This window comes from Micromonospora sp. LZ34, assembly GCF_052981855.1.
Window position 1 is genome coordinate 113,863 of sequence record NZ_JBRIQN010000003.1, and the last position, 111,968, is coordinate 225,830.

Consider the following 111,968-nt stretch of genomic DNA (forward strand, 5'->3'; position numbering starts at 1 on the left):
CCGGCGGGCGACGTGACGCGCCACCGCTACCTCGGCTTGCCCGGGGACTTGCTCGGCTTCCCCGTGCTGTCGCGTCGCTCGTCACCCTGGCCGGGGTGGTCGGTGGCGCCGGACGGGGCCGTGGTGGGCCGGGCACCGGGCGTCCGCGAGAGCGTGGGCACCGGCGCGGAGCTGGTCACCGAGGAGGGGGCCGGTGCGGGCGGGGCGTCGCCCCCGAGTCCGTCGCGGCCGTTCACCCCGGCCTCCAGCGGTGGCGGCGTCCGGTTGTCGGACCAGCCGGGCAGCGACACCGACGTGTCCAGGAAGAGGCCGGCGACGATCAGTCCCAGGCTGGTGAGCAGGCCGAGCCCCATGACGCTGCCGACGATGACGGTGAGCCGGCGCCGTCGTCCGGTGCCGTCGACGAACACCGGTGGCGGTCCGCCCGGCTGGTTCTGCATCTGGTGCACTCTCCCGCTGCCACGCGCCCGGTCCGGTCCGGGCACCGGCCCGGTGACCGGGCCTTCCGGTGCAGAGAGCGCCCCGACCGCCCCGGGCGTTACACCGCGTCAGGTCGTCCGCAGTTCCTCCACCGCGGTGCTGGCACGCAGGAAGAGCAGGCCGACACCGACGGTGACCAGCACCGCAACCAGCGCTCCGGCGCCGAGCAGCGCCAACTGCTCGAGCGGTACGTCGGGAGTGAGCTGGCGGCGGACCGGCTCGACGGAGCGCAGGTACCGGACCCGGGTGGCCGGATCGGCGCACAGCTCCGGCCCCGCGTCGCAGACCGTGCCGCTGACGGTGCCGGTGGAGACCGAGCCGGACCAGGTCCGACCGAGCAGCAGCCCGACGGTCAGCGCGACCAGGATCGCCGGGACGGCCGGCACCAGCGCCTGCCAGGCGATGGACCGGCCGACGACGCTGCGCGGCACCCCGCCCGCCACCAGCGCCGCGTACACCCGACGGCGGGCGACGATGCCCTCGACCAGCGCAACCAGCAGGCCGCCGGCGGCGATCGCCACGGCCACCGCCACGGCCAGGTCGACCAGGTCCATCGTGCGTAGGTAGAACGGGTTCGCGCCCCGGTCGAGGCCGAGCAGCCGGAGCTCCTCGCGCTGCACCTGGTCGCTGAGGGTGAAGTAGGCGCGCTGCGCCGCGGCGCCAGCGCCGAAGACCACCGCGGCCAGCAGGGCGGCGAAGGTCCGGCTGCCGGCCCACGGGTCGGCCATCAGCCGGCGGGCCGCCAGCAGCGCCGCCGGGCGCCGGGCGAGCCCGTGCAGCAGCCGCCCCGAGGCGTACGAGATCCAGCCGGTCCCGAGCACCACGCCGAGAACGGCGGCGAACCCGCCGCCGACCACGACCGTGGGCACCAGCCAGCGGGCCGCTCCGGGCCCCAGACCGTCATGCGTGCGCAGCACCGGCAGGGTGATCAGGCCGGCGGCCAGCCCCAGCCCGATCAGGAGACCGGGCCAGGGCCGGGGCCCGTGCTCCCGGCCGGTGCGGCGGACCACGCCGAACGGGGTGGTGGTGACCCGGCGCAGCAGCAGCGCGGTGGCCGCCGCCGCGACCAGCGGCAGCCCGAGCACCACGGCGAGCAGCGCGCCGACCGGCGGCAGCACGTCGGTGGGGAGCGCGAGCAGGCCCCGCTCGTCCGGGCGGTGCAGCAGCTCGCGACCCGCGAGGTGGACGGCGAGCCCGGCGAGCGTGCCGAGCAGGGCGGCCAGCCCGGTCTCGGACACCGCCACCCGGGTCACCTGCCCCGGAGTGGCGCCGGCCAGCCGGAGGGCGGCCAGCCGGCGGTCCCGCGCCGGCGCGCCGAGCCGGGCACACTGGCCGGCCAGCGCCAGCACCGGTACGGCGAGTAGCAGCAGCGCGAACGCGGTGCCGCCGCGCAGCCCGGGCTCGCGCAGCAGGTTGTTCCGGTACTGCTCGGCCTCCGCCCCGCCGTCGACGAGCGGACCGGGGATGGCCAGCACGGTCAGCGCGGCCAGCCCGGCCAGGGTCGCCAGGGCCGCGCTGAGCGCGGTGAGCAGCACCCGGGCCGTGTCGGTGCGGGTGCCGGCCAGCGCCAGCCGGACCAGCGTCGCCGGCCTCACCGGTGGCCGCCGGCCAGCGGCGCGTCGAGCCCCAGCCCGGTGTGGTCCACCATGCCGTCGCGCAGGACCACCTCCCGGTCGGCGTACGCGGCGATCCGCGGCTCGTGGGTGACCAGCACGACCGCGGTGCCCTGCTCGCGGGCCAACCGGACCAGTTGGGTGAGCACCTGCTCGCCGGTGAGCGTGTCCAGCGCACCGGTCGGCTCGTCGGCGAAGAGCACCCGGGGCTCGGTGACCAGCGCCCGGGCGGTGGCGCAGCGCTGCTGCTGGCCGCCGGACATCTGCCCCGGCCGGACGTCGGCCACGTCGGCCACCCCGAACCGGTCCAGCCAGGTGAGCGCCGCGGTCCGCGCCTCTCGCCGCCCCGTGCCGGCGAGAAGCAGCGGAAGCGCGACGTTCTCCGCCGCGGTCAGCTCGGCGACGAGCTGGCCGAACTGGAACAGCACCCCGAACTCGGTGCGGCGCAGCCGGGACCGGGCCGCCTCGGACCAGGTGTCGATCCGTTCGCCGCGCCAGCTCACCTCGCCCGCGTCGGGGCGCAAGATCCCGGCGAGGCAGTGCAGCAGGGTGGACTTGCCGCAGCCGCTGGGGCCGGTGACGGCGATGATCTCCCCCTCGGCGACGTCGAGCGTCACGCCGCGCAGGGCGGGTGTGGGCCCGTAGGACCTGACCACTCCGCGAGCCTGAAGTGTCACGAGTGCACCTCCCGGTGCCAGTCGGCGACCCGGTCCAGGGTGGTCCGCAACCACCGCAGGTCGGCGTCGAGATGGGCGATGGCGAAGTCGGCGGCGACGACGTCGTCGAGGCTGGCCGAGGGTGCCGTCTTCACCGCGGTCAGTTCCCGCAGCCGCTCGGTGTGTGCCCGGCGCTGGTCGACCAGGTACGTCCGGGCGCGGTCGACGTCCGCCACCAGCAGCGCCACCACCACCTTGGCGAAGAGCGTGCTGGCGACGTACGGCATCGGCGGCTCGACCGTGCCGAGCCACCGGTCGAGCGCGGCGCGCCCCGCCCCGGTCAGCTCGTACGCCGTGCGGTCCGGGCCGCCCTGGCGTTCCTGCCCGGTCGCCGTCACCAGGCCATCCCGCTCCAACCGGCCGAGGGTGGCGTAGACCTGGCCGAAGGCCAGCGGACGGGCCCGGGGCAGCCGCTCGTCGTGCGCACGCTTGAGCTCGTAGCCGTGCCTGATGCCGGCGGCGAGCAGCCCGAGCAGCACGTGCGGAGTGGACACGCCGGCCACTATTCACTGAGCGAATAGCGGTTGTCAACGAAGCCCGCGCGGCGGACGCCACGCGGGCTTCGTCGGACGGGCGGGTCGGCGGGCTCGGTCGGCGGGTTTCGGTGCCGGTCAGGCCACCCCGGTCCAGGCGGGGTCCCGGCCGGTCAGGCCGAGCAGCCGGTCGAGGTCGGGCAGGCCGGCGGAGGTCGGCACCGGGTCGGCGAAGACGCCCATCTTGCGGGCCTGCGGTCCCAACTGCTCGACCAGGTCGTGCAGCGCCGCCGTCACCTCGGGCGCCGGCCGGTACGGCTGGCCGGTGGCGACCGCGAGATCCCAGCCGTGCACGGTGAGGTCCAGCAGCACCATGCCGCCGACCATGGCCTGCGGCATGCCCATTCCCGGCGAGACACCCTCCAGGCTGGCCGGCTCGGACCAGGCGTCGATGAGCCGCCGCGTCTCCACCTCGAACCGGCCCCGCCAGTCGTCGGTGAGGTGGTCGGGCTTCTCCGCCCACTGCACGCTGCGCTTCGCGGCGAGTTCCTGGAAGTTCACCACCACCTGGTAGAGATGGTTGAGCAGGTCGCGCACGGTGTAGTCGCGGCAGGGCGTCGGCAGGTGCAGTTGGTCGTCGGCGATCGTACGGACCACCGCGACGGTTCGCGGCGCGGCCGCCGCCAGCAAATCACTAGTCTGTGTGGCCATAGGACCAGCGTATGAGGGCGGTCTTGAAGAAATGCGACAGCAGCCGCGAGGGGACAGCCGGGGCATCCTGGACCCGGCCCGGCTGCTGCGGCAGGTCCAGTTCCGCCGGCACCTGCCCGCCGTCGCGTTGCGCCCCTGGGTCGAGCACTACTGGCTGGTCGACTGGGAGCTGACCGAGCCGTTGGTGCAGCACGTCGTGCCGCACCCGGCGGTCAACGTGGTCTTCCAGCGGGACGGGACCGGGCCGGAGCGGGCCGAGGTCGCCGGCGTCGGGCGGGAACTCTTCTCGATCACCCTCGCCGGCACCGGACGGGTCAGCGGCGTGCAGTTCCGCCCGGGCGGCTTCCACCCGTTCTGGCGGCGATCGGTCGCCGAGCTGACCGGCCGGCGCTGGTCGTTCGCCGAACTCGCCGACCGCTGGACACCCGCCGCGGCCGGCGCCGCGCCGGCCGGGCCCGGCCGGCAGGGCTGCTGCGACGGTACGGACGCCGAGCGCTGCCGGTCCCTGGACGACCTGCTCACCGGCTGGGCGCCCGAGCCCGACCCGGTCACCGCGGAGACCATCCGGCTGGTCGAGGCGATCCGCACCGACCGTTCCGTACTGCGGGTGGACGACTTCGCCCGCCGGCACGGCGTCTCCACCCGGCGGCTGCAACGACTCTTCCTGGAGCACGTCGGGGTCAGCCCGAAGTGGGTGATCCGGCGCTACCGGCTCCAGGAGGCCATCGAGCAGGCGGCCGGCGGACCGCTCGACTGGGCGGCGCTCGCCGTCGACCTCGGCTACAGCGACCAGGCTCACCTGGTCCGCGAGTTCACCGCGGTCACCGGCGTCTCCCCGGCGGCCTACGCCCGCTCGGTCAGCTGACCAGGGTGGCGCCGCCACGCAGACGGCCGCCGGCGCGAGCCGGCCACGGCGGGACAGCCGGCCCGCTCGCCCCCCGGGGGGGTGAGCGCGGCCTCTTCTCGCCGTCAGCGACGGCGCAGGGCCACCACGGCGACGTCGTCGTGGATCTCCGGCGGGGCCAGCTGGACCAGCAGTCGCTGGCAGAAGCGGTCCAGGTCGTCCTCCACCTCGGCGGCGGAGGCGGCCAGCGCGGCCAGGCCCTCGTCGATGGTGGCGTCCCGGCGCTCGATCAGCCCGTCGGTGTAGAAGACCAGGGTCGCCCCGGCCGGCAGCACGAACTCCAGGTCGGCCGGGCGCGGCGCGCGGACCCCGAGCAGCGGGGCGTTGTGCTGCACGAAATCGACCTTGCCGTCGACGCTGAGTAGCGGCGGCAGGTGGCCGGCGCTGGCCAGCCGGACGTGGCCGGTGGGCGGGTGCAGCAGCAGCACGCAGATGGTGGCCAGCTCGTTGGGCAGCAGCGTGCGCATCAGCTCGTTGACCCGGTGCAGGATCTCGCCCGGCTGGTGCCCCTCCACCGCGTACGCCCGCACCGCGTGCCGCAGCTCGGCCATCACGGTCGCCGCGTGCAGCGAGTGGCCGGCCACGTCGCCGATCGCCAGCAGCAGGTGCCCGTCGAGCATCACCAGCTCGTAGAAGTCCCCGCCCACCTCGGTCTGCGCGCTCGCCGGCTCGTAGCGGACCGCCAGATCGAGCCCGTTGATCTCCGGGATCCGGCGGGGCAGCAGGCTGCGCTGGAGGGTGACCGCGATCCGGTGTTCCTCGTCGAAGGAGCGCTGCGCCTCCACCGCGGCGGCCACCGACTGGGCGAGCTGCACCAGCACCGGGGTGCGGTGGGTCTGGGTGCTGGTGGGGACCACGACGTAGAGCGGCGCCCGGTCGTCGCGCAACCGGGCGGCGGCCACCGTCACCGTGTCGCCGGCCGGCCACGTGACCAGGTCCCAACCCGCCGGGTCCTCCACCCGGACCGTCGACCCGGTCGGCACCCGGGAGTCGTCCACGATCCACGGGACGACCACCGGCTCGGCGTCCGGCCCGGCCGCGAGCCCGGCCAGGCAGTCGCCGTCGAAGGTCTCCGCCACCACCGCGGCCGGGCTCTTGAAGATCCGCGCGGCGCCGGCCGCCGCCTGTTCGAGCAGCCGGGTGAAGTTCTGCGCCGAGTGCACCGCCACGGTGGTGTCGGCCAGCCCGAGCAGCCGCTCGGCCAGGAACTCGGCCCGTTGCCGGGCCCGGTAGTAGCGCAGCACCGCGTGCGCGGTGGCGATCAGTTCCTCCGGCTCGATCGGCTCCGCCAGGTACGCGTCCGCGCCCCGGGTCAGCCCCTGCGCCCGGTCCAGCACGTCCACCGCGTGCGCGGAGACGTGGATCACCGCCATCGCCGGGTGCGCGGTCTTGATCCGCTCACAGACCTCGTAGCCGCTCAGGTCGGGCAGCCGGACGTCGAGCACCACCAGGTCGATCGGCTCCGCCTCGACCCGGGCCAGCGCCTCGCCGCCGGTCTCCGCCTCGACCACCGTGAATCCGGCCCGGGAAAGCCAGCTGACCAGCAGGTACCGCTTGGTGCGACTGTCGTCGACCACCAGTACGGTCGCCGGGCCGCCCTCCACCGTCACGCTCCGCCCACGGGCAGGGAGACGGTGAACGTGCTGCCCCGGCCCGGCTCGCTGGCCAGGTCCAGGGTGCCGCCGAGCAGCGTCACCAGCCGCCGGGCGTACGGCAGGCCGAGGCCGGTTCCGCCGACCCGGGTCGCGCCCGGCACCTGGTAGAACTCCTCGAAGATCCGCTCGTGCAGCTCCTCGGCGATGCCGGGCCCGGTGTCGGCGACGGTCAGCAGCCAGCGGTCGTCGTGCCGTCGCGCCCGCAGCCGCACCTCCCCGTGCACGGTGAACTTCAGCCCGTTGTGCAGCAGGTTGCGCAGCACCTGGCCGAGCAGCACCTCGTCGGTACGCAGGGTGGACGGCGTCGGCGGCTCCTCCACCACCAGCTCCACCTCCGGCCGGGTCAGCGCCCGCAGCGTGCCGCGCAGCTGACCGAAGACCGGCCGCAGGTCCACCTCCACCCAGTCCGGCTCGATCCGCCCGGACTCCGCCTTGGCGAGGTCGAGCAGCTCGTTGACCAGGGCGAGCAGGTCGGCCGCCGAGGAGCGGATCAGACCGACCTGGCGGGCCTGCTCGCCGGTGAGCGGGTCGGAGGCGGAGTCGGCCAGCAGCCGGCCCAGCCCCATGATCGCGGTGACCGGGGCGCGCAGCTCGTGGCTGACGTTGGCCAGGAACCGGCTCTTCGACTCACTCGCCGCCCGCAGCTGGGCCGACTTCTCGTCCAGCTCCGCGTAGAGCGCCACCACGCCGCGGTTGGTCTCCTCCAGCTCCTCGGTGAGCTGGTTGTAGAGCGCCATCACGCCGCGGTTGGTCTCCTGCAGCTCCTCGTTCAGCACGGCCAACTCGTCGCGCTGGCTGCGTACCTCGTCCAGCGCGGCGATCAGCTGCTGGTTCTGCGCGGCGAGTTCGTCCACGGCGCTGCCCGGAGCGTTGCGACCGAGTTCGGCGCGGATCTCGGTGAGACGCTCCGGTGTCAGCGCCGGGGCGGTGGCCGGGACACGTCGGGACATCCTCACGACCGTATCCCCCTCCCCGGTGACCACGCCCAGCTTGTCCACCAGCCGCGCCACCGCACCCGACTCCGGCTCGTACCGGTCGCCCGGCAGCGGGGCCAGCGGTGCGAGGTCCACCCGCAGCTGGCGCCTACCGTCATCGGCGCCGTCCGCCAGGCGGAACGTCACGTCCGCCCCGCCGGCGGCGCGTAGCAGGTCGCGCGCCACCTCGCTGAGCGCGGTCGCCACCCGGACCTGGTCCTGGTGCTCCAGCCCCACCGCGGCGGCCACCTCCCGACCGCGCTGGCGCACCAGGAAGATGTCGTGCTCCACCCGCAGCGCCATCTGCAGCAGCGGCTCCGGGACGGTCACGACCACGCCCGGGCGACCAGGACGCAGGCGTCGTCGCGGCGGACGCCCGCGTCGCGCAGCACCGTCGCGGCCACCACCAGCGGCGACCGCTCGGTCAGGCCGGGATAGTCGGTGAGCTGCCAGCGGTCGACCACCCCGTCACTGTGCATCAGCAGCAGCGCGGCCGGGTCGAAGGGGTAGTCGTACTCCCGCACCACGGGGCGCTGGTGGCCGGCGATGCCGGGCAGCGAGACCAGCCCCCGGCGCCGGCCGTCCGCACCGACCACGGCGGCGGCGATGTTGCCCAGCCCGGAGTAGCGCAGCACGCCGGCCGTCGGGTCCGGCTCGGCGACGGCGAGCGCGGCGCCCCGGGTGTGCGACATCGACCGGTGCAGGTGCTGGACCACCGCGGCCGGCGGCCCGGCCGGCGCGGCCCGGAACGCGGCGAGGGCGGCGTCCGTGGCGGCGGAGGCCAGCGGGCCGTGCCCCAGACCGTCGCAGACCAGCACCTGGTGCCGACCCTCGACGACCCGCGCGGCGAACCCGTCGCCGCTGACCGACTCGCCGGTCAGCGGGCGGGTCAGACCGCCGACCCAGGGCGGCTCGTCCGGCTCGCCGGGCCAGATCTGCACGGCGAGCACCGTACCCCGGCCGGGCCGGGAGTAGCCGTCGAACCAGCTGGCCTGCCGGACGATCGCGCCGAGGCCGATGCCGAGGGTGCCGGCGGTGGAGTGCCCGTCCCGGGAGGAGAGGGTGAGGTCGGCCATCCCCGGCCCCGAGTCGACGGCGACCAGTTCCACCCCGGCCTCGTGTTCCCGACGCACCGGGCGGAGCAGCAGGTTCCCCTCTTCGGCGTGCTTGACCAGGTTGCTGGTCAGTTCGGCGGCGACGATGGCCAGATCGGCGGTACGGGCCTCGCCGAGGCCCAGCTGCCCGCCGAGGCGTTCGGCGGCCCGGCGTATCGCGCTGGCCGCGCTGCTGGTCTCCACCCGGAACCAGATGCCCGCGTCCGGCACCGTCTCCGCGGTCATCGGGACCACTTGGTGACCGTGACCCGGGTGCCTTCACCCGCCCCGGTCTCGATGTCGAACTCGTCGACCAGCCGGCGCGCGCCGCTGAGGCCGAGCCCGAGCCCGCCGCCGGTGGTGTAGCCGTCGGTGAGCGCCAGGTCGAGGTCGGCGATGCCCGGTCCGGAGTCGGCGAAGACGATCCGTACGCCGCGCCGGCGGCCGTTGTCCACCACGGCCACCTCGACGTCGCCGCCGCCGCCGTAGACCAGGGTGTTGCGGGCCAGCTCGCTGGCCGCGGTGACCAGCTTGGTCTGATCGACCAGGGAGAGCTTGGCGGCCACCGCCACCGTCCGGACCAACTGCCGGACGCGTACCACGTCCTCGTCGCTCTGGATCGCCTGCGCCTGCGGATGGCCCAGGTCGACTCCGGTGGTCATGACGAGGCCGTCGTCTCGACGTCCGGTTCGTCGTCGAAGTCGAGGTCGGACTCGTCGGCGCGGGCGGCCGCGATCAGTTCCATCCCCCGTTCGACGTTCAGCGCGGTACGGATGCCGTTCAGCGACAGGCCGAGCTCCACCAGCGTGATGGCCACCGCGGGGCGCATCCCGACGACCACCGTCTCGGCGTCGAGCACCTTGGAGATCGAGGCGATGGTGGAGAGCATCCGGCCGACGAACGAGTCGACGATGTCCAGGGCGGTGATGTCGATGATCACCCCGTGGCTGCCGGTGGCGACGATCCGCTCGGCCAGGTCCTCCTGGAGCTGGACCGCGGTCTGGTCGGACATGTCGACCTGGATGGAGACCAGCAGGATGTCGCCGATCTTGAGGATCGGCACCCGCTCCATCACGCCTCCCGGCGGATCTGCCGGCGACCCGTCTCCACCCCGGTCAGCCGCAGCACGTGCCGCAGCGCGTCGGCCAGGCTGGCCTTGGTGGCGATGTCGCCGAACTCGATGCCGAGCGCCACGATGGTCTGCGCGATCTGCGGCCGGATGCCGGAGATGATGCAGTCGGCGCCCATCAGCCGGGCGGCCACCACAGTCTTCAGGATGTGCTGGGCGACCTGGGTGTCCACCGCCGGGACGCCGGTGATGTCGATGATCGCGTACGGCGAGCCGGTGTCGACCAGGGTCTGCAGCAGCCGCTCCATCACCACCTGGGCGCGGGCCGAGTCGAGGGTGCCGACCAGCGGCACGGCGACCACGCCCTCCCAGAGCTTCACCACCGGGGTGGAGAGCTCCAGCAGCTGCTCCGCCTGATCGGCGATCAGGCTCTCCCGGGTGCGGACGAAGCTCTCGAAGGTGAACAGGCCCATCTGGTCGACCAGGCCGGAGAAGGCGACGTAGTCGCGGAGCGTGTTCGCGTCCGCGTTCGCCTCCATCAGCTCCAGCAGCACGTCCTTGAGCGCGAACACGCTGATCGCGGTCTCGGTGGCCGAGAAGCCCTGCCGGGCCCGGCCGCGGGACAGCTCGGAGAGCACGGCGCGCAGCTCGGTGGCGTGCTCGGCCTCGAGGTCGAGGACGCCGTGCCCGCTCGCGGCGACCATGCCCTGGTGCAGCTCCTGCACCTGCCGGCGCAGCTCGGCCTGGCTCAGCCGGCCGCGCAACGAGCCGGCGACGATCTCCGTCCACCGCTGCGTGACCCGCTCGGCGTGCTCGGTCAACAGACCGGCCAGTCGACCGCTCTCCTCGGCGCTCAGCGCCATGGCAACCCCCCTCCACCTGGACCCGGCGGACTCTATCACCGGCTCCCGGCAACTACTTGTCGCGATGCAAGGGAATGACGGAGGACACCGGATACCGGCTCCCGTTCTGCGTACTCGCCGCGAGGTGGGATACCGTTCCAACCGATAACAGGAGGTCTGGCGTATGTCCTTGACGGTGCACACGGAACAGCGCGGCGACGTGGTCGTCGTTTCGGTCGCGGGCGAGCTGGACATGGCGACCGCACCGCAGCTGCAGGACCAGATCACCGATCTGCTCGACAAGGGCCGCAGTCGCCTGGTGTTCGACCTGGCGGAGGTCTCGTTCTGCGACTCCACCGGGCTGTCGGTGTTCGTCCGCGCGAAGAACAGCTGCGACGAGGCCGGCGGGGTGGTACGGCTGGCGGCTCCGCAACGGGGCGTGCTGCGCATCCTCGAGGTCAGCGGACTGGTCGAGGTGCTGCACACCTACCCCACGGTCGAGCAGGCCGTCGCGGGCGACCCCACCCCGGCCTCCTCCTGAGCGTTCCGCCTCACGCCTCGTCCTCGATGTGCCGGGGACGGGCGATCAGCATGCCCGCGCCCGTCTGCACCGCGAGCGCGACCAGCAGGAACCCGATCGGCGCGGTCCAGCCGCCGGTCGCCTCGTAGAGCACGCCGACCAGCAGCGGCCCCAGGGCGGCGATGACGTAGCCGGTGCTCTGCGCGAACGCCGACAGGGCCACCGTGCCGTCGGCGGTCCGGGCGCGCAGCCCGATGGTGGTCAGGATCAGCGGGAACGCGCCCTGCCCGAGCGCCAGCAGGGTGACCCAGAGCAGCGCGCCACCGTGCGGCGCCACCGCCAGCCCGAGGTAGGCCAGGGTCGACGCGACGGTCAGCGACAGCACCAGCGGGCGCAGCGTCCGCAACCGGCCGGCGAGGGTCGGCATCAGCAGCGCGATCGGCACGCCGAGCGCGGTCACCCCGGCGAGCAGCAGCCCGGCGTCCTGCGGGCGGTAGCCGGCGTCCCGGAACAACTGGGCCAGCCAGCCCATGATCGCGTACCCGCTGAGCGACTGCGCGCCGAAGTAGACCGCCATCGCCCAGCCGAGCCGGGTCCGCCCCGGCCGGATCCGGATCCGGGCCGGCGCGGCCGCCGCCGGGGTCGCCCGCCGCGCGGCGGCCCGGGCCCGCAGCGCCAGCGGCACCCACGGCAGTACGGCCAGCGCGGCCAGCCCGGCCCAGACACCCAGCCCGGCCCGCCACGAGCCGAACGCGTGCGCGATCGGCACCGCCGACGCCGCGGCCACCGTCGTGCCCACGGTCAGCGCCATCGTGTACGCCCCGGTGACCAGCCCGGTGCGGTGCGGGAAGTGCTGCTTGACCAGCATCGGCAGCAGGATGTTCGCCACCGCGATGCCGGCCAGCGCGAGCGCGCTGGTGAGCAGGAAGACCAGCGCCGAGTCGGTCAGCACCCGGAGCAGTTGACCGGTGGCGAGCGCGGCCATCGCGACCAGCAGCACGCGGGCCGGCGCGAACCGGCGGACCAGCCACGGGGTGAGCGCCCCGAGCCCGGCGAACGCGATGGTGGGCAGGGTGGTGACGACGCCGGCCATCGTGCCGGAGAGCGCCAGTCCGCCGCGTACCTCGTCGAGCAGGGCGCCGAGGCTGGTCACCGCGGCGCGCAGGTTGACCGCGACGAGGAGCATCCCCACCAGCACGAGCAGGCCGCCGGTCACCGGGTGCGGGCCGCGGGCCGGCGGGGTCGGCACCGGGACCGGGTCGGTGGTGGACACGGTCGGGCCGGCGGTCGGTGGCGGGGTCATGCGTCCGAACCTACAATCATGGGATGAATTCTGGGCAGGAGTTGTAACCAGTGCCACCGTCGGTTGATTCCGTCGCCGTCCCGCCCCGCGGCCACCGGGTCCGGCAGACCATCGAGCAGCTCCGGGAGCGGATCCTCGGCGGCGAGTGGCCGGTGGGCGGCCGGATCCCCACCGAGCCGCAGCTGGTGGCGGCGCTCGGGGTGGGGCGCAACACGGTCCGCGAGGCGGTCCGGGCGCTGGTGCACGCCGGGGTGCTGGAGTGCCGGCAGGGCTCCGGGACGTACGTGGTGTCCACCGACGAGCTGGCCCCGGTGGTGGCCCGCCGGCTCACCGACGATCGGATGGCCGAGGTGGTCGAGGTACGCCGGGCCTTCGAGGTGGAGGCCGCCCGGCTCGCCGCGCTGCGGCGTACGCCCGAGGACCTGGCCGCGCTCGACGACGCGCTCGCCGCCCGGGAGGCGGCCTGGCGCGGCGGCCGGGTCGACGAGTTCGTGGAGGCCGACGCCGCGCTGCACAGCACGGTGGTCGCCGCCGCGCACAACGGCATGCTCGCCGAGCTGTACGCCTCGGTCGGCGCCGCGCTGCGCAGCACGGTCGCCCAGTCGATGGGCGATGCGCTGGAGCCGGAGCGCTACGTCGACCACTCCCGGTTGGTCGAGGCGATCCGGGCCGGTGACCCGGCCCGGGCGGCCATCGAGGCCGGCGCTTTCCTGGAGCCCCCACCCGGGGCATAGGTTGTCCCGGACGGAAGACCGGACACCTCGGGAGTACGGATGCTCAAGGGCTTCAAAGACTTCATCATGCGCGGAAACGTCATCGACCTGGCGGTCGGTGTCGTCATCGGCGCCGCCTTCACCGGCGTGGTCACCCAGCTCACCAAGTCGTTCCTGGAGCCACTGATCCGGGTCTTCGTGCTGCTGATCACCGGCAGCGACAAGGGCCTGGCCGGGACGGCGCCGAAGTTCCGCGGCGAGATCCCCTTCGACTGGATCGCCTTCGTCAACGCGGTGATCACCTTCCTGCTCACCGCGGCGGCGCTGTACTTCCTCGTGGTGTTCCCGATGAACAGGCTCGCCGAGCGGCGCAAGCGGGGCGAGGAGCCGCCGCCCTCGGCGCCGAGTGAGGAGATCAAGCTGCTCACCGAGATCCGCGACGCGCTGGTCGCCGCCGGCCACCAGACCCCCGGTCAGCAGCGCGGCGCGCTCGACGACGTGCTCGGCCGGCGGCCGGAACCGCCCACTGCGCGCTGAATCCGGCACCCGCACATCGGCCCCCACGGGAATCCCGTGGGGGTCGCGCATTCTCGTACGTGTGTTCGATAGAGTCCCGCCATGGAGCAGCGAAAGCACTGGTGGAACGGGAAATGGGGGCGGCTGGCCCGGCGGGACGTCTTCCTCCGGGTGGACGCCGACCGCTGGTACGTGGAGCAGCGGTCGGGCGGCGCCGAGGGGATCTCCCAGTTCTACGAGTACGCCAGTGCCGACGAGGCGGAGGAGACGGTCCGCGCGCTGCTCGACGGGCCGGACGCCTGGCGGGAACTCTCCCCCCGACCGCCGGGCGGCTGGGCGACGGGCGTTTAGTCGGAGCGGGGGCCGGGAACCGCGCCAGCATGAGTGAGCACGGCACCGAGCAGCAGCGGACCATCTCGAAGGTCACCACCGGGATGCGGGTGATCGACGCCGCCGGCACCGAGGTCGGCACCGTGGACCTGGTCCAGCGGGGTGACCCGAACGCGGTGACCGTGCAGGCGCCGACCGCCGACCCGGGCAGCAGCCTGGACGAGCTGATCGAGTCGACCGCGGTCGAGGAGCCGGACGTGCCGGCCGACCTGGCGGCCCGGCTGCTGCACAGCGGCTACCTGAAGGTCTCCACCGACCTGGTCCGCACCGGCGCGGTCTACGTGCTGGCCGACCAGATCGCCGCGATCGCCGACGACCGGGTCCGGCTCACCGTCCCGGCAGGCGACCTCTCCCCCGAGGAGTGACGCCGCCGACCGGGCCGGCGCCGGCACGGGGATCACCCGTCCGCACGCTGTCGAGCTGATGTCGTAGACGATTCAAAGCCAGCCGTTTCGCCGACGTGGCGGTGTCCGCACGGTGCGGTCACCGCCGCGTCGGCGATCTGGAGTCGATGCGGGCCGACGCAGGGGCCGGCGGGGCCGATGCGGGGGCCGGCGGGGCCTGCGCGGGTGCGTCGGGAGCCGCCGGACTCGGCGTGGCGTGGCGGCGGCGGCGGCGGAAGAGCAGCAGCATCAGCCCGCCGGCGACCAGCCCCCAGAACGCGCCGCCGACGCCGAGCAGGGTCACCCCGGAGGCGGTGACCACGAAGGTGACCACCGCGGCCTCGCGGGCCGCCGGATCGGCCAGCGCCGAGGTGAGCGCGGTGGCCAGCGCGCCGAGCAGCGCCAGGCCGGCGACCGCCTCGATCAGCACCGGCGGGGAGAGCGCGACCAGCGCGGTGGCCGCCCCCGCGCCCAGGCCGAGCAGGGCCAGCCCGAGCCCGGCGGTCACCGAGGCGATCCAGCGGCGGTCCGGGTCCGGGTGGGCGTCCGGGCCGGCGGCGAGCGCGGCGGTGATCGCGGCGAGGTTGACCGCGTGCCCCCCGGCGGGCGCGGCGGCGGCACTGGCCAGCCCGGTGACGCGCAACGCCGAGCCGAGCGGCGGCCGGTAGCCGTAGCCGACCAGCACCGCCGCTCCCGGCACGTTCTGCGCGGCCATCGTGACCAGGAAGAGCGGCAGGGCCAGCCCGACCAGCGCGGCGGCGTTCCAGGCCGGCGCGGTCAGCTCGACCACCGGGCGCAGCCCGATGTCGCCCAGGCCGGCGGCCGGCGTGGTCAGCGCGATCGCCGCCACCGCCACCACCAGGGCGCCGGGCACCGCCCAGCGGCGGGCGAAGCGGTGCAGCAGTAGCCAGGCCAGCACCACCGGCCCGGCCAGCCGGGGCACCTCGACCAGCGCGCGGACCGGCGCGGTGCAGAGCGGGAGCAGCACGCCGGCCAGCATCGCGCCGGCCACCGGCTGCGGGATCGCCGCGACGGCCCGGCCGAGCACCGGGAACAGCCCGGCGGCCAGGATCAGCCCGCCGCAGACCAGGAACGCCCCGACCGCGACCGGCCAGCCGCCGGGCATCGGGCCGGTGGCCACGAGCAGCGCGGCGCCCGGGGTGGACCAGGCGATGCTCATCGGCAGCCGGTGCCGCAGGCCGAGCCAGCCGGCGCAGAGGCCGGACGCGAGGCAGAGCGCGAGCAGCCCGGAGGCGGCCTGCGCGTCGGTGGCGCCGACGGCCCGCAGGCCGGCCAGCACCACGGTGAACGAACTGGCGAAGCCGACCTGCGCGGTCACCACCCCGGCCAGCACCGGTTGCGCGCGTCCGGCCATTCCCGCCTCCCACCCCGGCGCCCTGAGCGCCCCGACGCCATCGTTCCGTAAACGGAACAGTGGTCGTGTAGCACCATAGCGGGGTGCCGCAGCCCTCACCAACCCGCCGACCGGCCCCCGACCCGGGCGCCGCCGAGGTCGGCCGCCGGGTCCGCGCCCTACGCGAGGAGCGCGGCATCTCGCTCTCCACGCTGGCCCGGCTGGCCGGGGTGGGCAAGGCGACCCTCTCCGGGCTGGAGAACGGCACCCGCAACCCCACCCTGGAGACGCTCTACGCGGTGACCGCGCAGCTCGGCGTACCGCTGACCGCGGTGCTCGCCGGGCCGGCCGGGACGCCGACCGTGCGCGGCGCGGCGGTCAGCGCCACCCTGCTCGAGGTCTTCGACGACGCCGACGCCACCTACGAGCTGTACCGGATGCGGGTCGCGCCGGGGCCGGGCCAGCTCTCCCCCGCGCACCAGCCCGGCGTCACCGAGCACGTCACCGTCTTCGCCGGCGTGCTGCGCGCCGGCCCGGTGGACGCCCCACTCACCGCGGCGGCCGGCGGGCACCTGCGCTGGACGTCGGACGTGCCGCACATCTACGCGGCGGTCGGCGACGAGGAGGTGGCCGCCAGCCTCCTGCTGCGCTACCCGCGCCGCCGACCCGAGGCGTGAGCGGCCAGCCGGGCACCGGCGGTCAGCCGTCGACCGGCGCGGGCAGCCGGCGCCGCACCGCCCAGATCGCCGCCTCGGTACGCGACGCCGCCCCGGTCTTGCGCAGCAGGTTGGACACGTGCACGGTGACCGTCCGCACCGAGATGCCGAGCGCCCGGGCCACCTGCTTGTTGGACATCCCGGCGACCAGGCAGCCGAGCACCTCCAGCTCGCGTCCGGTCAGCTCGACCTCGCCGGCCCGGAACTGCGCCGGCACCCGGGGCGGTGGCGCCACCGGTGGCAGGAGCAGCGCCTCCGGCTCCTGACCGGCGTGCGCGGCGAGCAGTTCGGTCAGCGCGTACGGGTTGCCGCCGGTCCGCGCGCAGACCGCGCGCACCAGTCCGGCGGGCGGGCGGGTCACGGCGTACACCTGGGCCAGCACCTCGGCGACCTCGGCCGGGCGCAGCGGGCCGAGGTGCTGGCGCACCGCGCCCGGCACACCGCAGAGCCGGGCCAGCGCGCGGGCCGCGAGGTCCGGCGCGACCGCGTGCTCGGCGGGCCGGGTGGCCACCAGCAGCAGCGCCGGCAGGTCGGCGGCCGTGGCCAGCTCGCCGAGCAGGTTCAGGCTGGCCGGGTCGAGCGCGTGCAGGTCCTCCACCACCAGCACGGCGGGACCGGCGCCGACCAGCAGCCGGACGGTCCGCACGGCGAGGCGGAGCAGGGCGCCCGGGGCGTAGCGCTCGCGCGGCGCGGTGGGCTGCTGGGCGAGCCAGGCGAGCGCGTCCGGGGGCAGGTCGAGCCCGCCGGTGTCCCGCCCGCTGAGCACGGCGGCCAGCCAGTCGTACGGCGCCGGGTCGTGCACCCGGGCCGCGCCGGAGAGCACCACGGCCGGCCGCGGCGCGAAGGTGTCCAGCGCGGCGGCGACCAGCAGGCTCTTGCCCACCCCGGCGCCGCCGCTGATCACCGCGACGGTCGGCGCCGCCCGCCGCCCGGTGGCCACGGTGGACCAGGCCCGGTCGAGCTCGGCCAGCTCACCGGCGCGCCCGACCATGGACACCGGCATCATTCCCCAACCCTACGCAGTAGTGCGTAGAGACGGCGGCAGGGTGTTCTTGGCAAGCTTGTCGCATGACGCTGATCCTCCGCTCGGCCATCCGCAACGACATCGGCCTGGTCCGCACCAACAACGAGGACTCCGCCCTCGCCGGTGACCGCCTGATCGCGGTGGCGGACGGTATGGGCGGCCTGCCCGCGGGCGAGGTGGCGAGCGAGATCGTCATCCGGATCCTCGACGAGCTGACCCCACCGTCGACCCCCGACGATGCCGCGGACGCGCTGCGCGCCGTGGTGAGCACCGCCAACCAGCGCATCAACGCGGCCATCACCGTCGACCCGGCGCGCGAGGGGATGGGTACGACGCTGACCGCCGCGCTGCTCGCCGGGGACACGCTGGTGCTGGCCCAGGTCGGCGACTCCCGCTGCTACCTGCTGCGGGACGGGACGCTGGCCCAGCTCACCCGGGACGACACCTTCGTGCAGGCGCTGGTCGACCAGGGCGCGCTCTCGCCGGAGCAGGCCCGGCACCACCCGCAGCGGTCGCTGGTGACCCGGGCGGTGCAGGGCGGCGACACTCCGCCGGTGATCGGGACGCTCACCATGACCGCCGGCGACCGCCTGCTGCTGTGCAGCGACGGGCTCTCCGACTACGTGGCCGACGCGGAGATCGCCGCCGCGCTGGCCATGTACGGCGACCGCCAGCAGTGCGGCGAGCAACTCGTCAAGCTCGCCCACCAGGCCGGCGCCCCGGACAACGTCACCGTCGTGGTCTCCGACGTCACCGCGGCCTGACTCCGGCGCGACCGGTGGGCACGCGCGCCGGTCCCCCGTCGGCCAGTAGGTAGTTGTGCCATCTAGCTGGCGTCGCTAGGGTGCTGCGGGTGGATTCCGACCGGCGTGGGCAGTGGCTGCGCGGGGTGCTCGACCTCTGCGTCCTGGCCCTGCTCTGCGAGGGCGAGTCCTACGGCTACCAGATCGCCCAGGCGCTCGACGCGGCGGGCGTCGGGCCGATCCAGGGCGGCACCCTCTACCCGGTGCTCCTCCGGCTGCAACGCACCGGCCTGGTCACCGCCCAGTGGCGGGAGGGGGCGGCGGGGCCGGCCCGCAAGTACTACCGGCTCACCGACAGCGGGCGGGCGGCGCTGCGCCAGGACGGCCGCGCCTGGCTCGCCTTCGTCGCCCCGGTAAGCGGCATCGTCACGAAGGGGGTCGACGGGTGAACGTCGACGACTGGCTGCGGGCGTTCGCGGCCGAGTTGTACCAGCGCCGGGTCGCGGTGGACGCCGCCCGGCACGTGGTCGCCGAGGCCGCCACGCACCTGCGCGACGGCGGTGGCGACCCGTGGCTGGTCTTCGGGCCGCCGCGGGAGTACGCCGCCGCGGTCGTGGAGAGCATCGGCACCATGCCGGGCCCGCGGCCCGGGCCGGTCCGGCTGCACGCGCAGGGCATCACCAAGCGGTACGGGCGGCGCACGGTGCTGCGGGACGCGACGCTGACCGTCCGGGCCGGGCAGATCGCGGCCGTGGTCGGCGCGAACGGCTGCGGCAAGAGCACCTTCCTGCGGATCTGCGCCGGGCTGGTCTCGCCGGACGCGGGCGAGGTGACCGTCTCCGGCCGGCTGGGCTACTGCCCGCAGCAGGGCGGCACGGCGGACTTCCTCCTGCCCGACGAGCACTTCGTGCTGGTGGGCGCCGGCCAGGGGGTGGACCGCGGCCAGGCCCGGCGGGCCGGTCGGGCGGCCGCCCGCCAGCTCGGCTGGGAGGCCGGCGGCGACGTGCTGGCCCGGCACCTCTCCGGCGGCACCCGGCAAAAGCTGAACCTCACCATGTCCACCCTCAGCCAACCGGACGTGCTGCTGCTCGACGAGCCCTACCAGGGTTTCGACCAGGGCACCTACGTCAACTTCTGGGACCAGCTCGTCCGGCTGCGCGACGAGGGCCGGGCCATCGTCGTGGTGACCCACCTGCTCAACCAGCTCGATCGGGTCGACCTCGTGCTCGACCTGACCCCGGCCACCCAGGGAGGGCGCCCGTGAACCGGCTCGTCACCGTCGCCGAGATGACCCTGCGGGAGCTGGTGCGCCGCCGGGGCGTACTGCTGCTCCTGCTGTTGATGCCGTTGACCTTCTGGCTGATCCGGCGGGACGCCTACATCGGGCAGTCGGTCCGGTCGCTGCTGCTCGGCATCAGCTGGGCGGTGAGCACCGCCGCGCTCTTCGCCACCGGGGCGGCCCGCGAGCTGGAGCCGCGGCTGCGGCTGGCCGGCTACCGGCCGCACCACCTCTACCTGGGCCGGATGCTCGGGCTCTGGGCGCTCGGGCTGGCCATCTCCGTGCCGTTCTTCCTGCTCACCGTCGTCGACGCGGCCAACCTGCGGTACGGCGGGGTGGCCGTGGCGATGCTCTGCTGCGTGGCCGTGGCGGCCCCGTTCGGGATGCTGATCGGCGCGATCCTCCCCCGCGAGCTGGAGGGGACGCTGCTGCTGCTCACCGTGGTGGCGGTGCAGATGCTCATCGACCCGGCCGGGTCGGGGGCGAAACTGACCCCGTTCTGGTCCAGCCGGGAGATCGCCACCTGGGCGGTGGACCACACCGACGACGGCTACCTGACCCGGGGCTCGCTGCACGGGCTCGTCGTCACCGCGCTGCTGGTGGTCACCGTGGCGGCGGTGTTCACCGTACGGCTGCGCCCGCGCCGGCACCTGCGGCAGCTGCCCATCGGCTGAGCCGATTCCGGTTGCGCCGGCCGGCGGGCCGGGTTGGGATGGTCGGATGACGGTCCGCCGGGTGAGTTCCGAGGAACGACTGACCACCAGCTTCGTGCTCGGCGCGTACGCCTTCGAGGCGTCGCCGCGCAGCGCGGCCCGGGCCGAGGAGTTCCGCCGCTACCTGCCCTACAACGAGGGCAACCGGACGCTGGTCGTGGCGGAGGACGGCACCACGCTGGCCGCCGCCTCGGCCATCCCGATGCGGCAGAACCTGCGCGGCGCGGTGCTGCCGATGGCCGGCGTCGCCGGGGTGGCCAGCCACCCGCTGGCCCGCCGCAAGGGGCACGTGCGGAACCTGCTGCACCAGCTCCTCGACGAGATGCGCGACGAGGGGCACCAGCTCACCGCGCTCTACCCGTTCCGGCCGTCGTTCTACGGCAAGTTCGGCTACGTCGGGCTGCCGAAGCCGCGTACCGCCACGTTCTCCCCGGCCGACCTCGGCGAGCTGCTCCGCGCCGACCTGCCCGGCGAGGTGGGCTGGGAGCGGATCGGCGCCGGCTACCCGGCCTGGCGCGAGTTCACCGAGCGCTGCCTGCGCGAGCGGCACGGGTTCGCGCTCTTCCCGGACTACCGCGACATCGGGTTGCGCGACCGCGACGAGCACTGGCTGCTCACCGCCCGCACCGGCGGGACGGTCACCGGCGCGGTGACCTACCGGATCGACGACCACGGCGGCACCCTGGTCGCCGACGACCTGCTCGCCGCCGACCCGTACGCCCGGGCGCTGCTGCTGCAGTTCTTCGCCCGGCACGTCGACCAGGTGGAGAAGGTGACCGTCCAGCTCCCCGCCGACGAGCTGCCCGAGCTGTGGCTGACCGACCTGGCTGTGCACGTCGAGGCGCGGGTGGCCCGGCCCGGCTCGTCCGCCCCGATGGCCCGGCTGCTGTCGGTGGACGCACTGACCGGGCTGCCCGCCGGGCCGGGCCGGGTCCGGGTCGAGCTGACCGGCGACCGCTGGCTGGCCGGGGCGTACCTGCTGGACGGCACGACCGGCTCGCTGGAGCTGGTCACCGGCCCGGCCACCGGCACCCCGCCGAAGGCCACGCTGACCGCCGCCGGGCTCTCCGCGCTCGCGTACGGGGTGCTCGACCCGGCCGAGGTGCACCTGCGCGGGCTGGGCGACGTGCCGGCGAACGCCGCGGCCGAGCTGCGCCGGCTCTTCCCGCGCCGGCTGCCGTACCTCTTCGCGGACTTCTGACCGCTCCCCGGTTCGTCCCCCTCGGGCCACCACTTGCGGGAACCAGCCCGCTCCTGGCGTCCGGCGCCGCCCGACCCCGGTAGCGTCCGGCACGTGCCGGGATGGTTGGAGGCGGGCGGGTGGGGGCTGGTGGCCGGCTCCGCCCTGCTGATCGGGGCGGCGGCGGGCTGGTTCGCCCGGGTGCCACAGCGGATCAACGCGTCCGTCATGGCCTTCGGCGCGGGCGTGCTCTTCTCGGCCGTCTCCTTCGAGCTGTTCGCCAAGGCGAACATGGAGGGCGGGCTGCTGCCGACCGCGCTCGGCGCGGGGGCCGGGGCGGTGGCCTTCACACTGGCCAACCTGCTGCTGGCCACGCGGGGCGGGCGGCACCGCAAGCGCTCCGGCATGCGGCAGCCGACCGAGGCCGAAACGCCCGGCTCGGGCAACGCGATCGCGATCGGCGCGCTGCTGGACGGCGTACCCGAATCGGTGGTGATCGGGGCCAGCCTGCTCGGCGGCGGGCCGATCAGCCTGGTCACGGTGGCCGCGGTCTTCCTCAGCAACCTGCCGGAGGGGCTGTCCAGCGCGGCGGGCATGCGCCGGGCCGGCCGCAGCCGGCGCTGGGTCTTCACGCTCTGGACCGGCATCGCGCTGGCCACCGCCGTCGCCGCGGTGGCCGGCTACGTCCTGCTGGGCAACGCCCCACCGGCGGCGAAGGCGGCGATCACGGCGCTGGCCGGCGGCGGCATCCTCGCCATGATCAGCGACACCATGCTGCCCGACGCGTACGACGAAGCGCACCTGCTCGTCGGCCTGATCACCGTGGCCGGGTTCCTGATCGGCTTCGCGGTCGCCCATTCTTAGCTCCGGGTTAAACCGGGCCGGCGCATCGGGCCGGGCGGCCGTCGGGCTCCTAGCATCACGGGGTGCGCCCGAAGTCCCTGCTCGTCCTACTCGCCCTGACCGTCGCCACGGCGGGCCTGCCGGCCTGCGGATCGTCCGACCCCGGCCCGGCGCGGACCGAGCCGTCGGCGAGCGCCGCCCCCGGCCGGGACGTCGCCCCGGCGACCCGGGTGGGACTCGGCAGCCCGGGGGCGAGCGCCAGCCCGAAGCCGCCGGCCGGCGGGGTGCTGAAGGCCGGCAACCCGAACGGCCGCGCCGGCGTGCCGGCCGAGGCGCGGGCCGTCGACACCTCGAAGCCGACCCGCCGGATCGGCACCGGCACCGCGGCGAGCTGCACCTCCGAGGCGGTGGTCAGGGCGGTCGCGGCCGGCGGGATCATCACCTTCGACTGCGGGCCCGACCCGGTGACCATCGCGATGAAGGCCACCGCCAAGGTGCGCAACGCCAACGGGCCGAAGGTGGTGCTGGACGGCGGCGGCAAGATCACGCTCAGCGGGCAGGGCCGGCGGCGCATCCTCTACATGAACACCTGCGACAGCGCGCAGGGCTGGACCACCTCGCACTGCCAGAACCAGGACCACCCGCAGCTCACCGTGCAGAACCTGACCTTCGCCGACGGCAACTCCACCGGCGAGCAGGCCGAGGGCGGCGGCGGTGGCGCGATCTTCGTCCGGGGCGGCCGGCTCACCATCGTCAACTCGCGCTTCGTCCGCAACCGCTGCGACCACACCGGCCCCGACCTGGGCGGCGCCGCCGTCCGGGTGCTCAGCCAGCACGAGAACAAGCCGGTGTACGTGGTGCGCAGCACCTTCGACGGCGGGTCCTGCTCGAACGGCGGGGCGTTGAGCAGCATCGGCGTCTCCTGGGTGGTGCTGAACAGCGTGTTCACCCGCAACGAGGCGATCGGCAACGGCGCCAACCCGGCCCGGGCCGGCACCCCGGGCGGCGGCAGCGGCGGCGCGATCTACTGCGACGGCAACGAGTTCACCGTCCGGATCGCCAGCACGATCATCGAGGGCAACCAGGCGAACGAGGGCAGCGGCGCGATCTTCTTCGTCAGCAACAACCGCACCGGGACCCTGAAGATCGAGACCTCCTCTCTCCGCCGCAACCCCAGCGGCAGATTCGAGACCCCCGGCCACCCCGGCATCTTCTTCCTCGGCGCCCGCCTCACCTGACCCCCGCCCCAAGGTCCGCCCGGCGGTCCCACCCCGTTGATCATGAAGTTCGTGTCACGACACGCCGATGCCGCCGCCGCTAACTTCATGATCAACGGGCGGTGGAGTGGGGGGAGGGTGGGTCAGTAGGGGTTTCGGTGGCCGGCGGGGCGGGCGCGGAGGAGGGCGGCCGGGCGGCCGGGGAGGGTACGGGCGGCGGACATGGGCGGGCTGGGGGTGTGGGCGCGGGTGGCCATGCCGGCGAAGAGTTCCTTCAGCGCGGTGAGCGCGTCGGTCCGGGGCTCCCAACCCAGCTCCCGTTCGGCCCGCTCGCTCGACATCAGCGGCGCGTTCAGCGCCAGTTGCACCCAGCCGGGGTCGATCGGTTGCAGCCGCGCCCGCCAGGTCAGCGCCGCCGCGACGTGCAGCACCGGGGCGGCCACCGGAACCGTCCAGCCGTGGAAGTGCCGGGCCACCAGCTCCGGGGTCAGCACCGGGTCCGCGGCCAGGTTGAAAGCGCCGCGCGCATCACCCAGCAGCGCCCGGGCGTACGCGTCGGCGACGTCGTCAGTGTGCACCGCCTGCATCCGCAGCCGGCGGTGCGTCGGCACCAGCGGGATCCGGCCGTACTTCAGCAACCGGACCGGCGCGAACGGGCCGAGGAAGTATCGGCTGATCTCGGTGGCGGCCTCCCGCTGGAAGTTCAGCCCGGGTCGCATCCGCACCACGCGCAACTCCGGGTGCTCCCGCTCCATTCGGTCCAGCAGCGCCTCGACCTCGGCCTTGTGCCGGCTGTACGACGACGCGGGCACCCCGGTCGCCGGCCAGCGCTCGCTGACCGGGTGGTCCTTCGGGCCCGGGGCGTAGGTGCCGACCGACGAGGCGTACACCAGCGCCGGGACCTTGGCCCGGACCACCGCTTCGATCACCGCCCGGCTGCCCTCGACGTTCGTCCGGAGCAGCACCCGCTGGTCGTGGCTGGGCTGGATCTGCCAGGCCAGGTGCACCACCGCGTCCGCCCCGCCGAAGACCTCGGCGAGCTGGTCGGTCGCGCCCGGCCGGCCGATGTCGCAGGAGTGCCACTCCACCTGGTCGTACGGCTCACCGGCCTCCGGGCCGGGCAGCCGGCGGACCACCCCGGCCAACTCCACTCCACGCTCCCGGCGCAGCCGGCGCAACAGGGCGGTACCGGCGTTGCCGGTCGCCCCCACCACCACGATCCGCATGCCCGACCCGTACCCGGTCAGCCGCCCGTCAACCGCCCGATCCGTCGCCGGCTGCGGCGGTGGGGCCTGCGTCGCGCAGGCTCGCTCTCCTGACCGTGCACGCCCGGGGATCTCGCGCCGTGGCGGCCTCGGTCACCTCTCGCCGCAGCAGCCTCGGCGGATCTTGCGCGGCATCCGGTGCGCCGGGAACGTAACGAGGCGAACGACCGTCAGGGGCGGGGGGCGTGGCGGACCCAGCCGCGCTTCTCGTCGCGCCGCCGGCCCGCCGTGGCGGCCAGGCAGCGCGGGCAGATCCAACCGACCGGGTCGGCCTCGGTGAGCTGGTCCGTGCCGGCGTAGTCGAACCTGACGTGCGGGAAGCGCCGCAGCCGGGTGCGGCTGAGCGGGAGGCCGCAGACGGTCTGGTTCTGCCCCGGCAGCCAGGCGTGCACCTCGCCGCCCGGCTCCCGTACGCCATCCGGGCCGGTCTCCTCGCTGGAAGCCGCCACCGCCGGAGTGCTGCTCATCCTCATACCGGACACCGTTCCCCACGCCGGCCCGGCCATGCCTACTCGGCGCGAGGGCCCGCCCCGGCCAGCTACGGGGGAAGCCGGGCCGGGGCGGGCGGTCAGTGGGCCGGCTCTACGCGTGGACGCGAGCGGGCCGGCTCTCGACGTGCGGGCGGTCACTGGGCCGGGTCGTCGTGGAGGCGGGCCCAGCCGGTGAAGCGGGCGGCCAGGTCGGGCGCGCTGGCGTCCGGCTCGGCGAGTTGCTCGGCGGCCTCGGCCTGGAGGGTGCCGAGATAGACGATCAGGTCCGTCCGCTGGGTGCGGTACTCGGCGAGCAGGCGAAGCTTCGCGGGGGAACAGGGCCAGGCGATCCCGCATGCCTGGCAGCGCCAGGTGGGGCGGGACGGCAGGTGGTCGCGGCGCCGGGTCACAGCGACGGCACCCGGACGATGGTGGCCCGGTCCACCCGCACGAAGGCGTACCGCTGGCGCACCCGGAGCGTGCCGTCCGGGTTCACCTCGTGGCCGCGCAGCTCGGCCCACTCCGCGCCCTGGAACGGACCCCGGCTGATCACCTCGGCGACGTAGAGGGTCAGCACGCCGGTCCCGAAGCGGTAGGCGTCCTCGGGGACTCGGATGGTGTCGCCGACCGCCCACGCGGGCATCGGGCCTGTCTGCTGCGACTGGTCCTCCGGCACGTCCCCCCCTCCGTCGATGGAAGGGGCCGCCCGGATGCTCGCCCAGCGCGGCCCCCGCAGAGACCACCCCTGGGCCGATGCGCCACGAGCAACCTCCGCTGGTGACACTCTGATGTGGAGCCACTACGCTCGGGAAGGTTCTTGTCACAGCCGGGCCGAGCTGGTCGAACCGGCGATCTGCGGGTGGCGGGCCGAGTAATCGATCTTTGCAGGAGTCCTTCGGCCGGGGTGCCGGCTTCAGCGCCTCCCACGTCAGCGCCGTCGAGGGCGGCACCCGCGCCTTGACGATGGACTTCATCAAGGGCGCCGACCGCGCACTGAAGACCGGCGGCTTGTTCGAGCGCCTCATCGTCAGTGTCGGAGCACCGTCGTGGTTCCTGCCCTGGCTGGACGCAGAACGGTCAGCGACTCAGCTTCGCTACTTCGAGCCGAACCTGATTCCGGGTCTATTCCAGACGGACGCCTACGCCCATGCAGTGCTGGGGCTTGATCCCCGTCTGAGCGGCGACGAGGTGGATCGGCGGGTGGCAGCGCGCCTCGAACGGCAGGGGATCCTCACCCGCGAACGGCCGCCGCAGATCGTGGCCGTCATCGACGAACAGGCGATCCGGCGAACCGGGGACAGCTACCAGAAAGTGTTGGCAGAGCAGCTGAGGCAGCTACTAGCGTGGGCTGAGCGGCCGAACATCAGCGTGCACGTCGTCCCATCGGATGTCGGCCTGCACGCCGGGTTGTCGGGTGCGCTGTCGCTCGCTCGAATGGCCGACGGCAGCTGGGTCGGGCACCTGGAGAACCAGCTCGGCGGTGATGTTGTGGACCGGTCCGATGATTTGGATACGCTCTTCGATCGATGGGAGAGCGTCCGCAACGAGGCACTGCCGCGGCGGCAGTCGCTAGACCTGATCAAGGAAGTAGTGAGCCGATGGACCTAACCGGCGCGCGGTGGCGGAAGTCCACGCGCAGCGGAACCAGTGGTGGCAACTGCGTCGAGGTGGCCGACAACCTGTCCGGCGTGGTCGGCGTCCGCGACTCCAAGGACCCTGCCGGTCCGACCCTCAGCTTCACGCCCGCGGCGTGGCGCGCGTTCGTCGCCCAGGTCGCCGAGCGGGCCTGACCCGTCCCGGTGCCTGGCGCTGAGTCTGGCCGAGCCGGGGACGGTGCGCCCGCTCATCCTCGGTCACGCCAGCACGCTGCCGCTCGGCGCCCGGGCGGCTCGGAAGCCGAGAGTCGCGTGTCCGGGAAGTCCGGTAACCTGAGCGCGCGGGCCGCTAGCTCAATGGCAGAGCTGTGGACTTTTAATCCATAGGTTCAGGGTTCGAGTCCCTGGCGGCCCACTCCACCGCAGGTCAGCGCCCTGACCAGGCTTCCGGACACCGCGATCAGGGCCGGTACAGCAGCGAAGTACAGCAGTAGACCCGGTCACCGGCCGGGTGACCTCCTGGGTCCGGGGCCCCGGAGCGGCGGTAATGAGACAGCGAGAGGGTGGACGATGGCGGACGGACCGCTCGTTCGCAACTCGCGGCTACTCGGCTTGTTCACCGAGATCGTCCAGGGCCCGGAGGGCACTCTCCGGGCCGTGGAGGCCGCCGGGCGCGGCATCGCCGCCGATGCGCGCTGCACGCTCGCCGTGCTCGCGGACAAGCTGACCATCAGATCCGCAAGCCTGGACGAATTACGCCAGAGGGCGCTTGCATCCGCCGATCGGCTCATCGAGCTAGGTGGCATCGAAGATGCCCTCAATGAGTTGTGGTCCCGCCGCCGCGCACGCGATCTCGACGACGAAGCCTTCGAGGCAGGCCTCCAGCAGATAGTTGTGCGACTGGAGGCCTGGCCCCAATCCTGGTCACGCGAGTCCGACTGAGCGGCGTACTCGTCTCCTACCGTCGAGCGCCTGACCGAGTCGCTTGAGCGCGTCGCGGGTGGCCGCCGAGGACACCACGGTGTAGAAACGAGCAGCCCAAGGTGCGCATCGAGCGCCTCGGTCAGGCGCCAGCAGCACGGCAGCGAAGTACAGCAACCGCGCCAGCCGCACCAAGCCGGCAACGACGAAGACAGGCCGGATGACCTCGACCCGATCCGGCCGGCTCGCCGGCAATCCATAGGTTCAGGGTTCGAGTCCCTGGCGGCCCACCACTTACCGCCTCTGAGGTGCGGGGAACTCCAGGAAGCGATCGTCGGGCACAACCAGGGCACAAACTAGCTGCGATCTTGGCCTCCGGGAATGCCGGGCTGTTTGGCGGCGGCCTGGCGTAGGAGCTGCCCGACGACGCCGCGTGGGCGGTCACAATTCCGCCCACGGCGGCCGTCGCACCGCCGGGTAGGGCCGGTCACCGCCGGCCGTGGTGGGATGCGGCGCGGAGTGTGCGGGCCGGCGTTTGCCGGCAGGCCAGGACCTGCCCAGGGCATACGGGCCGGATGCCTACCACGGCCTCAACGCGTAGCCATCCGACGCCGTCTCCAGCCAGAGATGGTGATCTAATCGCGCAGCGCGGGTATAAGTGATCATGACCACGCGATGACAACAGGACGTAGGTAGGAGTGGACAGGTTCGAGAACCAGATCAAGGCAGCACAGCGCGGTAGTGAGGGTCGGGTCGAGGCGGCACGCCGTAGTGGTGCCTCCTCGTTGGATCTGAGTGGGCTCTCGTTGGGAACTCTGCCGGACTCGCTGGGTGACTTGACCGCCCTCACCCGGCTGGATCTGGCCGGTAACCGGCTTACTGCCTTGCCGGAATGGCTGGGCAACCTGACCGCCCTCACCCAGCTGAACCTGACTGCCAACCAGCTCACCATGCTGCCGGAATGGCTGGGCAACCTGACCGCCCTCACCCGGCTGGACCTGGGCGGTAATCAGCTGTCGGCGCTGCCGGAGTCGCTGAGTGGGTTGACCGCCCTCACCGAGCTATTCGTGTGGGGTAACCGGCTCACTGTGTTACCGGAGTCGCTGGGTGACTTGACGGCCCTCACCGACCTGTTCGTGGGCGGTAACCGGCTCACTGTACTACCGGAGTCGCTGGGTGACCTCACCTCCCTCGCCCGGCTGGGCCTTTCCGGTAACCAGCTGGCGGCGCTGCCGGAGTCGCTGGGTAACCTGACCGCCCTCACCTGGCTGGACCTGGCCAACAACCGGCTCACTGCGTTGCCGAAATGGCTGGGTAACCTCACCGCCCTCACCCGGCTAGACCTGACCGAAAACCAGCTCACTGTGCTGCCGGAGTCGCTGGGTGACCTGGCCGCCCTCACACAACTGTTCCTGACCGCCAACCAGCTCACCGTGCTGCCGGAGTCGCTGGGTAACCTCACCGCCCTCACCCGGCTAGACCTGGCCGGTAACCAGCTCACTGTGCTGCCGGAATGGCTAGGCAACCCCACTGCTAACAGGCATCCGATGAACGGATCTCTGCAGGCCTGGATCGACGACACCCGCACCGCCGTGGCCAGCGCCGCCCACCTGGACGACCTCCTTGACCGCGTACGGCGCAGCGGCGTCTCGCTGACCAGCGAAGACGGGGTGCGAACCCTGTTCATCAGCCTTGATGGGGACCAATCCGCACTGGTATGGGAGGACGAGTGCGAGGGCGAGATCATGCTCAGCTGGGGACCAGTACCGGCTGGCGCTCCAGCAGGCCAGACAGCCGGCGACGCCGAATACGCGTTCTCCGACCCATGGTTCACCGCCCCGGACGCCGAACCGCCCGTCGACCTCACCGAGGAACAGGCCCGTCAAGCAGGGCACGAATTCCTGCGCACCGGCCGGCGCCCCGCAAACGTCCAATGGGTCGACAAGCCGTAGGGTTCCCCGAGAAATAGCACGCGGAGCTTCGTGAATGTTGCTTGAAACCCACAAGACGGGCACAACTGACGCCCACAAGGGCTGTCAACCGATGTAAGGCAACGAGGGACCTCGCCCAGGTCAGCGCGGCGATCCGGGTCGCTCAGCTGCCTGCCTTCACTCTGGCTATCGGCACATCGATTCGATCAGCGCCTCAAAGCCGGGGAACTCTTCTCGCGCCGCGGCGATGACCTCACCCGCCGACATGCGATGCGACGGTGCCCACCGTTCGGCGATCTCCATGACGCGCGGATCCGTACGGGGCTCATGCTCGTGATTGGGGTACTCCGTCGCCTCCCATGGACCGAAGCCGTCGGCGAGGAGCCACAGGTAGGCCCACAGGTTCTGCGCTACGACTCCCGTTTCGCCCTCCGAACCGAGGAACACCACCGGTTGCTGCTCAATTGGCTCACCAGGACGCACCAGCCAGAAGGCGGCGAGGCCACCGGTGCCGTCCTGCCCGAAGACCCGGAACTCGGATCCGTCAACCTCCGCGTTTCCCGTCCAGGCTCGCGACCACTCGGCTGTCTCACCGGCGTCGAGAAAGTCGGGGTACGGCTCGAAGTCAACGCCGGCACCGCCCCTGTAGTCGAAGCCGACCTCATGAGCTTCGGACAGCGGAGTCGGCAAGGTGCGACGACCATCTTCCACGGCAGCACCCTAGCGAGGGGGTCCGACGCGACCGGCCTAGCGTGGACAGGGCTGGGTCCGTCACCGGACCAGCACGGCGCCGAGCCGCTTGAGCGCGTCACGGGCGAGAACACCATCTCGGCGACGTCAGCGCAGCCTCGGCCAGTTCGTCTGGCGTCATCAGCCGAACCAACGCGACGTTTGGCGAAGTCCAGCCGCAGGTGCCTGTCGGTTTGATCTATGGACCAGCCGGGCGATCAGCGATCTGCAGCAAGCGTGCAACCTTCAGCAGGTCCAGGGTGCGGAAGTACGCCGGCTGGTCGTCGTACCAGAGGTTGGTGCCCACGCGTCGCCGCAGCTCGGCGGCGCTGTCGGCGAGCGTGCGCCGTTGGTCCGGTGAGAGCGAGCCATTCGAGGCCAGTGCCGCATCGAGGCAGCCGCGGATCATCTCGGCGACGGGGTCGCGCTCACTCAGCAGCTTGGCAGGGCGTTCACGTCGCCAGAACTTCAGCGCGTGCAGTGCAGCCTGGTCTGGTGCCCCATACCAGTGCTCGGGGACGTTGCTGGGGTTCCGCTCGCCGGGGCGAGGGCTCCGTTGCCCACGACGCTTGGCCTGCCGGCGGGTTGCGGCGTACGCGCGCACATCGGCGTGCCAACCAGCACGACTGGCCATCAGGGCATCGAGCGCCCGTAGCAGGGCCGCCTCGTCACGGTCGTAGCCGCCCGCGATCTCCTTCAGGAAGCTCAGGGTCGCGTGAAAGCCGATGGGCCGGTACAGCTGCACGCATGAGCGCAGCGCGGACACTCGCCGTCCATATGGCAGCGATGGATCCCGCACTTTGCGCGCGTACGCACTGAAGCTCACCGAGCGAGGCTAGCGGTCAGCGTCACGCTGGGCGGTCTTCGCTTCAGTGCGGTAGCTGTGCAGGGCGTCGGGCGGCCGTCTCGCACTCACCACCGATCCTGGCAGTCTCCGAGCCCCGCCCAGCACTCGTATCCTGCCGTGGTGGACCTGGAGTTCAGCGGGGAGATCTGGTTCTGGCGCGGCCCGGCGCCCTGGCACTTCGTCACCGTGCCGGACGAGCAGTGCGCCGCCCTGGAGGCGACCTCCACGCAGGTGAGCTACGGCTGGGGCATGATCCCGGTGACCGCCCGGATCGGAGTGAGCGAATGGAAGACCGCCCTGTGGCCCAAGGACGGCCGGTACATCGTGCCCGTGAAGACGAAGGTACGGAAGGCCGAGGACCTCGAGGTGGGCGACACCGTGACGGTGCGGTTGACCGTCGACGCCTGACCGAGAGACAGCAGGCTACGGCTGGCGCGCCTCGATCACCGCGAGGTCGCGCACCGCGAAGCGGCGGTGTTCGCAGTGTTCCTCCAGCACCACCCGGAGGCATTCGCCGACCGGGTGCGACTCCACGCCCCACTCGGGGGTCGGCGCGGCGGTGCGGATCTCCGCCAACTCGGCGTCGGTGACCGCCGCGACGACCTCGCGCACCCGCGCCCTGCGGTCGGCGTACAGCGCCACCACCTCGGCGTATGACGGGCGGGCGTCGAGGTCGAGCCCCAGCTCCACGGCGGCGGCCGCGGAGCAGTCCGTGGGCGGCAGGCCGAGCCGGTGGTAGGGCTTCGGCTCGTCACGGATCATCCGGCCCACCCACACGTCGACGGCGAAGACGAGGTGGCGCAGCGTCTCGACGAAGGACCACTCGTCGTCGACCCGCTCGTGGCGCGCCGCCTCGGGCAGCCGCTCGGCCCGGACGAGGGTGTCGGACCAGAGGCGTTCGACGGTGTCCCACATCGCGCGGTAGTCGTCGGCCGTCCGCACCGCTCGCAGTTGCACCCGCTCCGGGTGCCGCCGGTCGAGCTCGGCCGCCACGTACGCGGTGACGTCGACGTCGTCGACGACCACCCGGCCGCTGCCGACGTGCCGGGACACCCGGAGGTCGGCGACCAGCGAGGCGACGATCCGGACCCCGGTGAGGTCGCAGTCGCGGAACGTCGCGCCGGCGAGGTCCACGCTCCGGAACCCCGCACCTCGGAAATCGTCGGTGTCGGTGTACTCCGCTGCCATCGCGCCATTGTGTCCGAGGGGTCGGACATCGAAAGGCGTGTAACGCAGCGGGCATCGAGAGCGCCGGAGGGACGGAGGAGTTGATCTCCACATCGGCCGCACCTCCCGGCGCGGCCGATCCTGCGACGTGAGGACGCCATGCGATCCCCTTCCCGCTCCATCCGACGTACCTTCGCCACCTCGCTCTCCGCCCTCGCCCTGGTCGGGGCCTCGGGGGCGCTGCTTCCGGCCGACGCGGTGGCGGCCGGACGCGCCCAGCCCGACCTGTTCGTCAACCTGATGCTGACCGACCAGCTGAACCCGGCGGAGGGCGAGACCTTCCACACCCAGATCGACGTCCGCAACGGCGGCACCGGCGAATCGGCCCCGATCAGCGTCACCGTGTCGGTGCCGGCGGGGATGCGCACGACCAGCCTCACGCCCGGCGACAGCGGCTGGGACTGCACGGTGACCAGCGAGACGAGCTACACCTGCACCTACCCCGCCCTGGCGCCCGGCTGGGCGCGGCGCCTCTCGGTGCCGTTCGTGGTGGCCGGCGCCGAGCCGGGTTCCCGGCCGGCGATCACCGCGGCGATCGCCCCGCAGCGCAAGGAGATCAGCACCGAGAACAACACCGAATCGGTGACCGTGGCGATCTCCGGTACCTGCGTGGTGCGCGGCGTGGTCTGGCACGACCTGGACCGGGACGGGCAGCGCGACGAGGGTGAGCCGGGGATCGCCCCCGGCCCGGACGGCGTGCTCAGCGTGCGGGTCGGCGCGCGGCAGGGTCAGACCACCGGCGGGGGCTACGCCACCGTCAACCCGGACGGCACCTGGTCGCTCACCACCCGTACCGAGCTGCTCTACCTGGTCTGGCTGGAGGCGGCCGGCACGTACGGCCGTACGGCCTCGGACGTGGGCGACGACGCCACCGACTCGGACATGGTGACCACCTACCAGTCCGACCCGATCCTGCTCACCTCCAGCGCCGAGTTCCACGCGACGCACGGCGGCGAGTACGTGGTCGACGCCGGCCTGGTCACCCGTAGCTGACCGGACCACGACACGGAACGGCCCCGGCGGAAGCGCCGGGGCCGTTCCCATGGCCCTCAGCTCAGGCTCGACGGCAGGGCGTGGTCGGGTGCGGCAGCGGATGTCCGGCGGGGTCGTCGCCGGTTGACCGCCGGGTGGTCGCCGGTCAGTCGGCGGCGGTCAGCTCGCGGACGTGCCGCAGCCCGGGGCGGCCGCCGAGCACCACCTCACCGGCCGGGGTGAACCCGGTACGCCGGAGCACCGCGAGCGAGCCGGCGTTGTCCAGCGTGGCCGAGGCGACCAGCCGGCGCAGGCCGTACTCGTCGCGGGCCAGCTCGCAGACGCGGCGGACACCCTCGGTCGCCACGCCCCGCCCGGCGACCCGCTCGGCCACCCGGTAGCCCAGCTCGGCCTCGCCGTCGGCGACGTCGACCAGGTTGAACCGGCCGAGCACCTCACCGTCGTCGACCAGGACGTGGAAGTGGCACCGGCCGGTGGCCTGCTCGGCGAGGAGCGCGGCGTGCCGGGCCGCGAACCGCGCGAAGTAGTCGTCGCCCCGGTCCGGCACCGAGCGCGCGAACCACTCCCGGTTCTCCCGCTCGAACCGCAGCACCGCCGCGGCGTGCCGCTCGCCCAGCCGCTCAAGATCAGCCACCGCGCCACCCTACCGGCCACCCGCCCGCCACGCCCCCGGGTTCCGCACCCCGCTGCCGGGCACCGGGCTGCCCGCCGAGCGGGGTCAGCGCTCGCCGGCGGAGCGGCGGGTGGGGCGACGACCGGGAGGCGAGGGGGGTTCCGGCCCGGGGTCGGGAACCGGCGGCATCGGGCGGGCCACCGGCGAACCGCCGGTGACGCGGAGCCGCTCGCCGTGGTGCCACAGCTCCACCGCGGTCCGCGGGTCGGCGTCCGGCAACTCGTAGCGGGCCTCGTCCCGGGTGAGGGTGACCCGGAGCCGCTGGCCGCGCCAGCGCAGGTGGAACGCCAGCCGGTGGATCGCCGCCGGCAGCCGCGGGTCGAAGGAGAGCACGCCACGGTCGTCGCGCAGCCCGCCGAAGCCCTGCACCAGCGCCAGCCACGCCCCGGCCAGCGACGCCAGGTGCAGCCCGTCACCGGTCTTGTCGCCCAGGTCGGCGAGGTCCTGCAACGCCGACTCGGCGAACAGGTCGTACGCCAGATCGAGGTGCCCGACCTCGGCGGCGAGCACCGCCTGCGGGGAGGCCGACAGCGACGAGTCCCGGACCGTGCGGGCCTCGTAGTAGGCGACGTTGCGGGCCTTCTCGTCGGCGGTGAAGTCGCCCGGGCAGCGCTGCATGGCCAGCACCAGGTCGGCCTGCTTGACCACCTGCCGGCGGTAGAGCTCCAGGTAGGGGAAGTGCAGCAGCAGCGGGTAGTCGTCGTCGGAGGTATTCGCGAAGTCCCACTCCGGCTGTTCGGTGAAGCCGGCCGACTGCTGGTGCACCCCGCGCTTGCGGTCGTACGGGACGAAGACCGCGTCGGCGGCGGCCCGCCAGCCGGCCACCTCGGCCGGGTCGACGCCGAGCCGGGCGGCCGGCCCGGGGTGCCGCTCCACGGCGTCGGCGGCGCCGCGCAGGTTGCGCCGGGCCATCAGGTTGGTGAAGACGTTGTCGTCGACCAGGGCGGAGTACTCGTCCGGGCCGGTCACGCCGTGCAGGTGGAAGGTGCCGGTGTCGGACCAGTGGCCGAAGCCGTGCCACAGCCGGGCCGTCTCCACCAGCAGTTCCAGCCCGGTCTCGGCGAGGAACTCCTCGTCGCCGGTGGCCGCGACGTAGCGCAGCACCGCGTCGGCGATGTCGGCGTTGACGTGCAGCCCGGCGGTGCCGGCGGGCCAGTAGCCGGAGCACTCCCGGCCGCCGATGGTGCGCCACGGGAAGGTCGCCCCGGTCAGCCGCAGCTCCGCGGCCCGCTCCCGGGCCTCGGCCAGGTGGGCGTGCCGCCAGCGCAGCGCCGACCGGGCCAGCTGCGGAGCCAGGTACGTCAGCACCGGCAGCACGTAGCCCTCGGTGTCCCAGAGCACGTGCCCGTCGTAGCCGTTGCCGGTCAGCCCCTTCGCCGGGATGGTCCGGTCGCCGTCCGGCCGGCCGGCCTGGATCAGGTGGAAGACGGCGAACCGGATCGCCTGCTGCAACTCGGCGTCGCCGTCGAGCTGCACGTCGGCCACCTGCCAGGCGGCGTCGAGCGCCGCGCGCTGGCCGGCGAGCAGAGCGTCGAAGCCGTCCGCGCGGGCCGCGTCCGCCTCCCGGACGACCAGGTCGGCCAGTTCCTCCGGCGGGGTGGCGGCCACCCGCGCGCACTCGTACGCGGCGAACTTGACCAGCCGGGCCCGCTCGCCGGGGTGCAGCGTGCCGGTCAGCGTCAGGCGCAGCCGGTCCGGGCCGCGGTCGACGCCCGAGCCGAACCCGTCCGGCGTGTCGACCCGGTGGGCCACCGCGACGGCGACCCGCTGCCCGCTGCGTTCGGTGCGGTGCACCAGCACCCCGTCGTAACCGGCGCAGCGGCGGTACTCGGCGGTCAGCGGGTCGGTGATGACCGCCGCGGCCCGGGGGTCGTCGGAGCGCTCCGGTACCCGTTCGTTGGCCAGCAGGTCGGAGACGATCCGCACCTCGACCGCGGCATCCAGCGGTTCGACCTCCCAGCGCACCGCGGCCACCGGGCGCCGGGGCAGCGACACCAGCCGGGTGCTGCGGATGCGGACGCCGTGGCCGGCCGGCGAGATCCACTCGGTGTGCCGCTCGACCGTCCCGGCCCGCAGGTCCAGCACCCGCTCGTGGCTGCGCAGCGTGCCGGTGCGGACGTCCAGCGGTTCGTCGCCGACCCAGAGCCGGATCAGCGCGGCGTTGGGCGCGCTGACCACCGTGTCGCTGAGCTGCGGGAAGCCGTACCCGTCCTCGGGGTAGCCGATCTCGCGTTCCTCGTAGAAGCCGTTGAGGTAGCTGCCCGGCATGCCGTACGGCTCGCCCTCGTCGAGGTTGCCGCGCCAGCCCACCCAGCCGTTGCCGAGCGCGAAGATCGACTCGGTCTCGGCGAGCCGGTGCAGGTCCGCCTCGGTACGCCGGACCCGCCAGCTCTCGTCGTCCCCCGCCGCGGGCCCGGCCGGCGGTCGATCGGCGGTGGGGGTGTGCTGCACAGCGCCTCCCTGGATCGAGGTACCGACATCCATCGAAGCAGACCCGGCTGTGAGGTCACTGAGACGAAGGTCAGGGAGACGTCCCGACCATCGCACACTGCGGTGACCGTCGAGGTGTTCCAACCTCGTCTGCGCGGTAAACCCGGTATGAACAGTTGGTGAGGTGAGTCATGGTTGAGACCAGCACGCCGGATGTTCCGGAGATCAGCGTCGACTGGTACCAGAACATCGTCGACTTCGCTGCGGACACCCCGCAACCGGTGCAGTGGTTCGCCGGGCACTTCACCGAGGGGGCGATCCTGCTGCTCGGCGCGCTGCTGCTGGCGGCGGCGGTCGCCCGGCACCGTGGCGGGCCCCGGGACCGGGCGGTGGCGCTGCTCGCGCCGCTGTCGGTGGTGCTGGCGTACGGGTGCAGCGAGGGGCTGAAGTCGGTGGTGGACCAGGAGCGCCCCTGCCGGGCCCTGGCCGACGTGGTGATCGTGGCGAGCAGTTGCCCGCCGACCGGCGACTGGTCGTTTCCCAGCAACCACTCCACCATCGCGGGGGCGCTGGCCGCGGTCACGCTGCTGCTGTCCCGCCGGCTCGGGCTGATCGCGCTGCCGTTGGCGGCCCTGGCCGCCTTCTCGCGCACCTTCGTCGGCGTGCACTACCCGCACGACGTGGTCGCCGGCGCACTGCTCGGCGCGCTGGTGGCGACGGTGGTCACGATCGTGCTCGCCCCGCCGGGCGGCGACCTGCTGCGCCGCTGGTCCCGGCACGCCGAGCGTCCGGTCGCCGACGCCCTGGGCCGCCCGGCCCGCCGCTGACCGGTCGCGCCCCTGGCCCCCTGGTCGGAAGCTCCGCGCGGCTGGTCGGCGGTTACCGTTGCCGCTGTGCGGGCGGAGGCGGGCGAGACGATCGGCTTCTCGGTGCTCGGGTCGATCAGGGTCGTCCGCGCCGGCGCCGAACTGCGGCTGGGCGCCCGCCAGCAGCGCCTGGTGCTCGCGTTGCTGCTGGTCCGGGCCGGTTCGTCGGTGTCCCTGGCCGAGCTGGTCGACCTGCTCTGGGACGAGGAGGCCCCGGCCAGCGCCGCGAACGTCGTGCACCGGCACGTCGGGGTGCTCCGGCGGCTGCTCGAGCCCGGCCTGCCCACCCGGTCGGCGGGCCGGCACATCCTCCGGGAACTCTCCGGCTATCGGCTGCGCGCCGACGAGGACTCCCTCGACCTGCTGAAGTTCCGGTCGCTGACCCGGCTGGCGAGCCGGAGCCTGCAGGACGGCGACCCGGAGTCGGCGCTGCGGCATTCCCTCGACGGGCTGCGGCTGTGGCGCGGCCGGTGCGCCGCGGGCCTGGAACCGGCCTCCCGCCTGCATCCCGCGTTCCTCGCCGTGGAGGCCGAACGCGCCGAGGCCGTGCGCGAGGCCGCCGACGCCGCCGAGCGCTGCGGCCGGCTGAGCTCGGTGCTGGCGCCGTTGCGGCAGGCCGCCGAGCAGCACCCGCTCGACGAGTCGCTGCAGAGCCGGTTGCTGCTGGCGCTCGCCGCCGACGGTCGCCAGGCGGAAGCCGTCCAGATGTACCGGGTGGTGCGCCGCCGGCTCGCCGACGACCTGGGCATCGATCCGGGCGAGGAGCTGCGGGAGGCGTACGACCGGCTGCTGCACCAGCGCACCCAGCCGGCGCGTACCGAGTCGCCGTCGCCCCTCCCCCGGCCCGCGCAGCTACCGCCGGACCTGCCCTTCTTCAGCGGCCGGGACGACCTCATCGCCGAGGCCCGCGCGGCGGTCGCGCGCCCGGGCGGGCCGGCGGTGCTCGCGATCGACGGCATGCCCGGAATCGGCAAGACCGCCCTCGCCGTCCACCTCGCCCACGGGTTCGCCGCCGACTACCCGGACGGCCAGCTCTATGTCGACCTGCGCGGATACGACGGGCGGGAGCCGGCGATGAGCCCGACCGAGGCGCTGCGCGGCTTCCTCGGCTCGCTCGGGGTGCCCCAGCAGGGCATACCCGCCGAGCTGCACGCCCAGGCGGGCCTGTACCGCAGCAGCCTTGCCGGCCGACGCCTGCTGATCGTGCTCGACAACTGTCGGGACACCGAGCAGATCCGGCACCTGCTGCCGGGCAGCCCCGGCTGTCTGGTGATCGTCACCAGCCGCAGCCGGCTCAGCACGCTGCTGACCACGGCCGGCGCCCACCCGTTGCCGGTCGGCCTACCGAGCGTCGACGAGGCCCGCGCGGCGCTCCTGCGGCCGCTCGGCGCCGGCCGGGTTGCGGCGGACCCGGCCGCGGTCGACGCCATCATCGCCAGCTGCGGGCGGCTGCCGCTCGCGCTGGCCGTGGTGGCCGCCCGCGCGGCGAGCCTGCCCGGGACCCCACCGGCGCAGATCGCCGCCGAGCTGGCCCGAGCGCCCGGGAGCCTGGACGGCTTCGACGGCGACGACCCGCAGACCGGCCTGCGGGCCGGCTTCTCCTGGTCCTACCGGGCGCTCTCCGCCCCGGCCGCCCGGCTCTTCCGGCTGCTGCCGATCCATCCCGGCCCGGACATCTCGATCGCCGGGGCGGCGGGCCTGGCCGGCGTCCCGCTGCGGACCGCGCGGGCGCTGACCGGCGAGCTGAGCCGCGCGCACCTGATCAGCGAGGACCTGCCGGGTCGCTACCGCACCCACGACCTGCTGATGGCCTATGCCACCGAACTCGGCGAGGAGAACGACAGCCCGGCCGAGCGCGCCGCCGCGGAGCTGCGTTGCCTGCAGTTCTACCGGGCGACCTGTTATCAGGCGCACCGGCGGGTGCTGGCCTCCGAGCACCACCCGATGATCGAACCGGGGCCCGGCGAGACGCCGCTGCGCTTCGCCGGCCACGGCGACGCCATGCGCTGGTTCACCGCCGAGCGGCAGGTCCTGATCGCCCTGGTCGGCCGGGCCGCCCGGCAGGGCCGGCACACCGACGCCTGGCAGCTCGCCCTGGGCATGCAGCACTTCTTCGACCGCAGCGGCCGGTGGGTCGACTGGACGACGACCGGCGAGGTGGCTCTCGATGCCGCCCGGGCGGGCGGCGACCTGGTCGGGCAGGCCCGGATGCACCGCAGCCTGGCCGGGGCGGCCTACTTCCGGCACGAGCACGAGACCGCGGTCGGGCATCTCGACCAGGCGCTCGAGCTGCTCGCCCGGCTCGGCCTGCACGACGAGATGACCCGGGCCGGGATCAACCGGGCGATGATCCTGGCCGCCCAGGGGCGACATGAGGATGTCGTCCGGACGCTCTGCGCGGCGCTGGAGCCACGGGCGGCCGGAGACGACAGACTGCGCGCGGACGCCCTGGTGATCATGGCCGCGAGCAACGCCGAACTGGGCCGGGAGGAAGAGGCCGTGCGCTGCGCCGAGCAGGCGATGGCGCTGTCGCGCGGCGCGCGGTACAGGCTGGGTGTCGCCGAGGCGTGGGAGGTGCTCGGCCAGGTGCATTCCGCCCGCCGGGAGCCCGGCAAGGCAGTCGAGTGCTGGCGCGAGGCGGCCGACGCCTACCAGGAGGCCTCGGCGCCGGCGCCGGCCGCGGAGGTGCTGGCGCTGCTCGGCGACGCCCAAGCCGCCGCCGGCGACCAGGACGCCGCGGTGCGGGCATGGCAGGAGGCGCTGGCCCTGATCCCCTACGCGCAGACCCGGACCGGCCGGCGGCTGGCCGGCCTGCTCGCGGCGGTCACGTCGCGTCCGTGACCGGTTGCGATCGGCGACGGCACTCGATTCGCACTTGCACGTCAGTCCATTCGCATCGACCGTCCCTAGGCTCGTGACGCACTCACCGTTGCTCCTGCCTGTGGGGGTGAACCGTGCTCCGGGCATCCGACGAATCACCGGCCGGCCGGGCCGAGCGCATGACCGCGCTGCATGCGGACCACGCCCGTGCCGTGCTGCGTCTCCTGCTCCTGCTGACCCACGGCCAGCGGCAGACCGCCGAGGATCTGCTCCAGGAGACGATGCTGCGGGCCTGGCGGCACCTCGACTCGGTGCCGGCCGAGCCCGATGCCGCCCGTCGGTGGCTGCTCACCGTCGCCCGGCGGCTCGTCATCGATGGCGTCCGGCTGCGGCGGGGCCGCCCGGCCGAGGTCCATCTCGTCGACATGACCTGGATTCCCGCTGCTGACGACACCACCGGCACCGCCCTGGCCTCGTACGCCATCCGGCGCGCGCTCGGCCGGCTGAGCCCGGCGCAGCGCAGTCTGCTCTCCGAGGTCTATCTGGTCGGCCGGTCGCCGGAAGAGGTCGCGGGCCGGCTGGGAGTACCGATCGGCACGGTGAAGTCCCGGACCCACTATGCGCTGCGCGCCCTGCGGACCGGCCTCAAGGCGGCCTGAGCAGGCACGACTCCGGCGGCCGGCGATCCGGCCGCTGAGTCGAAGCTCACAGCCGCAACGCGCGCCCGTGTCTCGGCGGGCCCTGCCATGCTGTGGCGATCGTGGCAACAAACTCTCCATGGATCGCGTCCAGATGACCAGCCCGCTCTCTTTCGCCGTTCTCGGCCCGGTGCGGGCCTGGCGCGGCCAGTCCGAGATCGACCTGGGCACCCGGCAGCAGCGGCTGATCCTGGCGTTGCTGCTCACCCGGGCCGGCGGCGCGGTCAGCGTCGCCGAACTCGTCGACCTGCTCTGGGATTCCGACCCCCCACCCAGCGCGGTCAATGTGGTGCACCGGCATGTCGGGATGCTCCGGCGGCGCTTCGAGCCGGGCCTGCCGACCCGGGCGGCGGGCTCGGTGCTGATCCGCGACGGCGCCGAATACCGGCTACGGATCGACGGGGAGTCGCTCGACCTGCTACGTTTCCGGCGCCTGGTCGCCCAGGCCGGTGCCAGCTCCGGCGAGCCGGCCGTCGAGCTCTACCGGGAGGCGCTGGGGCTGTGGCGCGACCGGTGCGCCTCGGGCCTGCAGGCCGGCGGCCGGTCCCATCCTGAGTTCGTTGCCGTCGACTGCGAGCGGTTCGCGGCCGTCCGGGCAGCGACCGACGCCGCCTTGCAGGCCGGTCGCGTCCACGCGGTGCTGCCCGCGATCCGGCTTGCCGCCGAGTACGAGCCGCTGGACGAGGCACTGCAGGCGCGGCTGCTGCTCGCGCTCGCCGCGGACGGCCGGCGGGCCGAGGCCCTGGCGGCCTATGCCGACATCGAGCACCGGCTCGCCGACGAACTCGGCATCCTGCCGGGCGGCGAGCTACGCGCGGCCCGGGACAGCCTGCTCGACCTCGACGCCCCGGCTGACGGCTCCAGGTCGCGGCACGGCGTCAGACCGGCCTTCATTCGGCCCGGAGCACCGCCCAGCGGCGCGGAGGCCGAATCATGGCCGTCAGCCGAGCTGGAGTTGTCGCAGCCCACCCGGGCCGAACCGCTGGCGCAGCTGCCGGCCGACCACCCCTACTTCACCGGCCGCCGCGCGATCGTGGCCGCCGCGGAGGAGCTGCTGGCCGGAGACCCGCGGACCACCGCCCTGGTGATCGACGGAATGCCCGGCGTGGGGAAGACCACCCTCGCGGTGCACCTGGCCCACCAGCTGGCCGCCCGCTACCCCGATGGGCAGTTGCACGCCGACCTGCGCGGTTTCGACTCCGGCGACTCGGTGATGACACCGGCGGAGGCGCTGCGTGGCTTCCTGCGGTCGCTCGGGGTCGCGCCGGCCGCCATCCCGGCCGAGCTGCACGCCCAGGCCGGCCTCTACCGCAGCATCCTGGCCGAGCGCCGGATGCTGATCCTGCTCGACAACTGCCGCGGCTGGGACCAGATCCGGCACCTGCTGCCCGGCACCGGCGGCAGTCTCGTCATCGCCACCAGCCGCCGCCGGATCACCGGTGTGGCCGGCCCGGCGGGTGCCTACCCGCTGCACCTCGACCTGCTGACCGACGCCGAGGCCCGCGAACTGCTCACCCGCTGGCTCGGCGACGCGGCGGCCGCCGACCCGGCCGCCGTTGACGAGATCATCGCGCGGTGCGGCCGGCTGCCGCTGGCCCTGGCGCTGGTCGCCACCCGCAGCGTCGGCCGGCCCGGGCTCAGCCTGCCCGCGGTCGCCGGTGAGCTGGCCGAGGCCGACGGCCGGCTGGCCGGCTTCGGGGACGCACACGCCGATCTGGAGGCGATCTTCTCCTGGTCCTACCGGGCCCTGACTCCCGAGGCGGCCCGGCTCTTCCGGCTGCTGCCCCTGCACCCGGCCGGGGAGCTGAGCACGGAAGCGGCGGCCGCCCTGGGCGGCCTGTCCCTGCGCTCCGCCCGCTGCCTGCTCGCCGAGCTCGGGGCGCAGCTGCTGGTCCAGCCCGGCGACGGCCGGTGGCGGATGCATGATCTGCTGCGCGCCTACGCCGTGGAGCTCGGGGAGGAACACGACGACGCGGCGGAGCGGGACGCTGCCATCGAGCGGGTCCACGACTACTACCAGCTCAGTGCGTACGCGGCGCATCTGCCCTTGCAGCCGCAGGTGCCGCTGCCGGAGCCGGAGCCGTCCGAGCGCGGGGTGACCGGGCGCGGCTTCACCGGTAGGGCCGACGCGATGGCCTGGTTCGCCGCCGAGCAGCGGGTGCTGACCGACATCGTCGCGCGGGCCGAGGAGCGCGGCCGGCCGCGCACGGCCTGGCAGATCGCGCTGGCCCTGCAGAACTTCTTCCAGGACACCGCGCAGTTCAAGCAGTGGGCGACAGCGGTGAGCACCGCCCTCGCCGCGACCGGGGACGACGACGTCACCGCCCGGGCCCTGCTGCACCGCAGCCTCGCCGGCGCCTGCTACTTCCTGGCCGATCTCGACCGCGGGCTGTCGCATCTGCAGCACGCCCGGGCGCTCTTCGACCGGCTCGGCCGGCGCACCGAGCAGGGCCACGTGGAGAACAACATCGCCGAGATCCGGCTGGCCCAGCGGCGCTACCACGAGGCGATCCGGCATGCCGAGGCCGCGCGGGCGCTCCTCTTCGCCGAGGGCAACGTGCGAGGCGCCACCAATGCCCTGCTGATCATCGCCCGGGCCCAGGGCTGGCTCGGCCGGCACGCCGAGGCGCTGGGCATGTTCGTCGAGGCGTGGCGGCAGTTCGAGGCCCTCGGCGACCTGCACGGGCTGGGCACGACCCAGGCCTGGCTGGCGCACACGTACTCGATGATCGACGACCTGCCGCACGCGATGGCGACCTGGCAGCAGGCGATCGCCACTTTCCGCGACGCCCGCGCCCCCCACCACACCGCGGAGGTCCTGGTCTCCATCGGCGACTTCCACTCCGCCAACGGCGACCCGATCCTGGCCGGGCAGGCGTGGAGCGAGGCCCTCGCCGAACTCGACGGGACGGACTCCCCGATGACCCGACGGATCCGCGACCGGCTGCTCTGGCACCGGTGACCCGGACGCGGCGGCGGTGGGCGCCGCGTCCGGGGCCCACCGTCAGTACCGGTAGGCGCGGATGATGGTCTGCTTGACCGTGTTACCGCTGGTGTCCGTGGCGGCGGCCCGCAGCGAGACGAAGCCGGTGCCGGCCGGGTTGTACACCCGGACGACCGCCTTCTCGCCGGACCGCTGCACGGTCAGCTGCTGCCAGGTCTTGCCGTCGTCGAAGGACGCGTCGACGGTCAAGCTGCTGGTCTGGCCCGGCGCCGCCCCGACCTGACGGTCGAGCGAGATCGGGATCTCGAACAGCCGGTTGGCCGGCGCCCGGTTGTTGATGTTGAGCTCCGGAGTGAACCGGATCGCCGTCATCGGCAGCTTCACCAGTTCGCCGTCGCTCACGTGCTCGGACTTGAAGGTCCACTCCGCGTCGACCACGGTCGACAGGGTGAACGCCGGGTCGCTGCGGAAGGTCGCGGCCAGCCGGTAGTCACCCGTCTCCGCCGGTACGTTCCACACCCAGGGCGTCTCGTTCGCGTCGCCGATCTTGACCCCGTTGCGGTAGAGGTCCACCTGCACGCTGCCGCCGACGGTGTGCCGGAAGCCCATGTGCCCGGCGCCGTCGCCGTGCAGCGGCCCCGGCCCGCCGATCAGGTCGCCCCAGTAGCGGGTGGCGAACTGCTGGCCGAAGTTCGGCTCCGGGAAGACCGGCCCGGCCACCGCGTTGGCCCACTTCACGTTGTACGTGCGCCCGGGCTGGAAGCTGGTCCACGGCGACTCGTAGTACGTGTACCTCAGCTGAGCCGAGGTCGACTTCCACACCGCCTGCTTGTCCTGGTTGTAGTACTCCGTGATGGTGCTCGGCACGTCGTAGCTGAAGCTCGGCGGGATGTTGCGCTCGTCGCGGTAGATCGGCGAGTTGCCGGGCGCGTGCGCGACCGCGGTCCGCGCAACGGGCACGTCGGCCACGTCCGCGCTGATCTGGGAGCGGACCGTGGCGAAGTCGTCCCCGCGCAGCTTGCGGGTGAGCCCGGTCATCATCTTCTCCGGCTCGTAGAGGTAGACCCGGTAGGCGTACGGGCTGTTGTGCAGGCTGCCCTGGCGCACCTGGCCCCACATCCCGTTGACGTAGGAGACAAAGCCGGCCGTCTCGCCGGCCCCGATCTGCGCCGTTCGCAGGTGGTCGAAGGGGATGCCCATCAGCACGCCGAACGGGTCGTTGCTGCCCCAGATCTGCGGCTGCTCGATCCGGATCGTCCAGCCGAACTCCTGATGAACCGCGGTGGCCTTCGGGTTCGGCACCGACACCGCGATCGGCTTCGCCAGGCGGGCGTCCATGGTGAGCGCCTGGTCCGTGGTCAGGTCGAGGCTCGGGCGCATCAGCGAAGCGACGTGCGGGAGGTACGGGTCGCCGGTCAACAGGTAGGTCTGGACCGTGTAACGGCCCGGACGGATCCGGTGCTTGGTGACCACGGGGTTGTCGAAGACCAGGATGCCGTTCCGGTCCAGGTCGGTCAGGATGGTCACCCAGCCCTGCTCGGGCGTGGGCGCTCCGCCGTCCGGCCCGACGAGCTTGAGGGTCAGCTCGCTGCGGGCGATGTCGAGCGCGACCGGGGTCTGCACCTGCACGCCGCCGCCGGTGGCGGTCACCTCACCGCCGAAGTAGCGGTCGGGCAGGTCGGCGCCGGCCTGCACGCTGACGGTCACGGTGGCCGTGCCGCCGGCCGGGACCGTCACCGAGGAGGCGCTGAGGCTGAACAGGCCGGCCGGCGCCGGGGCGCCGTCGGCGTCCTTGGCGTCGAGGGACACAGCCAGGGTGAGGGCGGAGGAGCCGCTGTTCGCGTACGTGATCGTGCGCTGCTGCGCGGTGGCTGTCCGCTCGAAGGCGACGCTGACCGGGCTCGCCGTGACGGTCTGCTCGATCGCCCGGCCGACGTTGAGGAAGCCCGCACCCTGCTCGTAGACGCCGATGGCGGCGTTCGGTTGGGCGGCTGCCATCAGCGTGGACTTGATCCGCTCAGGCGTCCAGTCCGGGTGCTGCTGGGCCAGGATCGCCGCCGCGCCGGCCGCGTGCGGCGTGGCCATCGAGGTGCCGTTGAGGCTGGTGTACTGCGGGTTCTCGTAGTACGGCTCCAGGCCGGAGGTCGAGCTGCGGGCGGCGAGGATGCCGACGCCGGGCGCGGTGAGGTCCGGCTTGATGCCGGCGTCGCCCGTGCGCGGGCCACGGCTCGAGAACGAGGCCAGCCAGCCCGTCTTGGTCACGGCGCCCACGGTCAGCGCCTCGGTCACGCTGCCGGGCGAGTTCACCGTGGACTCGCCGGCCTCGCCGCTGTTGCCCGCGGCTACGACGAAGAGCACGCCGTAGCGGTGGGTGAGGTCGGCCACGGCCGCCTCGATCGGGTCGGTCTCCGGGCTGTCCGGTCCGCCGAGGCTCATGTTGGCGACCTTGACGCCCTGCTCCGCCGCCCAGGTCATGCCGGCCAGGATCGCCGACTCCGGGCAGCCCTCCTCCATGCAGACCTTGGCGCTGTAGAGGGTCGCGTCGGGCGCCATGCCCTTGTAGCGGCCCTGCGACGCGGCCGCGGTGCCGGCGATGGTGGAGGCGACGTGGGTGCCGTGGCCGACCCGGTCGAGGGGGTCCGGGTCGGCGGTGAAGTTCTCCGCCGCGGCGACGCGGCCGGCCAGGTCGGGGTGGGTCTGGTCGACGCCGGTGTCGATCACGCCGACCTTCACCCCCGCTCCCGTCCAGCCGGCCTGCCAGGCCTGCGGCGCGCCGGTCAGCGGGACGCTGACGTCGAGGGTCGGCTGGCGCAGCCCGTCGAGCCAGACCTTGTCGAGCCCGGCCCGCAGTTGCCGCTCGGTGCCGCTCCCGGCGGAGGTGACGTTGTTCCAGAAGGACACCGCGTCCGCGCGGCTCTCCGCGACAGCGCTCGCCCCGGAGAGCTTCCGGGTGATCCGGGCGCCGGTGAGGCCGGCGGGGGCGCCGCTGCGGTGCTGGACGATGAGCGGCAGGGTGGCCCGGGTGTCGTCGTCGTAGCCGAAGTCGACCAGCTTCGAGATGTCGAAGAGCCGCGCGTCGAGCTTGCCGCGGTTGAGCAGGCCGACGGCGTCCGCGGGGATGACCCGCACGTCTTTGCCGGCGCTGTGGGTGATGAACGGGATCTTCTCCCGTCCCTTGCCCGGCACGACGTCGACAGTCGTCTGGCCGTTCACGGTGCTGAGGTGGACGGTGTCGCCGGTGAGCAGAGTGACCGCCCGGGGCTTGGCCGCGACCGGGGGTGTGGTCGCCGGCTTGGTGGACCGGGGCTGCGCCGATGCCGGCACACCGCCCGGAGCCACCGCCGAGACGCCCAGCACCAGCAGTGCCAGCGCCGATAACTTACGAACTGAACGCATCATTCTCCCTGGATGAACGCGAGAGGTATCCGAGGGCTCCGGACGTGACGGGAAGGTGAAAGTTCATCTGATGTGACCTGGGTCACTCGCGCTGAACCGGTGCGGCGCCCCGCACGTCTGGACCGCCGAACCCCCGTCCGCACATCTGCGTACGGCCCGCGCGAGCGGGCCGATGCCCGCAAATCGCTACAACCGGGCCAGGAGCAGGGCGCCGGCGGTGCCGAGCACCAGGTACGGGCCGAACGGGAGATGGCTGGACCAGCGCACCCGGCGGGCGATCAGCAGCCCCAGCGCGACCAGCCCGGAGGTGGTGACGGCGAGCAGCAGCCCGACCACCGGCAGCGCCCCGTCGTACCAGCCGAGGAGGGCGCCGGCGCCCAGCGCCAGCTTGGCGTCGCCGAGGCCGAAGCCCCGGTGACCGAGCAGCAGCGTGCTGGCCGCGAAGAAGGCCGCCAGCCCGAGCCCGGCGGCGGTGGCCCGCAGCCAGGGCGCCGGACCGGCCCCGGCCAGCGCGGCCACCCCGAGCAGTAGCCACGTCCCGGCCGCGGCCGGCCAGGTGAGCCGGTCCGGCAGCCGGTGCACCGCCAGGTCCACGAAGACCAGCGGCACCGCCCAACCCAACCACCAGGCGATGGCGGGCAGCACGGCCGGCGGCGGGGCGGCCAGCGCCAGCAGCGCCGCCGCCGCGAGCGCGGCCAGTTCCACGGCGCCGGGTGGTGGGCCGACCCGGGCTCCGCAGCCGCCGCACCGGGCGCGCGGGGCGAGCGCCGGCCACGGGCGGTCCAGCCCGATCGGGGCGGCGCAGCGGTCGCAGCCGGTCCGGTCGGGCTCGCCCGGCGGTACGGCGTACCGGATCGCGGCCAGCCGAAGAAGCGGAGTGAGCGCCAGCGCGGCCAGGCGGCCCGGCCGGTGGCGCGGGCGGACCTCCGGCGAGGTCGGGGCGAGGTCGGGCCCGCCGCCGGTCGCCCGGTCGAGCCCTTCGGCGGGCCCGGTCACCGCCGTCCCCGCCCCTCGCAATGGCGGCCGGGGAGACCCGTGGCGCGGTGCCGACCGGGGACGGGATGCGCGACGGCCGACACGGACGGTAGTGCCAGCCACCGGAGGGTGTGACGAGCGGCGGCGCGTCGCGGGCGCCCGGCGACACAGTCCGCGCCACGTGGGAAGTCCAGCTTCTGCATTGACGGGATTCCCAGCGAGAGGAAGTAGCGCCTGGCCAGGGCGGCGCGACCGGGGGACGGATCGGGCCAGATGCCGCGTCGGGCCCGCCCCGCTCCGGCGGCGACACGGGCCCGACGGGGCGTGGGAAACCCATCACCCGAACGCCGCAACGTGATCACGTTCCCTCGGCTGCGCTCTTCCCGCCGCCCGACGCCGTACACCCGTCGCCACCACCCGTCATCACGCTCGGTATTCGAATGAATTGCCTCTGTTGCATCGGCGGACGTCAGCCCATGCTCGCCCCTTGGGTGTGACGCAGCACACGTTCAACCGACAGGATGCTTTCTGGAACGTGCATTCGTAAGTAATCCATAACGGTAAATGCGGCTGGGTAATTCACGGCACCGGATCTGGCGGATCCGGCCGCGCTGCCGCATGCCCGGAGGTCACCGCGACGGCGGCTCCCAGGTCATCACCGAGGAGGCACGACGGTGCTAGGACGGCAGCTCAGCCGCTGGATGGCGGGCCTGCTCACGGTCGCGGCGGTCGGTTCGGCAACCGCCTGCGGAACCGAGCAGGGGACGGCCGGCTGGCCGGCCGGCGACCGGAAGGCGCCCGCTCCGGCGGAGCGGAAGGCAGAGGAACAGGCGGCGGAGAAAGCGGCGCTGGCCGCGTATTCCGGTTATCTCGACGCATCCCGTACGGCCAGCCGACGAAGCGATCCGCATTATCCGGGACTGTCCAGATTCCTCGCCGATCCACTGTTGACCCGGGTCCGGGTGGCCATTCGCGAGGCGAAGGAGCACGGCGCGATGCGTACCGGGACGCTGCGTTCGCAGCCGACGGTGACCTCGATCAACCTGGCGGCCGAGCCGGCCACCGTGGAGATCCAGGACTGCCTGGACGCGACCGGCTACCGGCTGGTCTACGCCCCGACCAACAAGGTCGTCCCCCGCACCGGCGGTGGCCGGCACCTGGCCACCGCCACCGCCACCCGCTATCCCGACGGCCGCTGGCTGATCAGCGCCGGCGCTGGCCACCAGGACCAGCCGTGCTGACCTGGGGAGGAAGGGCCGCCCCGGGCCGTGGTACCCGGCCCGGGGCGGCCCGCCGCGCGCTCGTCGGCGCCGGCCTGGCGCTGCTGCTGGCCGCCGGGGTCACCGTGCCGGCGGTCGCCGCGGGGCGGGCCGACCCGGGCGTCGAGTGCCCGCCCGGCCAGCCCGACTGCAGCGTCTGGGACGACGACCCGGGTACGCCCGGCGACCCGGGCGGTGGCGGCGACACCGGCGGGGGTGGCGACTCCGGCGGCGGAGGCGGCGGCACGTGCCAGTGGCACGGCCGGACCATTCCCTGCTACGACGACCTGCTCGGCTGGTTCAACAACGGTGACGGCTGCTACTACAAGCTCGCCCAGCCGCAACCGGCGAACACGCCGCCCGGCCAGCAGTGGTACGTGCGCACCTGCAACGGCGGCGACCTGGGTGACCAAACCACCGTGCTGCGGGACTCCCCGCCGCCCGGGTTCGGCGCGCCGCCGGATCCGGAGGAGTTGGCCCGGCGGGCACTCGCCTCCATCCGGCTGCTCCCGCCCCGGGTGGCGGTGGCACCCCGCAAGAGCAAGGGGCCGGGGCTGGTCGGCCTGCCGGTGTGGATGTGGGCCAGCCCGGGCGAGGACTACTTCGGCCCGCTGCACGCCGACGCGGAGGACCGCGGACTGACCGTCTTCATCGAGGCGAAGGTGGACCGGATCGTGTGGGACATGGGCAACGGCCGGAAGGTGACCTGCACCGGCCCCGGCACGGCGTACTCGGCCACCGGGCCCCGCGCCGGGAAGACCTCGCCGGACTGCGGCTACCACGCCGGCTACCCGAAGGCCGGCACGTACCGGGTCAGCGCCACCACGTACTGGACGGTGACCTGGCGCGGCGGCGCGGTCCTCGGCCTGCGCCGCCGCCCGGCCACCGTCCGCGCTGGTGAAATCCCGATCGGCCGGCACCGCCGCGACCAGCCCGGCTGACCGGAGCGGGCGATACCTTCCGACGACCGCTCCGCGCCCGCCCGGGCGACCATCCGCACGAACCTGATGACGTTCCGGCACATTTGTGCCGGAGCGTCATCACGCCCTGGGCGTTGCCTGGCTCGGGAGGTCCGGCGCGCAGGGGTCCGCCGGCTTCGCCGCTCTGGACCCGACCGGCGCCCCGCGTGCCACGGATCAGGGCAGCCGGGCCTCCAGCACGCCCTCGCGCACCCGGGTCGGCAGGATCTGCTGGTCGTTGCCGGACGGGCCGTGCACGACCTCGCCGCCGTTGAGCCGGAACGTGCTGCCGTGCCACGGGCAGACCACGCACTCGTGCCCGTCGACGACCTGCACCTCGCCCTGGCCGAGCGGGCCACTCTGGTGCGGGCAGCGCTCCAGCATCACCGTCACGTCGTCGCCGTGCCGGTAGAGGATCACCGACACGTCGTCGATCTCCCGGGTGAGCAGTTGCCGCTGCGGCAGGGCCGCCATGTCACCCAGCGGGTGCCAACCGCCGCTCATCCGGTGCAGCTCGGAGATGCTCTGGTTGACCTGCGCACCCTGCTTGTACGCCAGGTGCCCGCCGATGTAGGCGCCCATGCTCGCCGCGCTGAGCCCCATCATGCCGAGGGCCCGGCCGAGCCCGTGCCGGCCGCGGAGACGCGCGCTCACCGAGCCGGCGTAGAACATCAGCGCGACGCTGTTCGACGCGGCGTGCACCAGGCCGACCCGGCGCTGGTCGGGGGCGAGTGCCGCCCAGTCGTTGAGGCCGGCGACCGCCGCCGGCAGGGCGCTCACCGTGCCCACCGCGGTCAGCGTGGTGGCCGCCCGCTGCTGCCCGGGCAGCACGTCCAGGATGGCCGCGCTGATCCACGCACCCACCGGCACCTGCACCATCGCGGGGTGCAGCGGGTGGCCCAGCCAGACGCCGTGCAACAGGTCGCGAACCCGCTGCGGGCGCAGGGTCGCCTGGACTGCGCGCTGCAACCGGTCACCGACCCGGTCCAGCCGGGTGTTCTGCTCGATCTTCGTCAACAGTGCTCGCACCCGTACCGACTTCCCGGCGTTCGCGGTCGCAAACCGGTCGCCGGTGACGGATCCGCAGCGGCGCGTGACGACCGGGCGCCGCTGCGGATCCGGCGGCGGTGGGGTCAGCCGGCCGGGGCGGCCCAGCGGTCGTGGTGGATCGCGTCGGCCAGCGGGCGCTTCCGCCGCCAGCCGTGCCGGGCCAGGTCGGGCACGGACTCGAGGTGGGTGACCGGGCCGAGGCAGAGCCAGGCCACCGGCCGGATGCCGGCCGGGATGCCGAGCAGGTCCGCCAGCCACGGCTCCCGGTAGAAGGACACCCACCCGACGCCGAGCCCCTCGGCCGTGGCGGCCAGCCAGAGGTTCTGGATGGCCAGGCAGACCGAGTAGAGCCCGGTGTCGGCGATGGCGTGCCGGCCCAGCACGGCCGGCCCACCCCGGGCCGGGTCGTAGGTCACCACGATCGACAGGGTCGACTCCAGCACCCCGTCGATCTTGATGCGGGCGAAGGTCTCGGCCGCCGCGCCGTCCAGCGTGGCGGCGAACGTCTCGCGCTCGGTGCGTACGTGGTCGTGGAAGCGCCGCCGCAGCTCGGGGTCGCGGACCACGACGAAGTCCCAGGGCTGGGAGTAACCGACGCTCGGCGCGGCGTGCGCCGCGGTGAGGATCCGGTGCAGGACCTCCTCGGGCACCGGCGCGCCGGTGAACTGGGCACGCACGTCCCGGCGGCGGTGGATGACGTCGTACAGCTCGGTGTTCAGGGCAGGCTCCCGCTGCGCTCGGCCCACGCCTGCGCGTGGGCACCGGACGCGAGGCCGGTCTTCGGACTCCCGGATCGACGCCTGGCCGTCCGCCTTCCCGGCCCTCGGGCCAGTGGCTGCGCTGCTGCGCGTGGACGGTGGCTCCCCGGTCACCGCGGCGGGCCCGTGCCGGATTTCCACCGGCTTCCCGATTCTCCCCGCTCGCGCGGGGCTCGCATGATCGTGCCGTCGGTCATGCTAGCCCTGCGCCCGGTCGCCGGAGACCGGCCGGGGGCCCACTGGCGTGCCGACAGCGCCGGGGGCATGCTGTCCCGATGGGCGTACGGGTCGAGCGTGACGGGCCGGTGACCACGGTGATCCTGGACCGGCCGGCGGCGCGCAACGCGGTCGACGGGCCGACCGCCCGGGCGCTGGCCGACGCGTTCCGCGCCTTCGACGCCGACCCGGACGCGGCGGTGGCCGTGCTCTGGGGCGCCGGCGGCACGTTCTGCTCCGGCGCCGACCTGAAGGCGATCGGCACCCCGAGCGGCAACCGGGTCGAGGCGGAGGGCGACGGCCCGATGGGCCCGACCCGGATGACCCTGACCAAGCCGGTGGTCGCCGCTGTCTCCGGGTACGCCGTGGCCGGCGGGCTGGAGCTGGCGCTCTGGTGCGACCTGCGGGTCGCCGAGTCCGACGCAGTGCTCGGGGTGTTCTGCCGGCGCTGGGGAGTGCCGCTGATCGACGGCGGGACGGTCCGGCTTCCCCGGCTGATCGGGGAGAGTCGTGCCATGGACCTGATCCTCACCGGCCGGCCGGTTCCGGCCGCGGAGGCGTACGCCATGGGGTTGGTGAACCGGCTGGTCGGGCCGGGTGAGGCGCGGGCGTCGGCCGAGCGGCTGGCCGCCGAGATCGCCCGGCACCCGCAGACCTGCCTGCGCAATGACCGGGCCGCGGTGCTGGCCGGCGCCGGCCTGCCCGAGCCGGCGGCACTGGCCACCGAGCTGGCGTACGGGATGGACTCGCTGGCCGTCGACGCGGCGGCCGGGGCGGCCCGGTTCGCGGCCGGAGCGGGCCGGCACGGCGCCCCGGCCGACTGAACCAGTCCTGCCGCAACCCGAGGGGCGGCCCGGAACGGCGGACGCCGCCGGGAGGGTGGGTCCTCCCGACGGCGCCCGGGTCGTGCCGCGTCAGCTGCGGTTGATGGTGAAGGTGGACGTGGTGTTGCGGATGTCCTGCCAGTTGTCGGTCAGCCGCAGGTTCACGAAGGTGGCCGAGCCGACGGCCGGGCCCTGGCCCGCCTCGGGCATCTCGTTGACCCAGATGCCGAAGCCCGACTTGGCGTCGAACGCGTCACCGCTGCGCCGCGCCCCCGAGATCGACACGTTGGTGAAGACCGTGTCGGTGATCGGGTTCTCCGGCTGGCCCCCGGTGTACTTGGTCTGGAACATGATTCCCGAGTACGTCGGGTCGACGATGTCCACGTCGGACACCCGGATGCCGCGGAACTCCTTGGACGCCGAGAAGACCCAGATCGCCGGGAAGGTCTGCGCGCCCCAGAAGTGGCCGCCGGCCCGGATCAGCGAGATGTTCTGGAACTGGGTCGGCGGGCTGGCCCCGAAGCCGATGAACGGGTAGCCGAAGTCCAGCGAGCTGATCGTGATGCCGGAGTACGTCAGCATGTCCGCGATGTAGAGGTTGCGGAAGATGTTGTCGTAGCCGCCGTACACCGCGATCCCGGCCGCCCGCCAGGTCAGCGTGGCGGTCAGGTTCTCGAAGACGTTGCCGTGGTTGGCCGTCGCCCCACCCTGGTCGATGGCCGAGAAGAGCGCGAACGCGTCGTCCCCGTTCGACCGGCCCTCGGAGTTGCTGACCAGGTTGTTCGTGCTGCCGTTGGTCATGTTCACCGCGTCGGCGAAGGTGTTCCGGAAGCGGCTGTTGGTGATCTTCAGGCCGCTGACGCTCACCCCCCAGTACGCGCAGACCGTGTGCTCGACCCAGACGTTGTCCAGGGTCATGTTGTCGACGTCCTTCAACTCGCCCCAGACCTTGCCCGGCCCGTCGATGCGGTTGGTGTAGTTGCCGAAGAAGGCCAGGTGCTCGAAGGACGACCCGCTCGCCGAGGGTTCCACCCGGAAACCGGCATCGGTGTTCTGCTGGCTGGTCGGCGTCTGGAAGCGGGTGAACCACATGCCCGCACCGACCACCTTGACCGGCTTGCCGTAGACCTGGAACTTCTGCGCGGTCTCGTACGTGCCGGCGGGCAGGTAGACGCCGACCAGAGTGCCGGTGGTGTCCATCCGGACCGCGTCCAGGGCGTTCTGCACGTCGGAGTGGCTGAACCCGTTCGGTACCCGGTACCGGGCCGGGTCCGGGTTGGCCCGCGGCGCCACCTGCTCCAGGTTGACGAAGTCGATGGCGTACGTGGTGCTGTTCGCCGGGTCCTTCTGGAGCCGGATCCGGCTGCCCGCGGGGATGGTGGAGTTCAGCAGCACGTTCGCCTCGTCGTAGATGTGCCGGGGCGGGCCGGCGCTGGGCGAGTCGGTCGGGCTGGCCTCCGCGCCGTACAGCCAGATGTGCTTCGAGGTGAGGCTGATCGGCTTGTGCAGGACGCCGTTGACGTAGATGTTCAACGTCGAGTCGATGCCCCCGCCGCCCGGCGCGTCCGGGATGGAGAAGCGGGTGACCAGGGCGTTTGCCGGGGCCCGGGTGGTCCACTCGACGTAGGCGCCGGTGCTGTTCAGGGTCACCGCCCGCCGCCCGGACGCCTCGCCGGCCAGGTCGCCGATGGTCCGGTTCGGCCCGACCACCTGCGCCCCGCCGCCGACCGAGCCCTCCTCGGCCTCGTACATGTCGTACGGCAGGTTGGCGCCGCGGCCCACGAAGAGCGACCGCTCGCTGGTGTTGTTCTGCCGCTTCACCGGCAGCTCGTTGGCGTCGTCGGCGAGCACCACCCGGACCGTGTACCGGCCGTTGGCCGCGGTCCAGGTGCCCAGGTTGACCGGGCCGGCGCTCGCCCCGGCGGCGATGGTGCCGCTGTACGAGCCGGTCAGCGTACGGACCACGGCGCCGGTGTCGTTGAGCACGGTCAGCGTGATGCCGTGCGCGCCGCTCGCCGAGGCGACCGTGCCCTGGTTGCGGATGGTCACCGCGAAGCTGACCGTGGCGCCCGCGCTCGGCGTGCCGGGTGACCAGGTCACCGCCGAGGCGACCAGGTCGGAGCTGGCCACCGGGCTGACCGTCAGCGGGCTCGGACTGGTGTGGCTGTTGTTCGCCTCGTTCTGCTCGATGACCGTGTTCGCCTCGTCGACCGTCGCGCTGAGCGGGTAGCTGCCGGCGTTGCGCGGGCCGATGTTCGCCGAGACGGTGGTCGACGCGCCGGCCGCCAGGGCGCCGACGGTGGCCGTGCCGACCTTCGTCGTACCCAGTTGGAAGCCGACCGTGGTGGCGGCGGAGGCCGCCGTGCCGGCGTTGCGGACGGTGGCGGCGAGGGTGATCGCGTCGGTCTCCACCGGCGCGGTGGGCGTGGCGGTGATCCCGGTGATCGTGAGGTCCGGGTTCGGCGCCGGCACGCCGATCACCTGGAACTCGGCGACCTGCCCGTTGGACGAGCCGGAGTTGGCGGTGAACTGGAGCCGGACGTCGGCCGCCGTCGCCGACACCGGGATGGTCACCGTGTTGCTGCTGGCCGGGCTGAACGAGTACGTCGCCGAACCGACCAGCGTGCTGAACCCGGACGCGGACTGCTCCCGGCCGAGCACCTGGAACGTCTGCGTGCGCGGCCCCCAGACCGGGTCGGGGTTCAGCTTGACCACCAGCGCGCTGATGCTCGCGTTCGCGCCCAGCGCGACGGTCAGCGTGCTCGGGTACGCCCCGGGAGCACCCTCCCAGTAGGTGGTGACGTCGTCGTCGTTGGCGTTGGCGGCGGTGAAGACGTGCACCACCGAGGACGCGGTGATCGGCTTGTCGACGGCGAGGTTGCTGCCGCCCGGCGTGCTGCCGGTCCGGGTCACCGTGTTGCTGTTCGCCGACTGGTTGCCCGCCGCGTCCCGGGCCCGGACGAAGTAGGAGACCGTGGCGCCGGCCGGCTGGCTGTCGGTGTACGTCAGCGTGGTCCCGCTGACGCTGGTCCGCAGCGCGCCGTTGGCGTAGACGTCGTACCCGGTGACCCCGACGTTGTCGGTGGAGGCGGTCCAGGTCAGCCGGATCTGCCCGGTCGCCGGCTGGGTGTACGCCAGGTTGCCGGGCGCGGTCGGCGCGACCGTGTCGCCGGTGTCGCCGGTCCGGGTCACCGTGTTGCTGTTGGCCGACTGGTTGCCGGCCGCGTCCCGGGCCCGGACGTGGTAGGAGACGGTGGCGCCGGCCGGCTGGCTGTCGGTGTACGTCAACGTGGTCCCGCTGACGCTGGTCCGCAGGACGCCGTTGGCGTAGACGTCGTACCCGGTGACCCCGACGTTGTCGGTGGACGCCGTCCAGGTCAGCCGGATCTGCCCGCTCGCCGGCTCGGTGTACGCCAGGTTGCCGGGCGCGGACGGCGGCTGGGTGTCGCCGGTCGCCGGCCCGTAGACCTCCAGCTCGGAGAGCTGCCCGGCGGGCCAGCCGGTATTGGCGGTGAAGAGCAGCCGCAGGTAGCGGGTGCTGGCCGCGGTGAACGTGATGGTCACGGTGTTGTTGGCGCCCGGGGTGAACGCGTACCCGGCCGACGCGACGATGGTGCTGAAGGTCGAGCCGTTGGTGCCGCCCTGCACGGTGATCGTCTGGGTGCGGGCGTTCCAGCCGGCGGGCAGCTTGAGCACCAGCCGGTTGACGCTCACCGTGGCCGCGAGGTCGACCTGGAGCCACTGCGGGAAGGCGTTGTTCGCGCTCTCCCAGTAGCTGCCCTGGTTGCCGTCGTTGGCGTTGCCGGCGACGTAGACGTCCGCGTGGGCGCTGGCGGTCATGGTCCGGCCCGACGCCAGGTTCGCCGACGAGGTCGCCGCGCCGTACACCTCCAGCTCGCCGAGCTGGGCCGCGGCCCAGCCGGTGTTGGCGGTGATCACGACCCGGACGTACCGGGTGGTGGTGGCAGGGAAGTCGAGCGTGACGGTGTTGCCGCCGGCCGGGCTGAACGCCCGGCCGGCCGAGGCGACGATGGTGCTCAAGCCGCTGCCGTCCGCGCTGCCCTGCACCGACAGCGTCTGGGTGCGCGCCTCCCAGCCGGCCGGCAGCTTCAGCTTCACCTGGTCGATCGACTGGCCCGAGCCGAGGTCGACCTGGGCCCACTGCGGGAGGGCGCCGTTGCTCTCCCAGTAGGTCGACGGGTTGCCGTCGGTGAGGTTGGCCGCGACGTACGGGCCGTTGACGCTGCTGGCCGCGGCGCTGCGACCGGCGGCGAGGTTGGGTCCGCCGGCGGCGACGGCCGGTGGCGCGGGCGCCGCGGTGACGGCGAGGCCGAGCACGGCGAGCGCCGCGACGACCCGGGTACGGAATCTGGACATGGTGGGGGGACACCTTCTTCCGGGGACGTGGAGAGGCGTGTGCGGGGGTGTGGTGCGGCGTGGGCGGGGGCCCCGGTCGGCGTACGGGGCCCGGCCCACACGTCAGGTGGCGTGGATCTCGAACTCGGCGAGCTGGCCGGCGGGCCAGCCGGTGTTGCCGGTGACGGTGACCCGGACGTACCGCCGGTCGCCGGCCGGCACGCCGATCGAGACGGTGTTGCCGCTGGCCGGGTCGAAGGTGCGGCCGGCCGGCGCGGCGAGCGTGCTCCACGACGAGCCGTCGGTGGAGCCGAGCACCGACAGCGTCTGGGTACGGGTCTGCCAGGCCGCGGACGGCGGCAGCTTCAGCACGATCCGGGCGACCGGACGGGCGGCACCCAGGTCGACCGTCAGCGACTGCGGGAAGGCGTGGTTGGCGCTCTCCCAGTAGGTGTTCGGGTTGCCGTCGACCGCGTTGGCGGCCACGTACACGTCGGCGTGGCTGGTCTCCGCGACCGGCCGGCCGAGCGCCAGGTTGCCGGTCGGCGGCGGTGTCGTGGTGGGGGGCGGGGTGGTCGGTGGCGGCGTGCCGCCGCCGTACACCTCGAACTCGGACACCTGGCCGGCCGGCCAGCCGGTGTTGCCGGTGACGGTGACCCGGACGTACCGCCGGTCACCGGCCGGCACGCCGATCGAGACCGTGTTGCCGCTGGCCGGGTCGAAGGTGCGGCCGGCCGAGGCGGCGAGCGTGCTCCACGACGAGCCGTCGGTGGAGCCGAGGATCGACAGCGTCTGGGTGCGCCGTTCCCAGCCGGCGGGCAGCTTCAGCACCACCCGGTCGACGGCGCGCGCCGCGCCCAGGTCGACGGTGAGCGACTGCGGGAAGGCGTTGTTGGCGCTCTCCCAGTAGCTGGCGGCGTTGCCGTCCACCGCGTTGGCCGGGCCGTAGGTCTGGGTCGAGCTGGTGGCGGTCACCGGCCGGCCCAGGGCCAGGTTCCCGCCGGTGGGCGGCGGGGTGGTCGGCGGCGGACTGGTGGTCGGGGGTGGGCTGGTCGGGCCGCCGCCCCACTGCGGCTCCGGCCATGGCCCGCAGTACGGGGTGGCCGTGTACCAGCCGGAGTTGCCGGCGCCCTGGGTGATCTGGAAGCCGCTGCCGACGCAGTTGTGGATCGGGTTGGCCCGGGCGATCCCGGTGGCCCGTACGTTGGTGAACGACACCTGGCTGGGCGCCTGCACCTGGAGGGCGTACGTGCCGGCGCCGTCGATGCGTACGTTGCTGAAGCTGATCCCGCTGGTGGCCCCCTCGATCCAGTGCAGCGCCGCGTACGAGCTGTCCAGGATGTCGGTGTCGGTGACGGTGATCGACGCGCCCTGGATCGGCTCGTTGAGCGCCGAGAACCAGATCGCGCCGACCCCGAAGCGCCAGTTGTAGTCGGAGTTGCCGTTGCGGATCAGGGTGTTCCGGGCGACGGTGATCGTGCCGGCGACGGCGGTCGGGCCGTTCACTCCGGGATAGCGGTTGGCGACGTGGATGCCGCCGCCGTTGGTGACCGAGTCGGCGGTCACGTTGTCGGTGATCCTGATGTCCCGCCCGCCGTAGGTGACCAGGTGGTTGGCGAGGATGGTCACGCCGATCGTGTTGAAGGTGAAGGAGTTGTTGACGTTCGGCACGCTCTGCGCCCACATGGCGAGGGCGTCGTCGCCGGTGTTGCGGACGAAGGTGTTGGTCACCGTGGAGGTGGTGACCCCCCAGTGGAAGTTCACCCCGTCCGCGGTCTGGTCCAGGATCCGGCTGTTGCGGATGGTGAAGTTGTCCATCGGGCCGTCCATCCAGGCGCCGACCTTGGTGTGCTGCATCCAGACGTTGTCGACCACCGAGTTCGACATCGCCCCGCCGATGGCGTTGACCTGGTCCTCGTCCACCCGCTCCCGGATGTCGCCGATGATGGCGAAGTCGCGCAGGGTCACGTTGCGGCTCGGGCCACCGGCCTCGTGCGGCCGGATCCCGCCGCTGTAGCCGCCGCCGGGGACGTACTTGCCGTAGATGCCGGCGGCGCGCTTGCGGTCGGTGGGGTGCCGGCCGCCGAGCACCGAGTACCACGGCCCGGCCCCGCGCAGGGTCACCCCGTCGACCACCACGTGGTCCCAGAGCGTGAAGGTGCCGGTCGGGATCCAGACCGCCCGGCCCTGGGCCCGGCCGGCGTCCACCGCGGCCTGGAACTTCGCGGTGGAGTCGGTCGCGCCGGTCGGGTCGGCACCGAAGTCGGTGACCACATCGAGGACGCCGGCCGGCTTGGTGATCGGGTCGCCGACCAGCTCGAAGTCGGCCAGGTCGATGGTGAACGTGGGCGACTGGGCGGTCGAGGAGACCTGGAGCCGGATCTTCGTGCCGGCCGGGTAGGTGGTCCCGAACATGGTCCGGGTCTCGTCGTAGAAGTGGTGCGGGTTGGTGTCGCCCGGGTTGTTGTTGAACGGGTAGCCGCCGTAGTACCAGCCGTACCGGGAGGTCACCGGCACCGCCCTGACCAGGGCGCCGTTGGCCCGCAGGTCGATGCTGGCGTCCCGGCCGGTGCCGGCGGCGTTGTCCGGCAGGCTGTACCGGAAGGTGACCGCGTTGGCCGGCGCGGTGAGGGTGAACTCGACGTACTCGCCGACCGCGTCGAGGGTGACCGCCTCCCGGCCGGAGGCCTCGGACGGCAGCGTGCCGTACCGCCGGTCCGGGCCGATCTTCGTGCCGGTGTGCGCGACCTCCTCGGCCTCGTGCTCGACGAAGGGGACGGTGGCGCCCCGGCCGGGAATGTCGAACGGGGAGAGCCCGGCCGCCTGGGCCGGGGTGGCGGTGCTGGTCAGCGCGATGACGGTGAGCGATGTCGCGGTGAGGGCGGCACCGGCGAGGGCGGCGACCCCCGTGCGGAGCCGGACGGTTCGGGGTGGGTGCGGGGTGACGGTGGCGTGGTCGGGCATGAGCTGGGCTCTCCCTTTCGTCGGTAGTCCAGATCCCCCGTGCGGTGCGGTGGCGCTGGGGCGACGTACCTCCTTCTCGGGTGCGGGCCGGTGGGGGCCGGCGGGGTGGGCGCGGTGCCGGCGGCCGGGACGGGGCCGCCGGCACCGCGGGTGGTCAGGCCGGTTCGGGTCCGGCCGCGGTCGGTTCGGCGGTACGCAGCCAGACGGCGGTGTCCGGCGGGAGCAGGTCGTCGTCGAGCGGGCCACTGGCCAGCAGCCGCCCGGTGTGCGGGGGCAGCGGCACCGCCGCGTCGGAGAGGTTGACCAGGCAGGTGAAGCCGGGCGGGCGGTGGTAGGCAAGCACCCCGGCCGGGGCCGGCAGCCAGGTCATCTCGCCGTCGCCGAGCGCCGGGTCGGCCCGGCGGATGGCGATCGCGGACCGGTACAGCTCGAGCATCGAGCGCTCGTCGCCGGTCTGGGCGCGGGCGGTGCGGTCCTTCCAGTCGGCCGGTTGGGGCAGCCAGGGGGCCGCCGTGGCGTCGTCCGGGCTGAAGCCGAACGGCGGTGTCTCGCCGGACCAGGGGATCGGGACGCGGCAGCCGTCCCGGCCGGGGTCGATCCCGCCGGAGCGGAAGAACATCGGGTCCTGCCGCAGCTCGCGCGGGATGTCCTCGACCTCCCAGAGCCCCAGCTCCTCGCCCTGGTAGACGTAAGCGGCGCCGGGCAGGGAGAGGGAGAGCAGCGCCGCCGCCCGGGCCCGCCGGGTGCCCAGTTCCAGGTCGGTGGCGATCCCCTCCCGCTTGGCCGCGAAGCTGAACGTGGTGTCCTCCCGGCCGTACCGGGTGACGTGCCGGGTGACGTCGTGGTTGGAGAGCACCCAGGTGGCCGGGGCGTCCACCAGGGCGTGCGCGGCCAGCGTCGTGTCGATGCAGGCGCGCAGGGCGTCCGCGTCCCAGGCGCAGCCGAGGAAGTCGAAGTTGAACGCGGCGTGCAGTTCGTCCGGGCGCAGGTAGTTGGCGAACCGCTGGTGGTCGGGGAGCCACACCTCGCCGATCAGCGCCCGCTCGCCGGGGTAGCCGTCGGTGATCCGCCGCCAGCTCCGGTAGATCTCGTGCACCGCGTCCACGTCGACGAACGGGTTCGGCCCGTCCGGCGTCGCCTCGGGCAGCGTCGGGTTCTTGGCCAGCATCGCCGCGGAGTCGATCCGGATGCCGTCCACGCCCCGGTCGAGCCAGAACCGCAGGATGTCCTCGAACTCGGCGCGCACCCGGGGGTGGTCCCAGTTGAAGTCCGGCTGCTCGGGCGCGAAGAGGTGCAGGTACCAGTCCCCCGGCGTGCCGTCCGGGTTGGTGGTGCGGGTCCAGGTGTCGCCGCCGAACGGGGAGACCCAGTCGGTGGGCTTGCCGGAGCCGTCCGCGCCGCGGCCCGGACGGAACCAGAACAGCTCCCGCTCGGGGGCGTTCGGGCTGGCCAGTGCCGCCTGGAACCACGGGTGCGCGTCCGAACAGTGGTTCGGCACCACGTCGACGATGGTCCTGATGCCCAGCGCGTGTGCCTCCGCGATCAGCGCCTCCGCCTCGGCCAGCGTGCCGAAGACCGGGTCGATGTCGCGGTAGTCGGCCACGTCGTAGCCGGCGTCGGCCATCGGGGACGGATACCAGGGGCTGAACCAGATCGCGTCCACGCCGAGGCCGGCGAGGTACGCCAGGCGCTGCCGGATACCCGCGAGGTCACCGATCCCGTCACCGTCGGCGTCGGCGAAGCTGCGCGGGTAGATCTGGTAAATCACCGCGCCGCGCCACCACCGAAGGTCGTCTACTGTGGACACGAGCACCTGCTTTCTGCGTCGGTACGTCGGCGGGTTCGCCGGACCTGGATGTGTCGGGCGAACGGTCGTCGTTCGCCGCGAAGGTCGCGCTGGTGGTACGCCGGCGCGCTCGGCCCTTCATCGAGCCCGCCCGCGGCCGCGCCGCTCAACGTCCGCATCGTCGGGTCATCCCTTCAGGCTGCCGGTGGTCAGGCCGGACATGATGTTCCGCTGGAAGATCAGGAAGACGATGACGGTCGGGATCGCGGCGATGACCGAAGCGGCGACCACCACGTTCATCGGCGTACCGCCCGAGAAGGCGTAGATCCCGACACTGACCGTCCGGGTCTCGGGCGACGGCATGACCAGCTTCGGCCAGAGGAAGTCCTTCCACACCGCGGTCACCGCGAAGATCGAGACCACGCCGAGGATGGGGCGCGACATCGGCAGGATGATCGACCAGAGCGTGCGCAGCGGCGTCGCCCCGTCCATGAGGGCCGCCGCCATCAGGTCCTCCGGAATCGAGTCGAAGAACCGCTTCAGCAGGAAGATGTTGAACGCGTTCGCGACCAGGGGCAGCCAGATCGCGAACGGCGAGTCGAGCAGGTTGAGGTGCAGGATCGGCAGGTCGATCACGGTCACGTACTGCGGGACGATGAGCACCATCGCCGGGATCATCAGGGTCGCCAGCATCAGGCCGAGGATCACGTTGCCGAGGATCGGTCGAAGCTTCGACAGGGAGTACGCCGCGGCGGTGTCGAGGACGAGTTGGAACAGCACCGCGCCGGCCGCGTAGTAGAAGGTGTTGAACAGCAACTTGGCGAGGTCCAGGTTGTTCCACGCGTCGACGTAGTTCTGCGGCTGGGGATCCTTCGGGAACAGCGACGGCGGGGTCTGCGCGATCTCCTGGCCGGACTTGAGCGCGCCGGTGACCATCCAGTAGAGCGGCCCGAGGAAGACGAGCGTGAACACCACCACGACGACGGTGAGCAGCGCCCAGTAGATCACCCTGCCGCGTCCCCGCCGGAGCTGGGCGTGGGAGATGAGCGTCCGGGTCCCGGAGTCCTGTGCCATTCCTCGTCCGTCCTAGTCCTGATTCGCGGTCAACCGCACGTAGACGGCGGAGAAGGCGGCCAGCACCACGAGCATGATCACGCCGAGCGCCGCGGCGCCGTTGAGGTCGTTCTGGAAGAACCCGTGCTGGTAGATGAGGTACGCGACCGAGGTCGCCGAGTCCTCCGCGCCCGCGCCGTTGGCCAGGATCAGTGGTTCGATGAAGAGCTGCATGGTGGCGACGATCTGCAGCATCGCCAGCAGCAGGAGGATCAGCCGGGTCTGCGGGATGGTCACGTGCCGGATCCGCCGCCAGATCCCGGCGCCGTCGAGCTCGGCCGCCTCGTAGAGCTCGCCGGGGATGTTCTGCAGCGCCGCCAGGTAGATCAGCACCGCGCTGCCCATGTTCATCCAGGTCGACGCGATCACCATCGCCGGCATCGTCATCTCGGGGGACTGCATCCACTGCGATGTCGGCAGGTGCAGGGCCTTGAGGATCGCGTTGAAGAGTCCCGCCTCACTCGGGTCGTACGCGTAGAACTTGAAGAGGAAGAGCGCCGAGGCCGGCGGCAGCATCACCGGCAGGTAGACCAGGATCCGCAGGTACCCCTTGGCGTGGCGGAACTCGTTGAGCAGGATCGCCACGAAGAACGGGACGGCGTACCCGAGGACGAGCGCGAGGACCGTGAAGTAGAACGTGTTCCGCCAGGCCGTCCAGAAGCTGGGGTCGTCGAGGATGCGGACGTAGTTGTCCCAGCCCACCCAGGTGGTCTCGCCGCGCCGGGTGCGCTGGAAGCTCATCACGACGCCGCGGACCATCGGGTACCAGGAGAAGACGGCGAAGCAGAGCACCGCACCGATCAGGAACGCGTGCCCGGTCAGGTTGTCCCGTACCTTGCGGCCGAGGCTCGTACGCTGCGGCCCTGCCGGGGACGGCGGGCGACGCGTCTTCCTGGTGGTCCCCGGGAGGGTGGTGATCGCCAAGACAACTCCTGCGAAGTCGGTGACCGGACGGTGCGGCGCGCTGGGGTGGGGGCCGGCGCGCCGGCCCCCACCCGTCGGGTCAGCTCTCGGCGGCGAGAAGCTGGTTGACCTTGTCTTCGGCCGTCTTGAGGAGCGCGTCGATGTTCGCGTTCGGGTTCGTCAGGACCCCGGACATCGCCGCGTCGAGCACCGCGTAGATCGCCTGCGCGTTGCGTGGTTCGCCCTTGATCGGGACCGGGTTCGCCTCGAAGACCGCGAAGTTCGCGGTGTCGACGTTCGCGTTCGCCTTGCGCAGCTCGAGCTCCTGCTTCTGCGCCTCACTGCCGTTGGCGAAGAGCAGCGGTTGGGGCAGGCCGACCGGGTAGTTCTGCGGCTTGGCCCGGACGTAGTCGAACTGGCCCTTGCCCGGCGTCAGCTTCTGGTACGCGATCCACTTCAGACCGGCCTTGACCTGCTCGGGAGAGAGGCCCTTCTTGAAGAAGTAGCCCTCGCCGCCACCGAGCGTCGCCTTCGCCGGGCCGTCCTGGCCGGGCAGCGGGCCCATCGCCCAGTCCTGGAACTTGCCCTGGAACTGGCTGACGATCGCCTGGGTGGTGTCCGGCGCGCCGATGAACATGCCCACCTTGCCCGCGGCGGCGTTGGTCAGCAGGTCGCCCCACTGCAGCAACTGGCGGCTACCCATGCTGTTGTCGCCGTACCGCATGTCCTTGAGGTTCTGCAGGACCTGCTTGCCCATCGCGTTGTTGAAGTCGGCCTTCTTGCCGTCCGGGGTCAGCACCTGGCCGCCCTGGGAGTAGAGCAGCGAGGTGAAGTGCCAGCCTCCGGTGTTGCCGGCGCTGTATTCGGCGTAACCGGCGATGCCGTTGCCGAGCGCGGAGATCTTCTTGGCCGCCGCCCGGACCTCGGGCCACGTCTTGGGCGGGTTGTTCACGTCGAGCCCCGCCTGCTGGAACAGGACCTTGTTGTAGACCAGGCCCATCGAGTAGTTCTTCACCGGGACGCCGTAGAGCTTGCCGCCGTCGCTGAAGACCTCCTTGAGCGCCGGGTCGACGCTGTCCCAGGTCGGCACCGTCTCCTTGTTGGCGAACTCGGTGATGTCCATCGCCTGACCGGAGTCCAGCACCTGCTGGAGGTCGGTCATGTACCCGTAGAAGACGTCGGTCACGGTGCCGCCGGCCAGCCGGGCGGTGAAGTCCGGCGGGTTGTTGCACTGCTCGCCGACGCTCACGCTCTTGATGACGATGTCCGGGTTCTGCCGCTGGAACTCCACGACATCGGCGTTCCAGTTCTGCAACAGCTCCTTCTGGGAGCCGACCGGCTGACAGTCGACCGTGATGGTGACCTTGCCGCCGGCGTTCGAGTCGTCGTCGTCGCTCTTGGTGGAGCATGCCGTGAGGCTGAGCCCCAGGCCGGCCACGAGCGCTAACGCCGCAGCCTTCCGGTACTGCGGTACGGACATCTGTCCATCCCTTCGGGAACGGGTGTCTGCATGACCTTCGCTGACCTGCGGTGATCGCCACCGCGACGATGCGCTGCTACTGCTCTGTATCCGCCCCGCAACCTGACCCTCCGTAGCTACGCCGGGGCCAGGTGTGAGTGGAGTCACTGTAGCGAGGAGGACTCATTACGGCAAGATTCCGACCCTGTTTTGAAAGGATGCGACTTTCGGGCGAGAGATGTGAACAGCTCCTGGAAGGCGACCGGAATCTGGGCCTTTGCGCGCCTTTTGGAGGCGGCGGCTCGACCGAGCGCGCCACCCCTGGTCGCCGCTCCACTCGGGGAACGACGAAAGGCCGCCGACCGCGAGGAGCGGTCGGCGGCCGGAGCGTCGTTCAACCAGCGAGGCGGCCGGTGGCCGGACCGTCGGTCAGCCTCCGCCGCGATGGTCGGCGGCGGGCACGGTGGCCGGCGGGCGACCGGCCGGGGTGGCCCGGGTCAGCGGCCGGGGGCGGGCGCGGTGGAACCGCGGACCACCAGTTCGGGCTCGAACAGCAACTCGTCGTGCAGCACGCCGGCCCCCTCGATCTGGGTGACCAGCAGGTCCACCGCGGCCTGCCCCATCGTCTCGATCGGCTGCCGCACCGTGGTCAACGGCGGGTCGGTGCAGGTCATGAACGCGGAGTCGTCGAACCCGACCACCGACACCTCGGTCGGCACCGTACGCCCCAGCCGCCGGGCGGCCCGGATGGTGCCCAGGGCCAACACATCGCTGGCGCAGATGATGCCGGTCACGCCCCGCTCGACCAACTTGGTCGCGGCGACCCGCGCCCCTTCCATCGAGAAGCTGGAACGCTCGACGTACTCCGTGTCGCCGGTCCAGCCCGCGGCCTGCACCATCGCGTCCAGCTTGCGTCGGGACGGCACGTGCCCCTCCGGGCCGAGCACCATCCCGATCCGCTCGTGCCCGAGCGAGCGCAGGTGTCCGTACGCCTGCTCCACCGCCACCGCGTCGTCCGTGGACACCCGCGGGAAGCCCAGCTCGTCGACGCCCGCGTTGACCAGCACCACGGGCAGCCCCCGGTCAGTCAGCCGGCGATAGTGCTCGTGCGGCGCGTCCGCCAGCGCGTACGAGCCACCGGCGAAGATGACCCCGCTGACCCGGTGGTCCAGCAGCATCTCCACGTAGTCGGACTCGGAGACGCCGCCGATGGTGCGGGCGCAGAGCGCCGGCGTGAAGCCCCGCTGGGCGAGCGAGCCGGTGACCACCTCGGCGAGCGCCGGGAAGATCGGGTTCTGCAGTTCGGGGAGGACCAGGCCGACCAGCCGGGCGCGCTCGCCGCGCAGCTTGGTCGGGCGCTCGTAGCCGAGCACGTCCAGCGCGGTGAGCACCGCGGTGCGGGTCGCCTCGGAGACACCACCGCGGCCGTTGAGCACCCGGCTCACAGTGGCCTCGCTGACGCCCGCCTTGCGAGCCACCTCGGTCAGCCGTTTCGTCACGGCCGCAATCCTACGTCGTCACGTTGCAAGAACTGAACAGCCCTCTGCCGTGCGATGACTCGACGACGTCAGCCGAGCTACGACAGCTTGCGCAACGCGTCCTCGATCGCCCGATGGAAGGTCGGGTACGCGTAGATCATGTGCCGGAGCTGGCTGAGCGGCACCGCCGCGTGCACCGCCACCACCAGCCCGGAGAGCACCTCGCCACCGGCCGGGCCGGCCGAGGTGGCCCCGATCAGCACGCCCTGGTCGGCGTCGGCGACCAGCTTGATGAACCCCTCGTTGCCGACCTTGTGGATCCAGCCCCGCGCCGAGGACGTCAGCGGCGTGACGCCGACCTGCACGTTGATGCCCCGGTCCCGGGCCTGCTGCTCGGTGATCCCGACCGCGCCGACCTCCGGGTCGGTGAAGGTGACCCGGGGCAGCGCCCGGTAGTCGGCCCGGGGAACCGAGGCGGCCGACCCGCTCGACCCGGTGGCGCCGAGCGCGCTGACCGCGCCCATCGCACCGCCGACCACGCTCGCGGTGCCGCTCGGGTCCGCCCCGGGCTGCGCGCGTCGGAAGTGGTCGAGCACGTCGGCCACCACGATCGCCGCCTGGTACATCGCGACGTGGGTGAACGCGCCCTCCCCGGTCACGTCGCCGACCGCCCAGATCCCCTCGGTGACGTGCAGCCGGTCGTCCACCGGCAGGTACCGCCGGTGGGTGTCCACCCCGACCGTGTCCAGGCCCAGCTCCTCCAGGTGGGCGCGGCGGCCGGTCACCACCAGCAGCCGCTCGGCGGTGAACTCCGCCCCGCCGGCCCCGTGCAGGGTGAAGTTCCGCCCGTCGTGGCTGACCCGCTCGGCGCGTACCCCGGTGTGGATCTCCACCCCGTCCGCGCGCAGCGCCGCGGCGACCACCTCGGACGCCTCCGGCTCCTCGGCGGCGAGCACCCGGTCCAGCGCCTCGACCACGGTGACCCGGACGCCGAACCGGGCGAAGACCTGGGACAGCTCCAGCCCGATCGCCCCGCCGCCGAGCACCAGCAGCGACTCCGGCAGCTCCTCCAGCTCGATCGCCTGGTGGTTGGTCCAGTACGGGGTGTCGGCCAGCCCGTCGATCGGCGGCACCGAGGGGCGGGTGCCGGTGCCCAGCACGATCGCGTGCCGGGCCTGGAAGACCTGCTCGCCGACCCGGACCCGGCCCGGGCCGTCCAGCCGGCCGCTGCCCCGGACGAACCGGCCGCCCCGGTCGGTGAAGCGCCGCACCGCGACCGTGTCGTCCCAGGTGTCGGTGGCCTCCTCGCGGATCCGCTTGGCCACCGGCGCCCAGTCCGGCTGCACCTGGGCCGTCCCGGCGAGCCCGTCGATCCGGCGCGCCTCGGCGATCGCGTTCGCCGCCCGGATCATCATCTTGCTCGGCACGCAGCCCCAGTAGGGGCACTCCCCGCCGACCAGATCCCGCTCGATGCCGACCACGCTGAGCCCGGCCTCGGCGAGTCGCCCGGCCACCTCCTCGCCGCCGACGCCGAGCCCGACCACGACCACGTCCACCTGCTCCGGCTCCGCCACCCCGTCAGCATCCCCCAGCCCGTCCCGGCGGACCAGCGACCGCGGCGAAATGAGTGACCGAAATCCCCGGGCGGTGCGACGGCCCGCCCGCCTACCGTGGCCGGATGCGCGCACGCTTCGCCCCCGTCCACGACTGCTTCGCCGACCTCCTCGCCACCGGCCGGGAGACCGGGGCCGCCCTGACCATCTGGTCGGACGGCCGCCCGGTGGTCGACCTGGTCGGCGGGGAACGCGCCCCGGGCCGGCCGTGGCGGCCGGACACCCTGGTCAACGTCTACTCGGTCGGCAAGCCGCTGGCCGCGCTCTGCCTGCTGATGCTGGTCGACCGGGGCCGGCTCGACCTGGACGACCCGGTCGCCGCGCACTGGCCCGGCTTCCGCGCCCCGGCCACCGTGCGGCAGGTGCTGAGCCACACCGCCGGACTGCCGGTGTTTCCGGTGCCCCGGCCGGCCAACGCGGTCGCCGACTGGGAGCTGCTCACCGGCGACCTGGCCGCCGCCGCACCGGAGTGGGAGCCGGGCACGGTCGCGGGCGAGCACGCCTGGACGTACGGGCACCTGGTCGGCGAGCTGGTCCGCCGGGTGGACGGGCGGCGGATCGGCCGGTTCCTGGCCGAGGAGATCGCCGGTCCGTGGCGGCTGGACCTCGGCTTCGGCCTGGGCGAGGCGGACCAGCGACGCTGCGCCGACCTGACCTACGGCGACCCGGAATGGCCGCGCCGGGCGGCGGGCGAGCCGGGATCGCTGCGGGCCCGGGCGGTGGACAACCCGCCGGGCGGCCGGGACCTGGCGGTGGTGAACAGCCCGCTCTGGCGGTCCGCCGAGGTGCCCGCGGTCAACCTGCACGCCACCGCGGCCGCCCTGGCCCGCTGCTACGCCGGCCTGCTCGCCGGCGGCGTCCTCGACGGCGTCCGGCTGTTCAGCCCGGACCTGATCGCCGAGGCGACCCGGGTGCAGTACGACGGCCCGGACCTGGTGCTGGGCCGGCACACCCGGTGGACGCTGGGCATGCAGTGGGAGGAGGACGGCAGCTGGGGCATGGGCGGGATCGGCGGCAGCTCCGCCTGGGCCGACCCGGAGCGCGGCTACACCTTCGCGTACGCCACCGCGCGGCTCGCCGAACACGACCGGGTCGAGGCCCTCGTCGACGCCCTGCACACCTGCCTCTGACCCGGCCCGCCCGGGCCGGGGCGCCAGGCCACGCGGACCCGGGCACCCGGCCGACCCGGGAAGGGACGCTCAGCCGACCCGGGCCGGGACGCGGGCCGGCCCGGGGACGACCACCGGGGTGCCGGCCGGGGTGCGCAGTGCGCGGGCGGCCACCGCGAGTCGGCGCCGCCGCGGCACCACCGCCCGGCGGGCGAAGACGTCGTAGCCCTGTGCGGCCACCTCGTCGAGGATCCCGCCGTAGAGCGCGTACGCGGTGCGCATGCAGGCCTGCGAGCCGGGGGCGAGCAGGGTGATCCCGGGAGCCGCGGCGGCGTAGTGCGCCCGGGCACGGTCCACCTCGTACGCGACCAGTTCCCGGATGCGCGGCGTGGCGCGGCCCCGGGCGCGGGCCTCGACCAGGTCCCGCCGGGTCACCCCGAACCGGTCCAGGTCCTCGTCCGGCAGGTAGGTCCGCCCCCGGTCCAGGTCCTCGCCGACGTCGCGGACGAAGTTGGTGAGCTGGAAGGCGAGGCCGAGCTGGCGGGCCGGCTCCCGGGCGGCGGCCGGATCGGAGCTGCCCAGGATCGGCAGCATCATGGTGCCGATGACCGCCGCCGAGCCTTCCATGTAGTCGAGCAGCTGGTCGTAGCTGCGGTACGAGGTGACCGTAAGGTCCATCGCCATGCTCTTGAGGAACGACGCGAAGTCGTCCCGGTCGAGGTCGAACACGGCGATGGTGTGCAGCACGGCGGGGAGCAGCGGGTCGTCGACCGGCTCGCCGTGCAGGCCGGCGAGGAAGCGGCCGGCCCAGTCGTCCAGCCGGGCCGCCCGCGCGGACGTCGGCAGGTCCTCGGTGCGGTCGACGATCTCGTCCGCGTAGCGGGTGAAGCCGTAGAGGGCGTGAACGTGCCGCCGTTTCCACTCCGGCAGCAGGCGGGTGGCGAGATAGTAGGTGCGACCGTGGCGTCTGTGCAGCTCACGGCAACGCTCGTAGGCAGCGGTGAGATCGAAGTCCACCGGCCCTCCTCAGAAATCGACGCACCAATCGACGCAACTCACAACCCTAGGGTACGCTCAGCCGCATGGCCAACGAGGCACCCGCGGGTAATGCGCTCCGCACCGCGCCGGCAGAACCGGCCGGCGGGGACGACCCGGTCCGCGCGGTCCTGGCCGCGTACACCTGCGAGCTGATCACGGCGGTGGACGACACCCTCGCCGCCTTCCTGGCCGCCGAGGTCGACGCGCTGGCCGCGATCGACGCGGCGATGGGCGGGTTCGCCGCCACCGCGCGGGACTGCGTGCTCGCCGGCGGCAAGCGGATCCGTCCGACGTTCGCCTACTGGGGCTGGCGCGGGGCGACCGACGGTGCCGAGCCGCTGCCGCCGGTGCTGCCGGCGCTCGCCGCCCTGGAGCTGCTGCACACCTTCGCGCTGGTGCACGACGACCTGATGGACGCCTCAACGACCCGGCGCGGCCGGCCCACCGCGCACGTGGCGCTGGCCGCCCAGCATGTCGCCGCCGGCCACCGGGGCGACCCACGCCGGTTCGGCGCGGCGGTCGCGGTGCTGATCGGCGACCTCTGCATGGTCTGGGCCGACCAACTGCTCTCCCGCGCGGCCCTGCCGCCGGCCCGACTGTTCGAGGTTCGCCGCTGCTACGACCAGATGCGGGTGGAGACCGTGGCCGGGCAGTACCTCGACGTGCTCGGCGAGAACGACGCGGCGGACTGGTCGGTCGACCGGGCGCTGCGGGTCGCCCGCTACAAGACCGCCAGCTACACGGTGCAGCGGCCGCTGCTCTTCGGCGCCCACCTGGCCGGCGCCGGGGCCGACGCCGCGCTGGTCGCCGCCTACACCCGCTACGGCCTGGCCGTCGGCGAGGCGTTCCAGCTCCGCGACGACCTGCTCGGCGTCTACGGCGACCCGACCACCACCGGCAAGCCGGCCGGCGACGACCTGCGCGCCGGCAAGCCGACGGTGCTGCTGCTGCTGGCCCGGCAGCTCGCCACCCCGACCCAGCGCCGGGCGCTGGACCGGGCGGGCGCGGGCACCGGCGACCGGGAGGTTGCCCGGCTGGCCGAGTTGGTGGCCGACACCGGCGCGGTCGACCGGGTCGAGCGGATGATCGCCAACCGGGTCGCCGAGGCGCTCGCCGCGCTCGGCGACGCGTCGATCGACGAGGCGGCGCGGACCGCGCTCACCGGGCTCGCCGGCGCCGCCACCCACCGGCGGGCATGATGGGCGACTTCGTGGAGGAGGCGATCGCGTGCGGACCGTGAGCGGACCCACCGACCGGGTGGTGGTGGTCGGGGCCGGCCTCGGCGGGCTGGCCTGCGCGCTGCACCTGGCCGGCAGCGGCCGGCAGGTGACCGTGCTGGAACGCGAGCCGGTGCCGGGCGGCCGGGCCGGCCGGCTCGGCGTCGACGGCTACGAGTTCGACACCGGGCCGACCGTGCTCACCATGCCCGACCTGATCGCCGAGGCGCTCGGCGCGGTCGGCGAGGAGCTGGCCGACTGGCTCGACCTCACCCCCCTCGACCCGGCCTACCGGGCGTACTACCCGGACGGCTCGACCCTGGACGTCATCACCGACACCACCCGGATGGCCGCCGAGATCTCCCGGGTCTGCGGCCCCCGCGAGGCCGACGGCTATCTGCGCTTCGTCGACTACGCCCGGCGGCTGTGGCAGCTGGAGCGGGCCGACTTCATCGAGCGCAACCTGGACGCGCCGACCGACCTGCTCACCGGCAATCTGCTGAAGCTGCTGGCCGGCGGCGCGTTCCGGCGACTGCAGACCAAGATCGACCAGTTCTTCCGGGACCCCCGCACCCGACGGATCTTCTCCTTCCAGGCGATGTACGCCGGGCTCGCCCCGCACGACGCGCTGGCCATCTACGTGGTCATCGCGTACCTCGACTCGGTGGCCGGGGTCTACTTCCCGCGCGGCGGCATCCACGCGGTCTCCCGGGCGATGGCCGGCGCGGCGGAGAAGCACGGCGTGCAGATCCGGTACGGCACCACGGTCAGCCGGGTGGAGACCGTGGGCGGGCGGGCGACCGGGGTGCTGACCACCGACGGCGAGCTGGTCCCGGCCGACGTGGTGGTGCTCAACCCCGACCTGCCGGTGGCCTACCGCGACCTGCTGCCGCCGGCCCGGCAGCGCCGGCTCAGCTACTCGCCCTCCTGCGTGGTGCTGCACGTCGGTTCAACCCAGGGGTACACGAGGATCGCCCACCACAACATCCACTTCGGACGCGCCTGGCGGGGCACCTTCGACGAGGTGATCCGGCGCGGCAAGCTGATGAGCGACCCGTCCCTGCTGGTCACCAACCCGAGCCGGACCGACCCGTCGGTGGCGCCGGCCGGGCGGCACACCTACTACGTGCTCGCGCCGGTGCCCAACCTCGACCGGGCGCCGCTCGACTGGCGCGGCGACCTCAGCCGCCGGTACGCCGACCAGCTCGTCGCCACCCTGGAGGAGCGCGGCTACGTCGGTTTCGGCGCGGGCGTCGAGGTGCTCCGGACGATCACCCCGGCCGAGTGGGCCGAGCAGGGCATGGCCGCCGGCACGCCGTTTGCCGCCGCGCACAGCCTCTTTCAGACCGGCCCGTTCCGCCCGGCCAACCTGCACCGGACGCTGCCCAACGTGGTCTTCGTCGGCTCCGGCACCCAGCCCGGCGTGGGGGTGCCGATGGTGCTCATCTCCGGCAAGCTCGCCGCCGGCCGGATCACCGGCGGTGGCCGGTGAGCCACCCCCTCGGACAGAAAGGGCAGCAACCGGTGACCTCCCGGGAGACCCACCTCGTCGAGCTGGTCAACGACGCCGGCCGCGCCGTCGGCGAGACGACCGTGTCGGCCGCGCACCAGCCGCCGGGCCAGCTGCACCGCGCCTTCTCGGTGCTGCTGGTCGACCCGGACGGCCGGGTGCTGCTGCAACGGCGGGCCGCGGCGAAGACCCGCTTCCCGCTGCGCTGGGCCAACTCCTGCTGCGGCCATCCCACCCCGGGGCAGTCGCCGGTCGAGGCCGCCGACCGCCGGCTCCGCGAGGAGCTCGGCGCCGGCCCGGTCGAGCTCACCGAGGTGGGGGTGTACGTCTACTACGCCGAGGACCCGGTCACCGGGCGGGTCGAGTTCGAGTACGACCACGTGCTGCGCGGCCAGTTCCGGCCGGACAGCCCGCTGCTGCCCGACCCGGACGAGGTGGCCGAGCTGCGCTGGGTGGACCCGGTCGAGCTGGCCGCCGCCATCGACGCCGACCCCCGGTCGTACGCGCCGTGGCTGGGCGGGGTGGTGAACCGGCTGCTGAACCCGAACGGCCAGGTGGCCGACCCGGCCGTGATCCCGTCCGGGCTGCCGGCCGACGACGCGCCGGAGCCGCCGGGTGGCAGATGAGGCGCTGAGCGCGGGGGCGGTCGCCCGGCGGCTCGGGGTCGCGGTGACCACGCTGCGCACCTGGCACCAGCGCTACGGTCTCGGGCCGAGCGAGCACGTCCCGGGGCAGCACCGCCGCTACACGCCGGCCGACCTGGCTCGGCTGGAGGTGATGCGCCGGCTCACCGCCGCGGGGGTGGCTCCGGCCGAGGCGGCCCGCTGGGCCCGCCAGGCACCGGACGCGCTACCGGCCGACGCCGTCGTACGGGCGCGCCCGGCCGGCGGTCGCGACGGCGGACGGACCATCCCGGTGGGCCGGGCCGGGCCGGCGGCCCGGGGCCTGGCCCGCGCCGCGATGCGGCTGGACTCGCTGGCGATCGACGAGACGATCGCCCGCGCGGTCGAGGCGAACGGGGTGGTCGCCACCTGGGACGGGCTGCTGCGCCCGGTGCTAGTCGGCATCGGCGAGCGGCACGAGGCAACCGGGGGCCTGATCGAGGTGGAGCACCTGGTGTCCCGATGCGTCTCCGAGGCGCTCGCCGCGGTCGCCCGGGCCGCCGCACCGGCCGGGCCGCCGCACATCCTGCTCGCCTGCGCCGACGAGGAACAGCACAGCCTGCCGCTGGAGGCGCTGGCCGCCGCGCTCGCCGAGATCGGGGTCGGCTACCGGATGCTGGGCGCCCGGGTGCCGGTGGCGGCCCTGCTGGAGGCGGTCAACCGGACCGGACCGGCCGCCGTGGTGATCTGGTCGCACACCCGGCTCACCGCCAACCCGGACCAGCTCGACGCCCTGCTGACGGCGCACCGCCGGCCGCTGCTGGTGCTCGCGGCGGGGCCCGGTTGGCGAGCCGACACGCTGCCCGCGGGGGTGGTACGGCCGGTCGATCTCACCGAGGCGTTGTCGCTGGCCGTGGCCGTGCGGGACTCGCTCGACCGGCCGGCGGCCAGCTGACCGGGCTCCCGGAGCGCACCGAGGGTCCACTACGGTCGTGGGGTCCGCGAACCCCGACCCCTCCGGGAGCGAACGATGCGCCACCGCGCCCTGCCGGCGTACGCCCTGGCTCTGGTGCTCGTCCTCGCCGGCTGCGGCGAGAGCACCGCGACCGGCCGGCCAGCAGCCGGCCCCACCCCGACCGTCGCCAAACCGGTGCCCCCCGCGCCGAGCGCCGCCCCGACCGTACGACCGACCCGCCCCGCCCCGCCCCGTCCGCCGCTGCGGCCGCTGCCGAAGACGCTGCCGGCCGGGTTGCAGCGGGGCACCGGGGTCCGGCAGGTGGCGCTCACCTTCGACGACGGGCCCGACCCGGTCTGGACCCCGAAGGTCCTCGACCGGCTGCGGGCGGCCCGGGTCACCGCGACGTTCTGCGTGGTGGGGCGGAACGCGCGGCGGCATCCCCAGCTGATCCGCCGGATCGCCCGGGAGGGGCACCAGCTCTGCAACCACAGCTGGAACCACGACCTGGACCTCGGCCGGCGGCCGGTCGCCGAGATCCGGGCCGACCTGGTCCGGACGAACAAGGCCATCCAGGCGGCCGTCCCCGGGGCGCGGGTGCCGTTCTACCGGCAGCCCGGCGGGCGGTGGACGGCCGAGGTGGTGGCCACCGCCAAGCAGCTCGGCATGCGGTCCCTGCACTGGACCGTGGACCCGCAGGACTGGGGGAAGCCACCGGCGGCGACGATCGCCAAGCGGGTGCACGTCGCGGCCCGGCCCGGCGCGGTGGTGCTGCTGCACGACGGTGGCGGCAACCGGGGGACCACCCTGGCCGCCTGCACCAGCCTGATCGCCGACCTGAAGCGCCGCTACGGGGTCACCAAGCTCCGCTAGCCCGTTGAGCTGCCGTTTCGTGGCTCGCTGCGGCTACAGCCATACCGGTTTGGCCGACCGGTCGGGCATCACGTATGCTTTCCAAGCCTCCGGCGGGGCCGGATGGGAGCAAGTCCGCTTGAAGTTGCGAATGTGCAATGATGGCGGGGCCGCCCTCATCGTCTAGCGGCCCAGGACGCCGCCCTTTCAAGGCGGTAGCACGGGTTCGAATCCCGTTGGGGGCACGACCGGCGCAAGCCGGAGCAACATAGCTAGGTCCTGTGGAGCAGTTGGAGTGCTCGCCGCCCTGTCAAGGCGGAGGTCGCGGGTTCAAGTCCCGTCAGGACCGCCAGCGCTGACGCCGCGCACACCATGCGCGGCGTTCTGCGTATCGGAGCGTGCGACCCTCGCGGCGGAAACGCCGCCATCCGGGTAGCATGAGCCGAGCACGGCCAGGTAGCTCAGTTGGTACGAGCGTCCGACTGAAAATCGGAAGGTCGGCGGTTCGACCCCGCCCCTGGCCACATAGCCTTTCGCCGGGCTACAGGAGCGCCGACCAGCGGAAACGCGGTCGGCGCTCTGCTTTGTGCGCCGAAAGTCCGTCTGTCCGGTCTGACCCTCGTTGACCGACCGCGTTGAGCGCCTGGTCCAGGTCGGCACCGCGTACCTCAGCCGCGACGACATGGCCGCCCTGTTGCGGCAGATGGAGGCGATGGTGCTCGACTCGGCGCTCGGCGAGTGATCTGACTCACTGATGTCACAACCCGCCGGACGCGCGGTGTCTTGAGGCCGGACCTTGGAAAACGAAGGAGAGGCCATGGCCGAGAACACCGATGTCATCGTGGTCGGGGGCGGATACGCCGGCGTGATGGCGGCCAACCGCCTGACGCGGCGCGACGGCGTGACAGTGACCCTGATCAACCCGCGTCCGGCCTTTGTCGAGCGGATCCGCCTGCACCAGCTCGTCGGCGGGTCGGACGACGCGGTTGTGGACTACCAGAGGATTCTGGCCGGCGGCGTCGGGCTGGTGGTCGACACCGTGACCCGGATCGACACCTCCGGGCGTCGCGTGACCCTGGCGAGCGGCGGCACGCTCGGCTACGACTACCTGGTCTACGCCGTGGGCAGCGGCAGCGCCGACCCGAGCGTGCCCGGAGCGGCAGAGCACGCCTACCCGATTTCCACCCTGGAGGAGGCGCGGCGGCTGCGGCCGGTCGTCGACGCCGCGCCCGCATCGGCCGCGGTGACGGTGGTGGGAGCCGGGCCGACCGGCCTTGAAACCGCTTCTGAACTGGCGGAGCTGGGCCGGAAGGTGACCCTGGTGTGCGGAAAGGTGCTCGGGCCCTACCTGCATCCCCGGGCCCGGCGCTCGGTCGCCGAGCGGCTCGCCAAGCTCGGCGTGACCGTGATCGAGGGCCCCGGCGCGACGGTGACGGGCGTGACACGCGATGCCGTCCAGCTCGCCGACGGCCGCGAGCTGGGCAGCGGCGTGACCATCTGGACCGCGGGATTCGGCGTGCCGGATCCGGCCGCCCGCAGCGGGCTGAGCACGGATGCCTTGGGGCGCCTGCTCACCGACGAGACGCTCACGAGCGTGGACGACACACGCGTCGTCGCGGCCGGGGACTCGGCGGCGGCACCGTCGAACCTGCCGGTGCGGATGAGCTGCCAGTCCGCGGTGCAGCTGGGCCCGCAGGCCGCCGAGACGGTGCTGAGCCGGATCGCCGGCAAGCAGCCCGCCGACTTCAACGTCGGGTTTTTCGGGCAGTGCATCAGCCTGGGGCGCCGCGCCGGAATCGTCCAGTACGCCAGGAAAGATGACACCGCGACAGGGGTGTTTTACCTGGGTGGCGGGTCCATGGCGATGCTCAAGGAGACCGTGTGCAAGAGCACCGTCTGGCAGCTGGCGCAAGAGGCGCGCAGGCCCGGCTCGCTCAATTTCTGGTTCAAGGATCGCCAGCGCCAGGAGTTGCGGCGCGCCAGGGCCGGCGAGGCGCCGGCGGTCACCGGCCGGCGGGCCTAAGGAGAGGTGCCGAGATGAGCGACCACGCCGGTGACCCGGCGACCGAGACCTTCGTTGCCCACCGAAACCTGCTCTTCACCGTCGCCTACGAGATCCTCGGATCGGCGGCCGACGCGGAGGACGTGCTGCAGGAGACCTGGCTGCGGTGGGTCAAGGTCGATCTGGATCAGGTACGCGATCAGCGCGCCTACCTGATCCGGATCACCACCCGCCAGTCGCTCAACCGCCTGCGCACCATGCAGCGGCGCAAGGAGGCGTATGTCGGCCCCTGGCTGCCCGAGCCGCTGCTCACCCCGCCGGACACGGCCGAGGACGTCGAGCTGGCCGAGAGTGTGTCGATGGCGATGATGCTCGTCCTCGAGACGCTCTCGCCGACCGAGCGCGCCGTCTTCGTGCTGCGCGAGGCGTTCGAGGTCAGCTACGACGAGATCGCGGCGGCCGTCGACAAGAGCCCGGCGGCCGTACGCCAGATCGCGCACCGCGCCCGGCGGCACGTCGATGCCCGCCGTCCCCGCAAGGTGGTCTCCCCGAGCGAAAGGCGGGCAGCGCTGGAGGCGTTCCAGCGCGCGGTCGAGACGAGCGACCTGAGGGGCCTGCTCGACGTGCTCGCGCCCGAGGTGGTCGTGGTCAGCGACGGCGGCGGCGTCAAACAGGCCGCGCTGCGGCCGATCGTCGGCGCGGAGATGGCGGTCCGCATGTTCATCGGCAGCATGCAAAAAGTCGGAGGCACGCTCACCACCGAACCGACCGTGATCAACGGCAGCCCAGCACTGCTGTTCCGCCTCGACGGAGAAATCGACGGCGTCGCCGCGCTGCGGATCGAGGACGCTCGCGTGAGCGGCATCTACTACGTCCGTAACCCGGAGAAGCTGTCCCGCATCGAGTCCGAAACCCCGCTCACCCTGCATTGAGACGACCTTGAGCATCGATCAAGGCCCACGGCCACCACGGACGGCGCAAGCTGAGGGCCGCCTGACACGAGCTCCACCGTCACCTCGTCAGGATCTGAGGCTCCAACCGGAGGGGCCCGCCCCACCATCATCAACCCGCAACCCTTCCCGACACGGGGCATGAGCCAGCCTGACCACCGGCACACCCACGTCAGGTCGGCTCCACTGCCAGCGGTCCCTTCGACCGACATGGGCCACGAGCACCTTGCCACCAAAGTATCGGATGTCACTGATACGTTCGCCCCACGGACCGGGACGCGGAGCAAGGTCTGCACCAGGCAAACGAACCGGACACGAAGGAGAACACCGGGTGGCGGAGGTAGCACTGCGGCCGCTTGACGACGCCGACCTCGACACGCTGTTCGACCAGATGCGTGACCCGGAGTCGGTCCACATCGCCGCCTTCACTGCGAGAGATCCCGACGACCGTCAAGCGTTCGACGCCCACATGGCCAGAGTGCGGGCCTTGCCCGACGTCACCATGCGCGGCGTCACCCGCGATGGACGCCTCGTCGGCAGCATCGCCAGCTTCGTCATCGATGGCGACACGGAGATCACCTACTGGATCGACCGCGCCGTCTGGGGACAGGGCATCGCCAGTCGCGCCCTCGCCGCCTTCCTCGACACGGTTCCCACCCGGCCGCTGCATGCCCGCGCCGCCAGCGACAACATCGGGTCGCTCAAGGTCCTGCAAAGAGCAGGCTTCCGGATCATCGGCACAGAGATCTCGTACGCGAACGCACGTCGGACCGAAATCGAGGAGACCCTCCTGCGCCTCGATTAGCCACTGCTACGGGATTAATCGTCCACTGCCATCCCTTGGAATCGGACGTGCGGGCCTGGATCAGGGCGCACGGCATACCTACCGGGCGTCGCAAGGACGCTGACCGCGGGAACGGGGTGGTGACCGATGCACGGGGCGAGGCGGTCGACGAGTCCGAAGCTGGGTGCCGTCGCAGCGATGAGTCTGCCGGCGCCCACAGGTCTACCTCCCGACCGAGACAACCAACTCATCGGGAGTAAGGCATGGGCCTCATCCACATCGAGCTGTTCGCAACCCTCGACCTCGTCGGGCAGGCGCCCGGCGGCCCCGACGAGGACCCGGTGGGGTTCCCGTTCGGCGGCTGGCAGGCGCCCCTGCTGGACGAGGTCGCCGGGGCGCAGGTCGGTGCCGCGTACGAGGGCACGGACGCCCTCCTGCTCGGCCGGCGGACGTATGACATCTTCGCCGCCTACTGGCCGCACCAGGAGGGCGGCGAGGACAACGAGATCGCCACGCTCTTCAACAGCGTCCCGAAGTACGTGGCCTCCCGCGGCAGGCCAGACCTCTCGTGGGCCGGGTCCACCCAGCTCGGCCCGGATCTGGCCGGCGCGGTGCGCGAGATCCGTGACCGGCACGAGCACGTGAAGGTCGTCGGGAGCCTGAACCTGGTGCAGACCCTCCTGCGCGAGAAGCTCTTCGACCGTCTCGACCTCTGGGTGCACCCGATCGTGCTCGGCGTCGGGAAGAAGGTGTTCGACGGTGGCGCGGTGCCCACGAACGTCACACTCCTCGAACCGCCGGTAGCCAATCCGAAGGGCACCGTCTACCTGCGCTACGGGCTCGCCGATGGCACGCCCGGGACGGGCGACATGAGCGCACCCGATCGCGGTGCCGGACGCGACGACTGACGCCGCCCCACGCCAGGTGGGTCCGTATCGTCGACGGTGAATCCACCAGGTCGCCGCCGTCACGCAATGGTCTGGCAGGGCCCCGTCGCCCTAGCCTCGTTGCACCTTAGTTGCATGGCTGCCTCCGCCGGTTCTCTGACCTGCGAAATGCGGGTGCCTGAAAATCGGAAGGTCGGCGATTCGACCCCGCCCCTGGCCACTCAGCCTTCGCCCGGCTACAGGAGCGCCGACCAGCGGAAACGCCGGTCGGCGCTCTTCTGTAAGCGGAAGCGTCGATCTTGGCAGGTTGACCGTCGCCGCCCCCAGCAGCCGCCGGTCGCCGGCCTGTATCGCACGTCTATCGCACGCCGTCATGACCTGGGGAGTGTCATGAGCCTCGCAGATGACATCAGCGATGCTGTCGACGACATAGTCTCCGCAGACTTGCACCTGGAGCAGTAGGCACGAACCGGCTGTTCTGTCAGCCGCAATGGAACCCGCTGCGGGGCAACACCTTGTATCAAGCGTTCGTCCGGGCGCGGAAGCGAGTCGGCCTCGATGACGTCACCTTCCACGACCTGCGGCACACCGGTCAGCCCCTCGCCGCCCAGACCGGCGCGCCCCTGGCTGACCTGATGAAGCGACTCGGGCACTCGTCCATGGCGGCTCGCCGGTACCTCGACGCCGTCGACGGGCGCGACCGCGAGATCGCCAAAGCCCTCGCGGAACTCGCCGCACTAGTTCGACGCCGGAGGGGGGCACTCTGCCTCACCTTCCCTGGCGCCAGCCCTGGGTGGCTCCTTCGGGGCTGCTGACGGGCCGGACAGCACCGCCGGCTTGACCGGCCTGGCTGACGTCACCTGTCGCCCCGGGTCGGGTGCGCCCGGCGCCTTTGCGGCGCCGTACCGCCGCGGCTCCGGCCGCTCCCGCCGCAAGCAGCGCCGCCATCAGTGGCCATCGCGGGCGGCGACGAGTCACGGCTGGTTGCATCTTCGGAGTAAGACGGCGAGCCGCGGCTTCTTGCCTCTTCTGCAGGAACCTCTGCGCTCTCATTTCCTCATTGTCGGCACCCGCGCCGGCCCAGGCGACGAAATCGGTGCCTGCAAATGGTCCGGCTGACCCTGCCCGCCGGTTGGTGGCGAGGACAAGGGTGGCGGTCAGGTGCACCAGGCGGAAGGCGCCCAACACCGGTTGTGGAAGGCTCCAAACCATCGCGGTATCCGGCTATCATCGCTTCATGGCGATTGGTTGTGCTCCCGGGCTGGCTCCAGCCGTGGCGCTGTTCCGGTCCCTCGGCGACCCGACCCGGCTGGCGATCCTGCGCCGGCTCGCGTCGGGTGAGGCCCGGGTGGTAGATCTGACCGGCGAGTTGGGGCTGGCGCAGTCGACGGTGTCGAAGCACCTGGCATGCCTTCGGGACTGCGGTCTGATCGACTACCGGGTTGAGGGTCGCCAGTCGTTCTACGCCCTGGCCCGGCCGGAGTTGTTGGACCTGCTCCGCTCGGCGGAACAGGTTTTGGCCGCCACCGGTGACGCGGTCGCTCTGTGCCCGGTCTACGGCACTCCGTCCGGCTCTCCTGCGGAGGTGACGGCGTGAGCGTGTCGCTGCTGACTCCGGAGCGTCGGGCGGTGCTGTCGCGCCGCAGTCTGTGGCTGGCCTACGCCACCGCCGGCTACAACCTGCTGGAGGGCCTGGTCGCGATCGCCGCCGGCACGGCGGCCTCCTCGACCGCCCTGATCGGCTTCGGCCTGGACTCGTTCGTCGAGGTGTCCAGCGCCGCCGTGCTGATCTGGCAGTTCCGCTCCCGGGTGCCGGAGGATCGGGAGCGGCTCGCGCTGCGGCTGATCGGCGTGTCGTTCTTCGCCCTGGCCGCCTGGGTCACGTTCGACGCCGTACGGTCGCTGCTGGCCGGCGGGGACGCCGACGCCAGTCCGGTCGGCATCGGCCTCGCTGGCGCGTCGCTGGTCGTGATGCCGCTGCTCGTACGGGCCAAGCGGCGCACCGGCCGGGAACTCGGCTCGGCCACCGTCATGGCGGACTCGACGCAGACCCTGTTGTGCACCTACCTCTCCGCGGTACTGCTCGTCGGCCTGGTCCTCAACGCCGCGTGGGGCTGGTCGTGGGCCGACCCGGTCGCCGCGCTCGTCATCGCCGCGGTCGCGGTCAAGGAGGGCGTGGAAGCCTGGCGCGGCGAGCACTGCGACGACTGCGCGCCCCTGCCCGCCGCCGGCGCGCCTGTCAGCCAGCCCTCGGACTGCGCCGACGGCTGCTGCACCGACGGGAAGGCATGACGACCGGCCTGCCGCGCCTGCCCGGCCTGGGTGATTTCCCAGGAATGATTTCCCAGGGATGAGGGCACAGGTCCACCGACCCAGCGGCGGTCAGCGCGGCCGGTGCTGGCTCACCCCCGTCTGGATCGCCTCCCAGACGCTGCGCCCGGCCTGCCGGAGTGCCTCGCTGGCCTGGGCGGCCAGGTCGGTCGGGCTCGGGGCCTCGCCGCCCTGCTGGCCCGGACCGCCACCCGGCCCGCCCTGACCCTGCTGCGCCCGCTCCCCCTGCCCGCCGCCGCCCGGCTGGCCCGGTGCGCCACCCGGCTGCTGCTGCCCCTGGCCACCGCCACCCGGCCGACCCTCGCCCGGCCGCCCCGGCTGTCCCGGCCCGCCCTGGCCCTGCGCGCCGCCCGGCGCGCCCTGCCGGCCCTGCTCGGCCGGGCCGCCGGCCTGCTGCTGGCCACCCTGTGCCGCGCCCCGGGCGACCGCGCCCGGTCCCTGGTACTCCGCCCGGGCGCTGATCGAGCCGATCTGCTGGCCGAGCCGGTCCACCACCGTGTCGAGGTGCTCGGTGCTGCCGGTGACCTGCTGGGCCGTGCGGTGCACGTCGTCGACCACCCCGCCGTCGCCGCGGGCCAGGTTTTCGATGATCTGCGGGTTCCGGTCGACCGTGGTCAGCGCGCGATCCAGGATTTCCATCACCTTCTCCAGCCGCACCTTGAGCAGGAGTTCGGCGCGCACGTCGGTGATGTCCAACTCGACGCCTTGCAGGTCGACCCGTACCCCGGCGTCGAGATGCACCATGTTCGCCAGCCGGGCCTTGAGCGAGATGTCGGCGCGCAGCGTGTCCACGGCCAGCCGGAGGGACTCGACCCTGAGGTCGGGCACGTCCAGCAGCACGTCCGGCTCACCCGGCCGGTCCGACCGGCGATCCGCCGCGTCCGGCTGCTCGCCGTACCGCGCCTGCCGCGTGCGCCGCTCGCCCTCCGGCTGCCGGCCTGGGCGCTCGCCCTGCCCACCCGGCTGCTCGCCCTGCCCACCCGGCTGCTGCTGATCCTGGTGACCCGACCCGGTCTCGCTCATCATCCCCACTCCCCGCTGCCAGCCCGACGGCCGGGTGACAGCCCGGCCGTCGCCGGGCGCGCTTACCCGCTCGCCGGGGCGCCATCCCTCGCCGCTGGCGGCAGCCGTCCGGCCCCGCCGTGGCGCCCTGCCGTTCACCGTCGCGTCAGCCGCCGCAGGGACGGCGGCGACCGCACCGGCCCACGACCGGGGCTGCGCCGGCTGTCCGGAACCGGGCACCGCTCGAAGCTGCACACCCGGGCATCAGCCGGTATGGTCCGGGCCTATGGGACAGGGGACGGCTGATCCGAGAGAGATCCGGCAGGATTGCCAGCGGTTCTCGCTACGCAACCGCCTCCTCGTCCCCGCTCCGCCCGCGCGGGCGTTCGCGGTGTTCACCGGGGCGTTGGCCGACTGGTGGGTGACCGAATACACCTGGTCCGGGCCGGCGCACCTGGCCGAGCTGGGGATCGAGCCACGGGCCGGCGGCATGCTCTATGAGATCGGCCCGTACGGCTTCCGCAACGACTGGGGCCGGGTGCTGACCTGGGACCCGCCCCGGCGGCTGGTCTTCACCTGGCAGATCGGCGCCGACCGGGTGCCGGTGCCGGACCCGGCCCGGGCCAGCGAGGTCGAGGTGCTCTTCCACCCGGAGGGGTCGGGGCAGACCCGGGTGGAGGTCGTGCACCGGCACTTCGACCGGCACGGCGACGCGGCGGAGGGCTACCGGCAGGCGCTGACCGCCGGCTGGCACGAACTGCTCTCCCGCTATGCCGCCTCGGTCGGCCGGCACTCCGACAGCGACTGACCCGCCCTCAGCGCCCCAACCCGGGCCGGCCGCCGGGCGCCGGGACCACCCGGCCGCCCAGGTCGGCGCGGCGACCCGCGGCCGCGCCGGAGCCGAATCCGGAACCGGCCAGCCGGCGCGGCGGTGCGGTGCGCAGCCGCGGGTAGACCTCGGCGAGCCGGCGCCGCACCCGGTCGGACCGGTCCGCGAGCACCAGCGCGACCGAGGGGGTGCCAACCTCGGTGGCCGCGTCCTCCTCGGCCGCGCGCAGCCGGCCCCCGACCACCTGGGCGAAGCCGGCCACCCAGGACCGCCGGAACGCGGCCGGGTGCTCGCCCGGTGGCACCACCGCGCCCGCCAGGCCGTGCGCCGCCTGCACCAGCAGCGAGGTGAAGAGCAGGTCGACCCGTTCCAGGTCGCTGGCGAACCCGAACAGGTGCATCGCGAACCCGCTGCCCTGCCGGCGGCGTACGCAGCGGCAGCGCAGCGGCTCCGCCACCGCGGCGAGCAGGCCGGCCTTGTCCCGGGCGTACGGGGCGACGACCTCGACCACCTGGTCGCCGACCGGGTCGGTGGCGGGGTCGCGGGCGGCGAGCAGCGCCCGGTCCATGCCGTAGCGGGCGATCAGCTCGGTCGCCTTGGCGGTGAACGCGGCCGCCTCGGCGGGCGTGCAGGCCGGGTCCTCGGCCTGGGCCAGCAGCTTGCGCACCTTGCTCAGCATGGCCTCGGACATCCCACAGACCTATTCACGGCGGGCCGACGGCCGGGACGCAGCGCCGTCCGAGGGCGGAGCAGGCGGCGCACCGTCCACACCGGAGCCTGAGACGCGGCGCCCGCCCCCCGACGGGCGCCGCGCACTCAGCCGGCCCGGTGGCGCAGCGTGGCCACCGTCGAGCCGGCGAGGGTGAGCAGGCAGTCCGGGAGCAGGCCGTCGGCGACCGCCGCGCCGAACAGCGCCTCGCCGGTGTCCGCGTCGGCGTTGGCGTACGCGCTGACGAAGCGGGCCACCCAACGGGTGTCGTAGCCGGCCTGGTCGATGCCGGGAAAGTCCAGGGCGCACGCCCCTCGCGGCGCCTCGTCGCCCACCATCGCGGCGGCCAGGCACCACGCCACCCCGTACGCGCCGGCCAGGCCGGACCGGTCGACCACCGCGTCGAAGGTGCCCACCACCGCGTCGCCGTCGCCGGCCAGCGCGGAGTGGAGCACGGCGGCCGCGTCGTCGAGGATCTGCTGTGGTGAGTTCGTCACCCCGTGCACGGTAGGGGGGCGGGTCAAGCCACCACCTCCGGCCGATCATCACTCTGTGTAGGCAGGGCGGGCTACCTGCGGATTGACCGGGCTCCACGGTCCCGCCGTTTCGGCCGGCACGCTAATGTGCGCAGCGGACCTTCGCCGGAGGAAGGACGACCATGCTCATGTCACGCGCCTCGCGGGCGGCCACCCTGGCCGCCTGCGCGACGTTCCTGCTCGCCACCAGCGCATGCGGGACCGACCAGCCCGAGGAGACGACCACCCACCAGGTGCGCCTCTACGGGACCGACGGCAACATGCTCAACTCGTACCCAGCCGAGTTGAAGGAGCGGGCCAATCTGGTCGACGGCATGAAGGGCACCACGCCGCTCACGCCGCTGCCGGAGGACTTCAAGAACCGGCTACGCACCGTGGACCCGAAGCTGACCGACTTCCTCTACTCCGCCGAGGCGTACGACGCGGTCGTGATCAGCGCGCTGGCCGCCCAGCTGGCCGGCACCACGAACCCGGCCGCCATCGCCAAGCAGATCGTCGGCGTCACCAACGGCGGGCAGCGCTGCGAGGACCCGGCGACCTGCCTCGCGCTGGCCCGCAACGGGCAGGACATCGAGTACCGCAGCGTCTCGCTCACCCGGGCGGGCTTCACCGACGCCGGCGAGCCGGCCACGGCCAGCTACGCCACGCTGCACTTCGACGGTCAGCAGCTCAACGACGGCAAGACCGAGTTCGTCGGGGCCGGTGACGAGTCGGCGGCCAGTACCAAGGCGCCGCCGAAGGCGAAGAAGCAGCGCGGCAAGGCCGCGGACGCCCCGCTGGTGCTGGGCGGCCTGCTGCCGAAGACCGGTGACCTGGCCCTGGCCAACCCGCCGATCGCGGCCGGCGCGGCGCTGGCCCTCGACGAGATCAACGGGGCCGGCGGCGTGCTCGGCGAGAAGGTGACCTGGATCGACGGCGACGACGGCACCAACCCGGAGGTCGCCAAGGCGACCGTGGCCAGCCACGTCGAGGCGGGCGTCCACGTCATCATCGGCGCCGGCGGTTCGGGCATCTCCCGGGCCGTGCTGCCCGACGTGGTGAAGGCCGGCAAGGTGATGATTTCCCCGTCGAACACCGACGCCAGCCTGACCGAGGTGGACGACAAGGGCCTCTACTTCCGTACCGCGCCGCCGGACAGCCTCCAGGGCCGCGCGCTCGCCGACGTGATACTCCGCGACGGCCCGCGCAAGATCGCTCTGGTCGCCCGGAAGGACTCCTACGGTGAGGGCCTCCAGGGCAACGTCCGGGAGGAGCTGGAGCGGGCCGGCTTCGGCCCCGACCGGGTGAAGCTGCTCACCTACGACCCGGGGGAGGGCGCCGAGGCCCCGCCGGTCGACTTCACCAGCGGCGCCAAGGAGATCAAGGACTTCGGCGCGGAGGCCGTGCTGATCATCGGCTTCGCCGAGTCGGCGCAGGTCATCCGGGCGCTGGCGGACGCCGGAGTGCAGATCCGGCACTGACCGCCGCACAGCCGCGGGACGGCCGCACCGGTTGACCGGTGCGGCCGTCCGTCGTTACGGGGAGTTCAGCGCGGGCGCCGCCGTTCGAGGAACTCGGTCATCCGCCGGTGCTTCTCCTCGTCCTCGAAGAGCACCGCCTGGCTGACCAGGTCGAGCTGCGGGTGGGCGGCGGCCGGCGCGTCGACGGCCAGCTTGGTCAGCCGCAGCGCCAGCGCGGAGCCCTTGGCCATCTCGTCGATCAGGCCGTGCGCGGCCGGCAGCAGGTCGCCCGGCTCGGCCACCACCCGGTTGACCAGCCCGATCTGCAGCGCCTCCGCCGCGTCCACCCGGCGCCCGGTGAAGAGCAGTTCCTTGGCCCGGGCCTCGCCGACCAGCGCCGGCAGGCGGTGGGTCGCGCCGGCGCCGGCCAGGATGCCCAACCGCACCTCCGGCTGGCCGAAGACCGCGCGCTCCGTGCAGACCCGCAGGTCGCAGGCGTACGCCAGCTCGGCGCCGCCGCCCAGCGCCGGGCCGTCCACGGCCGCCACGGTCGGCATCGGCAGCGCCCGGATCCGGGCGAACGCGGCCGAGTTGATCGCGGCCAGCGCCTCCAGCCGCCCGCGTTCGCGCAGCTGCCCGATGTCCGCGCCGCCGGCGAAGATGCCGTCCGTCCCGCCGGTGAGCAGCAGCAGCCGGGGGCGCGCCTCCAACTCGGCGCAGACCGCGTGCAGCGCGGCGATCAGATCGGCGTCGATCGCGTTGCGCTTCTCCGGCCGGTCCAGGGTCACCACCAGCCGGTCCGGATGCTCCTCGACCCGCAGCCCGGTGCCGTACGCCGCCGCGCTCACGGTGTCGCCTTCGTTCGCGACTGCGGGGCTCGCAAACCCGGCTCACTCCTCGCGCTCACGCCTTCACCCCGTTTTCCCAGCGGTAGAAGCCCTGCCCGGACTTCTTGCCCAGCCGCCCGGCGGCCACCATCTCCACGAGCAGCGGCGGCGGCGCGAAGCGGTCCCCGTACGCGGCCTGGAGGGTCCGCGCGATGTCCAGCCGGACGTCCAGCCCGACCAGGTCGGTCAGCTCCAGCGGCCCGACCGGATGCCGGTAGCCGAGCACCATCGCCTTGTCGATGTCGGCCGGTGAGGCCACCCCGTCGGCCACCATCCGGATCGCCTCCAGGCCGAGGGTGACGCCGAGCCGGGAGGTGGCGAAGCCGGGCATGTCGCGTACCACGACGGGGTCCTTGCCCAGCCGGCCGGCGAGCGCGACGGCCGCGGTGGTGGTCTCCGCGGCGGTGGCCGGGCCGACCACGACCTCCAGCAGCGCCATCGCCCAGACCGGGTTGAAGAAGTGCAGCCCGAGGAAGCGCTCCGGCCGGGCCAGGCCGGTGGCCAGCTCCGCGATCGGGATGCTGGAGGTGTTGCTGCCCAGCAGCGCCGGCCCGAGCGCCTCGGCGTCGCGCAGCACCGCCCGCTTCAGGTCGAGCCGCTCCGGCACCGCCTCCACCACCACGTCCGGCGCCTCGGCGACCTCGCCGAGCGCGGCGCGGAGGGTGACCCGCGCCCGGTCCGCCCCGGCCTGGTCGGCGGTCAGCCTGCCGCGCTCCACCGCCCGGTCCCACAGCTCGCCGAGCCGGGTCAGGGCTGCCGCGCCCCGGCCCGGGTCGACCTCCACCAGCTCGACGGCGTGCCCGGCGCCCGCCGCCACGTACGCGATGCCGAGCCCCATCGTGCCGGCCCCGACCACGACGAACCGATCGCTCACCACGCCTCCCCGCTGCGTCCGGCGGCGACGCGGGGGTCACCCGCGCCCGACGGCCCGCTCCACTCGCTCATGCTGCGACCCTATGAGCCCCGACCGTGGCCGCACGCGTGGGGGCGCGGCGGATCGGGTACAGACGGCGGTCAACCGAGGGAAGGACGAGTCGAGATGAGCCAGGCACCGGAGACCGACCGGAGCGAGGGCGCCCCGGAGACCGTGGAGACCCGCGGGGACGAGCGGATGGAGCTGCTGCGCGCCGACACCAACAACGACGGCCAGACCGACGTCTGGGTGGTGGACACCGACGGGGACGGCAAGGCCGACCTGTTCCAGTTCGACACCGACCACGACGGCAAGGTCGACGTCACCATGGTGGACCTGGACGAGGACGGCACCCCGGACGAGGTGGTCGACGGCGACGGCGGTCTCCCGCCCGAGCAACTGCCGCCGACCGTCCAGGTCTGAACCGGACGCTCCCGGGCCCTCGCCGCGCGGCGGGGGCCCGGCCGGGTCAGCCGGCCAGCCGGAGCGTGGCCAGGTAGTACGGGGCGTCCCGGTCGTCCACGTCGGCCAGTCGCCAGTCGGTGCCCCGCACCAGCGCGCCGAACTCGTCGGGCGAGCAGACCAGGTAGTCGAACCAGGGGGTGCCCAGCTCGCGGTAGCGCAGCCGGAGCCGCAGCTGACCGCCGAGTCGGCCGCGGCGGCGGTTGAGCTCGTGGTAGCCGGTGTGCACCGGGTCGCGGGTGCCGTACGGGTCGGTGCCGTGCGCGATGACCTGCGCGCCCGGGCGGGCCAGCGCGGCGAGCGCGGCCAGGAAGGCCGGAGCGCGGTCCCGCCCTTCGATCAGGCCGAGATTGTTGCCGAGCAGCAGGAAAGTGTCGTACCTCCGGCCGTCGGCAACGTGGTCGTCGACCGTGCCGTGCACCAGGTCGCGTACGCCCCGGCGCCGGCACACGTCCAGCGCCCCGGCCGAGGTGTCCAGCCCGGTCACCGGCACGCCCCGCTCCTGCAGCTCCAGCGCGATCCGGCCGGCGCCCACGCCGACGTCCAGGGTGGCGCCCCGCACCCGGTCCACCGCCCGCCGGTCGTACGGCTGCCAGTCGGCGGGACCGTCCAGGTAGTGCGCGGCGGGCGCGCCGTTGATCAGCCCGTCGTCGCGCTCGATGATCTCGATGACCGGACGCGGCAGCCGGCCGCCGGCCAGCGGCCGCGGGCCGACCCCGGTGGCCACGGCGTACGCGTCGCGCAGCAGTTCACCGAACACGTCACCGATCCGTGGCTGGCCCGTCACGGGCTTCACGCTATCCGGCCGGTCAGTCAGCCGCGCGGTCGTATCCTGGCGGCGTGACCACCTTGGACCGCCTCGCGGCGGAGAAGTACCTGCTGCTCACCACCTTCCGCAAGGACGGTCGGGCGGTGGCGACCCCGGTCTGGGCGGTCCGCGACGGTGACGCGCTGGCGGTGTGGACGGCGGCGAACTCCGGCAAGGTGAAGCGGATCCGGCGCAGCGGCGAGGTCACGGTGGCCCCCTGTGACGTGCGGGGCCGCCCGCACGGCGAGCCGGTGGCCGGCCACGCGACCCTCTGCGACCCGGCCGGCACCCGCCGGATACGCGGCCTCATCAAGCAGAAGTACCGGCTGATCGGCCGCCTCAGCCTGCTCGGCAGCCGGCTGCGCCGGGGCGAGGGCGGGACGGTCGGCGTCCGCGTCACGCTCGCCGGCTGAGCGCCGGCCGGTCAGTGGACGGCCATCGGCGGACACGACGAAGGGGCGGTGGAATGCTCCACCGCCCCTTCGGCAGTTCGTCTGCTGGCTTGCGGCCGTCAGTCCCCCTGGCGCTGCTGGGGGATCTGCCCCTGCAGCAGGGCCCTGACCTCCGACTCGCGGTACCGGCGGTGGCCACCGAGCGTCCGGATGGCGCTGAGCTTGCCAGCCTTGGCCCACCGGGTCACCGTCTTCGGGTCGACACGGAACATCGACGCCACCTCGGCCGGCGTGAGTAGCGGCTCTGGTTCGTGCGTTCGCGATGCCATCGGTCACTCCTCCACATGTATAGACATCGGCCGGGGTCCCGCCGGCCGACGCGTCTCCCATGGTCCGGCTAGTCCCCGATGTCCGACATGGGCCGAACGGCCGAACGTCCCTAGACGGACGGATGAACCATGCCCGATTTATGCGACTTTTACACGGCAGAAAGTACCTTATTCGGACTCATGATCACGGTTCGTGATGCGCTAACTACGAGCACGCCTCGCCTTGGGCACGCTCCCTGACCGGTTGGTGATCAGTTGCACCTTTCCAGCAGCTGCACCGCGCGCCACCGGGCGACCAGCTTGTCGTAGGCGGCGGACGCTTCCTCGGCCTCGCCCCGGGAGAGCCCGGCCAGCCCCGCCGCGACCAGCTCGGGCGAGTCGTCCGCGGCCAGCGTCTCGTCGGAGAGCAGCTCGACCAGGCCGCCGTAGTCCAGCTCGACCACCGAGCGCGGGTGGAACTCCTCCAGCCAGCGGGCGGCCTCCTCGACCGCCTCGGTGATCGGCGCCTCGCCGACCGACTTGCGCAGCACGGACAGCGCCCGGGACGACCGGCGTCGGGCCTTGGAGATCTCCGTCCGGTAGCGCAGCGCCCGCCGCCCGGGCCGGGTGACCAGGTCCCGCTCGGCCGGCTCGAAGAGCACGAACCAGCGCAGCGGCACGCCCCAGGTGGCGACCTGCTCGTGCACCCGGGGCACGCCGTGCTCCAGCACCCGGGCGCCGCTGCGCCAGTCCTCCACCACCGCCTTGGCCTGGCCGGCGAGCACCGGCGGCACGAACGCGTCGGCGAGCACCGGGGGCACCCCGTCGCGCGCGCTCAGCGCCGCCTCGGCCACCCGGATGCGCAGGTTCCACGGGCAGACCAGCAGGGTGTCGTCCGTCTCCAGGACGTACGCCTCGTCCGGCGGATCGGGCAGCCGAGTCCAGCCGGCGCCGAGGGCCTCGATCACCGATGTCCGTTGCCGGCCCGGCCCTTCCACCGGGGCCACCGCCCGCCCCTGTTCGACGTAGCGCCGCCAGTACGACTGGCGGTCCCGGTCGAAGGCGGTCAGCGGCTCGTACACGCGCAGGTATGAAGCGAAGAGCGACGGCACGGCGCGATCCTCCCACGAATCGGGACCCGAGCGCCGTCGCGCGCGCCCCACGTGCCGCGGGCGACCGGACGGCGTCGGCCGATACTAGGCTCAGCGGCACCGGCAGCATCCCCGCCGGCGTCCCACCAGGTCCGCGCCCCACAAGGGCGCCCACCGACACCAGGAGCAAGCCATGGGCGTTTTCGCCAGCACCGACGACCCGGGATCGACCGGTCACGAACAGGTCGTGTTCTGCCAGGACAAGCAGACCGGCCTCAAGGCGATCATCGGCATCTACTCCACCGCGCTCGGGCCCGCGCTCGGCGGCACCCGGTTCTACCCGTACGACAGCGAGGAGGCGGCCGTCGCCGACGTGCTCGACCTGTCGCGCGGGATGGCGTACAAGAACGCGCTCGCCGGGCTGGACCTGGGCGGCGGCAAGGCGGTCATCTGGGGTGACCCCGAGCAGATCAAGTCCGAGGCGCTGCTGCGCGCCTACGGCCGCTTCGTGGAGTCGCTGGCCGGGCGCTACTACACCGCCTGCGACGTCGGCACCTACGTCGCCGACATGGACGTGATCGCCCGCGAGACCAGCTACGTCACCGGCCGCAGCGTCGAGCACGGCGGCGCCGGCGACTCCTCGATCCTCACCGCCTGGGGCGTCTTCCAGGGCATGCGGGCCGCCGCCGAGCACGTCTGGGGCGTCCCGACGCTGCACGGCCGCCGGGTCGGCGTGGCCGGCCTGGGCAAGGTGGGCAAGTACCTGGTCGGCCACCTGCTCGACGACGGCGCCGAGGTGGTGGCCACCGACGTCAACCCGAAGGCGCTGGAGTGGGCGCGCACCACCCACCCGCAGGTCACCCTCGTCGACGACGCCGCCATGCTGGTCGCCGCCGACATCGACGTGTACGCCCCGTGCGCGCTGGGCGGCGCGCTCAACGACGACACGGTGCCGGCGCTGCGCGCGAAGGTGGTCGCCGGCGCGGCGAACAACCAGCTCGCCCACCCGGGCATCGAGAAGCTCCTGGCCGACCGGGGCGTCCTCTACGCCCCCGACTACGTGGTGAACGCCGGCGGTGTGATCCAGGTCGCCGACGAGATCGAGGGCTTCAACTTCGAGCGGGCCAAGCTGCGCGCCACCCGGATCTACGACACCACCCGGGAGATCCTCCAGCTCGCCGACGCCGAGGGCGTCCCGCCGGCGGTCGCCGCCGACCGGCTGGCCGAGCGGCGGATGGCCGACGTCGGCCGGCTGCGCACGATCCACCTGCGCTGACCGTCGCCGGGGGCGGGCCACGCCGGTTCCGCCCCCGGATCCGGGCACCCCGTTAAGCTGAGAATCGGGTCGGTTCGTGGGATTCGTCCGGTGTCATGGGTGCTCGCCGCACCGCTCCTTACCGGGTACACTGTGTGACGACCGGACAACCGCGACGCGCAGGGCCGGTCGACGGTAACCCGAGGTGCCGAACGGCGGCATCCCCATGTACCGTAAGAGCCACGAGAGATGCCTGACGTCATCGGGGCCCGCCTTCGGGCTGCCCCGCATTCTGTGCGAGGGGGTCGAGCCATGGGGCGCGGCCGTGCTAAGGCCAAGCAGACGAAGGTGGCCCGGGAGTTGAAGTACCACTCCCCGAACACCGACCTCACCGCCTTGCAGCGCGAGTTGGCGGGTGCTGGTAAGTCTGAGCACAACTTCGACGACGACTACAAAGAGTATGTCGACGACGATGATGAGGATCACGCGGACGAGGACCCGGACACCTGGGTCCGTCCGACCCGCTGACCTCTCCGGTCGCAGCTGAGCACGCGGTAACCTCCCGCGTGCTCACGCATGTGCCCATCTAAGCGGCGCCACGACCGACGATCAGGGACCTGACCGCGCCGGAGGCTACTCCGGTCGATCGGCAGGTCCCTGATCCCGGTCCGCCTCAGCGGGGCCGGTTGTTCCAGTTGTAGAACGTCGGGATGTTCTCGAAGTGGTTCCAGGCGCAGACCGCGCTGGCACCATCGCCGCCCGCCACCTCCGCCCGCAGCCGTCGCGCGGCCTCGGCCTCGTGGAGCAGCGTGGTGAGTCCCGGGGCGGCCTCCCGCACCCGCTCGGCGACCCCGTCCGGGGCGGCGCCCGCCACGCGCTCAGGCTGCCGGTGACTGGTGGTCTCGGGCATGCTCCAACACTCCCTCCAATAGGCGGATCTTGCTGTTGCGGCAGTGCTCGGTCTCCGTACCGTCAAAACGCCCCAGCTCGAAGTAACGGTTGGCCGCGTGGCCCCCGCCACAGAAGCCGAAGTAGGGACAGGACGAGCGGCACGCCTCGACGCCGGTCAGGAACTCGCCCACCCAGGGCGTACCCGCCGCCCCGGCGAGGATCTCGGCCAGCGGGGTGGCCAGCACGTTGCCGCTGCTGAAGTCGCCGTACCGGGCGTCGGTGAAGCCGGCCAGCTCCGGGGAGAGCACGGTCACCGAGCCGTCGTGGCCGACGGTGGGGATCGGGTCCAGCCGGCGCGGCAGCAGGCCGTCCGCCGTGCCGTCCAGCACCGCCGCGGCGTACCGCAGCGACCACTCGACCTCCCGCAGGTGGATCCGCGGGTCCCGGCGCCAGGCCGCCACCAGCTCCGCCCAGAAGGCGGTCACCACACCGGCGTCGTGGGAGTTGTCGCGGGTGTTGACCCCCTCGGTCTCCTCGATGTTGATGCCGAGCACGTCGCAGCCGAGCGCGAGGAAGTAGTCGTACAGCTCGGTGGCCAGGCCCGGCTCCGGGCGGCTCACCACCGCCAGCGCCGAGAACGGCAGGCCGTTGCGGCGCAGGGCGGCCACCCCGCGCAGGATCCGGTCGTACGCGGGCCGGCCCGCCCGGGTCACCCGGTCGCCGTTGCGCTCCCGCGGCCCGTCCACGCTCACGCTCACGCGCACCCGGTGCTCGGCGAAGAACGCGCACCAGGCGTCGTCGATCAGCGTGGCGTTGGTCTGGACGTGGTGCTCGACCTCCGGCCCGAACGGGGCCAGCAGCGCCGCCAGGTGCTCCCGGCCGGCGGCCAGCGGCTCACCGCCGTGCCACACCACCGAGAACCGGCCGGTCGCCGCCCAGGGGTTGACCGACGCGGCCACCGCCTCGGCCACCGGCACCGGCATCCGCCGGTCCGCCGCCCGCAACGGCAGGTAGCAGTACGCGCAATCCAGGTTGCAGAGGGTGGTGGGCTGCATCACCACGTACGACGGAACGGCGGCCAGGCCGCGCATTCCGCTGAACGACTGTCCCCGAGCAGCCATTGCCCTCCTCCGCTGTGCCTGAGGGTGCCCTTCAGGCTAGGCGGCGATGGCCACTCGGGTGAAGCCCTGATCAGGTGCCCGTACGATCACCAGAGCGTGATCATCCGCGGGTGTGCTGGCCGATCATCTGCACGTTGCCGGAGCCCTCGATGATCTCGCCGGCCTGCCAGGCGTCGACGCCCCGGCCGGTCAGCGTGGCCAGCGCGCGGTCGGCGTCCTCGGCCGAGACGATCGCGAACATGCCGACGCCCATGTTGAAGGTCGCCTCCATCTCCGGGTCCTCGATCCGGCCCTTGGACTGGATCAGGTCGAAGATCGGCTGCGGCTTCCAGGTGGAGCGGTTGACCACCGCGTCGACGTGCTCCGGCAGAACCCGCACCAGATTGCCCGGGATGCCGCCGCCGGTGACGTGGGCCAGCGCCCGCACCTCGGCCTCGGCGATCAGCTTGAGGCAGTCCTGCGCGTAGATCTTGGTCGGGGTGAGCAGCTCCTCGCCGAGCGTCCGCTGCCGGCCGAAGTCCTCGATCACCACGTCCAGCCGCATCCGGCCGGCGCCGAGCAGCACGTGCCGCACCAGCGAGTAGCCGTTGGAGTGCAGCCCGGAGGAGCGCATCGCGATGACCACGTCGCCCACCTCGACCCGCTCCGGGCTGAGGATCTCGCTCTCCTCCACCACGCCGACGCCGGTGGCGGAGATGTCGTACTCGTCGGGGCGGAGCACGCCCGGGTGCTCGGCGGTCTCCCCGCCCAGCAGCGCGCAGCCGGCGTACCGGCAGCCGTCGGCGATGCCCGCACCGATCTCGGCGACCTTGTCCGGCACGACCTCGCCGGTGGCGATGTAGTCCAGCAGGAAGAGCGGCTCCGCGCCGCAGGCGACCAGGTCGTCGACGACCATCGCGACCAGGTCGATGCCGACCGTGTCGTGGATGTCCATCTGCTGGGCGATGACCAGCTTGGTGCCCACCCCGTCCGTGGAGGAGGCCAGGATCGGGTTCTTGTACTTGGTGGTGTCGAGCCGGAACAGGCCGGCGAAGCCACCCAGGTCGCCCAGCACCTCCGGGCGGCGGGTCTGCCGCACCTTGGACTTGAGCAGCTCGACCGCGCGGTCACCCGCGTCGATCGACACGCCGGCGTCCGCGTACGAGACCGAGCGTTTGCGCGCCTGGCGGCCGGTGCCGGCCGTCCACGGCTGGCGCTCGCCGCCGGCGCCGGTCGGGCTGCTTCCTGCGCCGCTGCGCTCGGACACGTGCGTCACGGTTCTCCCCTTTGTGGTTCTCGGCGCCGTCGGCGGTGGCCGGTGGTGCCGGGCGGTGCTACGGGCGGTGTGCGGTCGCGCCGCCCGGAGTGGCGACGAGTGTCGGGGCGGTGCGCTCCAGGGCGTCCGGGGTCGCGTTCGCGACCCGCCGGCCCACCCCTTCGAGCACGTGCTTGCCGATCAGGTTGCCGGCCGGCAGCTCGATCGGGTACTCCCCGTCGAAGCAGGCGCGGCACAGCCGGGTCTTCGGCTGTTCGGTGGCGGCGATCAGGCCGGAGAGGGACACGTAGCCGAGCGTGTCGGCGCCGATCGAGCGGCGGACGCCCTCGGTGTCCAGGCCGTTGGCCAGCAGCTCGGCGCGGGTGGCGAAGTCGATGCCGTAGAAGCACGGCCACTTGACCGGCGGCGAGGAGATGCGGACGTGCACCTCCAGCGCGCCGGCCTCGCGCAGCATCCGGACGATCGCCCGCTGGGTGTTGCCGCGCACGATCGAGTCGTCGACCACGACCAGCCGCTTGCCGCGGACGTTCTGCCGCAGCGGGTTGAGCTTGAGCCGGATGCCGAGCTGACGCAGGGTCTGCGACGGCTGGATGAAGGTCCGCCCGACGTACGGGTTCTTCATCAGGCCGGCGCCGTAGGTGATGCCGGACTCCTCGGCGTAGCCGATCGCGGCCGGCGTGCCCGACTCGGGCACCGGGATGACCAGGTCAGCCTCGACGGGGTGCTCCTTGGCCAGCTGGCGGCCGATCTGCACCCGGGCGGCGTGCACGTTCCGCCCCGCGATGGTGGCGTCCGGGCGGGCGATGTAGACGTACTCGAAGAGGCAGCCCTTGGGCTCTGGGACGGCGAATCGGGTGGAGCGCAGCCCGTCCTCGTCGATCGCGATCAGCTCGCCGGGCTCCACCTCACGGACCACGCTGGCGCCGACGATGTCCAACGCCGCGGTCTCGCTGGCCACCACCCAGCCGCGTTCCAGCCGGCCGAGCACCAGCGGGCGGACGCCGTGCGCGTCGCGGGCCGCGTAGAGCGTCGACTCGTCCATGAAGACGAAGCTGAACGCGCCGCGCAGCTGCGGCAGCACCTCCAGCGCGGCGGCCTCGACGGAGAGGTCGGGGCGGCTGGCCAGCAGCATGGTCACCAGCGAGGTGTCGTTGGTCGAGCCGTCGGCGACCAGCCCCCGTTCGGCGACCTCACGCTGCAGCTCGGCGGTGTTGACCAGGTTGCCGTTGTGGGCCAGCGCGATCGTCGTGCCGGAACTGGTCGACCGGATGGTCGGCTGGGCGTTCTCCCAGGTCGAGCCGCCGGTGGTGGAGTAGCGCGCGTGGCCGATCGCGACGTGCCCCCGCAGGCTGGCCAGGGTCGGCTCGTCGAAGACCTGGGCGACCAGGCCGAGATCCTTGTAGACCACCACGCCGGAGCCGTCGCTCACCGCGATCCCGGCCGCCTCCTGACCGCGGTGCTGCAGCGCGTACAGCCCGAAGTAGGTCAGGTTGGCGACCTCCTCCCCGGGCGCCCAGACGCCGAAGACACCGCACGCGTCCTGCGGGCCGGGTCGTTGGGGGTCAAGGTCGTGGCTCAGCCGGCCGTCGCCTCGGGGCACCTGCCGCTCCCTCATGCTGATCTGGACTGGCCTGGCGGGATCACGGGGGCGACCCACACGTCTCGGCCGGGACCTCTGTCGTCGCCTGACAGTGTACGCGAATCAGCGTCGATACAGAAAGTCACGAAACGGCTCCGGTCCGTTACCAAGATCGGCTGCCGTCCCGCCTACAGCGGCAGGTGACCGGAGAGATCCGCCCGGATGCCGCTCACCGATACGCGACCCTCCGTGACTGCCCGTTCCCAGTCGAGCCGGCCCGTGGCAAGCTCCAGCCAGGTCCGCGGATCCGTCTCCACCACGTTCGGCGGGGTGCCGCGGGTGTGTCGGGGACCGGGAATGCACTGAACTGCACCGTAAGGTGGGACACGCACCTCCACCGATCGGCCGGGGGCGCGGTCCGCGAGGGCGGTCAACAGGGCACGGACCGCCTCACGGAGCACCGACCTTTCGGGGGTACGGCCCTCGTCGAGCGCCGACAACGCCGCCGCGACCGCGGCGGACTTAATGTGCGGAGAGGACACCACGGGACGATACGACTCGCTCGCAGCCGGTCCGACGCTGGCCCTGGGTCGCGCCGATCCGGTCAGACAAGGCATAGTGGCCGACGGCGTATTCGTACCGTGATGATCCCCGGCCCGGCGCCCGCCGGTCCAGGGAAGTCAGCCCGGAAGGCGGTGGACGTGTCAACACACCGACGTGCCTGGAAGCAGCGGGCCGGTGTGGTCGTGGCGCTGGTTGTCGGCGCCCTGCTCGCCGTCCCCGCCACACCAGCCTCGGCAGCCCCCCCGGACGTCAGCGACGTGTCAGCCTCGCCCGGTTCGGTCGAGGCGGGTAAGACCACGACGGTCAGTTACACCCTCACCTTCGAGCCTGGCGGCGGATCAGCCGACATCAGTTTCACTTCAAGCAACTCGAAGCTGACCTGTGTCGACAAGTGCGCCCGCGGCAATGTCAAGGCGAGTGGCACCTATGACGCCACTTTCAAGCTTGCCGACGATGCCGCCAGCGGAACCGCGCGGATCACGGTCAAAGCCACCGAATCCGGCCTCCTTGCGGGAACGAGCGAGGGTTCCACGACCGTCACCCTCGTCGGGAAGCCGAAGGAGGTCCAGACGGTCCAGGCGGTCTCCGGCAAGGTGGTCAAGCAGGCCGACGGCAGCTCCGTACCGAACGCCGTGGTGATGCTCCAGGACGGCAACGGCAAGCGGTTCGAGAAGATCAGCGACGACAGCGGCAACTTCCGGTTCACCGGCACCAGCGACAAGCCGATCGCCCCGGGCCGGCTCGCCCTCGGCGCCAGCTTCGACAACGTGGTCGCCACCAAGAGCTTCAACGCCAGTGCCGGCCAGAGCATCACCGGCCAGCGGCTGTCCCTGGCCCTCAAGGTCGAGGTGACCCCGAGCGCCACCCCGTCGGCGTCCGAGGAGCCGCTGCCGACCGACGAGGCCACCGACGAGGCCGAGGAGACCCCGGAGGCCACCGCCGGCGCGGCGAACAACGCCAGCAACTCCGACGGCGGCGGCATGGGCTCGTACCTGATCATCCTGCTCGGCGGCCTGCTGGTCGCGGCGGGCGTCGGCACCATCGTGCTGCTCTGGATGAAGCGCCGGGAGAACGCCGACGACGGCGATGCGGCTGCCCCGGCGGGTGCCGCCGCGGCAGCCGGCGCAGTCCCGGCGGCCCGGGGCGCGTACCGGGGGGCGGACGACCAGACCCGGGTGGTGAACGGCGTCGGCGCCGGGCCGGACCGGACCATGGTGGCCGGCGGCTCGCTCGCCGACGCGCCGACGATGATGCACCGCCCGGTGGTCGACGACGTGCCGCCGGACCCGTACGGCGCCCCGCCGTCGCAGCAGTACGGCGCCGGGGGCCCGCAGTCGGGCTGGGCGGGCAACGGCTACGGCGACGAGCCGGCCGGCCCGGGTGGCTACGCCGGCGGCTACGGCAACGCCCCCTCCTCGGGCGGCGGCTACGGCAACGCCCCCTCCTCCGGTGGCGGCTACGGCAACGCCCCGTCCTCCGGTGGCGGCTACGGCAACGCGCCCTCCTCCGGTGGCGGCTACGGCAGCCGGGACTACGGCGCTCCGGCCGGTGGCGCGGCGGGCTACCCGCCGCCGCCGGCGCCGGGCGGTGCGGGCTACGGCGAGCGGTACGACGAGCCGACCGGCCGGTACACCGGCGATGCCACCCAGTACCCCGCCCCGGCCGACCCGTACGCGACCGGCACCTACCAGCCGGAGCAGGGCGGCTACGGCCAGCCGGACCCGGCGCCCTACGGCCGGGGCGCGGAGCCGACCGGCGGCTACGACCAGGGTGGCTACGGCGAGCCCGACGCCGCGCCCTACGGCCGGGGCGCGGAGCCGACCGGCGGCTACGGCCAGCAGGGTGGCTACGGCCAGGAGCCGCCAGCCCAGCGCGGCGGCTACGACCAGGGCGGCGGCTACGAACAGGGCGGTTACTACGGCGACCAGCCGCACGGCGGGCGCGGCCGGCCGGACGGGCCGCCGCCGCAGGACCGGGGTGGCCGCCGGCTGGACTGGCTGGACGACTGAGCACCGGGGCCGTTCCGGCCCGCACGACCACGACGAAGGGCCGCCCGGCTGACCGGGCGGCCCTTCGCATTCAACTCGTCGACACAGCTGCGCCCGAGTCGGTCAGGCGGCGGAGAAGACGCCCTGGCGGAGCACCGGGACCACGTCCGAGACGCCGACCCGCACAGCGATCTCGACGTCCTCGGCGAAGCCGCGCTCGATCAGCTCCCGGCCGGAGACGCAGCCCCGCACGGCGGCCGGTACGTCCGGCGTGCTGGCCAGCGCGGCGAGCGCCATGGCCGCCTCAACGGAGAGCCCGCCCGGCACGTTCGACGCGGCGTCGAGCACGCAGGCCGCCCCGAGCTGGTCCTCCACGGACGGGCGTAACGACCCGTCCGGCCAGCGTTCGCCGGCCGCGATCACGCCCACCGGCGCGTCCGTCGAGCCGTACCCCTGTCGCTGGAGCCAGCGCCCGACGGCGCGCGCGTTGCGCAGGCAGGCCGCGACCACCGGCAGCCCGGTGGCGCTGGCCGCGGCGCTGATCGCCGAACCGTTCGGCGACGGCAGCACCAGGTCGGCGACGACCGGCGCGGCGCTCAGCGCGGCCGGCGAGAGTGACCACGGGTGCTCCGGGGTCACCTGCCGGCGGCCCACCGCCGCGACCGCGCCCACCCGGCGCGCGTAGTCGGCCGCCTGCTCGCCCCAGGGGAAGGGGTGCACCCGCATGCCGCGGCCGACCGCCACCTCCACGGCGGTGGTGAACGAGAGCACGTCCACCACCACCAGCATCGCGCAGACGCGGCCGAGCTCGGCCGCCCCGGCCAACCCCCAGTCGAAGCGGGCGCCGGAACCGGGTTGCGTGTAGACCGCCGCGGCCAACGCCTCAGCGCTGGTCGGGCGCGGCGGGCGGCTCGGTGTCACCGGAGTCGGACTCGGACGCCTCGGCTGACGCCTCGGCCGGCCCGTCGGTGGCATCGTCGGCCGGGGCGACGGGCTCCGCCGCACCGGTCGCCGGGACCGGCGCCGCCGACGCGATCGGCTCGGCCTCGACGGTCGCCGGGTCCACCGGCGCCACCTCGGCGGCCGGCTCCGTGGCCGGCAGCGGCACCGCCTCGACGGCGCCCGCCACGCCGGTCGCCGGCGCCGGCACGTCCACGACCTCGGCGCCCCCGAAGAGACGCGGCAGGGTAGCGGTGTGCGCGGCGCGCAGCTCGTCCAGGCCGATCCGGAACTGCCCGTGCACCTCCAGCGCGCCGCCGGCCGGGTCGGTGACCCCGATCAGCTCGAACGGCACACCGCGCTCGGCGCAGAGGGCGGTGAACGCCTTCTGGTGACCGCGCGGCACCGAGACCAGCACCCGCCCGGCGGACTCGCTGAACAGGTAGACGAACGGCATCGAGCCGCCGGCGAAGCGCTCCGGCACCGCGATCCGCGCACCGACCCCGCGGCGCAGGCAGGACTCGACCAGGCCCTGCGCGAGACCGCCGTCGGAGAGGTCGTGCGCGGAGCTGAGGTGCCCGACCCGGGCGGCCTCCGCGAGCAGTTCGGCCAGCGACCGCTCGTGGGCCAGGTCGACCTGCGGCGGTACGCCGCCGAGGTGCTCGTGGGTGACCCAGGCCCACTCGGAGCCGGAGAGCTCCACGTGCGTCTCGCCGAGCAGGAAGAGCTGGTCGTGGTCGCCGCCCGGCCGGGGCACGAAGCCCATCGGCACCCGGTTGGCCACGTCGTCGAGCACGCCCAGCACGCCGACCACCGGAGTCGGGTGGATGGCCGCCGCGCCGGTCTGGTTGTAGAAGCTGACGTTGCCGCCGGTCACCGGGATGCCCAGCTCGGCGCAGCCGTCGGCCAGGCCGCGGACGGCCTCAGCGAACTGCCACATCACGCCCGGGTCCTCCGGCGAGCCGAAGTTCAGGCAGTTGGTGACCGCGATCGGCTTCGCGCCGGTGACCGCCACGTTCCGGTACGCCTCGGCGAGCGCCAGCTTGGTGCCGTGGTACGGGTCGAGTCGGGCGTACCGGCCGTTGCCGTCCACCGACAGCGCCACGCCGAGCCCGGTCCGCTCGTCGATCCGGATCACGCCGGAGTCCTCCGGCTGGGCCAGCACGGTGTTGCCCAGCACGTACCGGTCGTACTGCTCGGTGACCCAGGTCTTGTCGGCCAGGTTCGGCGACGCGATCATGCGCAGCACGGTCTCGCGCAGCGCCTCCGGGTCGGCGGGCCGGGGCAGCGTCTCGGCCCGGTCGGCCTGGAGCAGGATCAGGTCGGCCGGCTCGCGCATCGGGCGGGCGTAGACCGGACCGTCGTCGACCAGCGAGCCCGGCGGCACGTCGACCACCAGGTGGTCCCGCCAGGTGATCACCAGCCGGCCCGGCTGGCCATCGGGCGCCGGCGGGGTGACCTCGCCGATGGCGGTCGCCCAGACGCCCCACTTCTCGGCGGTCTTGAGCACCGCGTCGAGCTTCTCCGGCTCGACCACCAGCAGCATCCGCTCCTGGGACTCGCTGGCCAGGATCTCGTGCGGCTCCATCGAGGGCTCGCGCAGCGGCACCCGCTCCAGCCAGACCCGCATGCCGGTGCTGGCTGCGGCGGCGGTCTCGGTGAGCGCGCAGGTCAGGCCGGCGCCGCCCAGGTCCTGGATGCCCACGACCAACTCGGCGTCGTACAGCTCAAGACACGCCTCGATGAGCAGCTTCTCCATGAAGGGGTCGCCGACCTGGACGGACGGGCGCCGCTCCTCGCTGCCCTCGTCGAAGGTGGCGCTGGCCAGCACCGAGACACCGCCGATGCCGTCCCGGCCGGTCTTGGCGCCCATCAGCACCACGATGTTGCCGGGCCCGGCGGCGGCCTTGTTCTGCAGCCGGTTCACCGGCAGCACGCCGAGGCAGAGCGCGTTGACCAGCGGGTTGCCCTGGTAACACGGGTCGAAGACGACCTCGCCGCCGATGTTCGGCAGGCCCAGGCAGTTGCCGTAGCCGCCGACGCCGGCGACCACGCCGGGCAGCACCCGGGCGGTGTCCGGGTGGTCGGCGGCGCCGAAGCGCAGCGGGTCCATCACCGCGACCGGGCGGGCGCCCATGGCGAGGATGTCCCGGACGATGCCGCCGACGCCGGTGGCCGCGCCCTGGTAGGGCTCGACGAAGCTCGGGTGGTTGTGCGACTCGACCTTGAAGGTCACCGCCAGCTCGTCGGAGACCTGCACCACGCCGGCGTTCTCGCCGATGCCGGCGAGCAGCCGGTCGCTGGGCGGCGCCTTCTCACCGAACTGGCGCAGGTGCACCTTGCTGGACTTGTAGGAGCAGTGCTCGCTCCACATGATCGAGTACATGGCCAGCTCGGCCTGGGTGGGCCGGCGGTCGAGGATGTGCCGGATCCGGTCGTACTCGTCGTCGCGGAGCCCGAGTTCGGCGTACGGCTGGAGTTCGCCCGGGGTGCCACCGGCGCGCGGCACGGTGTCCACGCCGTCGGCCCAGTCGGCGGGCGCCGGCTCGGCGTGCCCGGCCGGCGTGGCCTGCGGCACGACGGGGGCCGGCCGCGGCTCCACCGGCTGCGCCGGGGCGGCCTCCGGGGTCTCCCGTACCGGGTCCGGATGGGTGGTCATGACCTCTCCTCGCTGCGCTCGTGGCCGCCCTGCGGGCGGGTGAGCCGACCGATGATCCCGCCGCGACCGGTCACGCCGGCGCCCCCACCAGGTGCTTGAGGACCGAGGTGAAGAAGCCGAGACCGTCCAGGGAGGGGCCGGTCAGCTCCTCCACCGCGTGCTCGGGATGCGGCATGATGCCGACGACGTTGCCGGCGGCGTTGCTGATCGCGGCGATGTCGCGCTGCGAACCGTTCGGGTTGCCGCCGATGTAGCGGGCGACCACCCGGCCCTCGGCCTCGAGCTGGTCCAGCGTCGCGGAGTCGGCGACGTAGCAGCCCTCGCCGTTCTTGACCGGGATCAGCACCTCCTGGCCGGGCTGGAACGCGTTGGTCCAGGCGGTGCCGGCCGACTCGATCCGCAGGAACTGGTCGCGGTTGCGGAAGTGCAGGTGCTGGTTGCGGGTGAGCGCGCCGGGCAGCAGGTGGGCCTCGCAGAGGATCTGGAAGCCGTTGCAGATGCCGAGCACCGGCAGGCCGCCCCGGGCCGCGTCCACGATCGTCTCCATCACCGGGGCGAACCGGGCGATGGCGCCGCAGCGCAGGTAGTCACCGTAGGAGAAGCCCCCGGGCAGGACGACCGCGTCCACCCCGTGCAGCGCCGGGTCGCCGTGCCAGAGACGGACCGGCTCGGCGCCGGCGATCCGGACGGCCCGCGCCGCGTCCCCGTCGTCGAGCGAGCCGGGGAACGTCACCACACCGACCCGCGCGGTCACGAGCGGGCGTCCGCGGTCTCGTCGGCCTCGACCAGGCGGACCGTGAAGTCCTCGATGACCGGGTTGGCGAGCAGCTTGTCGGCGATCTCCCGGGCCCGGTCCAGGTCCGGTTCACCGGTGAACTCGATCTCGATCCGCCTGCCGATCCGGACCGAGGCGACGTCGCTGACGCCGAGCCGGGGCAGCGCGTTTGCGACGGCCTGGCCCTGCGGATCGAGGATCTCGGGCTTGAGCATGACGTCGACGACGACGCGAGGCACTGGGCACTCCTGACTGTGTACGCAGTTGGGTGCCGACCCACAACGGGCGAGCGCAGCCAGCCTACCTGGCAGATCCCGCCCCGGCCGCACCGGCCGGACGCGGTTCAGGCAGTGATCGACATTGTCGGCGTGGGGCCCGGTGGACCGATGCCGAGTCGTTGTGATCCCGATGCGTGTTCGTTGCCGGGTGGGGCGTTTCGCCCGGTTCGGCCGGCTGGACGCGCGACCCCCGGCGGGCCACCGCATCTCGACCCCAGATCATCGATTAATTTCGATGAAACTCTTGTGAACGACATCTCAGCGCCCTACCGTACATCGTCGGACGTCGATGATAGTCCCCGGGCGGCGGGCCACCCCCGCCCGCCGACCGGCAGGCCGGACCCGGCGAACCCGGGTCCAACCCCCGAAGGAGCCCCCCATGCGCATCCGATCCCTGGTCGCGGTCGTCGCCACCGCCGCGGCCACCCTGCTCGGCGCCAGCTCCGGCGCCGTCGCCGCCCCGGCCGGCCCGGATCCCATCATCGGCGGCAGCACCGTCTCGTCGGCCCCGTGGGCCGCCGCGGTGTTCAGCAACGGCTCGTTCACCTGCTCGGGCACGATCATCGCCCCGCAGTGGGTGCTCACCGCCCGGCACTGCCTCGGCGGCTCGATGTCGGTCCGGGTGGGCAGCGTCTACCGCTCCTCCGGCGGCGTCACCCGCACCGTCAGCGCCACCTACGGCCGCTACGACCTGGCGCTGATGCGGCTGTCCAGCTCGGTGAGCACCTCGTACGTCACGCTGGCCAGCAGCAACCCGCCGATCGGCTCGACCAACTCGATCTACGGCTGGGGCATGACCTGCTACAGCGGCTGCTCGGCGTCCAGCCAGCTCAAGACCGCCTCGGTCCAGGTGACCAGCAACAGCGCCACCGACGCCTACGGCGGGCAGGCGATCCGGAGCACCCGGATCAACGGCAACGCCTGGCGGGGCGACTCGGGCGGGCCGCAGTTCTACAACGGCCGCCAGGTCGGCGTCGCCTCGACCGCCGACGGCCAGAGCATCCAGAACTACGGCAGTGTCGCGTACAACCGGGCCTGGATCACCTCGGTGGCCGGTGTCTGACGGTTAGCGCCCCGGGCGGCGCGGATGGTCGGCGCCGCGCCGGCCGTCCGCGCCGCGCCGTTTTGCAGCATCCGATCAGGTGAACAACCCTCACGATGGGGTGCCGGGTCGCCTGACAGCATCGGAAACGTGCTGGTCGTGACGACGGAGCAACTACCCGGGTACGAGATCCGCCAGATTCTCGGCGAAGTGGTGTCATCGATGGCCAGGACGCGGAACCCGTACCGCGAGGGGGTCAAGAACCTGCGCGGTGGCGCGTACGACCCGATGGCGCCGGACAACCTCACCCGGTGGCGGACCGACTCGGTGGCCCGGCTCGGCGAGGAGGCCCGCCGGCTCGGCGCGAACGCCGTGGTGGGGATGCGGTTCGACAGCCGCGACTGCGGCGAGATGTGGATGGAGATCTGCGCGTACGGCACGGCGGTGATCGTGGTGCCCAAGGTGCCCGACGTCATGCCGCCCGACCAGCCGCTGGTCGCCGCGGAGACCGCCCACGAGGGCGAGATCGCCGAGGCCCCCGGCGGCATCGCCGAACCGGCCAGCGCCCCCAACCTCCGCACCGCCGCCGAAACCCCCACCCGCGACTCCTGACCCCTCCCGCCCGTCCCCCTTCAGGCGTGTTGATCATGGAGTTTGCGTCAGTGTGAAGATCGAAGCTGACGCAAACTTCATGATCAACAGGTGAGGGGGGGTGGGGTTAGAGGATGGGGGGTGGGGTGTAGGTGGCGGCGGTGGGGTGGGCGGCCACTACGGTGGCGACGCGGCGGGCGACGGCGTCGACCTGGGCGGGGGCGGCGCCGACGAAGGCGGTGCGGTCGGCGACCAGCGCGTCGATCTCGCCGCGGGACAGGCCGAGCCGGCCGTCCGCGGCCAGCCGGTCGAAGAGGTCGTTCTCGGCGGCGCCCTTCTCCCGCATGTTCAGCGCCACGGCGACCGCGTGCTCCTTGATCGCCTCGTGCGCCATTTCGCGGCCGACGCCGCGCCGGACCGCCGCCACCAGGATCTTCGTGGTGGCCAGGAACGGCAGGAAGCGCTCCAGCTCACGGTTGATCACCGCCGGGTACGCCCCGAACTCGTCCAGCACGGTGAGGAAGGTCTGGAACAGCCCGTCGGCGGCGAAGAACGCGTCCGGCAGGGCCACCCGGCGCACCACCGAGCAGGAGACGTCCCCCTCGTTCCACTGGTCGCCGGCCAGCTCGCCGACCATCGACAGGTAACCCCGGATGATCACCGCGAAGCCGTTGACCCGCTCGCTGGAGCGGGTGTTCATCTTGTGCGGCATGGCGCTGGAGCCCACCTGGCCCGGCTTGAAGCCCTCGGTGGCCAGCTCCTGACCGACCATCAGCCGGATCGTGGTGGCCAGCGACGACGGCGCGGCGGCGATCTGGGCCAGCGCGGAGAGCACCGCCAGGTCGATCGAGCGCGGGTAGACCTGGCCGACGCTGTCCAGCACCCGGGTGAAGCCGAGGTGCCCGGCCACCCGGCGCTCCAGCTCGGCCACCCTGTCGGCGTCGCCGTCGAAGAGGTCGAGCTGGTCGGCGGCGGTGCCCACCGGACCCTTGATGCCGCGCAGCGGGTACCAGTTGATCAGATCGTCCAGCCGCTCGTACGCGATGAGCAGCTCCTCGGCAGCCGACGCGAAGCGCTTGCCCAGCGTGGTGGCCTGCGCCGCGACGTTGTGCGAACGGCCGGTCATGACCAGGTCGGAGTGCTCCACGGCGAGCCGGGCCAGCCGGGCCAGGGTGGCCACCACCCGGTCCCGGATGAGCTCCAGCGAGCGGCGCACCTGGAGCTGCTCGACGTTCTCGGTGAGATCCCGCGAGGTCATCCCCTTGTGCACGTGCTCGTGCCCGGCGAGCGCGCTGAACTCCTCGATCCGGGCCTTCACGTCGTGCCGGGTGACCCGCTCCCGCTCGGCGATCGAGGCCAGGTCGACCTGGTCGAGCACCCGCTCGTACGCCTCGACCACGCCGTCCGGCACCGGCACGCCGAGGTCACGCTGGGCCCGGAGCACGGCGAGCCAGAGCCGCCGCTCCATCCGGACCTTCTCCTCCGGAGACCAGAGGGCGACCAGTTCGGGCGAGGCGTAGCGGTTGGCGAGCACGTTCGGGATCGTCGTCACGTACCTCATTCTCCCGTACGCCGCGTCCGTCCCCGACCGAAGCCCCCTGCCGGATATACTTCACAAGGTTGCCGTATATAGGGGGCCTGGATGACCAAGATCCTGGTAGATGTCGACGACGAGGCGCTTGCCGACGCGGCCGAGGCGTTCGGCACCAAGACCAAGAAGGAGACGGTCAACGTGGCGCTCCGCGAAGGGGCGGCGCGGGTGCGCCGGGCCCGAGCGCTCGCCGAACTGGCAACTCGCGGGCAGGCAGGAGACTTCGACGAGCTGCTCGACAAGAAGACATACCGTTCGTGAAGCTCGCTGACTACCTGGTCGACACCAGCGCCCTCGTCCGACTGTTCCGGGACCCGGCGGTGCTGGCCCGCTGGGAGCCGGCCATCACGGCTGGCCTCGTCGCCGTCTGTCCCCTCATCGAGTTGGAGTTTCTCTACTCGGCCCGGTCCGTCGCCGACCGCGCTCGACTCGAGGAGCAACTGCGGATCGCCTTCGGCTGGGTGGCCATGCCCGACCGGATCTACGAGCGAGCAACCGAGACCCAGGTTGAGCTGACCGGGCGGGGCTGGCACCGGTCGGCCGCACCTGTGGATCTCCTGATCGCCGCCACGGCCGAATACCACGGGCTGTCGGTGCTGCACTACGACCGCGACTTCGACCAGATCGCCACCGTGACCGGCCAGCCCATGCGGTGGTTGGCACCAGCCGGGTCGGTGAAGTAGACGAGCGGAAGGGTCAGTGTTCCAGGATCGCGGTGACGCCCTGGCCGCCGGCCGCGCAGATCGAGATCAGGCCCCGGCCGCTGCCCTTCTCGGCGAGCAGCTTGGCCAGGGTGGCCACGATCCGGCCGCCGGTCGCCGCGAACGGGTGCCCGGCCGCCAGCGACGAGCCGTTGACGTTGAGCCGCTCCCGGTCGATCGCGCCGAGCGGGGCGTCCAGGCCGAGCCGGTCCTTGCAGAACTCCGCCGACTCCCAGGCGGCCAGGGTGGCCAGCACCTGCGAGGCGAACGCCTCGTGGATCTCGTAGTAGTCGAAGTCCTGCAGGGTGAGCCCGGCCCGGGCCAGCATCCGCGGCACCGCGTAGGCGGGGGCCATCAGCAGCCCCTCGTCGCCGTGCACGAAGTCCACGGCGGCCGTCTCCGACCAGCTGAACCAGGCCAGCACGGGCAGGCTGTGCGCGCGGGCCCACTCCTCGGAGGCGAGCAGCACGGTGGAAGCCCCGTCGGTGAGCGGCGAGGAGTTGCCGGCGGTCATGGTGGCCCGCTCGGCGTCCGGACCCTTGGCGCCGAAGACCGGCTTGAGCGAGCCGAGCTTCGCCAGGCTGGTCTCCGGACGCAGGTTCTGGTCCCGGGTCAGGCCGAGGTAGGGCGTCATCAGGTCGTCGAAGAAGCCCCGCTCGTACGCGGCGGCGAGCCGCTGGTGCGAGCGGAGCGCCAACTCGTCCTGGGACTGCCGGTCGACGTTCCAGCGCAGCGCGGTGCGGGCCGCGTGCTCCCCCATGGACAGTCCGGTGCGCGGCTCGGCGTTGCGCGGGATCTCCGGCTTGAACGGCTGCGACGGGCGCAGCTTCGCCGCGAGCCGCAGCCGCTCGCCGAGGGTGCGGGCGCTGTTCAGCTGGATCAGCGTGCGGCGCAGGTCCTCGTTGACCGCCAGCGGCGCGTCCGAGGTGGTGTCGACGCCGCCGGCGATGCCGACGTCGATCTGCCCGAGGGCGATCTTGTTGGCGACCAGGATGGCGGCCTCCAGGCCGGTGCCGCAGGCCTGCTGGATGTCGTACGCCGGGGTGTGCGGGTCGAGCCGCGAGCCGAGCACCACCTCACGGGTGAGGTTGAAGTCCCGGGAGTGCTTGAGCACCGCCCCGGCGACCACCTCGCCGACCCGCTGACCGGCCAGGCCGTAGCGGGCGATCAGCCCGTCGAGCGCCGCGCCGAGCATGTCCGCGTTGGACGCGCTGGCGTAGCGGGAGTTGGAGCGGGCGAAGGGGATGCGGTTGCCACCGATGACCGCGACCCGCCGGATGTTCTGCACGATCCGCCTCCTGGAAAGTCTTGCCCGAACCCTACTCGTCAGTAGGCTACGCCTATGACCGACAGGTACGCGAGCTTCGTCCAATCGGGGGCCGGCCGCGCGCTGGTCAAGCGCCTCGGGCTGCCCGACCCGCCGCGACTGCGCCGGCACCGCCCCGGCGACCCCCTGCTGCCCGGGCCGGCCCTGCTCGGCACGGCCACCGGCGGTCGCCTCGCCGCGCCGATCGGCAAGATCCTCGCCGCCGCCGGGGTGGAGGTGCGCGATCCGGCCGCCGACGGCGACGCCACCGACCGCTTCGGCGCCCTGGTGTACGACGCCACCGGGATCACCGACTCGACCGGGTTGCGGCAGCTCTACGACTTCTTCCACCCCCGGGCCCGCTCGGTGCTGCCCAGCGGCCGGGTGATCGTGCTGGGCACCCCGCCCGCCGAGTGCGGCACGCCCCGGGAGGCGACCGCGCAGCGCGCCCTGGAAGGGCTGACCCGCAGCATCGGCAAGGAGTTCGGCCGCGGGGTCACCGCCCAACTGGTGTACGTCACCGCCGGCGACGGCCCGGACCTCGCCGCCGGCACGGCGACCAGTCTCGAAGCGACCCTGCGGTTCCTGCTCTCCGGCCGGTCCGCGTACGTCTCCGGGCAGGTGATCCGGGTCGGCGCCGGGCGGGCGGAACCGCCGGCCGACTGGGACCGCCCGCTGGACGGGCAGGTGGTGCTGGTCACCGGGGCGGCCCGGGGCATCGGGGCGGCGCTGGCCCGGGTGCTCGCCCGCGACGGCGCCCGGGTGGTGGCGCTGGACATCCCGGCCGCCGGGGACGAGCTGGCCGCGGTGGCGAACGAGATCGGCGGCAGCGCGGTGCAGCTCGACCTGACCGCGCCGGACGCCCCGACCCGGCTCG

107 protein-coding genes, 4 tRNA genes, 1 pseudogene and 1 riboswitch (2 of these 113 only partly in view) are annotated in these 111,968 nt (G+C 73.2%); of the genes and pseudogenes, 56 read left to right on the plus strand and 56 right to left on the minus strand.

Features of this window, described 5'->3' with window-relative positions:
* From ACVCAH_RS04830 to ACVCAH_RS04855, 6 genes are all read right to left on the minus strand, one after another.
* Nucleotides 1–24, minus strand: partial view of a bifunctional polysaccharide deacetylase/glycosyltransferase family 2 protein gene (locus ACVCAH_RS04830; protein ID WP_447134811.1) — the beginning only. It extends 2,106 nt beyond the left edge of the window; 24 of the gene's 2,130 nt are visible here — the first part of the coding sequence; the start codon lies at nucleotides 22–24; the stop codon falls past the left edge of the window.
* Between the two features lie 2 nt (nucleotides 25–26).
* Complete coding sequence (locus ACVCAH_RS04835) at nucleotides 27–440, minus strand: hypothetical protein (RefSeq protein WP_447134812.1); 414 nt, start codon at nucleotides 438–440, stop codon at nucleotides 27–29.
* A 108-nt stretch (nucleotides 441–548) separates the two neighbouring features.
* Nucleotides 549–2,075: an FtsX-like permease family protein gene (locus ACVCAH_RS04840; RefSeq protein WP_447134813.1), complete on the minus strand. Its 1,527-nt coding sequence runs from the start codon at nucleotides 2,073–2,075 to the stop codon at nucleotides 549–551.
* Nucleotides 2,072–2,749 (minus strand): ABC transporter ATP-binding protein, encoded by a 678-nt coding sequence (locus ACVCAH_RS04845; protein ID WP_447134814.1) that lies wholly within the window; start codon nucleotides 2,747–2,749, stop codon nucleotides 2,072–2,074. Before ACVCAH_RS04845 ends, ACVCAH_RS04840 begins: the two co-directional genes overlap by 4 nt.
* A 17-nt stretch (nucleotides 2,750–2,766) precedes the next feature.
* A complete protein-coding gene (locus tag ACVCAH_RS04850) occupies nucleotides 2,767–3,303 on the minus strand; it encodes a PadR family transcriptional regulator (protein WP_447134815.1) in 537 nt (178 codons plus the stop codon).
* 117 nt (nucleotides 3,304–3,420) lie between these two features.
* The gene (locus ACVCAH_RS04855) at nucleotides 3,421–3,993 is read right to left on the minus strand and encodes a TIGR03086 family metal-binding protein (RefSeq protein ID WP_447134816.1); all 573 of its coding nucleotides are present in this window, start codon (nucleotides 3,991–3,993) and stop codon (nucleotides 3,421–3,423) included.
* A gap of 31 nt (nucleotides 3,994–4,024) precedes the next feature.
* Between ACVCAH_RS04855 and ACVCAH_RS04860 the strand changes: the two genes are divergently transcribed.
* Entirely contained in the window at nucleotides 4,025–4,858 is an 834-nt protein-coding gene (locus ACVCAH_RS04860) for an AraC family transcriptional regulator (protein ID WP_447134817.1), read from the plus strand.
* 104 nt (nucleotides 4,859–4,962) lie between these two features.
* Here the strand turns inward: ACVCAH_RS04860 and ACVCAH_RS04865 are convergent, their stop codons facing one another.
* From ACVCAH_RS04865 to ACVCAH_RS04890, 6 genes are read right to left on the minus strand one after another with little or no spacing between them, the layout of a single operon-like run.
* Nucleotides 4,963–6,501, minus strand: coding sequence for a SpoIIE family protein phosphatase (locus ACVCAH_RS04865; protein WP_447134818.1), 1,539 nt, complete (start codon nucleotides 6,499–6,501; stop codon nucleotides 4,963–4,965).
* 2 nt (nucleotides 6,502–6,503) lie between these two features.
* Complete coding sequence (locus ACVCAH_RS04870; protein ID WP_447135040.1) at nucleotides 6,504–7,829, minus strand: ATP-binding protein; 1,326 nt, start codon at nucleotides 7,827–7,829, stop codon at nucleotides 6,504–6,506.
* A gap of 23 nt (nucleotides 7,830–7,852) precedes the next feature.
* On the minus strand, nucleotides 7,853–8,866 hold the full coding sequence (locus ACVCAH_RS04875) for a SpoIIE family protein phosphatase (RefSeq protein WP_447134819.1): 1,014 nt from the start codon (nucleotides 8,864–8,866) through the stop codon (nucleotides 7,853–7,855).
* Nucleotides 8,863–9,282, minus strand: coding sequence for an ATP-binding protein (locus tag ACVCAH_RS04880; RefSeq protein WP_447134820.1), 420 nt, complete (start codon nucleotides 9,280–9,282; stop codon nucleotides 8,863–8,865). Before ACVCAH_RS04880 ends, ACVCAH_RS04875 begins: the two co-directional genes overlap by 4 nt.
* Complete coding sequence (locus tag ACVCAH_RS04885; RefSeq protein WP_447134821.1) at nucleotides 9,279–9,692, minus strand: STAS domain-containing protein; 414 nt, start codon at nucleotides 9,690–9,692, stop codon at nucleotides 9,279–9,281. The genes ACVCAH_RS04880 and ACVCAH_RS04885 overlap by 4 nt, the downstream gene beginning before the upstream one ends.
* Complete coding sequence (locus tag ACVCAH_RS04890; RefSeq protein WP_447134822.1) at nucleotides 9,692–10,552, minus strand: STAS domain-containing protein; 861 nt, start codon at nucleotides 10,550–10,552, stop codon at nucleotides 9,692–9,694. Before ACVCAH_RS04890 ends, ACVCAH_RS04885 begins: the two co-directional genes overlap by 1 nt.
* 163 nt (nucleotides 10,553–10,715) lie before the next feature.
* On the opposite strand from ACVCAH_RS04890, the gene ACVCAH_RS04895 reads away from it, so the two are divergent.
* Entirely contained in the window at nucleotides 10,716–11,072 is a 357-nt protein-coding gene (locus ACVCAH_RS04895) for an STAS domain-containing protein (RefSeq protein ID WP_088642031.1), read from the plus strand.
* Between the two features lie 10 nt (nucleotides 11,073–11,082).
* Here ACVCAH_RS04895 and ACVCAH_RS04900 read toward each other — a convergent pair whose 3' ends face one another.
* Nucleotides 11,083–12,354: an MFS transporter gene (locus ACVCAH_RS04900; protein ID WP_447134823.1), complete on the minus strand. Its 1,272-nt coding sequence runs from the start codon at nucleotides 12,352–12,354 to the stop codon at nucleotides 11,083–11,085.
* Between the two features lie 50 nt (nucleotides 12,355–12,404).
* On the opposite strand from ACVCAH_RS04900, the gene ACVCAH_RS04905 reads away from it, so the two are divergent.
* The 4 genes from ACVCAH_RS04905 to ACVCAH_RS04920 all read left to right on the plus strand — a co-directional run bounded on the left by ACVCAH_RS04905 (nucleotide 12,405) and on the right by ACVCAH_RS04920 (nucleotide 14,338).
* Nucleotides 12,405–13,088, plus strand: a complete 684-nt coding sequence (locus tag ACVCAH_RS04905; RefSeq protein WP_447134824.1) for a FadR/GntR family transcriptional regulator — start codon at nucleotides 12,405–12,407, stop codon at nucleotides 13,086–13,088.
* A gap of 39 nt (nucleotides 13,089–13,127) precedes the next feature.
* Nucleotides 13,128–13,604, plus strand: coding sequence for a large conductance mechanosensitive channel protein MscL (gene mscL / locus ACVCAH_RS04910; protein ID WP_447134825.1), 477 nt, complete (start codon nucleotides 13,128–13,130; stop codon nucleotides 13,602–13,604).
* An 81-nt stretch (nucleotides 13,605–13,685) separates the two neighbouring features.
* Nucleotides 13,686–13,934, plus strand: a complete 249-nt coding sequence (locus ACVCAH_RS04915) for a hypothetical protein (RefSeq protein ID WP_447134826.1) — start codon at nucleotides 13,686–13,688, stop codon at nucleotides 13,932–13,934.
* Nucleotides 13,935–13,963: 29 nt separating this feature from the next.
* On the plus strand, nucleotides 13,964–14,338 hold the full coding sequence (locus tag ACVCAH_RS04920) for a hypothetical protein (protein WP_447134827.1): 375 nt from the start codon (nucleotides 13,964–13,966) through the stop codon (nucleotides 14,336–14,338).
* Between the two features lie 118 nt (nucleotides 14,339–14,456).
* Here ACVCAH_RS04920 and ACVCAH_RS04925 read toward each other — a convergent pair whose 3' ends face one another.
* Nucleotides 14,457–15,731, minus strand: a complete 1,275-nt coding sequence (locus ACVCAH_RS04925; protein ID WP_447134828.1) for a benzoate/H(+) symporter BenE family transporter — start codon at nucleotides 15,729–15,731, stop codon at nucleotides 14,457–14,459.
* A gap of 83 nt (nucleotides 15,732–15,814) precedes the next feature.
* Between ACVCAH_RS04925 and ACVCAH_RS04930 the strand changes: the two genes are divergently transcribed.
* Complete coding sequence (locus tag ACVCAH_RS04930; RefSeq protein ID WP_447134829.1) at nucleotides 15,815–16,387, plus strand: helix-turn-helix domain-containing protein; 573 nt, start codon at nucleotides 15,815–15,817, stop codon at nucleotides 16,385–16,387.
* A 22-nt stretch (nucleotides 16,388–16,409) separates the two neighbouring features.
* Here the strand turns inward: ACVCAH_RS04930 and ACVCAH_RS04935 are convergent, their stop codons facing one another.
* Complete coding sequence (locus tag ACVCAH_RS04935; protein ID WP_447134830.1) at nucleotides 16,410–17,432, minus strand: LuxR C-terminal-related transcriptional regulator; 1,023 nt, start codon at nucleotides 17,430–17,432, stop codon at nucleotides 16,410–16,412.
* A 62-nt stretch (nucleotides 17,433–17,494) separates the two neighbouring features.
* On the opposite strand from ACVCAH_RS04935, the gene ACVCAH_RS04940 reads away from it, so the two are divergent.
* The 7 genes from ACVCAH_RS04940 (at nucleotide 17,495) to ACVCAH_RS04970 (ending at nucleotide 23,446) form a co-directional block, all read left to right on the plus strand.
* Nucleotides 17,495–18,214 (plus strand): PP2C family protein-serine/threonine phosphatase, encoded by a 720-nt coding sequence (locus ACVCAH_RS04940; RefSeq protein ID WP_447134831.1) that lies wholly within the window; start codon nucleotides 17,495–17,497, stop codon nucleotides 18,212–18,214.
* Between the two features lie 89 nt (nucleotides 18,215–18,303).
* The gene (locus tag ACVCAH_RS04945; RefSeq protein WP_447134832.1) at nucleotides 18,304–18,642 is read left to right on the plus strand and encodes a PadR family transcriptional regulator; all 339 of its coding nucleotides are present in this window, start codon (nucleotides 18,304–18,306) and stop codon (nucleotides 18,640–18,642) included.
* Nucleotides 18,639–19,457, plus strand: a complete 819-nt coding sequence (locus tag ACVCAH_RS04950) for an ATP-binding cassette domain-containing protein (RefSeq protein WP_447134833.1) — start codon at nucleotides 18,639–18,641, stop codon at nucleotides 19,455–19,457. The genes ACVCAH_RS04945 and ACVCAH_RS04950 overlap by 4 nt, the downstream gene beginning before the upstream one ends.
* Nucleotides 19,454–20,146 (plus strand): hypothetical protein, encoded by a 693-nt coding sequence (locus ACVCAH_RS04955; protein WP_447134834.1) that lies wholly within the window; start codon nucleotides 19,454–19,456, stop codon nucleotides 20,144–20,146. The genes ACVCAH_RS04950 and ACVCAH_RS04955 overlap by 4 nt, the downstream gene beginning before the upstream one ends.
* Nucleotides 20,147–20,192: 46 nt before the next feature.
* Complete coding sequence (locus ACVCAH_RS04960; protein WP_447134835.1) at nucleotides 20,193–21,386, plus strand: GNAT family N-acetyltransferase; 1,194 nt, start codon at nucleotides 20,193–20,195, stop codon at nucleotides 21,384–21,386.
* Nucleotides 21,387–21,479: 93 nt separating this feature from the next.
* The gene (locus ACVCAH_RS04965) at nucleotides 21,480–22,229 is read left to right on the plus strand and encodes a ZIP family metal transporter (RefSeq protein ID WP_447134836.1); all 750 of its coding nucleotides are present in this window, start codon (nucleotides 21,480–21,482) and stop codon (nucleotides 22,227–22,229) included.
* Between the two features lie 62 nt (nucleotides 22,230–22,291).
* On the plus strand, nucleotides 22,292–23,446 hold the full coding sequence (locus ACVCAH_RS04970) for a hypothetical protein (protein WP_447134837.1): 1,155 nt from the start codon (nucleotides 22,292–22,294) through the stop codon (nucleotides 23,444–23,446).
* A gap of 122 nt (nucleotides 23,447–23,568) precedes the next feature.
* On the opposite strand, the gene ACVCAH_RS04975 is transcribed toward ACVCAH_RS04970, so the two are convergent.
* The 4 genes from ACVCAH_RS04975 to ACVCAH_RS04990 form a co-directional block, all read right to left on the minus strand.
* Nucleotides 23,569–24,651, minus strand: a complete 1,083-nt coding sequence (locus ACVCAH_RS04975) for an NAD-dependent epimerase/dehydratase family protein (RefSeq protein ID WP_447134838.1) — start codon at nucleotides 24,649–24,651, stop codon at nucleotides 23,569–23,571.
* Nucleotides 24,652–24,860: 209 nt separating this feature from the next.
* Nucleotides 24,861–25,157 (minus strand): hypothetical protein, encoded by a 297-nt coding sequence (locus tag ACVCAH_RS04980; protein ID WP_447134839.1) that lies wholly within the window; start codon nucleotides 25,155–25,157, stop codon nucleotides 24,861–24,863.
* Between the two features lie 158 nt (nucleotides 25,158–25,315).
* A complete protein-coding gene (locus tag ACVCAH_RS04985; RefSeq protein ID WP_447134840.1) occupies nucleotides 25,316–25,570 on the minus strand; it encodes a flavin reductase in 255 nt (84 codons plus the stop codon).
* Complete coding sequence (locus tag ACVCAH_RS04990; protein WP_447134841.1) at nucleotides 25,567–25,836, minus strand: hypothetical protein; 270 nt, start codon at nucleotides 25,834–25,836, stop codon at nucleotides 25,567–25,569. Before ACVCAH_RS04990 ends, ACVCAH_RS04985 begins: the two co-directional genes overlap by 4 nt.
* A gap of 206 nt (nucleotides 25,837–26,042) precedes the next feature.
* Here ACVCAH_RS04990 and ACVCAH_RS04995 point away from each other — a divergent pair, with 206 nt between their 5' ends.
* From ACVCAH_RS04995 to ACVCAH_RS05015, 5 genes are all read left to right on the plus strand, one after another.
* Nucleotides 26,043–26,768, plus strand: coding sequence for a DUF5753 domain-containing protein (locus ACVCAH_RS04995; RefSeq protein WP_447134842.1), 726 nt, complete (start codon nucleotides 26,043–26,045; stop codon nucleotides 26,766–26,768).
* Nucleotides 26,759–26,950, plus strand: a complete 192-nt coding sequence (locus tag ACVCAH_RS05000; RefSeq protein ID WP_447134843.1) for a DUF397 domain-containing protein — start codon at nucleotides 26,759–26,761, stop codon at nucleotides 26,948–26,950. The genes ACVCAH_RS04995 and ACVCAH_RS05000 overlap by 10 nt, the downstream gene beginning before the upstream one ends.
* A 148-nt stretch (nucleotides 26,951–27,098) precedes the next feature.
* Nucleotides 27,099–27,170 (plus strand) — tRNA-Lys (locus ACVCAH_RS05005).
* Nucleotides 27,171–27,325: 155 nt separating this feature from the next.
* Entirely contained in the window at nucleotides 27,326–27,697 is a 372-nt protein-coding gene (locus ACVCAH_RS05010; RefSeq protein ID WP_447134844.1) for a hypothetical protein, read from the plus strand.
* A 677-nt stretch (nucleotides 27,698–28,374) separates the two neighbouring features.
* The gene (locus tag ACVCAH_RS05015; RefSeq protein WP_447134845.1) at nucleotides 28,375–29,628 is read left to right on the plus strand and encodes an Imm1 family immunity protein; all 1,254 of its coding nucleotides are present in this window, start codon (nucleotides 28,375–28,377) and stop codon (nucleotides 29,626–29,628) included.
* A 165-nt stretch (nucleotides 29,629–29,793) separates the two neighbouring features.
* On the opposite strand, the gene ACVCAH_RS05020 is transcribed toward ACVCAH_RS05015, so the two are convergent.
* A complete protein-coding gene (locus ACVCAH_RS05020; RefSeq protein ID WP_447134846.1) occupies nucleotides 29,794–30,318 on the minus strand; it encodes an SMI1/KNR4 family protein in 525 nt (174 codons plus the stop codon).
* Nucleotides 30,319–30,535: 217 nt separating this feature from the next.
* Nucleotides 30,536–31,162 carry a hypothetical protein gene (locus tag ACVCAH_RS05025; protein WP_447134847.1) on the minus strand — a complete coding sequence of 209 codons (627 nt, stop codon included), beginning with the start codon at nucleotides 31,160–31,162 and terminating at the stop codon, nucleotides 30,536–30,538.
* A gap of 141 nt (nucleotides 31,163–31,303) precedes the next feature.
* Here ACVCAH_RS05025 and ACVCAH_RS05030 point away from each other — a divergent pair, with 141 nt between their 5' ends.
* Nucleotides 31,304–31,591, plus strand: a complete 288-nt coding sequence (locus tag ACVCAH_RS05030; protein ID WP_447134848.1) for a DUF1905 domain-containing protein — start codon at nucleotides 31,304–31,306, stop codon at nucleotides 31,589–31,591.
* A gap of 15 nt (nucleotides 31,592–31,606) precedes the next feature.
* Here the strand turns inward: ACVCAH_RS05030 and ACVCAH_RS05035 are convergent, their stop codons facing one another.
* Nucleotides 31,607–32,371, minus strand: a complete 765-nt coding sequence (locus ACVCAH_RS05035; RefSeq protein ID WP_447134849.1) for a DinB family protein — start codon at nucleotides 32,369–32,371, stop codon at nucleotides 31,607–31,609.
* Between the two features lie 138 nt (nucleotides 32,372–32,509).
* On the opposite strand from ACVCAH_RS05035, the gene ACVCAH_RS05040 reads away from it, so the two are divergent.
* Entirely contained in the window at nucleotides 32,510–33,403 is an 894-nt protein-coding gene (locus ACVCAH_RS05040; RefSeq protein WP_447134850.1) for an SdrD B-like domain-containing protein, read from the plus strand.
* Nucleotides 33,404–33,548: 145 nt separating this feature from the next.
* Here the strand turns inward: ACVCAH_RS05040 and ACVCAH_RS05045 are convergent, their stop codons facing one another.
* Both ACVCAH_RS05045 and ACVCAH_RS05050 read right to left on the minus strand, forming a co-directional pair.
* Nucleotides 33,549–34,037, minus strand: coding sequence for a GNAT family N-acetyltransferase (locus ACVCAH_RS05045; protein ID WP_447134851.1), 489 nt, complete (start codon nucleotides 34,035–34,037; stop codon nucleotides 33,549–33,551).
* Between the two features lie 84 nt (nucleotides 34,038–34,121).
* A complete protein-coding gene (locus ACVCAH_RS05050; protein WP_447134852.1) occupies nucleotides 34,122–36,527 on the minus strand; it encodes a glycoside hydrolase family 65 protein in 2,406 nt (801 codons plus the stop codon).
* Between the two features lie 170 nt (nucleotides 36,528–36,697).
* On the opposite strand from ACVCAH_RS05050, the gene ACVCAH_RS05055 reads away from it, so the two are divergent.
* From ACVCAH_RS05055 to ACVCAH_RS05070, 4 genes are all read left to right on the plus strand, one after another.
* Nucleotides 36,698–37,333 (plus strand): phosphatase PAP2 family protein, encoded by a 636-nt coding sequence (locus ACVCAH_RS05055; protein ID WP_447134853.1) that lies wholly within the window; start codon nucleotides 36,698–36,700, stop codon nucleotides 37,331–37,333.
* Between the two features lie 66 nt (nucleotides 37,334–37,399).
* The gene (locus ACVCAH_RS05060; RefSeq protein WP_447134854.1) at nucleotides 37,400–40,213 is read left to right on the plus strand and encodes a BTAD domain-containing putative transcriptional regulator; all 2,814 of its coding nucleotides are present in this window, start codon (nucleotides 37,400–37,402) and stop codon (nucleotides 40,211–40,213) included.
* 113 nt (nucleotides 40,214–40,326) lie between these two features.
* Nucleotides 40,327–40,851, plus strand: a complete 525-nt coding sequence (locus tag ACVCAH_RS05065) for a sigma-70 family RNA polymerase sigma factor (protein WP_447134855.1) — start codon at nucleotides 40,327–40,329, stop codon at nucleotides 40,849–40,851.
* Between the two features lie 118 nt (nucleotides 40,852–40,969).
* Nucleotides 40,970–43,852, plus strand: a complete 2,883-nt coding sequence (locus tag ACVCAH_RS05070; protein ID WP_447134856.1) for an AfsR/SARP family transcriptional regulator — start codon at nucleotides 40,970–40,972, stop codon at nucleotides 43,850–43,852.
* Between the two features lie 42 nt (nucleotides 43,853–43,894).
* Here the strand turns inward: ACVCAH_RS05070 and ACVCAH_RS05075 are convergent, their stop codons facing one another.
* Entirely contained in the window at nucleotides 43,895–47,230 is a 3,336-nt protein-coding gene (locus tag ACVCAH_RS05075) for a S8 family serine peptidase (RefSeq protein ID WP_447134857.1), read from the minus strand.
* A 186-nt stretch (nucleotides 47,231–47,416) separates the two neighbouring features.
* A complete protein-coding gene (locus ACVCAH_RS05080; RefSeq protein ID WP_447135041.1) occupies nucleotides 47,417–48,127 on the minus strand; it encodes a prepilin peptidase in 711 nt (236 codons plus the stop codon).
* A gap of 779 nt (nucleotides 48,128–48,906) precedes the next feature.
* On the opposite strand from ACVCAH_RS05080, the gene ACVCAH_RS05085 reads away from it, so the two are divergent.
* A complete protein-coding gene (locus ACVCAH_RS05085) occupies nucleotides 48,907–49,446 on the plus strand; it encodes a hypothetical protein (protein ID WP_447135042.1) in 540 nt (179 codons plus the stop codon).
* Nucleotides 49,440–50,405 (plus strand): hypothetical protein, encoded by a 966-nt coding sequence (locus ACVCAH_RS05090; RefSeq protein WP_447134858.1) that lies wholly within the window; start codon nucleotides 49,440–49,442, stop codon nucleotides 50,403–50,405. The genes ACVCAH_RS05085 and ACVCAH_RS05090 overlap by 7 nt, the downstream gene beginning before the upstream one ends.
* Nucleotides 50,406–50,600: 195 nt before the next feature.
* Here ACVCAH_RS05090 and ACVCAH_RS05095 read toward each other — a convergent pair whose 3' ends face one another.
* Both ACVCAH_RS05095 and bluB read right to left on the minus strand, forming a co-directional pair.
* Complete coding sequence (locus tag ACVCAH_RS05095) at nucleotides 50,601–51,452, minus strand: Rieske 2Fe-2S domain-containing protein (RefSeq protein WP_447134859.1); 852 nt, start codon at nucleotides 51,450–51,452, stop codon at nucleotides 50,601–50,603.
* A 104-nt stretch (nucleotides 51,453–51,556) separates the two neighbouring features.
* Nucleotides 51,557–52,192, minus strand: a complete 636-nt coding sequence (gene bluB / locus ACVCAH_RS05100) for a 5,6-dimethylbenzimidazole synthase (protein WP_447135043.1) — start codon at nucleotides 52,190–52,192, stop codon at nucleotides 51,557–51,559.
* A 41-nt stretch (nucleotides 52,193–52,233) separates the two neighbouring features.
* A riboswitch (cobalamin riboswitch) is annotated at nucleotides 52,234–52,416 on the minus strand.
* Nucleotides 52,417–52,506: 90 nt separating this feature from the next.
* On the opposite strand from bluB, the gene ACVCAH_RS05105 reads away from it, so the two are divergent.
* A complete protein-coding gene (locus tag ACVCAH_RS05105) occupies nucleotides 52,507–53,271 on the plus strand; it encodes a crotonase/enoyl-CoA hydratase family protein (RefSeq protein ID WP_447134860.1) in 765 nt (254 codons plus the stop codon).
* 90 nt (nucleotides 53,272–53,361) lie between these two features.
* Here the strand turns inward: ACVCAH_RS05105 and ACVCAH_RS05110 are convergent, their stop codons facing one another.
* The 8 genes from ACVCAH_RS05110 to ACVCAH_RS05145 all read right to left on the minus strand — a co-directional run bounded on the left by ACVCAH_RS05110 (nucleotide 53,362) and on the right by ACVCAH_RS05145 (nucleotide 68,904).
* Nucleotides 53,362–57,648 carry a discoidin domain-containing protein gene (locus ACVCAH_RS05110; protein ID WP_447134861.1) on the minus strand — a complete coding sequence of 1,429 codons (4,287 nt, stop codon included), beginning with the start codon at nucleotides 57,646–57,648 and terminating at the stop codon, nucleotides 53,362–53,364.
* Between the two features lie 102 nt (nucleotides 57,649–57,750).
* Nucleotides 57,751–60,591 carry a galactose-binding domain-containing protein gene (locus tag ACVCAH_RS05115; RefSeq protein WP_447134862.1) on the minus strand — a complete coding sequence of 947 codons (2,841 nt, stop codon included), beginning with the start codon at nucleotides 60,589–60,591 and terminating at the stop codon, nucleotides 57,751–57,753.
* A 154-nt stretch (nucleotides 60,592–60,745) separates the two neighbouring features.
* Nucleotides 60,746–62,398 (minus strand): glycoside hydrolase family 13 protein, encoded by a 1,653-nt coding sequence (locus ACVCAH_RS05120; RefSeq protein WP_447134863.1) that lies wholly within the window; start codon nucleotides 62,396–62,398, stop codon nucleotides 60,746–60,748.
* Nucleotides 62,399–62,563: 165 nt separating this feature from the next.
* On the minus strand, nucleotides 62,564–63,451 hold the full coding sequence (locus ACVCAH_RS05125; protein WP_447134864.1) for a carbohydrate ABC transporter permease: 888 nt from the start codon (nucleotides 63,449–63,451) through the stop codon (nucleotides 62,564–62,566).
* Between the two features lie 12 nt (nucleotides 63,452–63,463).
* Nucleotides 63,464–64,414, minus strand: coding sequence for a carbohydrate ABC transporter permease (locus ACVCAH_RS05130; RefSeq protein ID WP_447134865.1), 951 nt, complete (start codon nucleotides 64,412–64,414; stop codon nucleotides 63,464–63,466).
* Nucleotides 64,415–64,493: 79 nt separating this feature from the next.
* The gene (locus ACVCAH_RS05135; protein WP_447134866.1) at nucleotides 64,494–65,873 is read right to left on the minus strand and encodes an ABC transporter substrate-binding protein; all 1,380 of its coding nucleotides are present in this window, start codon (nucleotides 65,871–65,873) and stop codon (nucleotides 64,494–64,496) included.
* A gap of 476 nt (nucleotides 65,874–66,349) precedes the next feature.
* Nucleotides 66,350–67,351 (minus strand): LacI family DNA-binding transcriptional regulator, encoded by a 1,002-nt coding sequence (locus ACVCAH_RS05140; RefSeq protein WP_447134867.1) that lies wholly within the window; start codon nucleotides 67,349–67,351, stop codon nucleotides 66,350–66,352.
* A 77-nt stretch (nucleotides 67,352–67,428) separates the two neighbouring features.
* Nucleotides 67,429–68,904, minus strand: coding sequence for a dihydrolipoyl dehydrogenase family protein (locus ACVCAH_RS05145; RefSeq protein WP_447134868.1), 1,476 nt, complete (start codon nucleotides 68,902–68,904; stop codon nucleotides 67,429–67,431).
* Nucleotides 68,905–69,008: 104 nt separating this feature from the next.
* Between ACVCAH_RS05145 and ACVCAH_RS05150 the strand changes: the two genes are divergently transcribed.
* Nucleotides 69,009–70,073: a serine hydrolase domain-containing protein gene (locus ACVCAH_RS05150; protein ID WP_447134869.1), complete on the plus strand. Its 1,065-nt coding sequence runs from the start codon at nucleotides 69,009–69,011 to the stop codon at nucleotides 70,071–70,073.
* A gap of 69 nt (nucleotides 70,074–70,142) precedes the next feature.
* On the opposite strand, the gene ACVCAH_RS05155 is transcribed toward ACVCAH_RS05150, so the two are convergent.
* Nucleotides 70,143–71,069: a phytoene/squalene synthase family protein gene (locus ACVCAH_RS05155; RefSeq protein ID WP_447134870.1), complete on the minus strand. Its 927-nt coding sequence runs from the start codon at nucleotides 71,067–71,069 to the stop codon at nucleotides 70,143–70,145.
* 65 nt (nucleotides 71,070–71,134) lie between these two features.
* Between ACVCAH_RS05155 and ACVCAH_RS05160 the strand changes: the two genes are divergently transcribed.
* From ACVCAH_RS05160 to ACVCAH_RS05230, 15 genes are all read left to right on the plus strand, one after another.
* Nucleotides 71,135–72,289: a polyprenyl synthetase family protein gene (locus tag ACVCAH_RS05160; RefSeq protein ID WP_447134871.1), complete on the plus strand. Its 1,155-nt coding sequence runs from the start codon at nucleotides 71,135–71,137 to the stop codon at nucleotides 72,287–72,289.
* A gap of 28 nt (nucleotides 72,290–72,317) precedes the next feature.
* A complete protein-coding gene (gene crtI / locus ACVCAH_RS05165; RefSeq protein ID WP_447134872.1) occupies nucleotides 72,318–73,799 on the plus strand; it encodes a phytoene desaturase family protein in 1,482 nt (493 codons plus the stop codon).
* 32 nt (nucleotides 73,800–73,831) lie between these two features.
* Nucleotides 73,832–74,443, plus strand: coding sequence for an isopentenyl-diphosphate Delta-isomerase (gene idi / locus ACVCAH_RS05170; RefSeq protein ID WP_447134873.1), 612 nt, complete (start codon nucleotides 73,832–73,834; stop codon nucleotides 74,441–74,443).
* Nucleotides 74,433–75,374, plus strand: a complete 942-nt coding sequence (locus tag ACVCAH_RS05175; protein ID WP_447134874.1) for a MerR family transcriptional regulator — start codon at nucleotides 74,433–74,435, stop codon at nucleotides 75,372–75,374. Before idi ends, ACVCAH_RS05175 begins: the two co-directional genes overlap by 11 nt.
* Nucleotides 75,375–75,449: 75 nt before the next feature.
* The gene (locus ACVCAH_RS05180; RefSeq protein WP_447134875.1) at nucleotides 75,450–76,247 is read left to right on the plus strand and encodes a polysaccharide deacetylase family protein; all 798 of its coding nucleotides are present in this window, start codon (nucleotides 75,450–75,452) and stop codon (nucleotides 76,245–76,247) included.
* Between the two features lie 151 nt (nucleotides 76,248–76,398).
* Nucleotides 76,399–76,471 (plus strand) — tRNA-Glu (locus tag ACVCAH_RS05185).
* A 30-nt stretch (nucleotides 76,472–76,501) separates the two neighbouring features.
* A tRNA-Asp gene (locus tag ACVCAH_RS05190) sits at nucleotides 76,502–76,578 on the plus strand.
* 98 nt (nucleotides 76,579–76,676) lie between these two features.
* Nucleotides 76,677–76,750 (plus strand) — tRNA-Phe (locus ACVCAH_RS05195).
* Nucleotides 76,751–77,043: 293 nt separating this feature from the next.
* The gene (locus ACVCAH_RS05200) at nucleotides 77,044–78,249 is read left to right on the plus strand and encodes an NAD(P)/FAD-dependent oxidoreductase (RefSeq protein WP_447134876.1); all 1,206 of its coding nucleotides are present in this window, start codon (nucleotides 77,044–77,046) and stop codon (nucleotides 78,247–78,249) included.
* A 14-nt stretch (nucleotides 78,250–78,263) separates the two neighbouring features.
* Complete coding sequence (locus ACVCAH_RS05205) at nucleotides 78,264–79,160, plus strand: RNA polymerase sigma-70 factor (RefSeq protein ID WP_447134877.1); 897 nt, start codon at nucleotides 78,264–78,266, stop codon at nucleotides 79,158–79,160.
* A 349-nt stretch (nucleotides 79,161–79,509) separates the two neighbouring features.
* Nucleotides 79,510–79,983, plus strand: a complete 474-nt coding sequence (locus tag ACVCAH_RS05210; protein WP_447134878.1) for a GNAT family N-acetyltransferase — start codon at nucleotides 79,510–79,512, stop codon at nucleotides 79,981–79,983.
* Nucleotides 79,984–80,225: 242 nt separating this feature from the next.
* On the plus strand, nucleotides 80,226–80,870 hold the full coding sequence (locus ACVCAH_RS05215) for a dihydrofolate reductase family protein (RefSeq protein WP_447134879.1): 645 nt from the start codon (nucleotides 80,226–80,228) through the stop codon (nucleotides 80,868–80,870).
* 452 nt (nucleotides 80,871–81,322) lie between these two features.
* Nucleotides 81,323–81,664, plus strand: a complete 342-nt coding sequence (locus ACVCAH_RS05220) for a tyrosine-type recombinase/integrase (protein WP_447135044.1) — start codon at nucleotides 81,323–81,325, stop codon at nucleotides 81,662–81,664.
* A gap of 422 nt (nucleotides 81,665–82,086) precedes the next feature.
* Nucleotides 82,087–82,446, plus strand: coding sequence for an ArsR/SmtB family transcription factor (locus tag ACVCAH_RS05225; RefSeq protein ID WP_447134880.1), 360 nt, complete (start codon nucleotides 82,087–82,089; stop codon nucleotides 82,444–82,446).
* The gene (locus ACVCAH_RS05230; protein ID WP_447134881.1) at nucleotides 82,443–83,141 is read left to right on the plus strand and encodes a cation transporter; all 699 of its coding nucleotides are present in this window, start codon (nucleotides 82,443–82,445) and stop codon (nucleotides 83,139–83,141) included. The genes ACVCAH_RS05225 and ACVCAH_RS05230 overlap by 4 nt, the downstream gene beginning before the upstream one ends.
* A 90-nt stretch (nucleotides 83,142–83,231) precedes the next feature.
* On the opposite strand, the gene ACVCAH_RS05235 is transcribed toward ACVCAH_RS05230, so the two are convergent.
* Entirely contained in the window at nucleotides 83,232–84,206 is a 975-nt protein-coding gene (locus tag ACVCAH_RS05235) for a hypothetical protein (RefSeq protein ID WP_447134882.1), read from the minus strand.
* Nucleotides 84,207–84,468: 262 nt separating this feature from the next.
* On the opposite strand from ACVCAH_RS05235, the gene ACVCAH_RS05240 reads away from it, so the two are divergent.
* Nucleotides 84,469–84,990, plus strand: a complete 522-nt coding sequence (locus ACVCAH_RS05240; protein ID WP_447134883.1) for an SRPBCC family protein — start codon at nucleotides 84,469–84,471, stop codon at nucleotides 84,988–84,990.
* 7 nt (nucleotides 84,991–84,997) lie between these two features.
* Here the strand turns inward: ACVCAH_RS05240 and ACVCAH_RS05245 are convergent, their stop codons facing one another.
* Both ACVCAH_RS05245 and ACVCAH_RS05250 read right to left on the minus strand, forming a co-directional pair.
* Entirely contained in the window at nucleotides 84,998–85,702 is a 705-nt protein-coding gene (locus tag ACVCAH_RS05245; protein ID WP_447134884.1) for a DUF2786 domain-containing protein, read from the minus strand.
* A 125-nt stretch (nucleotides 85,703–85,827) separates the two neighbouring features.
* The gene (locus ACVCAH_RS05250; protein ID WP_447134885.1) at nucleotides 85,828–86,217 is read right to left on the minus strand and encodes a hypothetical protein; all 390 of its coding nucleotides are present in this window, start codon (nucleotides 86,215–86,217) and stop codon (nucleotides 85,828–85,830) included.
* 161 nt (nucleotides 86,218–86,378) lie between these two features.
* On the opposite strand from ACVCAH_RS05250, the gene ACVCAH_RS05255 reads away from it, so the two are divergent.
* Entirely contained in the window at nucleotides 86,379–87,716 is a 1,338-nt protein-coding gene (locus ACVCAH_RS05255) for an ABC transporter substrate-binding protein (protein ID WP_447134886.1), read from the plus strand.
* Nucleotides 87,717–87,781: 65 nt separating this feature from the next.
* Here ACVCAH_RS05255 and ACVCAH_RS05260 read toward each other — a convergent pair whose 3' ends face one another.
* Together ACVCAH_RS05260 and ACVCAH_RS05265 are read right to left on the minus strand one after the other, a co-directional pair.
* On the minus strand, nucleotides 87,782–88,543 hold the full coding sequence (locus tag ACVCAH_RS05260) for an enoyl-CoA hydratase/isomerase family protein (protein ID WP_447134887.1): 762 nt from the start codon (nucleotides 88,541–88,543) through the stop codon (nucleotides 87,782–87,784).
* 55 nt (nucleotides 88,544–88,598) lie between these two features.
* On the minus strand, nucleotides 88,599–89,456 hold the full coding sequence (locus tag ACVCAH_RS05265) for a 3-hydroxyacyl-CoA dehydrogenase family protein (RefSeq protein ID WP_447134888.1): 858 nt from the start codon (nucleotides 89,454–89,456) through the stop codon (nucleotides 88,599–88,601).
* A 165-nt stretch (nucleotides 89,457–89,621) separates the two neighbouring features.
* Between ACVCAH_RS05265 and ACVCAH_RS05270 the strand changes: the two genes are divergently transcribed.
* Complete coding sequence (locus tag ACVCAH_RS05270; RefSeq protein WP_447134889.1) at nucleotides 89,622–89,918, plus strand: hypothetical protein; 297 nt, start codon at nucleotides 89,622–89,624, stop codon at nucleotides 89,916–89,918.
* 46 nt (nucleotides 89,919–89,964) lie between these two features.
* Here ACVCAH_RS05270 and ACVCAH_RS05275 read toward each other — a convergent pair whose 3' ends face one another.
* Entirely contained in the window at nucleotides 89,965–90,744 is a 780-nt protein-coding gene (locus ACVCAH_RS05275) for a class I SAM-dependent methyltransferase (protein WP_447134890.1), read from the minus strand.
* Between the two features lie 53 nt (nucleotides 90,745–90,797).
* On the opposite strand from ACVCAH_RS05275, the gene ACVCAH_RS05280 reads away from it, so the two are divergent.
* Nucleotides 90,798–91,178 (plus strand): PPOX class F420-dependent oxidoreductase, encoded by a 381-nt coding sequence (locus tag ACVCAH_RS05280; protein WP_447134891.1) that lies wholly within the window; start codon nucleotides 90,798–90,800, stop codon nucleotides 91,176–91,178.
* A gap of 98 nt (nucleotides 91,179–91,276) precedes the next feature.
* Here the strand turns inward: ACVCAH_RS05280 and ACVCAH_RS05285 are convergent, their stop codons facing one another.
* Together ACVCAH_RS05285 and ACVCAH_RS05290 are read right to left on the minus strand one after the other, a co-directional pair.
* Nucleotides 91,277–91,486, minus strand: coding sequence for a BldC family transcriptional regulator (locus ACVCAH_RS05285; RefSeq protein ID WP_007073996.1), 210 nt, complete (start codon nucleotides 91,484–91,486; stop codon nucleotides 91,277–91,279).
* 251 nt (nucleotides 91,487–91,737) lie between these two features.
* Complete coding sequence (locus tag ACVCAH_RS05290; RefSeq protein ID WP_109900597.1) at nucleotides 91,738–92,577, minus strand: hypothetical protein; 840 nt, start codon at nucleotides 92,575–92,577, stop codon at nucleotides 91,738–91,740.
* 172 nt (nucleotides 92,578–92,749) lie between these two features.
* On the opposite strand from ACVCAH_RS05290, the gene ACVCAH_RS05295 reads away from it, so the two are divergent.
* Together ACVCAH_RS05295 and ACVCAH_RS05300 are read left to right on the plus strand one after the other, a co-directional pair.
* Nucleotides 92,750–93,832 (plus strand): Glu/Leu/Phe/Val family dehydrogenase, encoded by a 1,083-nt coding sequence (locus ACVCAH_RS05295; protein ID WP_447134892.1) that lies wholly within the window; start codon nucleotides 92,750–92,752, stop codon nucleotides 93,830–93,832.
* A 291-nt stretch (nucleotides 93,833–94,123) separates the two neighbouring features.
* Nucleotides 94,124–94,339 (plus strand): DUF3073 domain-containing protein, encoded by a 216-nt coding sequence (locus tag ACVCAH_RS05300; protein WP_088996883.1) that lies wholly within the window; start codon nucleotides 94,124–94,126, stop codon nucleotides 94,337–94,339.
* Nucleotides 94,340–94,484: 145 nt separating this feature from the next.
* On the opposite strand, the gene amcA is transcribed toward ACVCAH_RS05300, so the two are convergent.
* The 5 genes from amcA to ACVCAH_RS05325 form a co-directional block, all read right to left on the minus strand.
* Complete coding sequence (amcA, locus tag ACVCAH_RS05305) at nucleotides 94,485–94,721, minus strand: multiple cyclophane-containing RiPP AmcA (RefSeq protein ID WP_447134893.1); 237 nt, start codon at nucleotides 94,719–94,721, stop codon at nucleotides 94,485–94,487.
* Nucleotides 94,690–95,793 (minus strand): cyclophane-forming radical SAM peptide maturase AmcB, encoded by a 1,104-nt coding sequence (amcB, locus tag ACVCAH_RS05310; RefSeq protein WP_447135045.1) that lies wholly within the window; start codon nucleotides 95,791–95,793, stop codon nucleotides 94,690–94,692. Before amcB ends, amcA begins: the two co-directional genes overlap by 32 nt.
* Before the next feature lie 130 nt (nucleotides 95,794–95,923).
* The gene (gene purM / locus ACVCAH_RS05315) at nucleotides 95,924–97,078 is read right to left on the minus strand and encodes a phosphoribosylformylglycinamidine cyclo-ligase (protein WP_447134894.1); all 1,155 of its coding nucleotides are present in this window, start codon (nucleotides 97,076–97,078) and stop codon (nucleotides 95,924–95,926) included.
* A 58-nt stretch (nucleotides 97,079–97,136) separates the two neighbouring features.
* Nucleotides 97,137–98,678, minus strand: coding sequence for an amidophosphoribosyltransferase (gene purF, locus ACVCAH_RS05320; RefSeq protein ID WP_447134895.1), 1,542 nt, complete (start codon nucleotides 98,676–98,678; stop codon nucleotides 97,137–97,139).
* Between the two features lie 167 nt (nucleotides 98,679–98,845).
* Nucleotides 98,846–99,199, minus strand: a complete 354-nt coding sequence (locus tag ACVCAH_RS05325; protein ID WP_447134896.1) for a sterol carrier family protein — start codon at nucleotides 99,197–99,199, stop codon at nucleotides 98,846–98,848.
* A gap of 112 nt (nucleotides 99,200–99,311) precedes the next feature.
* Between ACVCAH_RS05325 and ACVCAH_RS05330 the strand changes: the two are divergent.
* Nucleotides 99,312–101,230: pseudogene (locus ACVCAH_RS05330) on the plus strand (hypothetical protein); the annotation flags it as partial.
* A 102-nt stretch (nucleotides 101,231–101,332) separates the two neighbouring features.
* Here ACVCAH_RS05330 and ACVCAH_RS05335 read toward each other — a convergent pair.
* The 4 genes from ACVCAH_RS05335 to purS form a co-directional block, all read right to left on the minus strand.
* Nucleotides 101,333–102,130 carry a 2-phosphosulfolactate phosphatase gene (locus ACVCAH_RS05335; RefSeq protein ID WP_447134897.1) on the minus strand — a complete coding sequence of 266 codons (798 nt, stop codon included), beginning with the start codon at nucleotides 102,128–102,130 and terminating at the stop codon, nucleotides 101,333–101,335.
* The gene (purL, locus tag ACVCAH_RS05340) at nucleotides 102,093–104,807 is read right to left on the minus strand and encodes a phosphoribosylformylglycinamidine synthase subunit PurL (RefSeq protein WP_447134898.1); all 2,715 of its coding nucleotides are present in this window, start codon (nucleotides 104,805–104,807) and stop codon (nucleotides 102,093–102,095) included. The genes ACVCAH_RS05335 and purL overlap by 38 nt, the downstream gene beginning before the upstream one ends.
* 70 nt (nucleotides 104,808–104,877) lie before the next feature.
* Nucleotides 104,878–105,561: a phosphoribosylformylglycinamidine synthase subunit PurQ gene (purQ, locus tag ACVCAH_RS05345; RefSeq protein ID WP_447134899.1), complete on the minus strand. Its 684-nt coding sequence runs from the start codon at nucleotides 105,559–105,561 to the stop codon at nucleotides 104,878–104,880.
* Nucleotides 105,558–105,821, minus strand: coding sequence for a phosphoribosylformylglycinamidine synthase subunit PurS (gene purS, locus ACVCAH_RS05350; RefSeq protein WP_030332194.1), 264 nt, complete (start codon nucleotides 105,819–105,821; stop codon nucleotides 105,558–105,560). The genes purQ and purS overlap by 4 nt, the downstream gene beginning before the upstream one ends.
* A gap of 418 nt (nucleotides 105,822–106,239) precedes the next feature.
* On the opposite strand from purS, the gene ACVCAH_RS05355 reads away from it, so the two are divergent.
* Both ACVCAH_RS05355 and ACVCAH_RS05360 read left to right on the plus strand, forming a co-directional pair.
* On the plus strand, nucleotides 106,240–106,923 hold the full coding sequence (locus tag ACVCAH_RS05355; RefSeq protein WP_447134900.1) for a S1 family peptidase: 684 nt from the start codon (nucleotides 106,240–106,242) through the stop codon (nucleotides 106,921–106,923).
* A 24-nt stretch (nucleotides 106,924–106,947) separates the two neighbouring features.
* A complete protein-coding gene (locus ACVCAH_RS05360; protein WP_447134901.1) occupies nucleotides 106,948–107,514 on the plus strand; it encodes a YbjQ family protein in 567 nt (188 codons plus the stop codon).
* A 106-nt stretch (nucleotides 107,515–107,620) separates the two neighbouring features.
* Here the strand turns inward: ACVCAH_RS05360 and purB are convergent, their stop codons facing one another.
* The gene (gene purB, locus ACVCAH_RS05365; protein ID WP_447134902.1) at nucleotides 107,621–109,045 is read right to left on the minus strand and encodes an adenylosuccinate lyase; all 1,425 of its coding nucleotides are present in this window, start codon (nucleotides 109,043–109,045) and stop codon (nucleotides 107,621–107,623) included.
* A 90-nt stretch (nucleotides 109,046–109,135) separates the two neighbouring features.
* Here purB and ACVCAH_RS05370 point away from each other — a divergent pair, with 90 nt between their 5' ends.
* Both ACVCAH_RS05370 and ACVCAH_RS05375 read left to right on the plus strand, forming a co-directional pair.
* The gene (locus tag ACVCAH_RS05370) at nucleotides 109,136–109,345 is read left to right on the plus strand and encodes a type II toxin-antitoxin system VapB family antitoxin (protein ID WP_447134903.1); all 210 of its coding nucleotides are present in this window, start codon (nucleotides 109,136–109,138) and stop codon (nucleotides 109,343–109,345) included.
* Nucleotides 109,342–109,767 carry a PIN domain-containing protein gene (locus ACVCAH_RS05375; RefSeq protein WP_447134904.1) on the plus strand — a complete coding sequence of 142 codons (426 nt, stop codon included), beginning with the start codon at nucleotides 109,342–109,344 and terminating at the stop codon, nucleotides 109,765–109,767. The genes ACVCAH_RS05370 and ACVCAH_RS05375 overlap by 4 nt, the downstream gene beginning before the upstream one ends.
* A gap of 13 nt (nucleotides 109,768–109,780) precedes the next feature.
* On the opposite strand, the gene ACVCAH_RS05380 is transcribed toward ACVCAH_RS05375, so the two are convergent.
* On the minus strand, nucleotides 109,781–111,073 hold the full coding sequence (locus tag ACVCAH_RS05380; protein ID WP_447134905.1) for an acetyl-CoA C-acetyltransferase: 1,293 nt from the start codon (nucleotides 111,071–111,073) through the stop codon (nucleotides 109,781–109,783).
* A 54-nt stretch (nucleotides 111,074–111,127) separates the two neighbouring features.
* Between ACVCAH_RS05380 and ACVCAH_RS05385 the strand changes: the two genes are divergently transcribed.
* Nucleotides 111,128–111,968: the 5' portion of a 3-oxoacyl-ACP reductase gene (locus tag ACVCAH_RS05385; RefSeq protein ID WP_447134906.1), read on the plus strand. Its footprint extends 530 nt past the window's final position; only the first 841 of its 1,371 coding nucleotides appear in the window; it begins with the start codon at nucleotides 111,128–111,130; its stop codon lies off the right edge, out of view.

Bases quoted from the DNA above. Each gene is read 5' to 3' on its own strand.
- ACVCAH_RS04835 (WP_447134812.1), bottom strand. From the start codon at position 440: ATGCAGAACCAGCCGGGCGGACCGCCACCGGTGTTCGTCGACGGCACC.
- ACVCAH_RS04855 (WP_447134816.1), bottom strand. From the start codon at position 3,993: ATGGCCACACAGACTAGTGATTTGCTGGCGGCGGCCGCGCCGCGAACC.
- ACVCAH_RS04860 (WP_447134817.1), top strand. From the start codon at position 4,025: ATGCGACAGCAGCCGCGAGGGGACAGCCGGGGCATCCTGGACCCGGCC.
- ACVCAH_RS04870 (WP_447135040.1), bottom strand. From the start codon at position 7,829: ATGGCGCTGCGGGTGGAGCACGACATCTTCCTGGTGCGCCAGCGCGGT.
- ACVCAH_RS04875 (WP_447134819.1), bottom strand. From the start codon at position 8,866: ATGACCGCGGAGACGGTGCCGGACGCGGGCATCTGGTTCCGGGTGGAG.
- ACVCAH_RS04880 (WP_447134820.1), bottom strand. From the start codon at position 9,282: ATGACCACCGGAGTCGACCTGGGCCATCCGCAGGCGCAGGCGATCCAG.
- ACVCAH_RS04885 (WP_447134821.1), bottom strand. From the start codon at position 9,692: ATGGAGCGGGTGCCGATCCTCAAGATCGGCGACATCCTGCTGGTCTCC.
- ACVCAH_RS04890 (WP_447134822.1), bottom strand. From the start codon at position 10,552: ATGGCGCTGAGCGCCGAGGAGAGCGGTCGACTGGCCGGTCTGTTGACC.
- ACVCAH_RS04895 (WP_088642031.1), top strand. From the start codon at position 10,716: ATGTCCTTGACGGTGCACACGGAACAGCGCGGCGACGTGGTCGTCGTT.
- ACVCAH_RS04900 (WP_447134823.1), bottom strand. From the start codon at position 12,354: ATGACCCCGCCACCGACCGCCGGCCCGACCGTGTCCACCACCGACCCG.
- mscL (WP_447134825.1), top strand. From the start codon at position 13,128: ATGCTCAAGGGCTTCAAAGACTTCATCATGCGCGGAAACGTCATCGAC.
- ACVCAH_RS04915 (WP_447134826.1), top strand. From the start codon at position 13,686: ATGGAGCAGCGAAAGCACTGGTGGAACGGGAAATGGGGGCGGCTGGCC.
- ACVCAH_RS04920 (WP_447134827.1), top strand. From the start codon at position 13,964: ATGAGTGAGCACGGCACCGAGCAGCAGCGGACCATCTCGAAGGTCACC.
- ACVCAH_RS04925 (WP_447134828.1), bottom strand. From the start codon at position 15,731: ATGGCCGGACGCGCGCAACCGGTGCTGGCCGGGGTGGTGACCGCGCAG.
- ACVCAH_RS04935 (WP_447134830.1), bottom strand. From the start codon at position 17,432: ATGATGCCGGTGTCCATGGTCGGGCGCGCCGGTGAGCTGGCCGAGCTC.
- ACVCAH_RS04940 (WP_447134831.1), top strand. From the start codon at position 17,495: ATGACGCTGATCCTCCGCTCGGCCATCCGCAACGACATCGGCCTGGTC.
- ACVCAH_RS04960 (WP_447134835.1), top strand. From the start codon at position 20,193: ATGACGGTCCGCCGGGTGAGTTCCGAGGAACGACTGACCACCAGCTTC.
- ACVCAH_RS04975 (WP_447134838.1), bottom strand. From the start codon at position 24,651: ATGCGGATCGTGGTGGTGGGGGCGACCGGCAACGCCGGTACCGCCCTG.
- ACVCAH_RS04980 (WP_447134839.1), bottom strand. From the start codon at position 25,157: ATGAGCAGCACTCCGGCGGTGGCGGCTTCCAGCGAGGAGACCGGCCCG.
- ACVCAH_RS05000 (WP_447134843.1), top strand. From the start codon at position 26,759: ATGGACCTAACCGGCGCGCGGTGGCGGAAGTCCACGCGCAGCGGAACC.
- ACVCAH_RS05010 (WP_447134844.1), top strand. From the start codon at position 27,326: ATGGCGGACGGACCGCTCGTTCGCAACTCGCGGCTACTCGGCTTGTTC.
- ACVCAH_RS05035 (WP_447134849.1), bottom strand. From the start codon at position 32,371: ATGGCAGCGGAGTACACCGACACCGACGATTTCCGAGGTGCGGGGTTC.
- ACVCAH_RS05040 (WP_447134850.1), top strand. From the start codon at position 32,510: ATGCGATCCCCTTCCCGCTCCATCCGACGTACCTTCGCCACCTCGCTC.
- ACVCAH_RS05055 (WP_447134853.1), top strand. From the start codon at position 36,698: ATGGTTGAGACCAGCACGCCGGATGTTCCGGAGATCAGCGTCGACTGG.
- ACVCAH_RS05070 (WP_447134856.1), top strand. From the start codon at position 40,970: ATGGATCGCGTCCAGATGACCAGCCCGCTCTCTTTCGCCGTTCTCGGC.
- ACVCAH_RS05075 (WP_447134857.1), bottom strand. From the start codon at position 47,230: ATGCGTTCAGTTCGTAAGTTATCGGCGCTGGCACTGCTGGTGCTGGGC.
- ACVCAH_RS05085 (WP_447135042.1), top strand. From the start codon at position 48,907: ATGGCGGGCCTGCTCACGGTCGCGGCGGTCGGTTCGGCAACCGCCTGC.
- ACVCAH_RS05105 (WP_447134860.1), top strand. From the start codon at position 52,507: ATGGGCGTACGGGTCGAGCGTGACGGGCCGGTGACCACGGTGATCCTG.
- ACVCAH_RS05110 (WP_447134861.1), bottom strand. From the start codon at position 57,648: ATGTCCAGATTCCGTACCCGGGTCGTCGCGGCGCTCGCCGTGCTCGGC.
- ACVCAH_RS05115 (WP_447134862.1), bottom strand. From the start codon at position 60,591: ATGCCCGACCACGCCACCGTCACCCCGCACCCACCCCGAACCGTCCGG.
- ACVCAH_RS05125 (WP_447134864.1), bottom strand. From the start codon at position 63,451: ATGGCACAGGACTCCGGGACCCGGACGCTCATCTCCCACGCCCAGCTC.
- ACVCAH_RS05135 (WP_447134866.1), bottom strand. From the start codon at position 65,873: ATGTCCGTACCGCAGTACCGGAAGGCTGCGGCGTTAGCGCTCGTGGCC.
- ACVCAH_RS05150 (WP_447134869.1), top strand. From the start codon at position 69,009: ATGCGCGCACGCTTCGCCCCCGTCCACGACTGCTTCGCCGACCTCCTC.
- ACVCAH_RS05160 (WP_447134871.1), top strand. From the start codon at position 71,135: ATGGCCAACGAGGCACCCGCGGGTAATGCGCTCCGCACCGCGCCGGCA.
- ACVCAH_RS05180 (WP_447134875.1), top strand. From the start codon at position 75,450: ATGCGCCACCGCGCCCTGCCGGCGTACGCCCTGGCTCTGGTGCTCGTC.
- ACVCAH_RS05200 (WP_447134876.1), top strand. From the start codon at position 77,044: ATGGCCGAGAACACCGATGTCATCGTGGTCGGGGGCGGATACGCCGGC.
- ACVCAH_RS05205 (WP_447134877.1), top strand. From the start codon at position 78,264: ATGAGCGACCACGCCGGTGACCCGGCGACCGAGACCTTCGTTGCCCAC.
- ACVCAH_RS05215 (WP_447134879.1), top strand. From the start codon at position 80,226: ATGGGCCTCATCCACATCGAGCTGTTCGCAACCCTCGACCTCGTCGGG.
- ACVCAH_RS05225 (WP_447134880.1), top strand. From the start codon at position 82,087: ATGGCGATTGGTTGTGCTCCCGGGCTGGCTCCAGCCGTGGCGCTGTTC.
- ACVCAH_RS05235 (WP_447134882.1), bottom strand. From the start codon at position 84,206: ATGATGAGCGAGACCGGGTCGGGTCACCAGGATCAGCAGCAGCCGGGT.
- ACVCAH_RS05240 (WP_447134883.1), top strand. From the start codon at position 84,469: ATGGGACAGGGGACGGCTGATCCGAGAGAGATCCGGCAGGATTGCCAG.
- ACVCAH_RS05245 (WP_447134884.1), bottom strand. From the start codon at position 85,702: ATGTCCGAGGCCATGCTGAGCAAGGTGCGCAAGCTGCTGGCCCAGGCC.
- ACVCAH_RS05255 (WP_447134886.1), top strand. From the start codon at position 86,379: ATGCTCATGTCACGCGCCTCGCGGGCGGCCACCCTGGCCGCCTGCGCG.
- ACVCAH_RS05270 (WP_447134889.1), top strand. From the start codon at position 89,622: ATGAGCCAGGCACCGGAGACCGACCGGAGCGAGGGCGCCCCGGAGACC.
- ACVCAH_RS05285 (WP_007073996.1), bottom strand. From the start codon at position 91,486: ATGGCATCGCGAACGCACGAACCAGAGCCGCTACTCACGCCGGCCGAG.
- ACVCAH_RS05295 (WP_447134892.1), top strand. From the start codon at position 92,750: ATGGGCGTTTTCGCCAGCACCGACGACCCGGGATCGACCGGTCACGAA.
- ACVCAH_RS05300 (WP_088996883.1), top strand. From the start codon at position 94,124: ATGGGGCGCGGCCGTGCTAAGGCCAAGCAGACGAAGGTGGCCCGGGAG.
- amcA (WP_447134893.1), bottom strand. From the start codon at position 94,721: ATGCCCGAGACCACCAGTCACCGGCAGCCTGAGCGCGTGGCGGGCGCC.
- amcB (WP_447135045.1), bottom strand. From the start codon at position 95,793: ATGCGCGGCCTGGCCGCCGTTCCGTCGTACGTGGTGATGCAGCCCACC.
- purL (WP_447134898.1), bottom strand. From the start codon at position 104,807: ATGACCACCCATCCGGACCCGGTACGGGAGACCCCGGAGGCCGCCCCG.
- ACVCAH_RS05355 (WP_447134900.1), top strand. From the start codon at position 106,240: ATGCGCATCCGATCCCTGGTCGCGGTCGTCGCCACCGCCGCGGCCACC.
- ACVCAH_RS05360 (WP_447134901.1), top strand. From the start codon at position 106,948: ATGGTCGGCGCCGCGCCGGCCGTCCGCGCCGCGCCGTTTTGCAGCATC.
- ACVCAH_RS05370 (WP_447134903.1), top strand. From the start codon at position 109,136: ATGACCAAGATCCTGGTAGATGTCGACGACGAGGCGCTTGCCGACGCG.